The following is a 115,343-nucleotide window of genomic DNA, read 5'->3' as shown; positions in this document are numbered from 1 at the left end:
ACTCGCTGCCCAGCCGGGAACTGATCGCCGACGCGGTGGAGTACATGGTCAACGCGCACTGCGCCGACGCCCTGGTCTGCATCTCCAACTGCGACAAGATCACCCCTGGGATGCTGCTGGCCGCACTGCGGCTGAACATCCCGACCGTCTTCGTCTCCGGCGGTCCGATGGAGGCCGGGAAGACCGTCGCGATCGAGGGAGTCGTGCACTCCAAGATCGACCTGATCGACGCGATGATCGCCGCCTCCAACGAGGCGGTCACCGACGACCAACTCGACCAGATCGAACGCTCGGCCTGCCCCACCTGCGGCTCGTGCTCCGGCATGTTCACCGCCAACTCGATGAACTGCCTCACCGAGGCGATCGGCCTGGCCCTGCCCGGCAACGGGTCGACCCTGGCGACCCACGCCGCCCGCCGGTCGCTCTTCGTCGAGGCCGGCCGCACCGTCGTCGAGATCGCCAAACGCTGGTACGACGGGGACGACGCCACGGTGCTGCCCCGCGCGGTCGCCAGCCGCGCCGCCTTCGACAACGCGGTCGCCCTCGACGTCGCGATGGGTGGCTCGACGAACACCATCCTGCACCTACTCGCCGCCGCCCGCGAGGCCGAGCTGGACTTCGGGGTGATGGACATCGACGCCATCTCCCGGCGGGTGCCCTGCCTGGCCAAGGTCGCACCGAACTCCCCCAATTACCACATGGAGGACGTCCACCGGGCGGGCGGAATCCCGGCCATCCTCGGTGAGCTGGACCGGGCCGGCCTGCTCAACCGGGAGGTCCACGCGGTGCACTCCTCTTCGCTGGAGCGCTGGCTCGCCGACTGGGACATTCGCGGCGGCACCGCGACACCGAAGGCGATCGAGCTGTTCCACGCCGCACCCGGCGGGGTGCGCACCGTCGAGCCGTTCTCCACCACCAACCGCTGGTCCACGCTGGACACCGATGCGACCGGCGGCTGCGTCCGGGACCGGGCCCACGCGTACACCGCGGACGGGGGGCTGGCCATCCTGCACGGCAACCTGGCGCCGGAGGGCTGTGTGGTGAAGACCGCCGGGGTGCCCGAGGAGTGCCTGACCTTCCGCGGCCCGGCCAAGGTCTACGAGTCCCAGGACGACGCGGTCGCCGCCATCCTGGCCAAGGAGGTGGTCACGGGGGACGTGGTGGTGATCCGCTACGAGGGCCCCCGGGGCGGGCCGGGGATGCAGGAGATGCTCTACCCCACCTCGTTCCTCAAGGGCCGGGGGTTGGGGCGGGCCTGCGCGCTGCTCACCGACGGCCGGTTCTCCGGCGGGACCTCCGGGTTGTCGGTCGGGCACGTCTCCCCGGAGGCCGCCGCTGGCGGGCTGATCGCCCTGGTCGAATCGGGCGACGAGATCGTCATCGACATTCCGAACCGGGCCATCGAGTTGGCTATACCGGCCGAGGTGTTGGATGCTCGCCGGGTCGCGCAGGAGAAGCGAGACCGGCCGTACACGCCGGCGGAGCGGCAGCGCCCCGTCTCGGCGGCGCTGCGCGCGTACGCCGCCATGGCGACCTCCGCCAGCGACGGCGCCTACCGCCGCGTCCCCGAGTAGCCGGATTTCGGGGCGCGACCTCGGGGACCGCCGCCCCGAGAAGACCCGGGAACGCCAGCCGGCCCTCCGCCTACCGAGCGGACCGGGCCGGGCTGGTTGTCGGCACGGACACAACTCACATCGGACATGGACACGATTCGGCGAGCGAGATCCGCGATTCACCGGTGGCGGCGGGTTTCTTTTCTTGCTGCTCAGTCCCCGGATCGGTTGGATTCGTGAGCCCCGTCACGGCGATTACAACAACAGCGACCAGTCTCACGACCTTCTGAATCGTCACGTCGTCCTCCTCGTCTGCCGGTCGGCAATACCGCGGCGGAGAAACCGGAACCCACCTCCGCCGCACCGATGGTTGACTCTACCGACCAATCTCCGACATTCACATAGATCTAGCCATAGACCCGTCCCAGAAATACCTTAATAAGGCTTAAATTCCAGCACTTAGCAGTTACCCGAACACTTTATGTGATGCCGTTCGGTACCGCCTTTCTGGAATAGCTTCGCGCCGCACGCAGCCGCGAACCCAGCGTCACCCGCCGGCACCCCTGTTCGACGTCAACTCCCCTGAGCCCCCTCGCGGCCGACGCCGGGCGTGCGCCGCGTCGACCACCCCGGGACGAGCGAGCAGGATCAACCGGAGCGGGCGACCACAGCAGAGCTTTGTCTGTTTTGGGCAGGTTTTTCGGGTTCATGTTCATTTGATCTGTTTGTCGGTTTAGCGTCCGGGTTGGCCGCTACCGCCCGCTCGGTAGCCGAGGAACCCACCCGGTCAGGCACCACCGGGCGGACGGCTCCTCGTCGTTCACGGGGGAAGGACACCGACACCGCGATGAACCAGCAGGAACACATCCAGACACCCGAACCGGACCGCCCCGGCGGGCACCGGGCGAGGTCACGGCGGCGCTGGTGGGCCGCCGGGCTGGCCGGGGTGACCGGCCTGGCCCTCACCGCCGCCGGCATCACCGTCACCCCGATCGGGGATGCGGTCGGACGCGCCATCAGCAGTAGCGACGACCGGCCCGGGAAACACCGTGGCGCCCCCTCCGCCGGAGGCGACCACCACGACGAGCGAGCCAAGGGGGGCGGGAGCGCCCACGACGGCAGGGGTAAGGACACGAAGGGCATCCCGGTCCCCTGTGACGCGGACAAGCTGATCGCCGCGATCACCCTCGCCAACGCCCGCGGCGGCGCCACCCTCAACCTCGCCAGCAAGTGCACCTACCTGCTCACCGCCACCATCGACGACGCCGGCCTCCCCGACATCACCACCCCCATCACCCTCAACGGCGGCAAACACACCGTCATTGAACGCGCCGCCGCCGTCGAACAGTTCAGAATCCTCACCGTCGACACCGGTGGCGACCTCGCCCTCAACCACCTCACCGTCACCGGCGGACAAACCGACGGCGACGGCGGCGGCATCCTCGTCAACACCGGCGGCGCACTCACCACCAACCACAGCACCATCACCCGCAACATCGCCAACGGAAGCGGCGGGGGCATTTACAGCGCCGGCGTCACCACCGTGCGACACACCACCGTGAGTCGCAATACCGCCGTCGCCACCGGCGGCGGTATCACCAACTCCGGGGGACGGTTGACTCTGGAGAAAGCAGTGGTCAAGGCGAACACCGCAGGCGCCGTGGGCGGTGTGGTCAGCATCGGCTCCTCCGCCGTCGTGACGATCCGGCACAGCCTGATCGCCGACAACAACTCCGGGGGAGCCGGCGGCCTACTGATCCTCAACGACGGTATCGGCACCGTCGTCGACAGCACGATCACCGGCAACCGCTCGAGTAATTTCGCTGGGATCCAGGTCGACGGACAGCTCACCCTGAAGCGGGTGAAGATCACCAACAACACCGCCTCCGTCGGGTTTGCCGGCGGCCTGTTCGTCGGAACCGACTCCACCGCTGTGGTCGAGGATGGCCTCATCCAGGGCAACACCTCCCTCTCGAGCCTCGGCGGCGGCGTGTACAACTTCAGCGTGCTGGTGATGCGCAACACGAAGGTCATCGGCAACCAGGCCGAGGAGGGCGGCGGCATCTACAACTCCGGGGGCACGGTGACGCTGTTCAACACGCAGGTGGTGAAGAACATCGCCACGGTCGACGGCGGCGGCATCGTCAACAACGGTGGGACGGTTGACCTGAACACCGCCACCGGCACCATCGTTATCAAGAACCGGCCCAACAACTGCGTCGGCGACGTTCCCGACTGCCCAGCCTGAACCGGCACCCACGCGGGGCTCCGACCCGCCGCAGAGGCGGCGGGTCGGAGCGCCGCACTCCTGGCGATGATCGACTGTGCCGCCACCCGCGGCGCAGGGGACCGCCCCGTCCCGACACCGCTGGGGACAGGTGGGATCATCACAGGGTGAGCAGCTCCGACACCCTCCGATTCCGGCACAACCAGGCCCTGCTGGTAGCCGCGGTGGTCGCCTTCTTCGGCGCCCTGCCCCTGGCCGCCGCCCGGTGGTACCTGTTGCCGGTGCTCCTCGTACCGCTCCTCCTCGTCGGGTGGGCCTGGCGGGCCGGCACCGACGTCACCGCACAGGGGCTGTGCCTGCGGGCTCTCGCCGGCCAGCGCCGAGTCGGCTGGGAGCAGATCGTCGAGTTGGGCGCGGATCCAGCTGGCCGGGCGGTCGCTCGGCTCACCGACGGTCAGACGGTCACGCTGCCCGCCGTCCGCCGGGACGACCTGCCCCGGCTCGTCGCGGTCACCGAGCGGCCCGCACCCGGCCCGGCCGACCAGTCGATTCAGTAGCCCGCCACCACCACGTTGGTCGGCTGCTCGCCCGCGGCGCAGCGGCGAATCTGATCGCCCACCAGCTGGTACGCCCTCGGGAGCAGGCCCTGTACCGAGCCCGCGACATGCGGGGTGAGTAGCACGTTCGGCATCTCCCACAACGGGTTGTCGGCGGGCAGCGGCTCGGGGTCGGTGACATCCAGTACGGCCGAGATCCGGCCGGTGCCCAGCTCGGCGACGAGCGCCTCGGTCCGCGCCACCGGCCCCCGCGCCGCATTGACCAGCAGGGCGCCATCGCGCATCGCCGCGAGGAAGGCCTCGTCAACCAGCCCGCGGGTCTGCTCGGTCAACGGCACCAGCAGCACCACCACATCCGCCTCCGGCAACAGCCGGGGCAGTTCCGCGACGGCGTGGACGCCGGGCCGCGCCGTCCGGGCCACCCGGGTGAGGCGCACCTCGAACGGGGCGAGGCGTGCCCCGAGCGCCGTGCCGATCGAGCCGGCGCCGACGATCAACACCCGCTTGCCGGCCAGTTCGCCGGTGGGCGCCACCTCGCGGTATGCCCACTCCCGACGGTCCTGTGCCCGGACCAGCGTGGGAATGGAGCGGAGGTGCGCCAGGATCGCGGCGACGACCCACTCCGAGGTGGCCTGGTCGTGCACTCCCCGGGCATCACAGAGCGTCACACCCGCCGGCATCCGGCCGACCCACGCGTCCGCACCGGCGGTCAACAGCTGCACCACTTCCAGATCCGGCAGCTCCCGCAACAGGTCGGTGGTCTCCGCCTCGGCCAGGAACGGCGGGACCCAGAACCGGACGTCGGTCACCGGGGACGGGAGCCGGTCCGGCTCCGCCACCTCCACCGTGACACCCGCCGGCAGGTCGCCGAGGAGGGACATGCCGTGCTCATGGGGGATCCACACCTTCACACCCGCCGACGATAGAGCCTCGAACCGGCCCGCCCTTTTCCGGGGCCCACACCGGCCCACCGGCCGCTACCCTGGTCCCGGTGAACGCCCGTCCCGCGCACCTGCGCATCCACCGCTTTCGGGCTACCCTCGCGGCGTCGTGCGCGACGCTGCTGATCGTCGCCGGTTGCAGCTTCGGCGAGCCCGGGCCCGACCCGGCCGGCGAACCCCCCACCTTTCCCACCCCGACCACCTCCGACCCGGGCAGCACTGGGCCGGAGGTGGTGGCCACCGTGCTGGCGAAGGGCCTACGGGTCCCGTGGGGCATCGCGTTCCTCCCGGACGGGGGCGCGCTGGTGACCGAGCGGGACTCCGGCCGGATTCTCCAGGTCGGGCCGGAGTCCGACCCCGACGGGCTGCGGGTGACCGTGGTCCAGACCCTCACCGAGGTGACCGCGGGTGGCGAGGGCGGGCTGATGGGGATCGCCGTCTCCCCGGACTATCAGCGGGACCAGACGGTCTTCGTGTACTACACCGCCGAACGGGACAACCGCGTCGCCCGGCTCACCCTCGGCGAGCCGCCGCGCCCGATCCTGACCGGTATCCCGAAGGCGCGCACCCACAACGGCGGTGGCCTCGCCTTCGGCCCGGACGGGCAGCTCTACGTCAGCACCGGCGACGCCGGCGATCGGGAACAGGCGCAGGACGGCGACCGGCTCGGAGGAAAGATCTTGCGAATCACCACCGCCGGCGATCCGGCGCCGGACAACCCCTTCCCCGACTCGCCCGTCTGGTCCCTGGGGCACCGGAACGTGCAGGGCTTCACCTGGGCCGCCGACAGTCGGATGTACGCCGTCGAGTTCGGCCAGAACACCTGGGACGAGATCAACGAGATCGAGCGGGGCGGCAACTACGGGTGGCCGGAGGTCGAGGGCCGCGCCGACGACAGCCGATACGTGAACCCGATCGTCTGGTGGCCGCCGGCGGAGGCCTCCTGTTCCGGACTGGCCCGGACCGAGCGTCTCCTCGCCACGGCCTGCCTGCGCGGGCAGCGGCTCTGGCTGGTCGAGTTGACCGACACCGGCACGCTCGGCCAACCGCGCGACCTGCTCACCGACCAGTACGGCCGGCTGCGGGCAGTCGCCGCGGCACCGGATGGCTCGCTCTGGGTGAGCACCTCGAACCACGACGGACGCGGAGCTCCGGCGGCGGAGGACGACCGTCTCCTGCGCCTGGTGTTCGCTGATGGCGAAGCCGGACGAAGCTGACCGCGAGAACCGGAAAGAGCTGACCACGAAGCCGGTTTGGTCAACCATAAATACGGACAAAGCCGACAGCTGGGTCAGATAAAGCCGACAGCTGGCAACACCCGGCCCAGATTTTCCCGAGCCTATCGACCGGGCGAGTCAGAATTTCAGCATGGACGGTCAGGAGAACGAGCAGCAGGACAGCCGAGGCGGCCAGCCGCCGGAGACGGGCTGGAGTCGGTGGTTCCGGCTGCGGCACCGGCCAGCCGACGGCCGTTCGACGCGGCGGACGCTGCGAGCCGTCGGAATGACCCTGGCCGTACTCGCCGTAACCCTGGCCGGGGTGTTGATCGGCACGCTGGCCGGCGGCCGGGTCAGCACCGAGGTCGGGCCGTTTCAGGCGGATCTGACGGTGACCCCGACCCTGCACGGCGGCACCACCTTCGACATACCGCCGCTCGGCGCGCTGCTGCTCGACAGTCACGACGGCCCGACCCAGCTGACCGTGCGGTTCGGCGCCCTCGACCAGGACCGCACCGAGGCGCTGCTGCACGACCCGGAGAGCCTCAACCGGGCGAGCCAGACCGCCGTGGACGACGTCCGCGAGGGCATCCTGCGCCTCGCTGTCCGTACCGTCGCCGCGACGGTGCTGGTCACCCTGCTGCTGGCCCTGCTGGTGTTCCGCGACACCCGCCGTACGGCCTGGGCGGGGGCGCTCGCGCTCGTGATCGCCACCGGCAGCCTGGGCACCGCGGCGGCCACCCTGCGACCACAGGCGATCGAAGAGCCCCGCTACGAAGGGCTCCTGGTCAACGCGCCGGCGCTCGTCGGCGACGTCCAGCGGATCGCCAACGACTACACCCGCTACGCCGAGCAGCTCCAACGCCTGGTCGGCAACGTCAGCCAGCTCTACTCCACCGTCTCGGAGCTGCCGGTCTTCGAGCCGCAGCCCGGCACCACCCGGGTGCTGCACATCTCCGACCTGCACCTGAACCCCGCTGCCTGGCAGGTCATCCGGACCGTGGTCGAACAGTTCGGAATCGACGTCGTGGTCGACACCGGTGACATCACCGACTGGGGCAGCGAACCGGAGGCGAACTACGTCGCCTCAATCGGGCTCCTCCGCAAGCCCTACGTCTACATCCGCGGCAACCACGACTCGGGGGGCACGACCGCAGCGGTGGCCCAGCAGCGCAACGCCATCGTGTTGGACAACACGACCACCGTCGTCGCCGGGCTGACCATCGCCGGCATCGGAGACCCGCGCTTCACGCCGGACAAGAGCACCTCACCGGCGGGCAGCGGCCTGACCGGGGAGACCGCCGACCAGCTCATCGACGCCGGCGACCAGTTGGCAGCCACCGCCCGCAGCGCGCCCCGGCCGGTGGACCTGGCGCTGGTCCACGATCCCGCGTCGGCGGGGCCACTCTCCGGTGCCACCCCGCTGGTACTCGCCGGACACACCCACAACCGCGAGGTGTACCGGCTGCCCCAGCAGCCGGACCAAACCCCCACCCTGCTGATGGTGCAGGGTTCGACCGGTGGCGCCGGCCTGCGCGGGTTGGAGGGCGAAGAGCCCACCCCGCTGTCGATGACCGTCCTCTACTTCGACGAGGAGAAGCTGCTCCAGGCGTATGACGACATCACTGTCGGCGGCACCGGCCAGGCCCAGGTGAACCTCGAACGACACCTCGTGGAGGACCCGAAGGCCGGAGCACCGGCCCCGGTCACCCCCACCCCGACCCGCTGACCGCCGGACGAGCCGGCGATCAGCGATCGGGCCAGGTGTCCTGGCGGCCCGCTCCCCGTTGTCAGCGCAGGGAGAGCGCGGCGAGGGCGGCGTTGACGATGCTGCCCGGCAACAGGTCGTGTAGCTCGTACAGCTCGGCGACGCTGCCGGACTGACCGAACTCGTCCACGCCGAGAGGCACGGCCGGGGCGCCGACCGCCGAGCCGAGCCACGCCATCGCGTGCGACGCGGCGTCGTGCACAGTGACCACCGGCACCCGGTCGACGAAGGCCGACCGCAGCGCACCCGGAACGCTCGGCACGGTGGCGGTGCGGACCCCCTGGCGCAGGGTGCGCTGCCAGGCCCGGTAGAGGCGGTCCAGGCTGGTGACGTCCACGACGTGCGCGGCGATCCCCTCCTCGGCCAACTCGGCCGCGGCGGCGAGCACCTCGGGCAGGACCGCGCCGGAGGCGGCGAGTTGCACGACCGGGGCGTCGGCGAGCTGCGGGTACGCCTGGTGGGCGTCGACCAGCCGATAGGCGCCGGCGAGCACCTGCCGACGCAGCACCGCGTCGCCGAGCCGACTCCGGGCGGCCGCGAACGGAGCCTGGTCAACCGGGCGGGTGCTGAGCCGGAAGTAGTATCCGCCGTCCTCTCCGGGCGTGGCGGTCACGGCCGGCGCCGCTCCCCCGGCGATCTGCCCCAACGCGTCACAGAGCAGCCAGTCCAGGGTGGTGGCGTAGGCCGGCTCGACGAAGGTGACCCCGGGCAGTTCCAGGCCGACGCTGGCGGTGAGCGTCGACTGGTGCGCGCCCCCCTCGGGCGCGAGGGTGACTCCCGAGGGAGTGCCCGCGACCACGAACCGGGCGCCGGAGTAGGTGCCGTGGAGGAAGGCGTCCAGGCCCCGCAGCACGAACGGGTCGTACACGGTGCCCACCGGCAGCAGCGGCTGCCCGGAGTGATCCCAGGCCAGGCCGAGCTGCCCGAGCAGCAGGAACAGGTTCATCTCCGAGATGCCCAGCTCGATGTGCTGGCCGGCCGGGCTCTCCGTCCACCGCAGCATCCGGTCCTCGGACCACGCCCGCTGCGAGGTGGGCGCGAACACGCCGGACCGGTTGATGAACCCGGCCAGATTGGTCGAGGTGGCCACATCCGGTGCGGTGGTGACGAGGTAGCGCCCGACCTGCGGGTCACGGGCCAGGTCGACCAGGACCCGGCCGAAGATCTCCTGGGTGGAGACCGGCTTGTTCGCGCGTACCCGGGTCGTCTCCGGAACGCTGACGCCCAGCGCCCGCGTGCGTGGTGCCCGGGACAGCGCCTCCCGGCGCTCCCCGGCCCGGACACCGGCCGCCGACGCCGGGTCGAGCCGGTCCCACTCGGTCTCCCCGGTAAGGCCGTGCGCGGCCCGCAACGCGTCCACCTGCGCGGTGGTGAGCAGCGCCGAGTGGTTCCGCGGGTTGCCGGCCATCGGCAGCCCCCAGCCCTTCACCGTGTACGCGAAGACCACGCTGGGCCGGTCGATGACCGCGTCGCACTGGGCGTAGGCATCCAGCATCGCCGCCAGGTCGTGCCCGCCGAGGTCGGTGACGAGCGGCCCCAGTTCGTCGTCGGGGATGTCAGCGATGAACTCCGCGATCCCCGCCGGCGCGCCGTCGAGGAACTGCTTACGCAGCAGCGGCCCGGCGAGGCCGAAGAGCGACTGGTACTGCTCGTTCGGCATGGCGTCGATCCAGTCCCGCAACGCCGCCCCGCCCGGACGGGTGTACGCGGCAGCGAGCCGGCGACCGTACTTGACCTCCACGACGTGCCAGCCCGCGGCCTCGAACTGGCCCCGCCACTGGTTGATCCGGATGCCCGGAACCACCCGGTCCAGCGACTGGCGGTTGAAGTCGACCAGCCACATCACGTTGCCCAGCCCGGTGGTGGCGGGGTCGGCGACCGCCTCCCAGATGTTGCCCTCGTCCAGTTCGGCGTCGCCGAGGAGGGCGACGAACCGGGACCGGGGACGGGCACCGAAGTGCGCGTCCACGTAGCGGCGGGTAACCGCCGCGAAGAGCGGCGCCGCCGCGCCCAGGCCCACCGAGCCGGTGGAGAAGTCGACCTCGTCCGGGTCCTTCGTCCGGGACGGGTACGACTGGAGGCCACCCCGGGCGCGCAGCCGGGTCAGGTACGACCGGTCCAGGTTGCCGAGCAGGTACTGGATGGCGTGGAACACCGGGGAGGCGTGCGGCTTCACCGCGACCCGGTCCTCGGCGCCGAGGTGCGCGAACCACAGCGCCGTCATCGCGGTGACCAGCGAGGCGCTCGACGCCTGATGCCCGCCGACCTTCACCCCGTCGCCGGTGTCCCGGTCGTGGTTGGCCGCGTCCACGATACGGGTGGCGAGCCACAGCACCCGGCGTTGGATCTCGTCGAGGACATCGAGGTCGTGCTGGTTCACGGGGGACTCCATCCGGGCGCCGCCGTTGGCGCCCTCCGAGGGGGTGGGCACGGGGTCAGGCCCTCCGCCGTACCAGCCGGAGGGCCTGCCCTCGCACGTCAGCCCTGGACGCCGAGGCGCTCCAGGATCAGCTCACGCACGGTCTTTGCGTCAGCCTGGCCACGGGTGGTCTTCATAACCGCGCCGACCAAGGCACCGGCCGCGGCCACCTTGCCGCCGCGGACCTTGTCGGCGATGGCGGGGTTGGCGGCGATCGCCTCGTCCACCGCCGCGGTCAGCGCGCCGGTGTCGGAGACCACCTCCAGATTGCGGTCAGCCATGATCTTGGCCGGCGAGCCCTCTCCCGCGACCACGTGCTCCAGCACCGTACGGGCCAGCTTGTCGGTGAGCTTGCCGGCGTCAACCAGGCCCTGCAACTCGGCGACCTGCTCCGGGGTGGCGCCGATGTCGGCCAGCTCCGCCCCGGTCTCGTTGGCCCGGCGGGACAGCTCGCCCAGCCACCACTTGCGGGCGGCGGTCGGGGTGGTGCCCGCCGCGATGGTCGCCTCGATCAGCTCGACCGCGCCCGCGTTCAGGATCGACTGCATGTCCAGGTCGGACAGGCCCCACTCCTGCTGAAGCCGACGCCGGTGCAGCCGCGGCAGCTCCGGCAGCGCGGCCTTCAACTCGGCCACCCAGGTCGGGTCCGGCGCGATCGGCACCAGGTCCGGCTCCGGGAAGTACCGGTAGTCGGTCGCGGTCTCCTTGGACCGGCCGGAGGTGGTGTCCCCGGTGTCCTCGTGGAAGTGCCGGGTCTCCTGGGTGATCCGGCCACCGGCCGCGAGCACCGACGCCTGCCGGATCATCTCCGAGCGCACCGCGCGCTCCACCGATCGCAGCGAGTTGACGTTCTTCGTCTCGGTACGGGTGCCCCACTGCTCACCGGGGAGGTTGAGGGAGGTGTTGACGTCGCAGCGCAGCGACCCCTCCTCCATCCGTACGTCGGAGACGCCGAGCGAGCGGAGCACATCGCGCAGCTCGGTGACGTACGCCCGGGCCACCTCCGGCGCCATCGCACCGGCGCCGGGGATCGGCTTGGTGACGATCTCGACCAGCGGGATACCGGCCCGGTTGTAGTCGACCAGCGACTCGGTCGCGCCGTGGATGCGGCCGGTGGCCCCGCCCACGTGCAGGGTCTTGCCGGTGTCCTCCTCCATGTGTACCCGTTCGATGCTGATCCGCACCGGTTCGCCGTTCACCTCGACATCCAGGTAACCGTCCACGCAGAGCGGCTCGTCGTACTGGCTGATCTGGTAGTTCTTCGGCATGTCCGGGTAGTAGTAGTTCTTCCGGGCAAACCGGCACCACTGGGCGATCGAGCAGTTCAGCGCGAGCCCGATCCGGATGGTCGCCTCCACGGCCGCCCGGTTGGCCACCGGGAGCGAGCCGGGCAGCCCCAGGCAGACCGGACAGACCCGGGTGTTCGGCGCCCCACCGAAGTCGGTCGGGCAGCCACAGAACATCTTGGTGTTCGTGCCCAACTCGACGTGGGTCTCCAGGCCGATCACCGGCTCGTAGCGCGCGACGACCTCGTCGTACGCGGGCAGTGTCGTCGTCATCGGTGCTCCTGCCTCACAGTGCCGGTGGGGTGAACGGGCCGACGGCGCTCTCCAGCGCGGCCGCGACCCGGTACATCCGGTCGTCGGCCATCGTCGGTGCCATGACCTGCAGGCCGACCGGGAGCCCGTCGGCGAGGCCGCAGGGCACCGAGATGCCCGGCCCGCCGTACAGGTTGCTCGGAATGGTGAACAGGTCGGCCAGGTACATCTGGTACGGGTCGGCGGTGCGCGCCCCGACCGGGAACGCGACGAACGGCGTCGTCGGCGAGATCAGGGCGTCGACCTGGTCGAAGGCGGTGGTGAAGTCCCGGCTGATCAGGGTGCGAACCTTCTGCGCCTGACCGTAGTACGCGTCGTAGTAGCCCGACGAGAGGGCGTACGTGCCGAGCATGACCCGGCGCTTGACCTCCGGGCCGAAACCGGCCTCCCGGGTCGCCGACATGACCTCCTCCAGCGACCGGGTGCCGTCGTCACCGACCCGCAGGCCGAACCGGACCCCGTCGAAGCGAGCCAGGTTCGACGAGCACTCGCTCGGGGCGATCAGGTAGTAGGCCGGCAGCGCGTACTGGAAGTGCGGGCAGGAGACCTCGACGACCTCGGCGCCCAGCTTGGTGAGCGTCTCCACCGCCGCCCGGAAGGCCGCCAGCACGCCCGGCTCGGCGCCCTCCCCGGCGAACTCCCGGACCACGCCCAGCCGGACCCCGGTCAGGTCGCCGCTGGCACCGAGCCGGGCGGCAGCCACCACGTCCGGCACCGGCGCGGGGATCGAGGTCGAGTCGAGCGGGTCGTGGCCACCGATCGCCTCGTGCAGCAGCGCGGCGTCGAGCACCGTACGGGCGCAGGGGCCGGGCGTGTCCAGCGAGGACGAGAAGGCAATCAGGCCGTACCGGGAAGTCCCCCCGTAGGTGGGCTTGACGCCGACGGTGCCGGTGACCGCCCCGGGCTGGCGAATCGAGCCGCCGGTGTCCGAACCGATGGACAGCGGCGTCTCGTACGCGGCCAGGGCGGCCGAGCTGCCGCCGCCGGAGCCGCCCGGGATCCGGCTCAGGTCCCACGGATTGTGGGTCGGACCGAAGGCCGAGTATTCGGTGGACGAGCCCATCGCGAACTCGTCCATGTTGGTCTTGCCCAACATCACCGTGCCGGCCGCCCGCAGCCGTCGCACGATCGTGGAGTCGTAGGGCGGGCGCCAGTCGGCCAGGATCTTCGACCCGGCCGTGGTCGGTATGCCCTTCGTGGTGAGCACGTCCTTGACCGCCACCGGTACACCGGCCAGCGGGCCGAGCGGCTCGCCGGCGGCGCGGCGGGAATCCACCTCGCGGGCGGCGTCGAGGGCGCCCTCCGTGTCAACGTGCAGGAAGGCGTGCACCCGGTCGTCAACGGCCGAGATCCGGTCCAGGTGCGCCTGGGTGACCTCGACCGCCGAGGACTCGCCGCGCGCCACCAGGCCGGCGAGTTCAGCGGCGGAGAAGCTGGTCAGGTCGGTCATGAAGCCACATCCTCGTCCAGAATCCGCGGTACGCGGAACCGCTGCTCGGCGGCGTCGGGCGCGCCCGACAGCGCCTCCTCGGGCGTCAGGCACGACGCCACCACGTCGTCGCGCAGCACGTTGGTCAACGGCACGGAGTGCGACGTCGGTGGGATGTCCGCTGCGGTGACCTCGCCGACCTGGGCAACTGCCTGGAGGATCACGTCGAGTTGGCCGGCGAGAGTTGCCAGCTCCTCCTCGGTCACGGCGAGCCGCGACAGTCGCGCCAGGTGCGCGACCTCCTCGCGGGAGATGGCGGCCATCGGTGCCCCCTTCGTGGCTGGTCCTGCTGATCTGTCCGCGCCGACCGCGGGCGGTGCTGCGCTACCCGCGGTGACCGCAGCGAGTCTATTGCTCCCTCCCGGCGCCGCTGCCTCGACTCCCCCCTCGGCGGCGAGGCCGGCAGGTGGTTGCCGGTCAACGGGCCGGGTGCTGCCGGACGGCGGCCTCCGGGCCCGCGCTCAGGCGGACCGGTCGATGCCGGGCCAGCCAGCCGACGAGTTCCTCGGCCGGCATCGGGCGGGCATAGAACCAGCCCTGCGCCGCGTCGCAGCCGATCGCGTGCAGCATCCGCCAGGTCCGCTCGTCCTCCACCCCCTCGGCCACCGCCCGTAGCCCGAGCGCCCGGGCCAACTCGACCACCGAGGTAACGATCGCCGCGTCGTCGGCGTCCTCGGTCATCCCGAGCACGAAGGAACGGTCCACCTTCACCTCGGACAGTGGTAGCCGCCGCAGGTGTTGCAGGGAGGAGAAGCCAGTGCCGAAGTCGTCCAGGGCGATCCCCACGCCGAGCCGGTGCAGCCGGGTGATGGTGGCGAGCACCCGCCGCGGGTCGGCCATCAACGCCCCCTCGGTGATCTCCAACTGGAGGCGCTGCGGCGGTACGCCGTGCCGGGCGAGCCGCTCCGCGATCCGGTCGGCGATCTCCCCGGTGTGCAGGTCCCGGACGCTGACGTTCACGGCGGCCCGGAGGAGCACACCCGCCGCCTGCCACTGCGCCAGCTGCGTCACCACGTCGTCGATGACCCGGAAGGTGAGCAGACGCATCACCGCGCTCTGCTCGGCCACCCGGATCAGCTCCTCCGGGTCGACCATCCCGCGCCGGGGGTGACGCCAGCGCAGCAGCGCCTCGACCCCGACCACCTCCCCGGTCGCGATGGCGACCTGCGGCTGGTAGTACATGGTGATCTCACCCGCACCGGCCGGGTCAGCCAACCCGCCGGCACGCCCCACCGCCGCCCTGGGCTCCGGCCCCCCGGCTCCGTCGGTGGAGGCGGCGAGCGGATCAACGGTCCCGCCGGGGGCCGGCGGACCGGCCGGGCCGACGATGGTGCGGCGGCGAGTCGGGTCGGCCGCGGTGACGATCCGCTGGATCAGCTCGTCGGAGTGGACCAGGTGGACGCGCTGCCGTCGGCCCCACAGCGACCACCGGCCCGGGTTCGGCCCGCCCGTGCGGGGCAGCACCGCGCCGTCACCGCCGATCACCGGGAGTGGCGAACCGGTACGCCCCGAGTCCACCCCGCCGCCGTCCGCCTCCGGGCGCAGACCGGAGGCGAGGACCCGACGCAGGTCGGCGAGGAGACCCAGCCGCTCGGCGGAGTTGTGGTCGGACTCGGCCACGTAGACGGCGACCGTGTCGTTGCGCTGCTTCGCGTCGTACATCGCCACGTCGGCGTGGCGCATCAGGGTGGTGAAGTCCTCGCCGTGGTCGGGGAAGAGCGCGACCCCGATTGACCCGCCGACATCCAGCGGCAGCCCGTCCAGCGTGACCGGCTCGGCCAACGCGGCCACCACCCGGTCGGCCCGGTCGCGTGCCTCGGTGACATCGGTCAGCCCGGTCAGCACAATGGCGAACTCGTCCCCGCCGAGCCGGGCCACCAGGTCCCCATAGGCGACCTCGGTCAGCCGGGCACTCACCTCGACCAGCAGGCGATCGCCGACGGCGTGCCCGAGCGCGTCGTTGACGTGCTTGAACCGGTCCAGATCGAGCAGCAGCAGCGCCATTCGGGCCGGCGTCGAACCAGCTGACGCCCGCTCCGCGTGCCGGTGGAGCTGCTCGCCGACCTCGGCGACCAGTGCCTTCCGGTTGGCCAGGCCGGTGAGCGGGTCGAGGGCGGCGAGTTGCTGCTGCTCGCCGCTGAGCCGGGCCATCTGGTGGACCGCGAACAGCGGCACCAGCACCAGCGGGACCAGCGCCGCACTCGCCTGGGCCGCGGTGACCAGCACCGGCGCAAGCAGCAACAGCGAACCGGTGGCGAGCAGCTCGAAGCCCATCCCCTGCCGCCAACGCGCCCCGAAACGCAGCCATACCGCCGAGTTGACCAGCCCGTGGTTGACCACGAACCAGGCGAGCATCGCGCCGCTGACCGCGGCCACGTCGGTCCAGCTCAGTTGCCCGCCACCGAAGAGGTCGCCCGGGCCGAGGCCGATGAGAACGTGGGCGGCGGCGAGGGCGCAGGCGTACTGGCCGGCGTTGAAGGCGATTCGCCAGCTGGCGTGCCCCGTTCGGACCCCGGACACCACGACCGCCACCGCCTGCACCACGACCGCCGGACCCAGCCCCCAGCCGAGCAGGATGGCGAAGGTGAAGCAGGTGGACGGAAACACCATCGACGACTGCCGCCGCCCCGGCGGGACGAACGGCCGGGCGTCCCCGGCGACCGCCAGCACCGCCATGGTCCAGAACGCGGCGGGCAGCTGGAACACCTGGTCGGGAAGGGCCAGCAACGGACCCGCCGAGGTCAGCGCGGCCAAGGCGAGGACCACCGCCACGAAGACGAAGAACGGCGCGCTCCGTCCTGGTGGGACGAAGTTGCGCGGGTCGGCCGTCGCCATCACACCTCCCGCGGGTCAGGTCGGCGCACCCATGCGTACGCCGTGTCCCCCATGTAACGCCCCAGGAGCCAGAATTCCCCGTACGACAGTCACGAATCGGTCGTAGTCGTAATTAAGTTGGTATACGCGCCCACGTCCGCCGGTCAGCCCTCGACCCGGGCCACCGCGCGGGCGGCCTCGGGGCCGGCGTCGAGCAGCACCTGGAAACCCTCCTCGTCCAGCACCGGCACCTTCAGACTCGCCGCCCTCTCCGCCTTCGTCCCAGGGTTGTCACCGACCACCACAAAGGCAGTCTTCTTCGAGACCGAGCCCGTGACCTTGCCACCGCGCGACTTGATCGCCTCGGCCGCCTGGTCCCGGGAAAAGCCGGCGAGTGTCCCGGTCACCACCACGGTCACCCCCTCCAGCGGGCGCGGCCCCTGCTCGACGGCCTCCTCCGCCATCCGCACCCCGGCCTCGGCCCACTTGCGCACCACCTCACGGTGCCAGCCCACGGCGAACCACTCCCGAACGCTGGCCGCGATCGTCGGCCCGACTCCGTCAACAGCCGACAGCTCCTCCTCCCCGGCCTGGTCAATCGCCTCGACCGACCGGAAGTGCCGGGCCAGGGCCTGTGCCGCGGTGGGGCCGACGTGCCGGATGGAGAGCGCCACCAGCACCCGCCAGAGCTCACGCTCCTTGGCCACGGCCAGGTTCTCCAGCAGCTTGGCCGCATTGCTGCCGAGGCTGCCGTCCTTGTTGACGAAGAACGAGGACCGCGCCAGCTGCGCGGTGTCGAGGGTGAACAGATCGCCCTCGTCGGTGATGATCTGGGCGTCGAGCAACGCGGCGGCCCCCTTGTAGCCCAGGACCTCGATGTCGAAGGCCCCCCGCCCAGCGAGGTGGAAGACCCGCTCCCGGAGCTGGGCCGGGCAGCTGCGCGTGTTGGGGCAACGGATGTCGATGTCGCCCTCCTTCGCCGGAGCCAGCGGGGTGTCGCAGCACGGACACCTGCTCGGCATCACGAACGGCCGAGCCTGGGGTGGGCGCAGCTCGACCACCGGGCCGAGCACCTCGGGGATCACGTCACCGGCCTTACGGATCACCACCGTGTCACCGATCAGCACCCCCTTGCGCTCCACCTCGCGGGCGTTGTGCAGGGTGGCCAGCGCCACCGTCGACCCGGCCACCCGGACCGGCTCCAGGACCGCGAAGGGAGTGACCCGGCCGGTACGCCCGACGTTCACATCGATGTCGAGCAGCCGGGTGTTGACCTCCTCCGGCGGGTACTTGAACGCGATCGCCCAACGCGGTGCCCGGCTCGTCGAACCCAACCGGCCCTGAATCGCCACCGGGTCAACCTTCACCACCACGCCATCAATCTCGTGCTCGACGTCGTGCCGGTGCGCGGCGTAGTGCGCGGTGTACTCCGCGACACCGGACAGGCCCGGCACCACCCGCCACCGATCGCTGGTCGGCAGGCCCCAGGCCCGCAACGCCGCGTAGGACTCGGACTGGGTGCTCGGCGCCCAGCCCCGGCGGGCCCCGAAGCCATGCACAACCAGCCGCAGCGGCCGGGACGCGGTCACCCGTGGATCCTTCTGCCGCAGGCTGCCGGCGGCCGCGTTACGCGGGTTGGCGAAGGGCGCCCTCCCCTGCTCGACCAGCCCGGCGTTCAGATCCGCGAAGCCGGCGACCGGAAAGTAGATCTCACCGCGGACCTCGAGGAAGCCGGGGATCTCCGGAAACTCGGCCGACGGCGTCAGCTCCCCCGGCACGTCCCGAATGCTGCGGACATTCGCCGTCACGTCCTCACCGGTGCGGCCGTCCCCGCGGGTGGCCGCCCGGACCAGGTGCCCCTGCTCGTAGGTCAGGTTGATCGCGAGGCCATCCACCTTCAGCTCGCAGAGGTAGGGAACCGGGCCACCGGCATCCCGCTCGACCCGCTCGGCCCAGGCCGCCAACTCCTCGTCGGAGAAGGCGTTGTCGAGCGACATCATCCGCTCGGCGTGCGCCACCGGGGTGAAGTCGGTGGAGAAGGCGCCCCCCACCCGCTGCGTCGGCGAGTCCGGCGTGCGCAGGGCCGGGAACTCCGCCTCCAGCGCCGCCAGCTCCCGCAGCTGCTCATCGAAGGCCGCGTCGGAGATGGTCGGCGCGTCGAGCACGTAGTAGCGGTATTGGTGCTCGGTCAGCTCCCGGCTGAGCGTCGCATGCCGCTCGCGCGCCGCCGGGGTCGGCTCCGCGCCGGCCGCCGCCTCCTGCGCCGCAGGAACCTGCTGGCCGATGGCATCCTCGGACATCGCCCTGACCTCCCATTCTCCCCACTACCCGGGAACCGTATCGGGGCGGTGAGACATTGCGCCGGCCACCCGGCCGCGCCAGCAACGGCGAGGCCGCGCTGGCCGCCAGCCCCGGCCACGACGGCCGCCAGCCCCGGCCGCGCTGGCCGCCAGCCCCGGCCGCGCTGGCCGCCGGGCTACCGGCTGGCGACGGTTGCCCGAGTCGGCCAGCACCCGCAGACGGCGTCGTTCACCCCTGCTCGCTCAACCGCCGTCCCGCGTCCCGGCAGGCGGTGAGGACCGCTCGAGTGTGCCCACCGGTGGCGTTCGCCAGCCCGCAGGTCGGTGTGATGACAACCTGCTCGGCGAGCCGCTGACGGGGGAATCCGAGTCGGTCCCAGAGCCGGCGGACCCGCTCGGCGACCTGCGCCGACGTCGGTGGGTTGCCGGCCGCCGCCGGTTGCGTGGGCGCGGCACCGGCCAGGAGGCCCAGCCCGGCGTCGATCGCCTCACCCAGCGGATCCAGGTCGGTGACCAGGTCGAGATCGAGGGCCACCCCGACCGCGCCGACCTCCCGGATCAGCTCCAGCGGCACGTCCGGGGCGCAGCAGTGCACCACGACCGGCACGTCGGCGGCGGCGGCGACCTCGCGCAGCAGGCTGCGGGCCCGGCCCGACTCCACCGGCTGATATGTCCCGAACCCGCTCTCGGTCGGCACCCGCCCGGCGAGTACCGCCGGCAACGACGGCTCGTCCAGCTGCAGCAGCACCGAGGCCCGCGGCAGCCGGCGCGCGACGGCAGCGACGTGCTCCCGCACCCCCTCGGCCAGGGAGCCGGCCAGGTCCCGTACCGCACCGGGATCGCGTACCAACCGGCCGCCCACCGGCAGCTCCACCGCCGCGGCGAGGGTCAGCGGCCCGGCGACCTGGACCTTGACCAGCCCGGTGTACGCCTCGGCCTGCGCGGCGAGTTGGTCTAGATCCCGCTCCATCAGATCCCGGGCCCGGCGCCGGTCCCGACCGGGGCGGGGAGCGACCCGCCACCGGGCGGCGTAGAGCTCGACCGGTAGCTCCACCAGCAACCCGGCCGTCCGGCCGATCAGCTCCGCGCCCGGGCCACGGGCGGGCAACTCGGGCAGGTGGGGGAGGAGGGGCAGCTCACCGAGGGCGATCCGCTGGGCCTCCGCGATGTCGGTGCCGGGGAGCGACCCGACACCGGTCGCCGCACCCGCGGGCCACGGCCACGGCTGATCACTCACGGTCGAAGACTATCCGATTCGCGGCCAACCGCCGCCGCCCCACCCGGGTGGGTCAGGCCGCGATGGTGGCGGAGCCGAGCACGATGTCACCCGCCGGGTCCGGGCGGTAGGCCACGATCGCCTGCCCGGCCGCCACCCCGCGCACCGGCTGGTGCAGCTCGGCCCGGAGCCCGTCACCGGTCACCGCCACGGTCGCCGGCACCACGTCACCGTGCGCGCGCAGCTGCACCTCGCACTCGACCGGAGCCGCCGGCCGGGGCCCACCGATCCACACCGGACGTCGCGCCTGCACCTGGGACACCGCCAACGCCTCGGCCGGGCCCACCGTCACCGTGTTGGTCTTCGGGGTGATCGACAGGACGTAGCGGGGGCGACCGTCCGGGGCCGGGCGGTCCAGGTGCAGCCCGCGCCGTTGCCCGACGGTGTAGGCGTACGCCCCGGTGTGCCGGCCCACCACCTCGCCGGTGGCGGCGTCAACAACATCACCGGGCGTCGCACCGAGCCGCTGGGCGAGGAAACCCCGGGTGTCCCCGTCGGCGACGAAGCAGATGTCGTGCGAGTCCGGCTTGTCGGCCACCGCCAGGCCGCGCCGGGTTGCCTCCGCTCGGACCTGCGTCTTCGTCGAGTCCCCCAGCGGGAACATCGACCGGCTCAGCTGCTCGCGGGTGAGCACGCCGAGCACGTAGGACTGGTCCTTGGCGAGATCGACGCTACGACGCAGCAAACCGTCGGCGCCGAGCCGCGCGTGGTGGCCGGTGACCACGGCGTCGAAGCCCAGGGCCACGGCGCGGTCCAGCACCGCGGCAAACTTGATCTTTTCGTTGCAGCGAAGGCAGGGATTCGGCGTACGGCCGGCCGCGTACTCGGCGACGAAGTCGTCCACCACGTCGGCCTGGAACCGCTCGGCCATGTCCCAGACGTAGAACGGGAGGCCGAGCACATCGGCGGCCCGTCGGGCGTCCCGGGAGTCCTCCAACGTGCAGCAGCCCCGGGCGCCGGTGCGATAGGTCTGCGGATTGCGGGCCAACGCCAGGTGCACCCCGGTCACGTCATGCCCCGCCTCGGCGGCCCGCGCCGCCGCGACCGCGGAGTCCACGCCGCCCGACATCGCCGCCAGCACCCGCACCCCGACCACCTTCCCCACACCGTCGGGCACCGCGGTGGTGCCCGGACGAGCGTAACCACCCCGGCCGCCGCCCCCAAACCCAGCGCGCCCGCCCTGCCGGCGGTGTCCACGGAGCCAACCGCCGCCGTCGTGCGGCGACGGGATCAGCGCGAGGTGCGGAGGCTACCGGCCCGCCGGGCCCGGTCGACCGCCTCCGGCAGAGCCGCGATCAGCGCGCCGACCTCCTCCGGTGTGCTGGTGTGGCCGAGCGTGAAGCGCAGCGAGGAGCGGGCGCGGGCGCTGTCGGCGCCCATCGCGAGCAGCACGTGGCTCGGCTGGGCGACCCCCGCCGAGCACGCCGAGCCGGTGGAGCAGGCGATGCCCTGCGCGTCGAGCAGGAGCAACAGCGCATCCCCCTCACAGCCCGGGAAGGAGAAGTGGGCATTGCCGGGCAGGCGATCATTCGGGTCACCGTTGAGCACCGCGTCGGGAACCGCCTGCCGTACCCGCGTCACGAGGTCGTCTCGGAGGGCGGCGACCCGGGCCGCGTACTCCTGTTGGTGCCGGACCGCCGTCTCCAGGGCGACCGCGAAAGCAACGATTCCGGCCGTGTCCAAGGTCCCCGAGCGGACGTCCCGCTCCTGGCCACCACCGTGCAGCAGCGGGGTCACGGCGACGTCCCGGGCGAGCACCAGGGCGCCCACTCCGGCCGGCCCGCCGAGCTTGTGCCCAGTCACGGTGAGCGCCGAGACGCCGCTGGCGGCGAAGTCCACCGCCACCTGACCGACCGCCTGGATCGCGTCGGTGTGCAGCGGCACCCCGTACTCGGCGGCCACCGCGGCCAACTCGGCGACCGGCTGAACCGTACCCACCTCGTTGCTGGCCCACATCGTCGTGATCACCGCCACCTGGTCGGCGGCGGCCAGTTCGGCGCGAAGCCGCTGCGGGGTGACCCGGCCGAGGGCATCGACCGGAAGCCAGCTCACCTCGGCGCCCTCCTGCGCGGCCAGCCAGTCGACGGCGTCGAGCACCGCGTGGTGCTCCACCGCACTGGACACCACCCGGGTCCGCCGCCGGTCGGCCGACCGGCGGGCCCAGAAGATGCCCTTGACCGCGAGATTGTCGCTCTCGGTGCCGCCCCCCGTGAAGATCACCTCGGCGGGACGGGCGCCCAGCGCGGCGGCCACCCGCTCGCGCGACTCCTCCACTCGACGGCGGGCCTGCCGGCCCGCCCCGTGCAGGGCGGAGGCGTTGCCGACCTCGCGGGCGGTGGCGACGTACGCCTCCAATGCCACGTCGAGCATCGGAGTGGTCGCCGCATGATCCAGATAAGCCATCAGGCTCAGCCTAACGACCGGATCGGCGTCAGCCGGAAACCGGCGGGCCCCGGGAAGGACGCGCCGCACCGCGCGGGCGAGCCGGCGCTGCTCAACCGAGCCGGCGGCCGAACCAGCCGAACCGCTTGTCGAGTGCCACGACGGCACCGGCCACAAGGGCGACACCCAGGATCCGCAGCCACGTACCGAGGCCGATGGGCGCCGTCCGGAACAAGGTGTTCAGCACCGGCAGGTAGGTGAGCGCCACCTGGCCGAGGGCCTGAAGCAGCACCCCACCGATCAGCCAGCGATTGGTGAACAGCCCCAGCCGCCACGCCGAGTGGCGCAACGAGCGACAGCTGAACAGATAGAAGACCTGCACGGCGACGACGAGGTTCACCGCCGCCGTACGGGCCTGCGCCAGTTCCGCGCCACCGCTGCGCTCCCACTCGAACACCCACCAGGCGCCGGCCACGACCAGTGCGGACACGAGCAGAATCCGCATCACCAATGCGCTGGTCAGCAGCGGCTGGGCCGGATCTCGGGGCGGCCGGGACATGATCCCGTCCTCCTTCGGCTCGAACGCGAGCGTCAGGCCAAGCAGCACCGCCGAGGTCATGTTGATCCAAAGGATCTGGCTGGGCAGGATGGGCAGCGCGGTGCCGAGCACAATGGCGACGAGGACCAGCATTCCCTCCGCCGCGTTGGTGGGCAACGTCCAGGTAATGAACTTGGTGAGGTTGGCGAAAACCCCCCGCCCCTCCTCGACGGCCGCCTCGATCGTGGTGAAGTCGTCGTCGGTGAGGATGATGTCCGACGCCTCCTTGGCCACCTCGGTGCCGCTGCGTCCCATCGCCACCCCGATATCGGCCTGCCGCAGGGCCGGCGCGTCGTTGACCCCGTCCCCGGTCATGGCGACCACCTGCCCGTCAGACTGCAACGCCTCCACCAGCCGCAGCTTCTGCTCCGGCGACACCCGGGCGAAGACCGCCGCCTTGTCCACCGCCGCCGGGCTGGCGGCGGGCGAGAGCCGCGCGAGGTCGGAGCCGGAGAGCACCGCGCCGGGCCCCGGCTCCGCGTCCAGGAGTCCGAGACGACCGGCGATGGCGCACGCGGTGCTCTGATGGTCACCGGTGATCATCTTCACCGAGATACCGGCTCGCTGGCTGGCGGCGACCGCCGCAGCAACCGCGGCCCGGGGCGGATCAAGCATGGCGTGCAGGCCGGTGAAGACCAGGCTGCCGGGCAACTCCTGCTCCGCCAGCTCGGCATCACCGTCCATCCGCACCTGCGCCGTGGCCAGCACCCGTAGCCCCTCGCCGGCGAGTGCTCCGGCGGCGGCCAGCACCTCGTCCCGGTCCAGTGGCACCGGTTGCCCCTGCTCGTCCAGGGCCGCGACGCTCCACTCCACCAGCCGCTCGACCGCACCCTTGACCAGCACCACCCGTCCGCCGTCCCGGGTGTCGTGCAGGGTCGCCATGAACTGCCGCTCCGAGGTGAACGGGATCGACGCGACCCGGGGCAGCTCGTCGGCCACAGCCGCACCCCACAGGCCACCCTTGGCCGCCACCACCAGCATCGCGCCCTCGGTCGGGTCGCCGAGCACCACGTACTCCTCGTCCCGCTCGGCCAACCGGGCGTCATTGCAGGCCACCCCGGTGAGCAGCGACCAGCGCAGCGCCCCGGCACCGGAGATCCGAGCGGCCGCGCCATCGGGACCCCGGATCTCACCGGCTGGCTGGTATCCGCTGCCCGTTACCTCATGCCGGCCGGCGATCGTCCAGAGCGTCCGCACCGTCATCTGGTTCTCGGTCAGGGTGCCGGTCTTGTCCGTGCAGATCACCGTCGTGCTGCCCAGCGTCTCCACCGCCGGCAGCCGCCGGACCACCGCCTGCCGGCGGGCCATCCGCCCCACCCCGATCGCCAGCGTGATCGTCACCGCCGCCGGCAGCCCCTCCGGGATGGCCCCGACCGCCAACGCCACGGCGGCGGTGAACATTTCGCTGCCGCTCTCCCCCCGGAGGAGGCCGACGCCGAAGGCCACCCCGGCGAGCACCAGGATCACGACGGTGAGCAGCCGGCTGAATCGGGCCAGCTTGGTCGTCAGCGGGGTGTCCAGCACCTGGGCGCTGCCGACCAGGCGATGGATGCGACCCAGCTCCGTCTCGGCCCCGGTGGCCATGACCAGACCGGCCGCCGAGCCGCCGGTGAGGAGCGTGCCGGAGTAGAGGACGTTCCGGCGATCGGCCACCGGCGTCTCGTCCGCCACGACGACCTCGTCCTTGTGGACGGGCTGCGACTCACCAGTCAGGGTCGACTCGTCGACCCGTACCTCGTCGGCGCGGGCCAGGCGCAGATCGGCGGGGACCTTCTCCCCCGCCTCGACCAGCACCAGGTCTCCGGGGACGACCTCCGCCGACGGCACCCGCCGCGGTCGGCCATCCCGGACCACCCGGGTCTCGGTCCGCACCATCGACCGCAACGCGTCCAGCGCGGCCTCGGCCTTGGACTCCTGCAGGAACCCGACCAGGGCGTTGACCAGGACCACACCAAAGATCACGACCGAGTCGACGTACTCGGCGAGCAGCAGGGTGACGAGGCCGGCGCCCACCAACACGTACACGAGGGGGTTCTGGAACTGGCGGAGCAGCCGGCGGAGCAGGCCACCACGGGTGGCGGCCGGCAGGACGTTGGCCCCGAAGCGCTCCCGGCGGTCGGCCGCCGCCGCGTCACTCAGGCCACGCTCGGTGTCGGTCTCGAGCAGCAGCACGACTTCGTGCAGGGCCAACGCGTGGTGGCCCCGGTCGGGCGTCCTCGACATCCGCGCTCCTCGTTCCCTGCCTCGGCGGGGGTGCGTGCGGGGCACGCAGGCCATCCTCGCAGGTTGACGCGGCGACCGTAGGGTTGTGGGCGGACGTGGACCCGACCAGCGCCGGGAACCCGACGGGTTCCCGGCGCTGGTCGGGTCTGGCGAGTCAGCTCACCGGCGCTTGCGAATCTCCTCGGCGGTCTGCGGTACGACCTTGAACAGATCGCCCACCACGCCGAAGTCGGCGAGCTCAAAGATCGGCGCCTCACCGTCCTTGTTGACTGCGACGATCGTCTTTGAGGTCTGCATGCCGGCCCGGTGCTGGATCGCGCCGGAGATACCGAGCGCGATGTAGAGCTGCGGGGAGACCGTCTTGCCGGTCTGACCCACCTGGAACTGGTGCGGGTAGTAGCCCGAGTCGACGGCGGCGCGGGATGCGCCGACAGCGCCACCGAGCAGGTCCGCCAGCTCCTCGACGAGCTTGAAGTTGTCGGCGGTGCCGACCCCACGGCCGCCGGAGACGACGACCGAGGCCTCGGTCAGCTCCGGCCGGCTGCCCTTCTGCTCGGCGACCCGGTTGACGACCCGGGCCAGCTTGTCGGCGGCCGGGACCGAGACGGTGAGCTGTTCGACGGCCGGGGTGGCCGCGGCCGGTTCCGGAGTGATCGAGTTCGGCCGAACGGTAACCAGCGGCAGGCCACGGGTGACCTTGGACTTCACGATGGTGGAACCGGCGAAGACGACCTGCGTCGCGGTGCCGTCGGCGTCCAGCCCGACCACGTCGGTCAGGATGCCGTTGTCGAGCTTCACCGCGAGCCGAGCGGCGATCTCCTTGCCCTCCTGGGCGGAGGCGAGCAGCACGGCGGCGGGCTGCACCCGCGCAACCAACTCGGCCAGGACGGTGGCCTTGGGCGCGACCAGGTAGCCGTCGATCTCCGCACTCTCGGCGGCGTAGATCTTCGCTGCCCCGTACTCACCCAGCTTCGCGCTCAGCGCCTCGGCGGCGCCGGGGCCACCGAGCACGACCGCGCTCGGCGTGCCCAGGCTGCGGGCGAGGGTGAGCATCTCCAGGGTGACCTTCTTGACGCCGAACTCCCGGGTGGCTTCGACGACGACGAGAACCTCAGACATGTCCAGACCTGCTCTCACACGAACTTCTCGGTGGCGAGGAACTCGACCAGCTGCGTGCCGCCGGCGCCCTCGTCGGTGACCTTCGTGCCGCTGGAGCGCGGCGGGCGCTTGCTGTGCTCCAACACGGCGCTGGTCGCGCCGGCGCGGCCCACCTCGGCCGGGGCCACACCGAGGTCGCCCAGGGCCAGGGTCTGCACCGGCTTCTTCTTGGCGGCCATGATGCCCTTGAAGGAGGGGTAGCGCGGCTCGTTGATGGTGTCCCAGACGGAGACCACGGCGGGGGTCTCGGCGGTGACCACCTCGTAGCCCTCCTCGGTCTGCCGCTCGATGGTGAGCGTGCCGCCGTCAACGGTGAGCTTACGAGCGCCGGTCAGCGCGGCGACGCCGAGCCGCTCGGCGATCATGTGCGGCAGGACCTGGACCCGGCCGTCGGTGGACTCGGCACCGCAGAGCACCAGATCGGCGTTCAGCTGCCCGAGCGCGGCGCCGAGCACCTTGGCGGTGGTCACCGAGCAGGAGCCGGCCAGGGCGTCGTCCAGGACGTGTACGGCCTTGTCCGGGCCCATGGAGAGCGCCTTGCGGATCGACTCGGTCGCCTGGCCGGGCCCCATGGTCAGGATGGTGACCTCGCCGCCGTGCGCCTCCTTGATCTTCAACGCCTCCTCGATGGCGTACTCGTCCATCTCGTTGATGACGTTGTTCGCCGAACCGCGGTCGACGGTGTTGTCGTCAGTGCGCAGGTTGCGGTCCGCGCCCGAATCGGGCACCTGCTTGACGAGTACGACGATATTCATCGCGCTTCGACGACCCTCCTGTGTTTGGTGCGATTCGCTCGCCCGGTCTGGGGCGCAGCCTCCCGCGTAACTCAACGCGCGGTCAACCGCGGACGCTGTGCGGTTGCCCACGACGCCATGTTACCCACAAGTAGCTTCCAGCTCCGGAGACCGTATGGTGACACAGCTCACCGACGCGGCTCAGGCCGGCTCCGCCAGCGCGTCCCGGATGCGCTCGATCATCGCCGCCTCCGGCGGGGTGACCCCCCGGTGCGCCCCGGCCGCCTGGTCGGCAGCGGCCAACACCACCTCCCGGTAGGTCCGCACGTCCTGCGGAGATTTCTCGCGCAGGATCGCCACCGCCCGGGTCAACGCCGGAAGCACCACGGATTCGATCTCAAGCTCCGACTCGCGCGGCAGCCGAGGCAAGGAACCGCTGGTCAGCGCCGCCTTGACCACCCCGCTGGAATCCGCCAACGGGGCGGAGGCCGCGAAGCTCTCCCGGACCAGCGCCAGCACACCGGGCTCCACATTTGACACGAGGACGACCGCGCCGAAGGCGCCCGTACGGAGGGTCAACCGCTCCTCGTCCGTCAACCGCTGCTCCATGATCACGGAGTGTAGATGTCGCACCCGCCGTGGGGTGTGGCAACAACCACGGGTACGTCATGATGGTGTCATGGCTCGGCTGTACGTTCTCCTCTTCCTCGCGCAGGTCGTCCTCGCCGTCGTCGCGTTGATCAGCTGCCTCTCGGCCGAGGAGGGCGACATCCGCGCCCTGCCCCGGATCGCCTGGGTGCTGGTCATCCTCTTCTTCCCGCTGGTCGGCTCGATCGCCTGGTTCGTCGCCGGCCGCGAGTCCAGAGTCGGTCAACCCGGAGCCGGACGGCCGGTCGGCAACGGTCTCACCGGGCGCCGGCGCCGCCCGATCGCCCCGGACGACGACCCCGAGTTTCTCCGTTCGGTCGAGGAACGCACCCAGAACCGGGCCGACCAGGAGCTCTTCCGCCGCTGGGAGGAGGACCTGCGCCGCCGCGAGGACGATCTTCGCCGCCGGGATGATGAGCAGAAGCGGCCCGAGGCCTGACCCGCCTCAGGCGAGATTCGACGACCGGGGGTACGCGTCAGCCGGGTCAGTCACCACGTTGACCAGATACGGCACCCCGGCCTCGAAGGCCCGCCGCAGCGCCGCCCCCAGGTCGGCTGCCTTCGTCACGGTCTCGCCCGCGCCGCCCAACGCCTGGACCACCTGGTCGTAACGCAGCTCCGGCTGAAGGTCGGCGGCCACGTCGTAGCCGTAGAGTGCCCGCATCGGATGCTTTTCCAGCCCCCAGATGCCGTTGTTGCCCACGACGATCACCACCGGCAACCGCTGCCGGACCAACGACTCCACGTCCAGCAGGGAGAAGCCGGCCGCACCGTCCCCCATCAGGACGCAGATCTGCCGGTCGGGGTGGGTCACCCGAGCACCCATGGCGTAGCCCATCCCGGTGCCGAGGCAGCCATACGGACCGGGATCGAGCCAGGTGCCGGGCTGGGCGGGCTCCAGGTACCGGCCCGCGTACGAGACAAAGTCGCCACCGTCGCCAATGGTGATCGCGTCCCGGGCCAGTACCCGGCGCAGCTCGCCGTAGACCCGGGCGGGCCGGATCGGGTCGGTCTCCGCGGCCATCTCCACGGCGTCACGGGTGCGGGCGGCGTCCTCGGCGGCCCGCAACTCGGCGACCCACTCTGTGTGGTCGGCGCGGGTGCCGGGGTGGTCGGCGAAGGCGGACAGGATCAGTCGGAGGTCGCCAGCGGGCGCGGCGGCCAGCTGGCGGTGCTCGGCACGCTGACTCGGCGCGTCCACAACGTGCACCACCGCCGCGGCGCCGAATTCGCCGAAGTTGAGCCGGAAGTCCAGCGGTGTGCCGACGACCACCACCACGTCGGCCTTCCGCAACGCCGTCCGGCGGGACTTGACGAACGCGAGCGGGTGCTCCGGCGGCAGCACGCCCCGGCCCATGCCATTGGTGAAGACCGGCACCGCGAGGGCCTCGGCCACCGCGCGCAGGGCGGCAACGGCATCGCCGGCGTAGACGTCGGAGCCGGCGATGAGCACCGGGCGCTGCCCCTGGGCGATCAGGTCGGCGGCCTTCGCCACCTCCGCCGGGTCCGCCTCGATCGGGGCGATCGGGGCGACGGCGGGCAGGTCGGCGTCGGCCACCGAGAAGGCCACCTCCAGGGGGAGGTCCACAAAAACCGGGCCACGATGCGGGGTGAGCGCCGTGGTCAACGCGGCACCCACCGCCCGGGGGATGTCCTCGGGGCGCAACACCGTCTCGGCGTGCTTGGTCACCGGGGTGACCAACGGCAGGTGATCCAGCTCCTGGAGACTGCCCGCCCCCCACCGAAACTGTGGTGCTCGTCCACCGAGCACCAGGATTGGTGACCCGTTGAAGAAGGAACTGGTCAGGCCGGAAATGCCGTTGGTGACGCCCGGTCCGGCGGTCAGCACGGCGAGGCCGGGGCGGCGCTGCAGCTTCGCGACCGCCTCGGCCGCGAAGACCGCCGACTGCTCGTGCCGGACATCATAGATCGGAAACCCGAGCTGGTGCGCGGCGGCGTAGAGCGGGAAGACATGCCCACCGGAGAGGGTGAACATCTCCCGGACCCCGTGTGCCCGCAGCGCCGCCAGCGCGAGCGCCCCGCCGTGCCCCTCGATCCGCTCCGACATGACCAGCTCCCCTGCCCGCGGAAGATCTGGGCATACGCTACCCAGGGGTAGCCGGAATGGGAACGCCTCGGATCAACGTCCGGTGAAGTCCGGCTTGCGCTTCTCCACGAAGGCCGCCATGCCCTCCCGCCGGTCGTCGGTGGCGAACAGCGCCGCGAAGAGCTGGCTCTCCCAGGCCAGGCCGGAGGTCAGATCCATCTCCAGGCCACCGTCGACCGCCAGCTTCGCCGCGCGCAGGGCCTGCACCGGCCCGGTCAGGTACGGCTGCACCAGGGCCACCGCAGCGGGGTAGACCTCGGCGGCGGGAACCACCCGGTCGGCCAACCCGATCCGGAGCGCCTCCGGGGCATCCACCATCCGACCCGACATGATCAGATCCTTGGCGCGGGCCGGGCCGACCAGGCGGGCCAGCCGCTGGGTGCCACCGGCGCCGGGAATGACCCCGAGCTTGATCTCCGGCTGACCGAGCTTGGCGTCCTCGGCGACCACCCGCCAGTCGCAGGCGAGGGCCAGCTCGCAGCCGCCGCCGAGGGCGTACCCGGTGATCGCGGCGACCACCGGCTTGGGGATCCGGGCGATCGCCCCCAGCGCGCTGGAGAGCGCGACGGCCCGCTCCGACATGTCCACGTAGGACATGTCCGCCATCTCCTTGATGTCCGCCCCAGCGGCGAAGACCCGGTCCCCGCCGTACACGATGACCGCGCGGACGGCCGGGTCACCCTCCGCCTCGCTCGCCGCGGCGCGCAGTTCCTCCTGCACCTGGGTGTTCAGCGCATTCATCGGCGGCCGCTCCAACCGGATGGTGCCGATCCCGTCCTTGATCTCCAGCCGCACGAACTCGCCCACGCTGTCCCTCACTTCCTCGTCGAAGTCGCGTGCCAACCTTACGGCCCGGCCACTGGGGCCGTAGTCTGGCGCCAGCCCCGGCACCGGGAGTTCCGAGATGGTCACGTATTACCACGATAAATCGATTCAGGTCACCTCCACAGCTGTCCAGGTGGTGGACCAGACCTTCCCGCTGGCCGAAATCAGCGCCCTGTGGCACCACCGCGGCAGCCGCTCCTGGCGAGTGCTGGCAGGCCGCGGCGCGATCGGCGCGGCCCTGGCCGGCCCGCTGGTCGCCGCTGCGGCGGGCATCGCGCTCGCGCTCTGGCTCGGCCGCTCCCCCACCATCACCCTCGCCATCATCGGCGCCTCGGTGCTGGTCGGGCTCGCGGTCGGGCCGGTCGCCGACTTCCTCTTCGAACACCTGGTCCGCTCGTACGCCCGGGGCAGCCGCCGGCTGGAGATCTGGCTCCGCTGGCAGGGCCGGCCAATGCTGCTGCTGGCGACCGCGGACGCGGTGCGGTTCGGACAGATCTACCGAGCCCTGCAGCGCGCCATCGAAGCCAGTCAGCCGGCTCCCCAACCACCGCACCCGGCGGCGAGATCGGACCGCTCCCGCGCCACCAGCCCGTAGCGGCCCGGCACCAAAGTAGGGGTCGGCACCCGACCCGATCGGGCCGACCCGCACCGACCGACCCCGGTTAAAGTTAATGATGACCCTCTATTACCGGGACGACGCGGTGCAGGTGACCTCCGAGGCGATCCGGTCGGGCGGGCTCCGGGTGCCGGTCGCCGAGATCAGGTACGTCTGGCACACGAAGGGGCGCACCACCCTCGCCGTCCGCGGGCGGTTGCTCAGCCGCACTGGCCTGGTACTGCTGTTGTCACTGCCGCCCCTGGCGGCAGTGGTCTGCGCGCTCTCGCTGGTCTGGTCAGCACCGGAGCGAGGTTGGCTGCCGGTGCTGCTCACCCTCGCCGGGTGTCTGCTACTCGCGCTGGCCGTGGTGCCCTTCCTGGAGATCCCGCTCGGCTGGCTGGACCGCTCCTACGAGCGGGGAAACCGCGTACACGAGCTGTGGGTGCAGGCGCAGGGCCGCGAGCTGCTGCTCCTGCGCACGCCGGACGCGCTCCGGTTCGGCCAGATCTACCGCGCCGTGCAGCGCGCCGTCGAACAGCAGACCTACGACCGGTGACCGGGCGGCCAGGACATCCCGCCCGGGCCGCCACGGCCACCCCCGCCGTGGCGCGCGGTGCTGAAGAGTCAGCCCGGCCGGTACAACTCGTCGATCTCGTCCCGGCGGGGCAACGCCACCGATGCGCCGAGCCGCCGGACACACGCCGCGCCGGCACCCGTCGCCCACCGCGCCGCGTCCACCAGGTCGCGCCCCTCCCCCCAGCCGACCGCGAGCGCGGCCGAGAACGCGTCCCCGGCCGCGGTCGAGTCAACCGTCTCGACCGGCACCGCCGGGACGCGCACGCAGCCGCCGTCCCGGTCGCTATACCAGGCGCCGGCGACGCCGAGGGTGAGCACCGCCCGGGGGGTCAGCTCCAACAGCGCCGCTGGCTTGTCCCGACCGTGGCCGGTGAGGGTCTGTGCCTCGCTCTCGTTGACCACCAGCACGTCGGTGGCGGCGAAGAGCTCCGGCGGCACGGTCCGGGCCGGCGCAGCGTTGAGCACCACGCGGGTGCCGGCGGCACGCGCCGCCACCGCCGCCTCGGTAACGGTCTCTACCGGGATCTCCAACTGGGCGACCAGCACATCCGCTTCACGGATGGCGGTCAGCTCCGACTCGGTCAGCTCGGTCATCGTGGCGTTTGCGCCGGGGCTGACCACGATGGCGTTCTCCCCCTCGGCGTTGACCATCACCAGGGCGACCCCGGAGGCGCCGTACGCGACCCGCAGCTGGCTGGTGTCCACTCCGGCCGCGGTGACGCGGGCGCGCAGGGTGACGCCGAAGGCGTCGGAGCCGATGGCGCCGAGGAACGTGCAGGCCGCGCCGGCTCGCGCTGCCGCGATGGCCTGGTTGGCACCCTTGCCCCCCGGCACCATGACGAAGTCCGCGCCGAGCAGCGTCTCCCCCGGTCGCGGCAGCGCCGCGGCGGTCGCCACAAGGTCCATGTTGGCGCTACCCAGGACGACCACCCGGGTCCGTGACATTGAGCACCTCCGGTTGTGCGGGTTGGGGGCTGCGGAATCCCTACCCGGTCACGGCCAGACACGGGCCACGCCGTGCCTCAACCGGCGCGGGCGGTGTAGCGGTCGCCGTGCCGCTCGACCACCAGGGACAGCCCGAACGCTTTGCTGAGATTGTCCCCGGTGACGACATCGGTCAGCAGGCCCTGCGCCACCACGTCCCCGTCGCGCAGCAGCAACGCGTGGGTGAAGCCGGGCGGGATCTCCTCCACGTGGTGGGTGACCAACACCAGGGCCGGGGCATCCGGGTCCGAAGCCAGCTCCGCGAGCCGGGCCACCAGCTCTTCGCGGCCCCCCAGGTCAAGCCCCGCGGCGGGCTCGTCGAGCAGCAACAGCTCCGGGTCGGTCATCAACGCTCGGGCGATCTGTACTCGCTTACGCTCGCCCTCGGAGAGGGTGCCGTACCGGCGGTCGGCGAGGTCTCCGACGCCGAGCTGGCCGAGCAGGGCTCGGGCTCGGGTCTCGTCGCCGCTGTCGTACTTCTCCCGAAAGCGGCCCACCACGGACCAGGACGCGGTCACCACCACGTCCACGACCCGCTCCTCGGTGGGGATCCGCTCGGCGAGGGCTGCGGTCGAGAGCCCGATCCGCGTCCGCAACTCGGTCAGGTCGGTACGACCGAGCTGCTCGCCCAAGACGTGGGCGAGCCCGGCGGTCGGGTGCAGTCGACCACCGGCCAGGTTGAGCAGCGTGGTCTTACCGGCACCGTTGGGGCCCAGCACAACCCAGCGCTCGTCCAGCTCGACCTGCCAGTCAACGTCGTGCAGCAGGGCCGCACCAGCGCGGCGCACGGTCACGCCGTCGAGGCTGACCACCAGATCCGCGTCCACGGAGGCGGGGGCGGGGGCGGCACCGGAGGGGCCGGAGATCAGGGCACCAGTCACAACTCCATCCAACCACGCACCGGTGAGCTACACCCGGGCCCCCGAAGGAGCTACCGAAGCGAAGCGCTGTCCGACCGGTGGAGCGTCGGCCAGCCGCACCACCACACCGTCCCCGCCGGTCAGCTCGTCGTGGAGCCGAACACCTCGTCCCGGACCGCCTCCAGGGCGGTGTGCAGCGCGCCGCGCAGTATCGGCTCCTCGGTCAGCCCGGTCGGCACCACCCGCGGCCGAACCAGAGCGATCGCCGCCACCTCTCGCTGCACTCTTTCGGCCAACGCCGCCCCGCCGGCCCGGCCGACCGCACCGGCCAGGACCACCAGCGGTGGATCCAACACCACACAGGTACTCGTCACGCCGAGCGCGAGCCGACGGGCCAGCTCGTCCAGCATCGGGGCACCCGCCGCGCCGTCGGCCACCGCCGCGGCGACCCCACCGGCCGCCGTGTCGGCGGGATACCCATGCTCCTGGGCGAGCCCGCGAACCGCTTCCCCGCCGACGAGCTGCTGGAACGCGGGCTTCGTACGAAGGGCAGCGGCATGCGGGATCGGCACCCCGGGCACCGGCAGCCAGCCGATCTCTCCGGCGGCGCCGGTGCTGCCGTGGTGCAGCCGCCCGCCGATCACGATGGCCAGCCCGATCCCGGCGTCCACCCAGGCCAGGACGAAGTCAGCTACGCCCTGCGCCGCTCCCGACCGCGCCTCGGCCATCGCCACCAGGTTGACGTCGTTCTCGAAGACCACGGGGGTGCGCAGGTCGTCCCGAAGCGCGCCGAGCAGGCCAGCGTGCCACCGCGGCAGGTTGAACGCGAAGGTGATGTCGCCACTGGTCGGGTCGACGAGACCGGGGGCGCCCAGGACGACCCGGCGTACGGTTGACAGCGGTGCCTCGGCGCTGCTCGCGGCCGTAACGACGGCGTTGTGCACCACGTCGACCGGGTCGTCGGTATCGCCGGTTGGCTGCTCGGAGCGGCCGACCACCGCCCCGGTGATGTCCGCGCAGGCCGCGACCACCCGTTCGGCCCCGAAATCCACCCCCACCACGTGGGCGCTGCCCGGCCGGACCGCGTACAGCTGGGCGTTCGGGCCCCGGCCACCCGCCTGCTCACCGACCCGGGTGACCAGGCCCCGCTCCTCGAGCCGCTCGACCAGCTGGGACGCGGTCACCTTGGACAGACCGGTCAGCTCGCCCAGCCGCGCTCGGGTCAGCGGGCCCTGCTCCAGCAGCAGCTCCAGCGCCGCGCGGTCATTGAGTGCCCGCAACAGGCGGGGGGTGCCGGGGAGCCGGGTCATAGTCATGCCAGTCCTCGAGATTTCATAAAACCAGCCACACGCAACGACGAAAGAGGTAACCGTAGCGTAACGGTCACCGACGGAGCGGGTAATCGACCGTATCGACAGGAGACAGGGGAACACATGGGGCCGGACCCAGGGATTCGCCGCCTCGCGTTGGGCACCCTGCTCGCCGCCTACCCGGGCCCGGTCCCACCACAGTGGGCGGTCGACCTGGTTGGTGCGGGCCTCGCCGGACACACGCTCTTCGGCACCAACGTGCACAGCCCCGAACAGGTGGCGGCGAGCACCGCCACCCTCCGTGCCGCCCGGTCCGACGTACTGATTGCGATCGACGAGGAGGGCGGAGACATCACCCGCCTCGCGCACGCGACCGGAAGCCCGTACCCCGGCAACGCCGCACTCGGCGCGATCGGCGACGTGGCGCTGACCCGACGTGTCCACGAGGCCATCGGAGCGGAGTTGGCCGCCCTCGGCATCACCGTCAACCTGGCCCCGGCCGTTGACGTCAACAGCACCGACGAGAACCCGGTGATCGGCACCCGCTCCTTCGGTCGCGACCCGGACCGGGTGGCCGCACATGCTGCCGCCGCGGTGGCCGGCCTGCAGCACGGCGGGGTGGCCGCCTGCGCCAAGCACTTCCCCGGCCACGGTGCCACGCTCGCCGACTCGCACCACGAACTACCCACGATCAATGCCCCCCTGACGCTCCTCCGCCAGCGGGACCTACCGCCGTTCGCGGCGGTGGTCGCCGCCGACACCCGGGCGGTGATGACGGCGCACATTCGGATCCCGACGCTGACCGGGGAGGGACCGGCCACCTTCAGCCGGGCAGCCCTGGTTGAACTGCTGCGCCACGAGTACGGCTTCACCGGGGCCGTCGTCACCGACGCCCTCGAGATGAAGGGCGCGGCGTCGGCCGCGGGCGGGGTGGGCCCGGCCGCCGTCGCGGCGCTTGCCGCCGGGGCGGACCTGCTCTGCATCGGCGCGCGGGTCGATGCTGGCCTGGTCGAGCAGGTCGCCAACGAGATCGGGGCAGCGCTCGCCGACGGCCGGCTGGAGCGGGCACGGGTCGAGGAGGCAGCCGGCCGTACCGCCGAACTCGCCGCCTGGCCCCGGAGCACGGGCGCCACCGACGCCCTGCCCACCCAGCTCGGGTACGCCGCCGCCCGCCGGGCGGTCCGGGTGGAGGGCACGCTGACCGGGCTCGGCCGCCCCCTGGTGGTGCAGCTGCACGCCACCTCGACAGTCGCCGAGGCACGGGTGCCGTGGGGACTCGGCCCGCACCTCACCGACGCCGAGCAGCTACGGGTCGTCGCCACCGACACGGACCCGGTGACCTTGCGGCGGATCGCCGGCGAGCGGACGATCGTCCTGGTCGGCCGGCGGCTACACCTGCTGCCCGGCGCCACCGGCCTGGTCACGGCGCTCGCCGCACAGCACCCGGTGGTGGTGGTCGAGATGGGCTGGCCCGGGTCGTGGCGGCCGCCGGGAGTGCGCGCCTTCGTCACCACGTACGGCGCCAGCCACGCCAATGGCCGAGCAGCCGCCGAAGTCCTCGGGCTGACCACCGGACACGCCTAGCACGCTCCGTCACTGGCCACTCCAGCCGGCTGTGCAGCTTCTACCGCAGGTCAGAGTCCAGTTTTCGACACACCAACACCTCTGATCACCCCTTGCCTACCCGCCGCTAAATACGTAGCGTCACAACTGCATCCGGCGATCCGCCCCCGGGCGGCCAGCGGGGCCTGGGGGAAGGACGCGGACCGGGGTTCCGGCCCGGGAACTCCGGTCCGCGCCCTACCCACTCCCGACGGCGCGAGCCGGCCGACTCAGCCCGGGTAGACCCCGAACGACCGCCAGCCCCGGTCGGGGAACCCGGCCGCCTCGGCCACCCGGGCCGAGGCCACGTTCCGTCGACTGTGCAGGTACGTCGGTACCGCTCCCTCGGCGAGGACTCGGCGCGCCGCCTGGGCGACCAGCCGACGGGCCAGCCCCCGCCCCCGGGCTGCCGGTACGGTGCCCACCGCCAGTTCCCCGCCGTACGCGTCGTGCCACTTGACGCCGACCCCGGCCCGGTACCGGCCACGGTCGTCGCGCACCACCAGCACCGGCCGGTCGAACAGTCGGAGCCAGGGCGGCAGGCCGGGCGACGTCGGTGGGATCCACTCACCGACCTCCGGCAGTGGTGCGGGATCCTCGGTCCACCGAAACACGTCGTCGTGCACCACCCAGTCGGGGTGACCGACAGCCGCCGGCAGGCCGGCAAGGAGCCGCCGGGACGAGCCCCGGGCCAGTTCCCGGATGACGGCGACCCGTTCCGGCGCTACGGAGAGCACCTGGTGCTCCCCGGCGGAGACGGCGATCGCCGGTCGGAGCCGACCGTCCCAGGCGGGCTGGGCCCGACGTCGAGCGGCGACCACGTGCAGACCCGGGCCAGCGGGCCACTGCCCCAGCCAGGTGGCCAGGTGCAGGTAGAGCCGCCGACTGCCCATCGCCCTCCTTCGAGGTCCGCTCGTCGCGCACCGCCCGCCGCGTCCGGAGTGCCCCACGGTTCGCGGACCACCGCCGGTGGCGACGGCCGTAACCGCCTCGCAAGATCTTAAGCTGATTGTCGCGGCTACGCTGGGCAACGACGAGGGAGGCCCGGTGACGCAACGGGTACTGGTCGTTGACGACGACCGAACAGTCAGTGACGTGGTCTGTCGCTACCTGGCACACGCCGGCTACCAGGTGCGGCACGTCGGCGACGGCGACTCGGCGCTTGCCGCGGTCGCCGCCGAACCGCCCGACCTGGTCGTGCTGGATCTGATGCTGCCCGGGCTCGACGGTCTGGAAGTGTGCCGGCGGCTACGGGCGAAGCCGGGTGGGGTGCCCATCATCATGCTCACCGCCCGCGGGGACGAGGCTGACCGCGTCCTCGGCCTGCAGCTCGGTGCGGACGACTACCTCGGCAAGCCGTTCTCGCCCCGGGAGTTGGTGTTGCGGGTCGGGTCGGTGCTGCGGCGCAGCGGTGAGCCCCGGACGGCACCGGCCACCGTGCTCCGTGACGACGCGCTCGTGGTCGAGACCGGCCCCCGGGTGGCCCGGCTGCACGGCCACGAGCTGACCCTCACCGTGCGCGAGTTCGACCTACTGGCGTACCTGATGCGACACCCCGCCCGGGCGCTGGGCCGGGCCGAGTTGCTGGAGCGGGTGTGGGGCTGGAACTTCGGTGACCAGTCAACGGTGACCGTCCATGTTCGACGGCTACGGGAGAAGGTGGAGGCCGATCCCGCCAACCCGCGCCGGATCGTGACGGTCTGGGGCATTGGCTACCGATACGAGCCGATCGATGGGTGAACTGGCGCTAATCTTCGCACTCGCGCTCGGCGCGGCGCTCTGCGTCGGCGCGGCCGGTGCGCTCACCCTACGCCTACTGCGCGGATGCTCGGTGACGGTACACATCGTCACCCTGCTGATCATCACGGTGACCGCAATGGTGGCCGCGGTGACCATGGTCGCCTACGAGATGTTCCTCTCCCCGCATGACCGGAACGTGGTGCTGATCGCGGTGGCGGCGGCGGCCCTGGTGAGCCTCACGGTCGGCTGGCTCTTCGGACGCCGCCTGGCCGCCGCCGCGGTCTGGGCAGACCAGGCCCGGCAGCGGGAACGCCAGATCGAACAGGGTCGGCGGGACCTCGTCGCCTGGGTTTCGCACGACCTGCGAACCCCACTGGCCGGGCTGCGGGCGATGGCTGAGGCGCTGGAGGACCGGGTGGTCGACGACCCCACGACGGTGAGCGAGTACCACCGCCGGATCCGGGCGGAGACCAATCGGATGACCCGACTGGTGGACGACCTCTTCGAGCTCTCCCGAATCAACGCCGGCGCCTTGCGCCTGACCCTGGCGGCGGTACCGCTGGGCGATGTCGTGTCGGACGCCGTCGCCAGCGCCGCACCGCTGGCGGCCGCCTGCCGAGTCCGCCTGCTGGCACCCGACTCGGGCTGGCCGACCGTACTGGCCAGTGAGCCCGAGCTGGCCCGGGTGGTAGGGAATCTCCTGCTCAATGCCGTCCGCTACACACCGTCGGAGGGGACCGTCCGGGTCGAGGCCGGGGCGGACACCGACTGGGCGTGGCTGGCCGTGGCGGACACCTGCGGCGGCATCCCCGAGGCGGACCTACCCCGCGTCTTCGAGGTCGCCTTCCGCGGCGAGCGCGCCCGCACCCCCCGCCCCAGCACCGGTGAGACGGCCAGCTCCGGGGGACTGGGACTGGCGATCGTCCGAGGGTTGGTCGAGGCGCACGGCGGCCGGGTGCAGGTCCGCAACACCACCGGTGGGTGTCGGTTCGAGGTCCGGCTGCCCCTCCCGGGAGCCGCCTAATCCCATCGACTGTTACCACTGAATTCAATAGATGTACACCATTCTCTGGCATGGTGGGATCCATGCCGAACCAGCCACCGAACCGCCGCCGCCACGGCTCCAGGGCACTCTGGCCAACCGCCTGGATTGCCGAGGAGTCCTTTCCGGCCCAGCCACCACACCGCGGCACCCGCGCCTCGCCGCTGCTCACCTGGGTTGAGCTGAACCGCCGACCCACCGGCGATCCCGACGCCCACTGACCAACCGTCGGGCCCGCCCGGGGCGGCACCGGGGATCACCACCGCCCCGCACCGACCGGCGAGCCGACGCCGGCATTCGCACACCTGTCGGGTAACGTCTGCTGGTCCTCCAGACCGGCCTACGACAGGAGAAGTTCCGCGCATGGGCAAGAAGACGATCCGCGTCTCCGACTTCAGCGGCCGGGTGCTCCAGCCCGACGACGAGGCCACCCGGGTGGTCGTCCTGGAGCACCCGGACCTGGTGGCCGGGCCCGTACAGTTGGACGCCACCCCGGCCGAGGTGGAGAACATCGACGACGCGGCCCTGGATATCGCGATCGTGGAGATCCACGACAGCCACGGTGGGGGCGAGCCACGCCGGGTCGTACTGACCGCCAGCGAGTTCGACGCGATGGCCACCGACACACCGATGGCGCAGCTGCTGCGGACCGCCGAGCGGGTTCGCCCGCCGAAGACCCGCCGCGCCGCAGAGAAGGTCGACTACGGCACCATCGAGCACGCGGGCCGGCCGCACCGGGGTCGGGTCACCGAGGAGGAGGCCCGGCTGGTGCGGGAGCAGCTGGACGAGGTCAACAAGCGCCTCGCCGACGCCGGCGTACGCCAGATCGACCCGGCCGATCCGGAGCACGCCGCCCGGTACAGCTTCCCCACCTCGGACTGACCAGCTCACTTCCGGCGGGTGGGGTCGTGGCGACGCTCGTCGCCGCGACCCCACCGCCACGCCCCGCCCCCCGACCCGACCGCTCCGCTTGGCGCGGCGGCCGGCGCTGGTACGCCGGCCTCGTGGGCCAGCGGGGCCGAGGCCAGCTGTCGGCGTTTCGGCGAAGGGATACCGCGTGCGGCTCCAGGTGGGATGCGCGATGTGGACGCACCGGGCGTGGCAGGGGCGCCTGGTGGCCCACCCCCTGCCAGCACCCGAGCGCCTACGGCACTACGCCGGGTGGTGCACGGCGGTGGAGGGGAACACCACCTTCTACGCGACCCCCTCCCGGGAGGCGGTCTCCTCCTGGGCGCAGCAGACCGACCCGAACTTCGGATTCGTGCTCAAGCTGCCTCGCGTTGTCACGCACGAGCGCCGCCTCGGCGAGGTGAACGAACCGCTGCGTGCCTTTCTCGACGCGATCGAACCCCTGGGTCCCCGGGCGCAGGCTCTCTGGATCCAGCTGCCGGGTTCCTTCGCTCCGGGCGACGTGGCCACCCTCGCCCGCTTCCTGCGGCGCCTTCCCCCGACCCACCGGTACGCGGTCGAGGTGCGCCATCCCGCGTTTTTCGTCGACTCCGACGCGGCCCGGCTGTTGGTCCGGACGCTGGCCGCCACCGACACCGAGTGGATCCCCTTCGACACCACCACGTTCTTCGCCCGTCCCCCGACCAGCGACGCGGAGCGGGATGCCTGGACGAAGAAGCCACGGATGCCGCTCCGCGCGGCGGCGCTGACCGACCGGCCGATCGTCCGTTACCTCGGCCGGGATGATCCCGACCAGACCAGTGCGGGCTGGCAGCGCTGGGTCGACACCATCGCCGACTGGCTCCACGAGGGCCGCTCGCCCACCTTCTTCGTCCACACTCCAGACAACGCCGACGCCCCGGTGCTCGCCCGCCGCTTCCACGACGAGGTCCGCGCCTGCGTCCCCGCGGTCGAGCCGCTGCCCCGACCGGCCCCGGTGCAGCCGCTGACGCTCTTCTAAGCACCGCCGCCTGAGCGCCCCCCTCCTGAGCGCCGCCGCTTCCGGCCACCGCCACCGGCGCCAACCCACGTCGCGGAAGCCGAGTCAATCGTCCTTTTGCCCAGACCAACACCCTTAACGCCCGGTACGCGTTGATCCTGACGGTAGAGACATTTCTACCCGCACAGGGGGATAGGTGGCTAAAGATGGCTGCTGCCCTATCAGCGGTCATTTGTCGGCTCGGAGGTATGCACGATGCAAGGAATCGGTCAACGGCTCGGCCGAGGCGTTGGAGGGCACCAGACGGGACGCACCGCCGCCGGCTGGCTCTCCCTCGCGCTGGCCGTGACGGTCACGCAGGCGGTCGTCGTGTCGCCCGGGTTCGCGCAGAACAAGCCACCGACGGCCGCAGCCGTGACGGACACCGCCCTGGCCTGGGGAGACAACAAGGCCGGGCAGGTGGGCGACGGGACCAACGACGAAAGGGACATGCCCGTCGAGGTCAGCCTGCCCACGGGAACCCTGGTCACCGACATCGCCGGCGGTGGCGCCCACAGCCTGGCGTTGACCAATACCGGCAGCCTGCTCGCCTGGGGCGACAACTCCTCCGGTCAACTCGGCGACGGAACCCTAACCAGCAGCAGCAACACCCCCGTCGCGGTTGACCTGCCCACGGGAGTCGAGGTCACCGCCATCGCCGCCGGCGGCAGCCACAGCCTGGCGTTGGCCTCCAATGGCACCGTCTATGCCTGGGGTGCCAACACCGAGGGGCAGCTCGGTAACGGGACCTTCGACAACACCAACACCCCCGTCGTCGTTGACCTGCCCACGAGCACCACGGCCACCGCCATCGCCGCCGGCGCCGCCCACAGCCTGTCGCTGACCTCCGACAACACCGCACTCGCCTGGGGCAGCAACAGCAAGGGGCAGCTCGGTGACGAGACCACCGACAACACCAACAAGCCGACCACCGTCGCCCTGCCATCGGGAACCACGCTCACCGCGATCGCCGGCGGTGGCGCCCACAGCCTGGGGATAACCACCGACAACGCCGCCCTCGCCTGGGGAGACAACGACGAGGGGCAGCTCGGGGACGGAACCAACGTCGCCGCCCTCGCACCGGTCAACGTCGCCCTGGCACCGGGCACCACGGTTACCGCCGTCGCCGCCGGCCTTATCCACAGTGTGGCGTTGCTGGGCAACGGCACCGCCGCCAGCTGGGGTAACAACTCCTCGGGCCAGCTGGGCAACGGGAACAACATCACCAGCAATACCCCGGTCGAGGTCGTCCTGCCCACCGACACCACGCTGACCGCCATCGCCGCCAACAGCAGCGACCACACCGTGGCGATAACCAACACCGAAACCGCCCTCTCCTGGGGCGACAACACCTTCGGTCAACTCGGTGCCGATCTCACCACCACCAGCGGCGGGGTCGGCATCGCCAGCAGCAGCAACACCCCCGTTGCGGTCAGCCTGCCCACCGGCACCACCGTGACCACCACCGCCGTCGGCAGCAACCACAGCCTGGCCCTGCCCACGCTCCAGGCGACATCCACCACGGACCTGCAGGTGTCGCCGCAGGACCCGACCGCGGATCAGGACGTCACCCTCACCGCCACCGTCACCTGCAACCCCGGACCCGCGACCGGCGACATCACCTTCCGCAACAACAACACCGACCTCGCCACCGTGCCCCTGGACAGCACCAGCACCGCCACCTACACCACCCGGCTCCCGGTCGGCGCCAACACCATCACCGCCCACTACACCAGCAGCACCACTCTCTGCCCCAACAGTGACTCCGAGGCCGTCACCATCACCGTCACCGAGCCGACCGACCCCACTGACCCGACCGACCCGACCGATCCCACCGACCCGACCGACCCCACCGACCCAGACCTACCCATCACCGGCGCCAGCCTGCCCAGCCTGCTCGGCACCGCCACCCTGCTCATCCTCGTCGGTGTCAGCTTCATGTTCCTCACCCGCCGACACCGGTCCAGCCACCACCAGAATTAGCTGGTAGTAGGCACAAAGCCCGGCCGGGGTTGCTCGTCGCGATGACGACGAGCAACCCCGGCCGGAGCGTCAGTGCCGGAGGTACCGGAGCGTCAGTGCCGGTGGTAGTTGTCGGGCTGGTTCGGGTCGCCCGGGTGCTCCAGCCCCGGCACCAGCTGCAGCCGGTGCGCGCGAGCGTGGTCAAGCCACCGGACAAAGGTGACCCGACGCGCGGAGTCGTTGATCCGATCAGTCGGATCAAGAGCCGGATCGACCAACTCCCGGCGCCCCCGAAGCACCACCGTCCACGAGTCGACGGTGACCGTCTCCCCCGGCGTGGCCGAGCGCAATGCCTCCGCCAACGCCGCCGGCAACGAGTCCGGGGTCGCTTCGAAGTCGCCGTCCGCGGAGGACAGCTGCCACACGACGCCAGCCGAGGACGCAGCGGTCGCCGCACGATAGGCAGCGACCTGCTCCGCTGGCGCGGTGACCTCCGCGGTCAGCTCCGCGTACAGGGCTCGGACCGCGGCGCAGCCCTCGAACGCCGCCGCGGTGATGGATCCGAACTCGACGGCGGCCAGCTGATCCAACCGAACCAGTGGCGCATCCGTCACGTCGAGACCACGGGCCTCGGCCTCCGCGATGCAGAGCTGTTCGGTCAGGATCACCTGCGCCACCCAGCGGGTCAGCTGCCGGTCCTCCGCACTCCCGGGCACCGGCAGTGCGGAGGACCGCAGCCCGCCGCGCAGGGCGGCAAGCCGGCGGTCAAGTTCCGTACGGTCCAGTGGCCGTCCGTCGAGCCAGCCCAGCACCGACTCGTCGAGCTGCGCGGTGGTCATGGCTCCAGCACCAGTTCAACCGTCGGGGCGTACTGGCAACGGCCGAACCACATCACCTTCACCAGCGCCCAGAAGCGGCCCGGATCGGCGTCCCGCGGGGGAACGACGTCGAACGTGATCGTGTCGGACTCGCCCGCGGCCAACGCGACGCCGCGGATCGGCTCGGCGATGGCGTCCCAGGTGCCCCAGGGCGAGACGAGCTGGAGCTCAGCCCGGATCTCTCCCCGAGTGCGGTTGTGCAGAGCCACGCCGACAGTCGCCCGCCCACCGGGGGCAACGGTGACCGAGGTGGTGGTGACGTCCACCGTGAGCCCGGTGTCGCGTCCCGTCTCGGCCTTCGTGCCCTGCGCCGCGTCCCAGTCCTCCGGAATGTCCCCGGGCACCGGCAGCAACGCGGGAAGCTCGCCGACCGCGACCGTGGTGACATCCTCGATGGTCTGCCCAAGGTGCTCGGTCCGCGCCGTGATGAAGTACAGCCCGGACTCCACCCCCTCCGGCGGCGTCACGGTGACGTCGAAGCGAAGCTGACCGTCGGGGTCAAGCCGGTACGGGCGGCTGCCCAACGAGGCCGTCCACCCCTGCGGGGCGAGGATACTGACGGTCCCCTCGACGGCCGCGTCCCGCAGGTGCGAGGCGAGCACCACGGAGACCTCGACCGGCTCGCCGACGGTCCGCAGCAGCCCCGGGGAGACACCCACGGAAACCGGCAGGTAGCCCATCGGCGCCGGGCCCCGGTTGTGCAGCCAGTACCGGGAGTGCACCGGCTGGGCGATCTCGACCTCGGGCCCGAGCGGTTCCTCGCTGCGCGGGGCCGCTGCCGGTACGCCGACGACGGTGGTGACCTGCGAACCCGCCAACTCGATCAAGTCGGCGAGCGCCGCACCACGACGCTCCAGCAGGTCGGCCTGGTGCTTGTCGGACAGGGCCAGCGCACCGGTCAGGGTCGCGGAGCGGCCGAGCCCGGTGGACTCGAGCAGCCGCAGACTGACCGCGTCCGCCGGGTCCGAGGACGCGGCGGCGCCGTGCGCGATCGGGTTACCGGTCGGCTTGAGCGTCCCGATCAGCACCTCCCGGGCGGGCTCGACCCCCAGGTACGAGTGCGTCGCCGGCTTCGTCCCCGAGTGGTTCTCGGCGACTCGGCCGTACAGCGGGTGGTTGTACTCCTGGCCCTGCGCGGGCAGCGTGAGCGCCCGCCAGTCACCGTCACCACTGGTCAACGCGTAGTTGAACTCGTGGGTCCAGTGCTGCAGCTGGAACGACGCACCGTCGGGCAGGGTCCGCTTCGGCGGGTCGATCCACACCCCGGACGGCCAGCCGGTGCACGAGCGCATCAGCGACAGGTGCAGCGCGCCGGTCGGGTCGATGGCGAAACCGGGCAGCCCGTAGGTGAGCATCGCGACGGTGTGGTCAACCAGCAGCTCCGAGGCCGGCACCGAGCCCGGGCAGCACGCCTGGATCTGGGCGTCGGCGACATCCTCGGTGAGCGCGGCGACGTCGGTGACCACGAGCGCCGGCAGCGCCCGCAGGTCCCGTAGGTCGGCGTTGGGCTGCCACACCTCGTGCAGCGGCTTCTCCGCGGGAATCCAGACCCGGCCGTGCTGCTCCAGCGCCTCGACATACTCCGGGCCCGCCCGCTCCAACAGCTCCCGGGCGGCGTCGTTGGTCTGCGACCCCCCGATGACGATGCGGAAGTCGGGCAGGTTCGAGTCGACATCGAGCCAGCCGTACCGCGCCCAGTCGGCGCTGGCGGTGGTCACGGTGACACCGACCGCAGCCAGTGCGACGACCAGGTCGCGGGCGTCGGCCGCCTCGTCGAGCGTGGGCGTGACCACCTCGGCGACACCGAGGGCCCGGTCACCCAGCGGGGAACCGGCGGCGTCGGAGAGCGAGACCCGCGCCGTGGAGCCGAGCCCGAACCAGGTGTTGGCCGGGTTGTCCAGCGTCCAGGGTGCCTCCGCGGCATCCACGTCCGGCAGCGCGAACCCACGGCCGACCACGGCGGCGGCGACCTCGGAGACCGGCAGGGCGCCGGGCAGGTCGACCGGGAACCGCACCCGGACCAGCCGGTCAGCGCCGGCGAAGTCGACGATGCGGGTACGGCAGTCCACGCGGCGCACACCGTGCCACAGCGTGATCGTCTGCTCGTAGCCGATCTCGTCCACGACGCCGGAGACCACCAGGCGGGAACCGATCGGGCTGGTCTCGACGCGGACCGTCGCCCCCGCCGCCGCGCTCCCCACGACCGGGCCCTTCGGGATCAGGTGCCACGGGCCCTCGCCGAAGTCGGGGTGGGCCGGGTACTCCTCGTAGATCCGCAGCTCGTTACCGAGGTGGTCGGCGCGGATCAGCTCCCGCTTCGAGATCTTGTCGTAGACGCTGTCAAGTCCACCACCGCGCTCGGCGTCGGCGGTGACCCGGTAGTAGGCGTTCTCGATCGCGGCACCGTCGGCGGGCGTCCAGGCCGGCTCGGCGCTGGAGACGCCCGGCAGCAGCCGCCAGGTCCGCCACCCCAGGGCGGGGACGTCGGCGGCGTGGAACCGCAGCGTTCCGCGGTCGACGACGGCCGGCACCTCGGCACCGGTGTCGTCGATCACCCGGCCACCGTCGTGGCCCTCGGGAAGCCGTACCGACACCAGGTCGGAGCGGACGAAGGAGAGCGTGTTCGCGACGACGATCGGGGTCCCGTCACCGGTGGTGTCGACCGTCCCGACGAGCACGTCCAACGACCGGTCCCGGACGGCGGCCGCCAGGTCGTACGCCTCCCGCCAGCCGGAGAGCAGGTCGATGTAGACCTGGTCGGACTCCGATCCGGTGATGGCGTCGTGGTGGGCGCCGTAGGCGAGCTGCCGCCAGACCTTGTCGAGCGCGGCGTCGGGGTAGCGGCCGAGCCCTTCCAGCGCGGCCAGCGTCGCCAGCTTCTCCGCGTCCACGGCGGCGACCTCGCCGGCCCGCTGCGCCTGCTTGGTGTCGATATAGGAGACGTCCTTGCCCGTGTAGATCGGGTTCATGTCCCGCGTCTGTGGGCTGGGGCGGCGTCCGGTCGCGGCCAGCTCGGCGCGGACGGCGGCGAGGAAGTCCCGCGGGTTACCGCAGACGAAGCGGGGCCAGACGTACTTCTCGGCCCACGAACGGTGGATCTCGGTGACCCACTTGTTCGGCGGGGTGTAGTCGGTGCCCACCGGCAGCAGCAGGTTCTTCGTCGCACCGACCGGCTTGAGGCGCTGGTACAGCTCGTAGACGGCCTTCTCGGCGCTGGCCAGATCCGGCGAGGAGTCCATCCACCAGCCGGCCGAATAGTGGTGCGGCATGAAGTGGGTGAGGACACCGAGCCCCGACGGTGAGATCCACTCGAACTCGCTCGGGAACTGCATCACCGTCGCGTCGTTCTTGGCCTCGCGGAAGTTCTTCTGGATCGGCCCCCACTGGTGGAACGGGCCGCGGGCCCAGGCGGAACCGGTCAGGCCGGCGTCGGCGAGGTAGCCCGGGAACTGCGGGTCGTGCCCGAACACATCCAGCTGCCAGGCCGTCTGCGGGTCACCACCGAGGATGTCCCGCTGGTAGCCGACGCCGTAAATGATGTTACGGATGGTGGTCTCGGCGCCGGTGAGGTTGGTGTTGGGCTCGTTGTAGGTGCCACCGATCAGCTCGACCTGACCGCGCTCGATCAGCAGACGCAGGTCTGCCCGACGCTCGGGATGCAGATCGAAGTACGGCTTCAGGTAGTCGATCTCGGCGAGGACGAAGGTGTACACCGGGTCGCGCAGGGCGAGGTCCATGTGCGCGTCCACCAGCGCGAAGCCGTTGCGCTCCCAGAGCGGACGGGTGGTGGCGTCGCCGGAGAGCAGCTCCCACGGCGAGGTGTACGCGGCCTGGGTGTTCCACCACACCGGGTCGTAGTGGAAGTGTGAGACGAGGAACATCGTCCAGCCCGGCTCGGCGACCACGACCGTTGCTTCCGCGGTCGCGTCGCCGGCCGTGACGGTTACCGGCAGCTTCGTGCCGGGGGTTCGGTCGTCGATGTCCAGGGGGACCTCGACGACGCCCGTGCCGGTCGCGTTACCGGAGACACCGGGCCCGGTGACGGTGACCGGGCCGGAGGGTCCGTCAAGTGTCACACGGAGCACCTGACGCGGATTGTCTTCGGTACCGACGAACAGGTCGGTGGACTCGACGGCGGTAATCATGACCGACACGGGGTCATCCTTTCTCTTGGTACGCCCACCAGCGCAAACATGTCGCGCCGGTGGCAGTTGGGGAGGCTATTCGCCGCTGGCCACAGACTCGTGGGCGCAGGCGACGAGGTCGTCGTTCTGGGTCAGGGGGGTGACAACCAGCCGCACGTACCGGGTGTTGACGCTCACTGGATGTGTCGTCATCTCGGCGCGGTGCCGGACCAGGTGACGGTGGTGGTCGCCGCAGTGGAGCGGCCGTACTCGGTCGAGACCGCCTCGACCTCGATGGTCACGCTGGTCTCGGCGCCGACCCGGTCGAGCTGCGGCACGAAGTACGCGTCATTCGGCGTGGCACCCAGGAGGGTGCGGCTGCCATCCGGGTTGCGACGGTACACCTCGTAGTGGTGCACCGTCCCCTCGGCCGAGGGGGTCCAGGCCAGCCGCAGCGTCTGCTGGCTCGCCGAGACGTCGGTGCTGCCCAGGACGGTCAGATCGGTCGGCGGGGCGACCGGGTCCACCTTGCCGTCGTAGACGGCGAGCTGGCCGACCTTGATGTCGTAGGACGGGACCGCCTCGGCGGCCGACGCCTGCAAACCGATCTGGGCGATCGTCTTGCCGGCGTACTCGGAGAGGTCCAGGACACGACGCTCCCAGCCGATGCCGGAGGTTGAGCCCAGGTCGAGGGGGATGAAGGTGTCCGGGGCGTCGGTGAACGCCACCGCCGCGCTCAGGTGGGTCGCACCGGCCTGCGGGGTCTTGACGACCGCCGACAGCTTGGTGTCCGTGCCGACCTTCAGCTGGGTCTGGTAGAGGCGCACGGTGTTCGTGGCGTCCAGCGTGCCGTTGAGGCGCAGCGTCGAGCCGCCCTCGTAGGCGTCGGTGAAGTCCAGCGACGGCGTCAGCTTCGTGCCAGTCGAGGAGACGACCCACTGGTACGTCGGCGGCACGTCCTGCAGCGACAGGTTGTTCCAGCCACCGGTGTGCACCCGCTCACCCAGGGCGTGGTAAGCATCACCGTTTCCGGTGTTGAAGCTGGTCACGAAGGGCTTCTGGGTCACCGGAGTGGACTCGGCGACGTAGTTGGCGAGCCCCTTCCAGGGCGAGGAGGTCGCGGTGTTCGAGGGGTCGCCGTTCGCACCGACCCAGTAGCGAGAATCACGCTCCCGGAAGTCAGCGGGCCCACTCGACGACTTCCAGGTCCACTCCGGGCGGTAGATACCCAGGGAGGTGACGTGCGACTCGTCGGCCGGGAACAGGGCGTCCCAGTCGACGTTGGTGTCGTAGCCGTTGGCCTCGGTGTCGATCCCGGCGTGCAGGTCGTACTCGCTGCGCCGCAGCGACTGCGCATGGTCCCGCGACTCCGCGAGCAGCTCGCTGTTAGACCACCAGAAGTTGAGGAACATCGAGTCGGCGACCGGCTTCCGGCCACTACCCAGGAACGCGTCGTTGGCGTCGGTGAGCGCGTTCTGCCAGGAGATGGGGCCGGATTCGGTCATCGCGTCGTACCACATGAACTCCAGGCCCTGCTTACGGCCGTAGGTCATGGCGTTGCGCATCTCGGTGGCGAGGGCGGCGTCGCCACCCGTCGTCTCCTGGTTGATGAACCAGCCCTCGAAGCCGTAGTAATCGGCCACCTCGGCGAGCTTGTCCACGACCGGATAGGTCGAGCCCGACTTGGCGACGAAGTCATGCACCCAGTCGATCTTCCCGCCGTAGGCGACCGGCGGGAAGAAGACGGTGCCGTACACCTTGACGCCGTTGCGGTGCGCGGCGTCGATCACCGTGGGGTTCGGCGCGAGGATCAGGCCCTCGACGGACGATCCGCCCCAGAAGACCAGGGTGTCGATGTACTGCCAGTGACCGAACGCGTAGTAGTCCTCGTCGAGCGAGCCCTGGGACGGGTTGTCCGACGTCGGGGCGAACGACACCAGCGACGCCACCTCGCCCTCGCCGGCCCGCGCGTTCGGGTTGGCCTTCAGCGCGGGGTCGGAGACCCGCTTCTGGAGCGGAACAGTCGCTCGGTTGAAGCGGGCGTCGGGGTCGGTCGCCGGGTCCCAGTCGAGGATCTCGTTCGGGAACCAGTACGAGGCGTACGGCTGACTGCCGTCCTGCTCGTTGGTGTTGGCTGCCGCGGTGGGGGCCGCGTTGAGGGTGCTGCCAGCCACGACTGTGGCACCAACCAGCAGGGACAGAAGCAGGCGTCGCATCCAGGATCACCTCCAGTGGGGGTAGGGGGTGGGGGGGTGGTGGGGCGAGGGGGGATTACCCCTTGATCGCCCCCTCCTCGACGCCGCGGAAGAAGAACCGTTGCAGCGTCGCGAAGACAATGACGATCGGAATAAACGCGATCATCGTGCCGGCCGCGATAACCCGCGGGTTCGCGGTGAAGGCACCGCTGAGGTACTGCAGGCCGACGGTGAGGGTGTAGTTCTGCGGGTCGGTCAACACGATCAGTGGCCACAGGAAGTCATCCCAGGCGCCGATGAACGCGAAGATCGTGATGACACTGAGCATGCCCCGAACGTTGGGGAGTCCGACGTGGATCAGCCGTTGCCAGGCTGACGCACCGTCGATCACCGCCGCCTCGTCCATCTCGTCGGGGATCGCCATGAACGCCGCGCGCATCAACAACACGTTCAGCATGGCGACGGTGGTGGGCAGCGCCACACCGATCAATGTGTCGGCCAGACCGAGGCTGCGAACCGTCACGTACTGCGAGATGATCGTCACCTCGCCGGGCAGTACCAGGGTGCCGAGCACCAGCGCGAGGAACAGCGTCCGACCCCGGAAGTGCAGCTTGGCGAGGGCGAACCCGGCCAGGGTGGCGCCCACGGCGTTACCGATGACCGTCATCGCCGCCACGATCAGCGAGTTCTTGGCGTACGACAGGACGGGGATCGTCTCGGCCACCCGCAGGTAGTTGTCGAACGTCGGATCGGAGGGAATGAACTGCGGCGTCGAGGTGTAGATGTTCTCGCCGGCGCCCTTCAGGGAGGTGGACAGCTGCCACACGAACGGCCCGACGGTCACCACCAGCGCCAGCAGCAGCAACGCGTACCGGAGCAGCTTCTCGCGCCGCCGCATCGTGCCGAAGCCCGAGCCCCGACGCCGTCGCTTCGGCGCGGGGGCCGGCGTCTTCGCCGGAGCGCCGGCGGGAGGGGTGGTGAGCTGCGTCATGGCTAGGCCGCCTTCCGGTTCAGGCGCAGGAGGAGAAGCATGGGGCCGACAGTGATCACGAACAACAACAGGCTGAGCGCCGAGGCGTAGCCGAGGTGTCCGGTGAAGCCCCGGCTGTACATCTGGATGAGCATGACCAGGGACATGGTCCGGCCGCCGGGCCCGCCGGTGCCGTTGGTGAGGACGAACAACTCGGTGAAGACCCGCAGCGCGGAGACGGTGACCAGGACGCTGACCAGCAACATCGTGGTGCGCACCCCGGGCACGGTGACCGACCAGAACCGACGGATCGGACCGGCGCCGTCAACCGCAGCCGCCTCGTGCAGCTGACGCGAGACGTTCCCCAAGGCCGACAGGTAGATGATCATGTAGTAACCCAGCCCCTTCCACACGGTGAGGCTGATCGCGCTGAACAGCAGCAGCCAGCGCCCGCTGAGGAAGGGCAGCGGTTCGGTGAGGAAGCCGAGCTGTTGGGCCAGCCCGTTGACCAGGCCGCGGTCCTCCAGCAACCAGGTCCAGATCAGCGCCACGACCACCGCGGAGGCGATCACCGGGGTGTAGAAGGCCGTGCGAAAGAACGTGATGCCCGGCAGCTTCTTCTCCAACAGCACCGCGAGCAGCAGCGGCAGGAAGAGCAACAGGGGTAAACAGACCAACATATAGACGATGCTGTTCACCAGCGCGTAGACGAGTTGCTCGTCGTTGAGCATGCGCTCGAAGTTGGCCACTCCAGTGAAGCTTCCACCGCCGAGTGGCTTGGCGTTGGTGAACGCGAGGACCACGGTGTTGATCGCTGGCCAGAGGTTGAACACCAGCAGCCAGACGAGGGCAGGCCCGAGCAACAGCCAGGGGGTGAACCAACGCTGAGTTTTCATTACGTCCCGCTTTGCTTTTCCGGTGGGTGGCGTGGCGATGCGGTAAGTCGCGCAACGACAGGTGACGGCGGGGGCGGCGCCGTGGCAGGGGGCGGCGCCGGTGCTCGGCCGGCCGGGTTCCGGTCCGGCCGAGCACCGCTGGTCAACGTCTGACCGGCCCGGCCGGACCGATCAGTTGTTGAGCAGTTCGTTGCACTTCTCGACTGCCTTGTCCAGCGCCTGCTGCGAGGTGATCTCCCCGCTGATCGCGAGGGAGAACTGCTGATTGATGAAGTCGGTCATCGCCTGGTCGACGATGACCGGCTTCAACAGCTCCGCCTCAGCCAGCGAGGTGAAGGCGATCTTCTTCGCGTCCCCGGCGTTGGTGCCGTCGCTCTCGCTGAACTGCGGATCCTCAGCGGAGGCAACTGTACTCGGGAAGATGCCGGGCACGACCTCAGCGAAGGCCGCCTGGTTCTCCGCGTTGGTCACCCAACGGGCGAGGGCGATGGCCGCGGGCAGGTTGTCGCTGCCCTTGGCCACCGACAGCCCCTGGGTGTACAGCGGCGGGGTGCCGATCGCCGGTGACGCGATGATCTTCTCGGCCAGCGACGGGTTGTCGACCCTGATGGTGTTGATCGAGTTACCGCCACCGGTGGTCCAGGCGACCTGCTGCTTCTTGAACAGCTCCATGTTGCCGAGGTAGGCGTCGGTCAGCACGTTACGGGGCAGGAGCCCTTCGGCGAACGCGTCCCGGTAGGTGTCGAGGACCGCCGCGGCCTCGGGGGTGTTGAAGACGAACTCCTTGCCGTCCGGGGAGAGGATGTCGACTCCGGCCTGGGTCAGGTCCTCGACGCTGGGCATCCGGCTCAGCAGGTGGACCTTGCCGTCGGACTCCTCCTTGACGATCCGGGCCTGGGCGACCAGCTCCTCAGTCGTGGTCGGGAGCTTGGTTTCGTCCAACCCGTACTGGAACAGCAGCTCCGTGTTCCAGAAGTTCACGTCGGTGTTGAGGTACCACGGGTAGCCGTAGACCCCGGTCTGACCGGCGTACTCGTAGGAGGCGACGGCGCCCGCGACGTACTCCGCACGGAGTTTGTCGTCGGCCTGGTCGACGTCGAGCAGCAACCCCTGCTCGGCGAGCGGCAGGGCGAAGTCTGGTGGGAGGTTCGTCACGTCCGGCAGCTCATTGCTGGCCGCCTGGCTGAGCACCTTCTCCGAGTAACCGTCACCGGGCTGGTCCAGCCACTTAACGGTCGTTCCCGGGTACTTCTCCTCAAAGCCGTCGATAACACCCTGCATGTAGTCGGTGAACTTGGGCTTCAGGGCCCACGTCTGCAGGGTGACAGTGCCTTTGACCTCGCCGGTGATGTCGACCTGGTCGTCACTGGAGTCCGTGCCGGACAGCCCGCATCCTGCCAGCGCCGTCAACACGGCCGACGACAGGGCAAGCCCGGCCAAGCGTGTTCGCATCTCTCTCTCCGCCCCTAACTTTTAGTCAGCCGGCTACCCCCGTCGGATCGGGCGTGTCCGGTGCTCACAGGCGATCCGCCGGCAATGATAAACCGGTCTAGTGAACGGACTATCCCCCCGGTTAGAATCACGTGTCAAGAGCGGCCTACCGACCGTCGCTTCTCGGTAGCCGCGTGGAGGGAGAGCGTCGCCAGATGCAGCGACCGACAATCGCCGACATCGCCCGGCGGGCCGGGGTCTCCAAGGGCGCCGTCTCGTTCGCGCTCAACGGCCGGCCCGGCGTCAGCGCGGCCACCCGGGCGCGCATCCTCCGCGTGGCCGAGGAGATCAACTGGCGCCCGCACAGTGCGGCGCGGGCCCTCGGCGGAGCCCGAGCCGACGCCGTTGGGCTGGTGATCGCGCGCCCCGCGCGCACCCTCGGGGTGGAGCCTTTCTTTGCGCGCCTCCTCTCCGGCCTACAGGCGGAGTTCTCCAGTCAGTCGATCGCGCTGCACCTGATGATCGTCGAGGACACCCAAGCGGAGATCGAAATCTACCGCAGCTGGGTCTCCGAGCGCCGGGTGGACGGCCTGGTGTTGATCGACCTGAAGGTTCGTGACCCACGCATCGCCGTGGTGGAGCAGCTCAAGATCCCGGCCGTCGTGGTTGGCGGGCCGGGCCGGCACGGACGCGTCTCCTCGGTCTGGGCCGACGACCGGGCGGCGATGCTCTCGGCGGTGGAGTACCTCGCTGTACTCGGCCACACCCGGATCGCCCACGTGTCGGGGCTACCCGAGTTTCAGCACACCCAGCGCCGCTCCCGAGCACTGCGGGACGCCGCCGCCCGGCTGACGCTCCCCCGCGCCCGGTCACTGCACACCGATTTTAGCGACGCCCAGGGCGCGGCAGCCACTCGCAAGCTACTCGCCGGGGCCGGCCGCCCAACGGCGATCATCTACGACAGTGACCTGATGGCCGTCGCCGGGCTGGGCGTCGCGCTGGAGATGGGAGTCACCGTCCCACACGAGTTATCGATCATCTCCTTCGACGACTCGGTGTTGGCCCAGCTCACCCACCCCTCCCTCACCGCGCTGTCCCGCGACACCTACCGCTTCGGCGTGCAGGCGGCCCAGGCCATGATGGCGGTCCTGGCCGACCCCACCAAGACCAAGAACCACAAGACCGAGACGCCACGGCTGATCGCGCGGGAGAGCACCTCACCGACCCGCAACTAGTACTCGGGTGTCGATACTCGCGTGTCGAGCGATACTCAGGGTGTCGAATAAATCGGTTTAGCATCCCATCTGTGCCTGGCTATCCACATGGAGGACCCTTTGATCACTAATGCCCCTACTCAGCCCAACCGAAGGCTCCGCCTCGGCGCCAACTACGTACCGTCCGACGGCTGGTTCTACAGCTGGCTCGACTTCTCGGCTGACGCGGCCCGCCGCGATTTCGAGGACCTGGCGAGCATCGGCCTGGACCACGTACGCGTCTTCCCGATCTGGCCATGGATCCAACCCAACCGCGCACTCCTGCGCCAACAACCGATCGACGACCTGCTCTCGTTGATCGACGTAGCGGCGGAGTTCGACCTCGGGGTCTCGGTCGACCTGCTCCAGGGGCATCTGTCCAGCTTCGACTTCATGCCCTCCTGGGTGCTCACCTGGCACCAGAGCAGCATCTTCACCGACCGGACGGTACGCGACGGCATCAACGAGTACGTCCGACGGCTCAGCACCGAGGTCGCGACGCGCCCCAACGTCTTCGCCATCACCCTCGGCAACGAGGTCAACAATCTCTGGCCCGCCAACCCCACCACCCCCGACGCCTCCCACCAGTGGGCGGCGGAGCTACTCGACGTGGTCCGTGCCGCAGCGCCCGACGCGCTCCGCCTGCACTCCGTCTTCGACGACGCGTGGTACGCCCCCGATCACCCCTTCCACCCCGCCGAGGCGGTCGAGCTGGGCGACCTGACCACGGTGCACTCCTGGGTGTTCAACGGCACCTCGCGCATTGATGGACCGCTCGGGCCGGCCACCACCTCACACGCCGACTACCTGCTGGAGCTCGCCGCCTCGAGCGCCCCGGACCCGACCCGCCCGGTGTGGCTGCAGGAGGTCGGGGTACCCCGGCCGGACGTACCGGCGGAGCAGGCCGGCGAATTCGTCGCGCGCACCTTGTCGACCGTCGCCAGCAACCCAGCGCTGTGGGGCGTCACCTGGTGGTCCTCACACGACATCGATCGTCGCCTCGCCGACTTCCCGGACCGGGAATACGATCTGGGCCTGTTCACCGTTGACCACCGACCGAAGCCGGCCGCGCTCGCCCTGGCCGAATTCGCCCGCGACACCGCGGCCCACGCGGCAGCCCTGGCTCGACCAGCGCTGGTGGCCCCGATCAACCCGCTCCAGGAGCCCGCACGGCGGGCGGAGGTCGCGCCGGGGAGCGCGTTCCACCGGGAGTGGGTGAAGGCCCGGCAGACCGAACCCACCGCGATCGTCGCCCCGGACCGGGCGACCGACGAGGGCTACCTCGCCGCCCGCGGCCTCGGCCCGGTCCGCTGACCCGGTACCCGACCGGCCCGGGTCGGGTCAGCGCCACCGGCGGCTGCGGCCGTCGGCGCTGACCCGGCCGGCCGCTCAGGTACGACGCCAGGCGAGCAGGCCGAAGAGCAACCCCGCCGCCCCCGCCACCGACACCATCCGGTGCCGGGACAGCCACGCCTGCGGGCTGTGCCGCAGCGATCGATCGGTGAACGCGCCGTGCGCACCGAAGTCATGGCCATCGGGTCCATCGGCCGGCTGCCACAGGTTCACCGGCTGGTCCGGGCCGACGGGCTGGTCGGTCTGCTGTGAGTCGTACCCCGTCCGGCCCAGGTAGCGATCCAGCAGCCCCGGCACCAGCCGGTTACCCAGGATGGTCAGGACGGTGGGCGTACCCACCCAGTACGCTCGTCGCTCCGGCCGGGCGGCAGCGGCGACGATGGAGCGGGCAGCGACCTCCGGCTCGTAGATGGGCGGCACCGGCTGGGCGTGCCGCGGCAGCCGGGACAGCAGCCACGAGAACTGTGGGGTGTTCATCGCCGGTAGGTGCACCATGGTGACCTTGACGTTGCTCTTGTCGTGCAGCAACTCACAACGGAGCGACTCGGTGAACCCGACGATGGCGTGCTTGGCCCCACAGTAGGCGGCCTGCAGGGGAATCCCCCGGTACGCCAGCGCCGATCCGACCTGCACGATGGCGCCCCGGTCCCGCGGGACCATGTGATCCAGGGCCACCCGCGTGCCGTAGACGTAGCCGAGGTAGGCGACCTCGGTGGTCCGGCGGAACTCCTCGGGCCGAATCTGCTGGAAGGGCGCGAAGACCGAGCTGAACGCCACATTGATCCACACGTCGATCGGCCCCAGTTCGTCCTCGACCCGCTGGCCGGCGGCGGCGACCTGGTGATAGTCGGCCATGTCGACCTCAATCGGCACGGCGTGGCCGCCAGCGGCGCGGACATCTTCGGCCGCGGCGTCGAGACCGGCACGGCCGCGGGCCAACAGGGCGATCGTGACCCCCGGCCGCGCCAGCTGCCGTACGGTGGCCCGCCCGACCCCGCCGCTGGCACCCGTGACCACCGCCACCTGAATCTCCCGTAGCCCGTGCCCCATCCGCGCCACCTCCCGTAACGGGTTGACCTGCTCTGGTCCTACTCGGGTCGGCCCGCTGTCTACCCGGCCCGGGTCGAGATAGTCGGCGGGCGGGTGGGCGGCCGCGGGTGTGCGGCGACGCCGATCGGGTACGGGGCACGGGGAGGTGCTGCCGTGGCCCGCAACGAACGGACAAGTCGACCCGAGGCGCCGCACCAGCATTCCCCGACCGTGCTCCGGGAGTACTCCCTACTCGCCGACGGCCAGCGCGCGGCGCTGGTCGGCCCGGACGGCAACATCGTCTGGCTCTGCGCGCCCGGATGGGCCGACCCGCCGCTGTTCAGCAGCCTGCTCGGCGGCCGGGGCAGCTACCTGGTGACCCCGACGAACCCGCGCTTCGTCTGGGGTGGCCAGTACGAGCCCGAATCGTTGATCTGGATCAACAGGTGGGTGACCACCGACGGAATCATCGTCACCCGGGAGGCCCTGGCGTTCCCCGGCGACCACCGACGGGTGGTCCTGCTCCGCCAGGTCCACGCCCTGGACCAGGACGCGGCGGTCCGGGTACGGCTCGACCCTCGGGCGGACTTCGGGCGAGAGCGGATCCGCCAGGTGCGGCAGGACGGGGGGCTTTGGCACGCCCGCACCGGCGACCTGTACCTGCGACACCGCTGCGACCAACCCCTCGAATCCGACGCCGAGGGGACGCTCGGCGGCGAACTGCGGGTGCCCGCCGGCGGGCGGATTGATCTGGTGCTGGAGATCTCCACCCAGCCACTCGAGGAGGCGCCGCCCGACCCCTCCGAGCTGTGGCGGATCACGGAGAAGTCCTGGCGGAGCGTACTGCAACCACTGACCCACGGCACCGCGGGACGAGACGCGGTCTTCGCCTACACCGTGCTCCGCGGGCTGACCCGGCCCGGCGGTGGGATGGTCGCCGCGGTGACCACGGGGCTGCCGGAGCGAGCACTCGCCGGCCGCAACTACGACTACCGGTACGCCTGGATCCGCGACCAGTCCTTCGCCGGGCAGGCCGCCGCCCTGATCGGCCGGCACGACCTCCTCGACGACGCGGTGCGGTTCCTCACCGACCGGGTCCTCGCCGAGGGCGATCGACTCGCGCCCGCCTACACCGTCGACGGCAACCCCGTACCGCCGGAAGAGGAGCTGACGTTTCTGCCCGGCTATCCGGGGGCCAGGGCCCGGACCGGTAACTGGGTTCGGGGGCAGTTCCAGCTGGACGCCTACGGCGACGTGCTGATGGTCCTGGCGACCGCCGCCGAACGGGGCCGGTTGGAGGCCACCTCCTGGCAGGCGCTGACCGTCGCCGCCGAGGCCATCGAGAAGTGCTGGCGGTCACCCGACTCGGGTATCTGGGAACTTCCGGCCCGGCAGTGGACCCACTCGAAGCTGACCTGTGTGGCCGGGTTGCGCGCGGCGGCCCGGGTCGCGCCGGGCGGACTGGCCGGCCGTTGGGCCTCCCTCGCCGACACGATTCTCGCCGACACCACCGCGCACGGCCTGCACCCTTCCGGGCGCTGGCAGCGCGCCTACGACGATCCCCGGGTTGACTCGGCGTTGCTGCTGCCGGGAATCCGCGGCGCTCTGCCCGAGGGGGATCCCCGGACCGAGGCGACCCGTCGGGCCGTCCTGACCGAGCTCCAGCAGGACGGCTACCTGTACCGGTTTCGACCCGACCGTCGTCCGCTGGGCGACGCCGAGGGGGCCTTCCTGCTCTGCGGTTTCGCCGCGGCGCTCGCCGAGTGGCAGGCCGGCGACGCCGTCGCCGCGAACCGGTGGTTCGAACGCAACCGGGCGGGGTGTGGCCCACCGGGGCTCTTCACCGAGGAGTTCGACGTGGCACAACGGCAGCTGCGGGGCAACCTACCGCAGGCCTTCGTGCACGCGCTGATGCTCGAAACCGCCGTACGCCTCGGCCACGCCGCTCCCTGCGCCGACTGATGCCGTGACCACCAACGTTCGCGGCGCTGGCTGACCCGCCAGGCGCGCCGGTCTGGCACCCAGCACCCCGCAGGCGGCCAACCATAGAGCCCGCAAGTGGACCGTGCCGTCCGCCAGTACGACAGCCAGCGACTGCTTCACCGGCGGCTACGGGCACCCGCCCGACTCGCGGCGATACCGTCGTGGACGGTCCAGCCGATGGCGATGGCGGCATCGGTCACCGCGACGCGACGCCGTCGCCGGTCAGCGGTGAGCGCCACCGCGGTCAACGCGTGCACCCCGTCGGCGACCGCGCCGAGCCGGAACGCCTCCGGCGTCGGCCAGCGGAGCAGTACCGCCGCCTGCACCAGATGCCGGACTCCAAGCACCCGCAGGATCACCAACGGGGTCGAGCTCGGGTGGCCGCCCATCGCCCGCAGCACCCGGCCGGGCGCGGCCAGAAGCAGCCCGCCCCAGACCAACCGCGTCAGCTCCCCCACCGCCGCCATCGGGGTCAGCTCCCCCACGCTCACGGTCGGGTTCAACTTCCCCATGGCCATAGTCGAGGTCAGCCTCCCCATGCCCACGGTCGGAATCGATGCCCGTTTCGCTGCCATCGCCTCGCCCCTCAGTTTGGTGCCGGACCCGCCCTCACCACCACCGCCGCCGCGGCCCTGGCCTCCCCCACCACCGCGCCTTCGCCCCGACCAGGGCGGCCACCGGGGCGAGCACGGCCAGGCCGGCCAACCCGACCGCGGCCAGCCGGGCCCGGCGGGAGGACGGCTGCGGCCGGCGCCCCCACCGCTGTTCCGGCCGAGACACCACCGACTCGCCGCGCAACCCGGCGCGCAGCAGCTCGGCCAGATGAATCGCCGAGCGACCACCGGCCGCGCTCTGTTCGACCTGGGTCCGGCAACTGAACCCGTCAGCGAGCAGCACATCGGTGTCGGCAGCGTCCCGAACAGCCGGCAGGAGCACCCGTTCGGCGCACGCCGTGGAGACCTCGTAGTGCCCCTGCTCGAAGCCGAAGTTGCCGGCCAGACCACAGCAGCCCGAATCGAGAAAGTCGGCTCGCACCCCGGCACTGGTGAGCACTGCCTGGTCAGCGGCGGTACCCAGGATGGCGTGCTGGTGGCAGTGGGTCTGGATCAGCGCGTGTGCCGGCAGCCGCGGCGGCTGCCAGCCGGGGCTGTGATCATGAAGTAGCTCGGCCAGGGTGACCGTCTGCTGGCGGAGGCGAGTGATGTCCTCGTCGTCTGGGAAGAGTTCGTGGGCGTCGCTGCGGAACATGGCCGTACAGCTCGGCTCCAGACCAACCACCCGGGTGCCCGCCCGCAGGTGCGGCCGCAGGACCGCAACAGTACGCCGCAACATCCGCTTGGCGACACCGAGCTGACCGGTGGAAACCCAGGTCAGCCCACAGCAGACCGGCTCCTCCGGCACGCGGACCCGCCAGCCGGCGGACTCCAGCACCTCGACGGCGGCCTGGGCCACCCCGGGATGAAACCGGTTGGTGAAGGTGTCCGGCCAGAGCAGAACCTCGCCACGGTGGCCGTCCCCGGCCGGGGACCGGTTGGCGAACCACCGCTGGAAGCTCTGGGCGGCGAAGGTCGGCACGTCCCGCCGCTGGTCGATGCCGCCCACCACCTTGGCGAGCCGGCCCAGACCGGGTGCCTGGGTGAGGGCGTTCACCACCCCGGGTGCGACTCCGGCCACCGCCGCCAGCATCGGCAGCCACCCCATCGAGTAGTGCGCGCGAGGACGGGGCCGGCCGGCATAGTGGTGGGACAGGAACTCCGCCTTGTAGGTCGCCATGTCCACGTTCACTGGACAGTCGGCCTTGCAGCCCTTGCAGGCCAGGCAGAGGTCGAGGGCGTCCCGGACGGCGGTGGAGCGCCATCCGTCGTCGATGCTGCCGCCCCGGGCGCCGCCGTCGAGCATCTCGAAGAGCAGCCGGGAGCGCCCCCGCGTGGAGTGCTCCTCCTCTCTGGTGACCATGTAGGAAGGACACATCACTTCACCGTCGTGCCGGCGGCACTTGCCCACTCCGACACAGCGAAGCACGGCGTTGGCGAAGCTACCCTGGTCATCGGGGTAGGCGAAGGTGGTCCGCACCGGGCCGTGGTCATAGTCGACGCCCAGCCGCAGGTGGCTGTCGAGCGGATAGGGCGCGACCGTCTTGCCCGGATTCATCCGGTCGTCCGGATCAAAGATCGCCTTGAGCTGGCCGAACGCACGCATGAGCCGGCCACCGTACATCCTCGGCAGCAGCTCGCCCCGGGCCTGGCCGTCTCCGTGCTCACCGGAGAGGGAGCCGCCGTAGGAGAGCACCAGGTCAGCCACCCGCTCCAGAAAGGAACGGAACCGGCGTACGCCGTCGGCGGTGTTCAGCTCGAACGGAATGCGGGTGTGCACACACCCCTGCCCGAAGTGGCCGTACAGCGAGGCCTGGCCAAGGCCGTACTCGTCGAGGAGCCGGCGCAGGTCCCGCAGGTAGTCGCCGAGCTTCTCCGGAGCGACCGCCGAATCCTCCCAGCCCGGCCAGGTGCGCTCGGCACCGCGTACCTGTGCCGTCGCCCCCAGGGATGACTCCCGGACCTGCCACATCTGCTGTTCGTGGGTCGGGTCGGTGAACTCGTGCACGGTCCCCGCGCCACCGTCGCGGACGGCGGCGATCAACCGGCTGGCGGCGGCACGCGCCTGGTCTGGCGTCTCCCCGCCCATCTGGATCATCAACCAGGCGCCGCCCTCGGGGATCTCCCGGAGCCCCGCGGACTGCTGGCGTTTGCGCCGCTCGTCGGCGACCAGCCGGTGGTCGATGCCCTCCAGCGTGACCGGTCGGTGCGCCAGCACCCGCATGACATCGTCGCCCGCCGCAGCGATGTCCGGATAGTTGACAAAGACCAGGGCGGACGCCTTGACCACGGGCACCAGCCGCAACCGCGCCCGGAGAATGGTGACCAGCGTGCCCTCGGAGCCGACCAGCGCCTGCGCGAGGTGGAAGCCCTTCTCCGGCAGGAGGCTGTCGAGGTTGTACCCGGAGACCCGGCGCGGAATATGCGGGTAGCGGGTACGGATGTCGGCCAGGTACTCCTCGCGCAGCGCCCGCAGCTGCCGGTAGATCTCGGCCGGCCGACCGCCGCGGAGCTGGATCTCGGCGTACTGCTCGTCGGTGGTCTCGCCGACCCAGATCCGGGTGCCGTCGTAGAGCAGGACCTCCAGCTCGACGATGTTGTCGACCACCTTGCCGGTCCGCTGGGCGGTGGCTCCGCAGGAGTTGTTGCCGAGCATCCCGCCGAGGGTGCAGCGGCTGTGGGTAGCCGGGCGGGGGCCGTACTCCAACCCGGTCGACGCGAGCTGGGCGTTGAGTGAGTCCAGGACGATGCCGGGCTCCACCAGGCAGGTCCGCGCCTGTGGATCTACCTCCAACAGGAGGTGGCAGTACTTCGACCAGTCCAGCACGACAGCGGTGTTGGTGCACTGCCCGGCCAGGCTGGTGCCACCACCCCGGGAGACCAGCGGCGCCTGATGCCGACGACACACCGCGACCGCCGCCGCCCCTGCCTCGAGCGTCCGGGGCAGCACCACCCCGAGCGGCACCTGCCGGTAGTTGGAGGAGTCAGTGGAGTAGGCGGCCCGGGAACCGACATCGAACCGGATCTCCCCGTCCACCTCGGCCCGAAGGTCGGCGACGAGTGCCGCCAGGTCGACCTCCGGCGCCGGCCCGGGAGCGCGTACGACGGGGTGGGGCAGCAGAACCTCACTCACGGCCGCCGCTCCCGCCGCCGTGGGGCCCGCCTTCCCTACTCCCCCCACCACGCTCACCGCCCGATTCTTGCCAACTTGACACAATTCTCGGGCCCGAGGTACCCGGGCGAGGCCACCGGTAAACCCACCTCCCCGCCGTTGTCCGCGCCACCGGGGGCAACCAATAAGCTCAGGTCGTCCGGGAGCTGGTGCGCTGTCCCGACCGCCCCTGTGGCCCCGCCACACCGGAGGGGGCCGGCCCATCAGTACGGGTGACGTGGCCGGCGCTGACGGGTGAGGTGGAGGAGGGCGGTCCCGCTGAGGATGAACAGGGCTGCCGCCCCGAGCAGGGTGGGCAGGTTGGGTCCGGTGGTGGGCAGATCGGGAGGTCCGGCGATAGTGATCGTGGTCGCTTCGGACCGACTGTTGGGGCAGACGCTGGTGGTGCTGGTGTAGTCGGCGGTGAGGGTGTTGCCGCCGACCGGGAGCCGGGTGGTGTGGGTGGCGGTGTTGGTGCTGTCCAGCGGCACGGTAGCGAGGTCGGTGTCGTTGCTGCGGAAAGTGACGCTGCCGGTCGGGTCACCGGCGTTACAGGTGACGGTGGCGGTGAGCGTGACGTCCTGATCCGCGGTCGGGTCCGGCGGCGAGACCTGCAAGACCGTGGCCGAGGCCGCCTGGAGCGTGGGCAGGGCCAGATTGTGGTCGTTGCCGACGGCGATCGTGTCCAGGGTGGTGCCGGTGGGCAGGCTGACCGCCACCGGGGTGGCGCTGTCGGAGGTGGTCCCGTCCCCCAGGTGACCCTGCGAGTTGACACCCCAGGCCAGAGCGGTGCCGTCGCTGGCTATCACCACGTTGTGGTCACTGTCGCCACTGGCGATGGCGGTGAGCTGGGTGCCGACCGGAAGAGTGACCGAGACCGGTTCGCTGCTGTCGAAGGTGGAGCCGTTGCCCAACTGCCCCAGCTTGTTGCCGCCCCAGGCGAGGGCGGTTCCGTCGGAGGCCAGCACCGCGCTGTGCGTACGGCCGGCGGCGACCGCGGTGGCCTCGGTGCCGACGGGCAGGGCGGCGGTGACGGGTACGAGGCTGTCCGTGGTGGTGCCGTCGCCAAGTTGGCCGCGAGAATTGCTGCCCCAGGCCAGGGCCGCGCCGTCGGCGGTCAACGCCAGGCTGTGGTCGCCTCCGCCAGTGACGGCGGTGACGATGGGCCCGGGTGGCAGCGCAACGGCGACCGGGGTGCTGCGGCCGAAGCGGGTTCCGTCACCCAGTTGGCCTTCGCTGTTCGCCCCCCAGGCGAGCAGGGCCGCCGGCCCGGTCGAGGTCAGGACCAGGTTGTGGTCGCGGCCCGCGGCGATAGCGGCGACCACGGTCCCCGCTGGCAGGCGTACCGCGATGGGCGTACTGCTGCTGGTGACCGTGCCGTTGCCGAGCTGGCCGGAGTTGTTGGCGCCCCAGGCGAGCAGCGAGCCGGTGGAGGTCAACGCCACACTGTGATTGGCGCCGACGGCTACGGCAACGACCCGGACACCCGCGGGCAGGCGCACCGGGACGGGCTCGCCACTGCTGACGATGGTCCCGTTACCGAGTTGACCCTCGTAATTGCTGCCCCAGGCGAGGAGGGCGCCAGCGGAGGTCAACGCCAGACTGTGGCGTTCACCGGCAGCGACGGCGGCGACCGTGGTATCGGCGGGCAGGCGCACCGCGAGCGGCTCACTGCTGTTGTCCGTGGTCCCGTCGCCCAGCTGGCCCCCGGCGTTCCCACCCCAGGCGAAGATCGCGTCGGAGATGGCGGAGGTCGATGCCGGTTGGTGTTGCGCCGATCCGGGTTGGTGGTGCGCCGACGCGGACGATCCGCCGATCACCGGCGAGAGCGCCACCGCCAGCGCGAGGGAGAACCAACCGGCGACCGCACGTCGCACGGGCTGCACTCCGCCACCCCGGCCACGCCGCTGGCAGAATCCCTGCATCGCACCCACCTCCGAGCGGATAGCCCTCCGCTAATAGGACAGAAGCCATTATTAGCGACCTATTGCCGAATCGACGCGCAGAAACGCCCACCCCCATGGCCCTGGTCAATCCGCCGATCGAATACCAGACCAACGGCGTTCCGCCGGCCGAAACCAGCTCGCCCGCCCCGGAGCATCAGTTCACGCGCCACCGAACAAAGGTGAAAGCATGTGCCGCCGGCTGTTGTTCGCCGCCACCGTTAGCCAGCGGCAGGAGCCAGGAACGTACGGGCACCGCGGAGCTGCGTGTTCAGTTTCGACTGGGTCTCGGTGCAGTCGAGACGGACCCGGATCGGACCAGGAACGGTGGTGTCGGCCCGCCGGCCGGCGGGCAGGACCGTGTCGTCGAGACCGTCGCGGCGGGCGATGAGCCGGCCGAGTTCGTAGCGGCTGACCGCATCGGCGCCAGCGACGTGGTGAATTCCGGCGGACCCGGAGTCGGCCAGCTCCAGCAGCGCCGCGGCCAGGTCCGTGACGTGGATCGGGCAGCGCAGGTCGTCGGTGAAGAGGACACCACGGGTGGGATCGGCGGCGAGGGCGTGCACCAACCGCTCCGAGGAAGAGCTACCACCAGCTCCAATGATCAACGAGGTACGAGCGATGACCGCACTCGGATCCAGGCCCCGGGTCGCCGTCTCGACCGCGGCCTTGGCCGCACCGTACGGGCTGATCGGGTCAGGGCTGGCCGTCTCGTCGTAGCGCTCCGCCGCGCCGGAGAAGACCGCATCACTGGAGACCTGCACCAGGCGGGCCCCGTTGGCGGCCGCGGCGGCAGCCACGTGCATGCCGCCGTCGGCGGTGATGACCCAGTCATCCTGTTGGTAGGCCACATTGATGATCGCAGCGGGTCGAAGCTGGTGCACCAGGGCGGCAACCTCGCTGCGGCGTCGGATGTCGAGCCTTCGCCAGTCCACCCCCGCTACCGCCGCCACCCGATGGTGGAAGGTCGCCGCCACCTGACGGTTGGCTCGCCGCGCCTGGCGGACGAGCTCTCGGCCCAGCAGTCCACTACCGCCCACCACGAGAAGGTCCATGGGACGCAATATTGCCCGATGCCGCTGGCCACCTCAGTGGTGGGTCGACCGGTGTCGGCGGGTGAGGTAGATGAAGCCGGCACCGACAAGGATGAGCAGGGCGGCGGCTCCGAGTAGGCTGGGCAGGCTGGCCCCGGTCATGGGCAGATCAGGGTCAGTCGGATCGGTGGGATCACTCGGATCCGAGTTGCCCGGCGCTGTTGTCTCCCCCGGCGAAGACGGTGCCGGCCGAGGTCAGCGCGGCACTGTGGATGCGGCTGGCCACCATAGCGGCAACGTCGGCACCGAGGGGCAGAGCGACGCTGACCGGCGCGAGCCGGTTGGTATTGGTCCCGTCCCCGAGTTGACCGGAGTTGTTGTACCCCCAGGCGAGGGCGGTGCCGGTGGAGGTGACCGCCAGGCTGGCCGGGTCTGGTACCCGGACCTGGTCGAGCAGCGGGATCAGTTGCTGGGTGTCGGCTGCCTGACCTGGAGTGATGCGGGTAGCCAGAGAGCGGCCACGTCCGTCGGCCAGGGTGTGGATCTTCGTGGTCAGTCCGCCGCGGGACCGGCCGATGGCTTGCGCTGCCCGCGCATCGGTACTGCTCAACCCCCTTTTCGGGCACCTGCCGCGTGCTGATGGGTACGCACGATGGTGCCGTCGGCCGCCCAGCGGCGAAACCGTTGATACGCGGTCTTCCATGGCCCATACCGTTCGGGCAGGTCACGCCATGGCGAACCGGTCCGCTTGACCCAGCAGATCGCGTTGATGACCTGCCGATGATCACGCCACTGGTTACCTCGCAGGGGCTGCGTCGGCAGCAGCGGCGCCAGCACAGCCCACTCGTGGTTCGTCAGATCTCCTCGTGCCACAAAGGTCTAACGAGCGAAACTCATGATCCGCGAGACAGAACCTGGTCGGATCGGGCTGGCCATCTCGTCATAGCGCTCCGCCGTACCAGAAAATGGCATCATTAACCATCTATCCCCGCTAGCGTGAGTGAAAGTACCTATATCAGGAGTTCAGCTCGAGCGAGGCACCGTTGAGGCACATGCCTCAGCCTTGGTTCGATGGGATGTGCGTGCTGGAATCTACTCAGTTCGGAGCGGAACCGACAATGCTCGGTTCCCGAGTGGGATATCGCCACAACGGCGGGAGTCCCGTGACCGTGGTGCGGCTGCAGCGGTCGACACCCTCCGGGCACTGTCCGCGCCGCGTCCCTCGGAGTGCGGCTCCGGGACCAGGAAAGTGGAGACCACAAACATGATGATCGCCAACTATGCACGGGAGGATTTCCTCGCTGACGGCCTTCCTGGCGGGGACGCCCTGCCGCCTGCGCCCGCACCGACTCCGGGTCGCCACCGGGTCCCCGTACGCCGCAGGGTCGAGCACACGGGAAGACCAGGACGGGTGCGCCGATGAGCGATGACTACGACGCCATCGTCATCGGTGCGGGCAACGCCGGGCTCAGCAGCGCGGCCACGCTCCAACGCGGTGGCAGGCGTACGCTCCTGCTGGAACGCCATAACATTCCCGGTGGTGCGGCGACCTCGTTCGTGCGGGGGCGGTTCGAGTTCGAGGTGTCGCTGCACCAGTTGGGCGGCATGGGGAACGGCCCACTCCGGCAGGTTCTCGACCAGCTGGACGTCACCCGCAGGTTGAAGTTCGTGGAGGAGCGTGACCTCTACCGCACCGTGGTCCCCGGGGTCCTCGACATCACCCTGCCCGCCGAGTGGCAGGGTGTCGCCGACGCGATCGAGGACAGCTTCCCGGGCAACCGCGCCCGAGTCGAGTCCTTCCTCGAGTTGTGCCATGAGGTCGGAAACTGGCAGCTGGCAGTTCGGGCGAGCCTGCATCAGCCCCAGGAACAGGCCGCGTGGCTGCGCGGGCTGCCCCGGGTGCGCCGCAACGGCCTGCGCCCGGCGAAAGAGGTGCTCGACGAGTACTTCGACGACGACCGGATCAAGCATGTTCTGGCGTCCTACTGGAGCTACAACGGACAGCCGCCCTCCACCCTGCCGTTCATGGACCTGGCGAGAATTCTGACGCTCTACCTCGAATACAAGCCCTACCACCTGCACGGCGGCAGCCAGGCCATGTCCTCGGCGATGCTGGACTCCTTCCTGGAAGCGGGCGGCGATGTCCGCTTCAACTCGAACGTCGCGGAAATCCGCACCCGCCAGGGCACCGTGGTCGGGGTCCGCCTGGACAACGGCGACGAATACGACGCTCGGATGGTGGTATCGAACGCCTCCGCCGTCACCACCTACACCCGGATGCTCGACCCCACCGTCGTCCCCGATTCCGTCCTGCGCGATCTCCGCAGCAGAAGGCTGGGAATCTCCGGCACGATCACCTACCTCGGCCTGGACGCCACGGCACGCGAGCTGGGCTTCACCGCGGGAACCAACATGATCACCAGCGAACTCGCGGAGAACACCGTCCGGGACAGCATGTTCTCCCTGGGTCCGACGCCTTACGTGGTCGCGAGCTGTTACGACGTCAACCCGATCGGGTTCGCGCCGCCCCGGGCATCCCACGTGGCGATCTTCTCCGTCCAGTACGGCCGGGTGTGGGACACGCTCGCACCGGAGGACTACGCCCGAGCCAAGTACGCGTACGCCCAATCCCAGCTCGACTTGGTCGAGGTGATAAGCCCTGGGCTGCGGGACGTCATCGAGGAGGCCGAGGTGGCCACCCCGCACACCCTCCGGCGCTACCTCGGCCACCCGGGCGGCGCCATCTACGGCTTCGACCAGGACATCACCGACAGCTGGCTCTTCCGCGACGCGGATCTCAAGCCCAATGTGCCCGGCCTGTTCCTCCTCAGCGCGTGGACCACCGCGGGCGGGTACAACCCAACGATCGTGACCGCGGCACGCTTCTCCCAGCGGCTTTTGCAGCTCTAGACCTCCCTTCGACAGACCGGGGAAATCTGATGCCCGCCCATCCCCTCGCCCGCTTCTTCGATCATGTCGACGATGTCACCGCCGAGATCGCCCGCCGAGAGGCCGGGGGTGTGGCGCACCCCGCCGCTGTGGACGACGAAATCGCGGTGTGTCACCCGAAGCAGCTCGATCTCGTCGTGGACGAGGTCATCACCGAGACCGCGACGACGAAGACCTTCCGGCTACGCCGGGCCACCGGTGAGCTACTTCCACCGTTCCAGGCAGGTCAGTACATCAGCCTGCGGCTTCAGATCGACGGTGTCCGTACCAGCAGGGCATTCTCGGTGTCCTCCAGCCCCACCGAACGCCGCCACTACGACCTGACGGTCCGGCGGGTTCCCGGCGGCTGCGTCAGCAACCACCTGCTCGACACCATCACTCCCGGCGATCGGCTGGTCAGCAGCGGCCCCATCGGTACGTTCCACCACAACCCGCTCTTCCACGGCGAAGACCTGGTCTTCCTGGCCGGTGGTTCGGGTGTCGCCCCCGCCATGAGCATGATCCGCGAGGTCGTCAACCGCGGCCTGCCGCGCACACTCCACCTCGTCTACGGATCGCGCCGCGCCGACGACATCATTTTCCGGGCTGAGCTCGACCAGATCGCCCGCGGCAATCCGGAGATCATAGTGGACCACGTGATCTCCGAGCCGGACGCAGACTGGTCGGGACCTACGGGGTTCTTGTCGGCGGCAGTCGTCGAGCGACTCGCGGGTCCGCTTCGTGGCCGGATGACCTACGTCTGCGGCCCGCCCGCCATGTATGCCTACCAACTCCGGCAGCTCGACCGGATGGGCCACCCGCGCCGCAGGGTGCGGCTGGAGGCCAACGGGATCGCCCTGCCCGCTGGCGAGGACCGCGACTGGCCCGCCGAGGTGGACCCGACCGCGGAGGTGACCGTCGCGGTGCGGGGGCGTGGAGCCTTCCGCACCCCGCGCAACCGCCCACTGCTTGACGCGTTGGAGGACAACGGCTTCCAGCCGGAGGCGCCGTGCAGGTCGGGAGAGTGCAGTATGTGCCGGGTCCGGGTGGTACGTGGTTCTGTCTTCACTGCGGCCGAGGCCCGCCTCCGGATGTCGGATCGTGACTTCGGGTTCACCCACTCCTGTGCCGCATATCCGGTCACCGACGTGGAAGTGGACTTCTGAATGCCGGGCGTACCTCGCAGCTCATGACCCGGATCCCTCCCTGTCACGCTGATGGGAGACAGCCACGTGGGCATCATGCTGATCGACCGGTCATGTGGTGAACGTGGGAACCGTCCCTGGTCGCCCCCGGGTCCGGGCATCCAGGCCGGGGGGGTAGGTCTGTCGCCGACCGGTGGCCGTGGGGCGGGGCGGAGGCCCCGTAGCAGTCCGAGGCAGGGAAAGCTCGACAGGCTCCGGACCGGGCCGTACCGGTGTCAGTCGGACGCCGACAGCAGCGCCTTCACCTCTGGCAGGTGCTGGTAGTCGCGCAGAGCGAGTCGCACGTGTTTGGAGACCGCCACCCGAACACCGCCGAGTAGCGTGGTGGCCCGGGCCACTGACTCCACGCTCCCGGCCGTGTCCCCGACCGCCGCCTGGGCCTCCGCGGCGCGCAGCAGGTACAGCGAGCGCAACGACGGCGGCAGGTTCAGCTCCGACACGTGTTCGGAGAACAGCGGCTCGAAGGCTTTGACCGCCTGATCCGGCCGGCCCAGTTCCAGTAGAGACACGCCGTCCATCATCTGCAACCAGCAGTTGCTGCGGGCCGGCAGGATCGCCATGGGATCCCCGTACGGCACGCTCTCCAACGCGTTGCGCCCCGCCGAGAGTGACTGGCGCCGGCCAAGGTCGTCACCGAGCTGGGCGTGCACCCGGGCGATCTGCGCGTGCATCAGCGTGGGCAGCGCCGGATCCCGCACCGGTATTCGGGATCGGCGCAGGAACGTCCGCGCGGACGTGAGGAGCTCGGTGGCCTCCTTGTGTAGCCCGAGGTCCAGGTACTGGGCAGCGTGGATCGTCATGATCGCTGCAGCGATCTCCGCCGCGCCGGCGGCCGTGGCACAGCGCAGACCCGCCACGTAGTACCGCTGGGCGCTGACGTGTTCCCCCTCGAGTCGGGCGATGAAGCCGCACAGGGACAGTCCTTCTGCGGCGAGCGTCAGCAACCCACGGCCCTTTTCCGCGATCACATCTGTCGTGGTGGCGAAGTGGTTGGCCACATGCCGCAGTTCCTGCTCGCTGGCCGGCACCAGCCATCCGGCGGTGAACCAGCCCGCGAACGTGAGCAGCGCTTGCAGTCGGGTGCACGCCTGGAATACCGATCCCAGCTCGGCATCCGTTCCGAGTTGCCCCATGAGAGGCGCCCGGGCGGGTTGCGGCAGGTGCTGTGGCACCTTCGTCAGGGCCTCGGTCATGGCGTCCTGCCAGTTCTCCGCGAGCGACTTGGCTGCCGGTCCGGTTGCCAGCAGGTACCCCTGTTGCGCCTGTTGTCGCTCCGCCACGGCGTCGAGGATGGCCTCTGGGGCAGCCGCGGGTGTCCAGGGGAGCTCCAGCTGACGTGCGTCGCCGTATGCCAGGTGGAGCCATTCGGGCCAGGCCCGATTGTCGACATACTCCTGGGCGACGCCATGGATATGGGCGATGGCGAGCTGTGCGGTCCGTTCCGGGACGGCTCGGCCGGCCTCCCAACGGGAGACCTTTTCTCGACGTGCCGCCATGTGGCCGAACCCCAGCGTGGCGTGCGTCTCGGCGATCAGGCGGGCGTACTCGCCATGGGTATGGCCGGCCTTGGCGCGTAGCACAGCGAGGGGGTGGCGCCGTGGTGCCGTAACTACGGTGCCTCGAACGCTCTCGCGCATTGACATCCTGCACTCCTCGATGACTCGCTCACTTGAGGCGGTTGTGGCCGTCAAGCCGATACCAGCGTCAGCTACCCAGAAGACAGCGCGGCGGAATCAATGGTTACGGCACCAATACACCATTTCCCGGACCCAAGAAAACAAATTGGTTCGACATTTTCCAAACACTCAGGATCGGCAAATTCATATATCAGAACTCACTATAAATGGCCAAACAAACCGATAGATACGCCATATCGGCTAATGAGTACGACCACATCTCTGCGCTTACGACGAGACGAAGACGTGATGACACGGTGGCGACGCTTCGGGGATCTTGTTTCGATGAACACTACCATCCACGCCGCTCATTATGTCAACACCGTTGCACTATACTGCAAACCAATCAAACCAGCCAAAATAGGACACTTTGATTTTGTTGATCTTCGGTGCAAGTCCGGGATAGCGGCCCGGCCGGCCGGCTTTGACAACCAGCGATTTTCCACTATGGATAATCCCAGTATGTCTACAGCAGCTACCAGCGGCGGATGAGGGCAGACATCCCATCGACCCTCCGCCGCCCCGACACAACGAGGCAATACCATGCAAACCTCGAGGCGTCCACCCCGCAGGCGTGCGTCGTGATGCGGCGACAGCTACCACCCCGCGATCAGGGTTACCAACCTTTATGCGTGACGGAGACCAGGTCACCGGTAACAAAAGAGTACCTCCGAAGCGGTAAACAAGACCCCGCCACCACGTGAACGTGCCTTCGATGTGCCCTGCATCGAGACACGTCCGAGACACCCGATCTCCCATGGTTATTCACCCAGCCTGAGGCCAAACTTGCGATGTCGGCACGGCGAGGAACCGCGGCCGCTCTTGGCACTCGGATACCGCCTGCACAACATCCCACCAATCCGGCAGGAGTTTTGCCCATGAGTCGGTCTGTCTTGGTAACCGGCGGGAGTCGTGGAATCGGCCTTGCCGTGGCTCGACGACTCAGCGCCGACGGTAACCGGGTCGCGGTGACCTACCGATCGGGCGAACCCCCGGACGGACTGCTGGCCGTGCCGTGTGACGTCCTCGACACGGCTGCCGTGGACGAGGCATTCACCAAGGTCGAGGCGGAGCTGGGGCCGGTGGAGGTGCTGGTGGCAAACGCCGGCATCACCAAGGACACGTTGCTGATCCGGATGTCGGAAGGCGACTTCACCTCGGTGATCGACACGAACCTCACCGGCACGTACCGGGTGGTCAAACGCGCAGCGAGGAACCTGGTGCGGGCACGATCCGGGCGGGTGGTGATCATTTCCTCGACGGCCGCGCTGAGCGGCGTCGTGGGCCAAGTGAACTACGGCTCCTCGAAGGCGGGCCTGATCGGCATGGCCCGATCGCTGGCCCGTGAGTTCGCGCCGCGCGGGGTGCTGGTGAACGTGGTGGCGCCCGGACTCACCGACACCGCCATGAGCACAGCCCTCTCCGACACGACCCGCGACTCTATCGTCGGCCGGATTCCGTTGGGCCGGATGGCGACCCCGGAGGAGGTGGCCGCCACGGTTCACTTCCTCGCTTCCGAGGACGCCTCCTACATCACCGGGGCCGTCATCCCCGTCGACGGTGGCATGGGAATGGGGCACTGAGATGTCGAGGAGGCTACCGGTGCACAGTAGCGATCGGGCGGGCCGGACCAGCAGGACGGTCACCGTCACGGGAGCGGCGGTGACCACCGGCTACGGGCACGGCGTTGACGCGCTACGGGCGGGAATCTGGTCCGGTGAGCCGGCATTCGTCCCGGTGACCCGCTTCGACACCAGCAGGTACGCGGTCGGCGTGGCCGCCCAGGCCGCAGACGCGTTCGACCTCGACTCGGAACTGATCACACTGACCGAAGAAGCACTCAAGCAGGCCGGTCTCTCCGCGGACGAACGCTCCGACGCCCCACTGGTGATGGCCCGACACCCGGACCCCGCGGTGTCCCGGCTGCCGCGCGAGGAGCAGGAGTCACGGCCCATCAGTGAAACCGCCCGCTGGCTCTCCCGCAAGTTGGGCCTGGGCCCAGCCGGACGCACACATATCAATGCCTGCGTTGCCGCCAGCACCGCCATCGCGGAGGCCGCGGCCCTCATCTCCGCCGGCCGTCACGATCGAGTTGTGGTCGCCGCCGGGCACCTCGTTGACGCGGAGTCCTTCACCACCTTCAATGCGGGCAAGGCCCTCGCGAAAGACGGACGGCTGAGGCCCTTCAGCTCCGGGCGCAAGGGACTGTTACTGGGCGACGGGGCCGGCGCGGTGGTGCTGGAGGCAGCCGACAGCCGTACGGGCATGCGTCCGCTGGCCCGGCTGACGGGTTGGGGCATGGCCGGTGACGCCCACCATGTCTGCCAGCCCCACCCACAGGGCCTGGGAATGGCCCGCGCGATCACCCGTGCCCTCGACCGAGCCGGCCTGGGACCGGTCGACCTCGACTACGTCAACGCCCACGGCACCGGTACGCCGTACAACGACGCCGCGGAGACCGCCGCCCTGCACCGAGCCTTCGGGGAACACGCCGAACGGGTTCCCGTCAGCTCCACCAAGTCGATGCACGGACACGCCCTGCAGGCAGCGGGCCTCGTCGAGTTCGTCATCTGCCTGCTCGCGCTGGAGTTGGGGAGCCTGCCCATAAACTCCGGCTACCTCGGGCCGGACCCGGACTGCCGACTCGATCTCGTGCTCGATGCCGCCCGGCCGGTCCAGGCACGCCATCTGCTCAGCCTCAACGCCGCGTTCGGCGGAGCCAACACCGCTCTGGTGGTGAGTGCCGCATGACGATCACCACGACCACGCCGGGCTCCCGGCCACTGACCGTGCTCGCGCGGGCGTCCTGGTTCGCGGCGACCGACCAACAACCCCCGGACCTGCCCGGTTTCACAGCCTCCCCGTTCGCCCCGATCATCGCCCATGTCGCGGACCTGTGCCTGACAGCTCGATACCAGGGGTCGCCGGTACCGCCGGACCGCGCCGAGTCGACCGCGATGGTCATGGTCTCCCAACTCGGTGACATGGCCACCGAGGCCGCGGTTGTCGGCTCGGTCGACCAGGGCACCAAGGCGTCCCCGCTGTTGTTCTTCCAGTCGGTGCCCAGCGCGGTACTCGGGGTGGTGTCGGCCCGTTGGAACCTCGGCGGTGCGGTCATCGCCATCAGCCCGGCCGGTGACCCACTGGCCGAGGGCATGGACCTGGCGCAGCTACTGATCGAGGACGGTAGCGCCAGGGATGTCCTGCTGGTGCTGGTCGAACTCGCCGTACCGGAGGACCTGTCGGATCACGCCGAGGCGCTCCTGGTGTCCGCCGAGGAGTCGCCATGACCGACACCGCGCCAGACCTACCGCTGGCGAAGGAGGTCGACCTGGTGCGCCAGGGCTGGTGGCTGCACGACGCCCGCTGGTACCAGGCGGTGAAGAACCGCTTCGGGCAGGAGGCCGCGAACGAGCTCAACGCCGAGGTCATGCAGTTCGTGGCCCGACGAGTCGCGACCGTCTACACCCGGCAGCGCCCCGTCGCCGACAACGCGACGTCCACCGAGGTGGCCGCGGCGCTGGAGAGCCTGGCCCGGTTGATGTTCTCCCGCGCGATGGTACGGCTGGACACCGCCGACGTCGATGGCGAGAACACCTGGGAGACCATCGTCAGCGAACACTTTGCGCTACGGATGCTCAGGGCCAGCCGCTCTCTGGCGGGATACCAGTGCCCCTGCATGCAGCTGCGTGCCGGCTGGTTCGAAGGCATCGGGGTGCAGGTCTCCGACGAGACCGTCGAATGCATGCGCGAAGGCGCCGCGGTCTGCCGCTTCCGTGCCTGTCTGAAGTCCTGAGGTGAAGGGGATCCGATGCGACTGGCCGTGACCACCGTGTTCGTGCCGCCGTGCGGCGTCAGAACGAGGACCGGCGACACCGCAGGGCTGATCGCGAGAGCCGCGAACGGCCGGAAGGGCTGGTACGCATGAGCCACTTCACCGATCTCCGTGGCTACCTCGACGCACTCGACGCACTCGGTGACCTGAGAACCATCGAGCGGTCCGTGAGTGCCGACCTGGAAGCAGCGGCGATTACCCGGCGCTCATACGAGATTCGCGCCGCCGCACCGCTGTTCACCAACATCGCCGAGGACCGGACTGGCATGCGGATGTTCGGGGCTCCCGCCGGTGTCAGCTCCCGAGCCGACATGCCACTTGCCCGGCTCGCACTCTCCGTCGGCCTGCCACCGGAGACCAGTGCGGCGGCACTCGTGGACCACCTGGTCCGCGTCCGCGACGCGGAGCCCGTACCGCCACGGGCGGTGCCGCGCGAGAACGCGCCATGCAAGCAGAACGTGCTGCTCGGCAGTGCGGCGACCCTGGACCGTTTCGCGGTCCCACGTCTGCACGAGTCCGACGGCGGCCGCTACCTCAACACCTGGGGTGTGATCGTTGTCAGGACACCCGACGGTGCGTGGGTCAACTGGTCGATCTCGCGGATCATGATGCTCGACGGCAGGCGGATGACAGGCCTGGTGGTGCCACCACAGCACCTTGGTCTGGTCTGGCAGGCGTGGGCCGAGCGCGGTGAACCGATGCCCTACGCGCTGGTGCAGGGCGGGGCGCCGGCGATTCCCTTCGTGGGCGGTATCCCGCTGCCGCGCGGGGTGGACGAGGCCGGGTACATCGGCGCGCTGCATGGGGAGCCGGTCGAGGTGGTGCGCTGCGAAACCTCTGACCTGGAGGTACCCGCGCACGCCGAGGTGGTCATCGAGGGACACATGTCGGTGGGCCGGGACAGCCGTGAAGGGCCGTTCGGCGAGTACGCCGGCTACGCCTCCACCCAGTCCTCCACCCAGCCGGTGTACTCGGTGGAGGCCATCACCTACCGCGACGACCCGATCTGGCCGATCGTCCCGGAGGGCCGGCCGCCCGACGAGTACCACACCGTGACCGGCACCGGTCGGGCCGCGAACGTCCTGCACGCGCTGCGACGCACGGGGCTGCCGGTGACCACGGTGTGGATGCCGTTCCCGGCAGCGATGCACTGGACCGTGGTGACCGTCCCGGACGACTGGCGGTCGCACCTACCCGGGGTGGACTCCGGAGAGTTCGTACGACGGGTCGGCGAGGTCATCCACAACAGCGGTGGACCCAGCGCGATGATGCCGGTCACCTTCGTTCTGGATGATGACATCGACCCTTCCAACGAGGCCGACCTGCTGTGGGCGCTGTCCACCCGGTTGCATCCGAAGGACCGACGCCTCGCCTGGGACGGTGTGGTCCTACCGTTCATGGCCTGCTACACCGAGGACGAGCGCAAGGCGATGCGTGGTCCGAGTGTCGTCCATGACGGGCTGCTGCCTGCCTGGGGCGAGGGCCGGCTGCACCACAGTTCCTTCGCCCAGGCCTACCCCGCCGACATCCGCCGCAGGGTGCTCGAGCACGAAGCCAGTTGAGCTGCCGTGGCTTTCCGCGCACCCCACCAACCGTTGCCTTCTCGACCGCGATCTGATGGAGCGACAGCGACATGGCGTTGAACCCGAGCTGCGTGGGTAAGTCGTACCCGCTCTCGCGGCCCTACCCGGTCGAACCGGAGACGATCCGACGCTTCGCCGAGGCGGTGGGCGACCCCGCCGCCGTCTACACGGACCAGCAGGCGGCCCAGGCCCTGGGCCATCCGTCGGTGCCCGCGCCGCCGACCTTCCCGTTCGTGGTGGTCGCGCGGGCGTTGGACGAGGTGTTCAGCTACGACGAGATCGGCTTCGACCCGACCTATCTCGTGCACGGTGACCAGTGCTTCGAGTACGCCCGGTCGGTCCGGGTCGGCGATCGGCTGGTCACCGCGGTGTCGATTACCGGGGCGAAGAACCTGCGCGGCAAGGACGTGCTGACCCTACGCGCCGACGTCGCCGACACCAGTGGTGAACACGTCGTCACCCTACGCCTGACCTTCGTCTCCCTGACCGCGGTGAAAGGTGGTGTGGGTGATGCCGCTTCGCGCTGAGAACGTCGAGGTCGGAGACGAACTCCCGGCCAGGACCGTGACGGTCACCCGGCAGGGCCTCGTGCGGTACGCGGGGGCCTCCGAGGACTTCAACCCGGTCCACTGGAACCCACGGGTGGCGCGGGAGGCGGGCCTGCCCGACGTGATCGCCCACGGAATGCTCACCATGGCGATCGCCGCCCGCACGGTCACCGACTGGGCCGGCGACCCGGCGGCGGTCGTCGAGTACCGGACCCGGTTCAGTCGACCGGTCGTTGTCCCCGACGATCCCGCCGGGGCTTCGGTCGAGGTAGGGGGCCGGGTGGTCGCCCGCCTCGACGACGGCCTGGTTCGCCTCGACCTCGTCGTGACCAGCGGCGGAACCAAGGTGTTGAGCGACGCCCGGGTGACCGTACGCCTCGCCAGCTAGCCCACGCCGAACCCAAGACCCTTCCCGCCCGGTGATCCCAACCTGGCAGTTCGAGCAGACGGAGGTGATGGACGGATGGACACCTCACCGGTGCTCCTCAGCGCGCCCCGCTATGTCCTGGGTGAGATCGAGGAACCGTACACCGCGGTCCAGGACCTGGCGGCCCGAGTGGCGCAGTTCGCCATCCCGATGGCTCCCGAGAGTTGGGGCTGGGGCAGCTTCTTCCGCACCGAGGGCACGTTGGTGGAACTGGCGGTCGCTAGTGGGAACGCCACGCTCGACGCCTCCAGGGCAGCGCGCGACACGGTGGACGGGCTGATCATCTGTACCAGTTCGTTCCCGCGGTCGGTGGACGACCATGCGGGTTTCCTCGCCTCGGTGCTGGACGGACTGGGGTTGACGAAGGTGGCGTTCGCCGCTGGGATGACCCTCAACCGGTGCAACAACCTACTCGCGGCCCTGCATCTGGCGCGCTGCCTGGTCAGCTCCGGTAGTCACCGGCTGATCCTCGTGGTGGCCGCGGACCGGGTCGTCGACGAGGCGGCACGGCTGGAGAAGTTCGCGCTGTTCAGCGATGGCGCGGCGAGTTGCCTGGTGGGTGCCGAGGAACAAGGGCCGGACTCCTTCGAGGTCCTCGCCTCCGCCTCGGCGCAGGACCCGACGGTGCTCGGGGTGCGCGACGAGATCGACTCCCGGCTAGCCATCACGGTCAACGATGAGCTGGAGCGCACCACCGGTGTCTCTCCGGAGAAGGTCACCGCGCTCCTTCCGGCCAACCTGGTCCGACCGCTGACGACGCTGAAGGAGCGTCAGGCGGGCTTCACCCCCGCGCAACTGCGCCTGGGCAATGTCGAGCGGATCGGCCACTGCTTCGCCAACGACCCGATGATCAACCTCGCCGATCTCGTGGCCTCGGGAGAGGGAGAGATCGATGGGCACTACCTGCTGGCCTCCAGCGTGCCCGGTGCCCGCCACGGCGTACTGCTCCGGAAGGTCTCGTGACACCGCTGATGAATCCACTCGTGAGGTCGAGGCCGAAGGGGAGACACCCGATGACCGCCCACGCCACAGCCGCGAAGGCGTCCCGATGACCGCCCCCGCGCCCATCCCGTACCTCGAACTCAGCGGCGACAGCCACGAGTTGGGACGCCGGCATGGTGCCGCACGGGCCGCGCAGCTGCGCGCGTTCCTGGATGACGGCACCGCCCGGCTGAACCACCTGCTGGACGTCCCGGTGTCACCGGAGTCCCTGCAGCCGGTGCTCGACGCGTTCCGGTCGGAGGTCGAGTCCTGCGTCCCCGATCTGGCCGAGGAGATCCGCGGACTCGCCGACGGGGCGAATCTCACCCCGAACGAGGCCCTGCTGCTCCAGGTACGACGCGAGATCCTCGGCTACCGCAGCACCCGCCGCCCCGGCGGTGACTGCACCACGTACGCGCGGGTCGCCACCGGCCGGTGCGCCACCCTCGCCCAGACGGTCGACCTCAACGGCAATCTTGACGATCAGGTCGGGGTCCTGTCGATCCGGAGGTCCGGATCCCCGCGCCAGGTGCTGGTCCTGAGCTTCGGCGGGCTGCTCGGCTACCTCGGCCTGAACAGTGATGGCCTGGCCATCGGCATCAACCTGGTGCTGGGCGGGCCATGGCGGCCGGGGGTACCGCCATATCTCGCGGTACGCCACCTCCTGGACAACGCCGGGTCGGTGGACGAGGCGCTGCACCTACTCGGCGAACTACGGCTGGCCAGTTCTCGGTCGCTGATGCTGTGCGACAAACGCGGCGCCGCATGGACGGAGTTGATGGACGGCCGGATGTGCGTGGTCACCGGCGCGACGCTGGTGCACACGAACCACTTTCTGCACCCAGAGTTCGTCCCCTTCGACGAGTTGAACGTGTTTGCCAGGAACGGTTCACTACGCCGGCTGGACGCCTGCGCCCAACGGCTGCGGGCGCTGCCGCAGGACGCCCCGCTGGTCGACCACCTCGCGCTGCTGTCGACGCCTCCGATCTTCGTGCCGGACAACGGGGATATCCGCCGCGAGCGCACCGTCGCCACCGTGGCGATGCGACCGAAACTCGGCGAGATACGCCTGGTGGGCCCCCAGCCGTCCGCGCAACCACAGATATTCACCGCCGGTGCGACCCGGACGGCGGCGGACAGATGAGGGCCGAGGCAACGGGCTGGCTGATCGCCCTGCACGACACCACGCGCTCCACCTGGGACGACGCGTGCTGCCGGGCAGACCTCTCCCCGGAGGAGGAACGGCGAGCCGAGCGGTTCGTGCGTGCCGCGGCGGCCGTCACCTACGTCCGGGGCCGCTCCGCGGTCCGCAGGGTGCTCAGTCACGTGCTGGACGAGCCGCCTTCGCAGGTGCGGATCGCCGCCGCACCGCACGGCGGGCCGATCCTTCCGGATCACCCGGACCGAGGGGTCAGCTGGTCAACGACGGCGGGTGTGCTGCTGGTCGCGGTGAGCCGGAACGCCCGGATCGGCGTCGACGTCGAGGTGCTCCGCCCCGTCGGGTCGCCCGCCGAGGTGCTACGGACCTTCTACCCGGACGTGGACATGCTGGGCGCGTTCCGTGAGTCGGAGACGTTCTTCTCTGCCTGGACGCTGCTCGAGGCGGCGGTCAAGGCGACCGGGCGCGGCCTGGCGCGGGGCGCACGCCAGGTCCGACTGCACCGGCCCCCCGGCACCAACCGGTGTGCCCTCGCCGAGATCCGCGACGCCGACGAGATGGCGTGGTCCGGTCGTACCGACCGCTTCCCGGTGCCCGGATCGTCCGCCGAGGTGATGACGGCCTTCGTGACCAGCGGCACCCGCGTCCCGTTGTGGCTACACACCTGGCGGATGCCGACCGTCGCGGGCTCCCCGGCCGGCGACATCGCGCAGCCCGGACCCGGAGTCGTCTCGTGAGCGCCCGGACTGCCCCGCCTGCCACCGGTGACCCAACGGCCACCTGTATGAGAGGAGCCAAGTTGTCCGCAACGGAGAACACCCGGCCGGCCGGCACCGACTCGGGGTTGCTGTCCCCGGTCTGGGCCGGCACCCCGGTCGAAGCTGTCACCTCGGACGAGGCGTGGCTGGCGGCGATGGTCGAGTTCGAGGCCGCGCTGGCCACCGCCCAGGCACGTCTCGGCGCGGTCCCGGACGGTACGGCCGCCGCGATCCGCAGGGCCGGCGAGGGTGGCCAGCTGGACCTGGTGGAGTTGGCCCGCCTCGGCCGGGAGGCCGCCAACCCGGTCGTCGGCTTCGTCAAGCACCTCACTGGGCTGGTCGCCAGCACCGCCCCGGAAGCGGCCGGGCACGTGCACGCCGGAAGCACCAGTCAGGACGTCCTGGACTCTGCGGCCATGCTGGTCGCCACCCGCGCGCTGTGCCTCGTCCGAGACGACCTGGTGCGCATCCGAACCGCTCTCGCGGAACTCGCCCGGGACCACCGCGGCACCGCAGCCGTCGCCCGCACCCTGACCCAGCACGCGGTCCCCACCACGTTCGGAACCAAGGCGGCGACCTGGCTCACCCTGATCTGCGACGCTCACGAACGGGTGGACGCCCTGCTGCGTCAGGGACTGCCGGTGTCGATGGGTGGGGCGGCCGGCACGCTCGCGGCATACCACGACCACCTGACCGCCGCCGGCGTGGCCGACGATCATCCCGAGCTTCGACTGGCCACACTGGTCGCGGACGAGTTGGGCCTCGCCCAGCCGACGCTGCCCTGGCATGCCGTCCGCACTCCGATCGCCGATCTGGCCGCCGTGCTGAACTTTGTGGGCGGCGCGCTCGGCAAGTTCGCCGCGGACGTGCTCATCCTGTCCCGCACCGAGATCGCCGAGGTGGCCGAGCCCGCGGCGGTGGGTCGCGGGCAGTCCTCGGCAATGCCGCAGAAGCGCAACCCGGTGCTGAGCGTCCTGGTCGCGACGGCCGCCAGGCAGATCCCGGTGTACGCGCTGGTGCTGGGTCAGTCGATGGTGGCCGAGGACGAGCGGTCCTCGGGAGCCTGGCACGCGGAGTGGCAGCCGCTTCGGGAGTGCCTGCGGCTGGCTGCCGGCGCGAGCCACACCGCAGCCGAACTGGCGCAGGGTTTGGTCGTGGCGACCGAACGAATCCGCGCGAACCTGTCCCTGACCGGGAGCAGTCTGGTGGCCGAGCGGTTGTCCGTGGCGCTCGGTCAGGAGTTGGGCCGCCAGCGGGCCAAGGAGGCGGTGACCCGCGCGGTTCGGGACACCGAGATGGGAATGCCCGCGGCCGACGCCCTGCGACATGCGCTCAACGAGGCCGGACTTGTCAACGGACGGTCCGCGTGCCTCGACTCGCTCGATGAACTTCTCGATCCGGAGGGCTACCTCGGGGCCGCCGCGCCCCTGGTCGATCGTGCCGTGCACCGCGCCCACACGGCAGCCACCCCTCTCACCCCGTCACAGGAACCGGAGGCGAAACAATGATGATCAACGAGCAACTCCGCCGGACGATTCTCGACGACCGGGCTCTCGGTGCGGGCAACGTGCTGCACCGGCTCACTCGCTACGGTCGGTCCCTGGAGGGGCAGGTGCTGTGGCTCGACGGCACGTGGCGCGATCCCGCCGGCAACCACCCCGAGGTACTCACCCTCGGCGAACTGCACGAGGTCGTGGCGACCTACGCCGGGTTCTACCGGCGCAACGGCGTACGGGCCAAGGACGCGGTCGCCATCGTGACGACGTCGATCACCGACTTCGCGCTGAACCTGATGGCGCTCACCAGCATCGGTGCGATCGCGTCCCTGGTGAACGCCAACATGCCGCTGGAGACCCGGCGCGAGTACATCCGTCGACAGCGGGTCGTGGGCATCATGACACGCGAGCCCTGGCACAAGGAGCTACAGGACCACCTGCGGGACGACGTTCCGCCGTTGTTCGTGGCGCTGCAGGCCGAGATCACCCCCGAGGACCGGGCGCACCGTCCCGAGAACTACCCGTTCCGACACGCCCCGAACGACCCCATTCTCATCTCCCACTCCTCCGGCACCACGGGTATCCCGAAGTCGGCGTTCCACACCCACACGACGCTGTTCCACGGGGCCCTGAGCCGGTTGTCGGATGGCTTGGACTGCAGCACCCGCTCGCGGCTGCTGGCACTGCCGGGACACCACGTATCGGCGATGTCGAACACTTTGTTGGGCCTGTTGCTGGGGGCACCGGTGATCCACTTCACCGATCCGAGCGGTAAGGGCGTGCTGGACGGGATCGAGAGGTTCCGCCCGACCATCGTGTTCGGGTTCACGCACACGTTCATGGAAATGGCCGGCGAGGACCTGACGGACCGCGATCTGTCCTGCGTCGAGGGGTACTACGCCTCCGGAGACGCCGCCCACGTGGTGCACATCAGACGGCTCCTGGAAAAGGGCCAACATCCGGTAACCGGCCGTGACCTGAAGCCAAAGCTGGCTCCGGGTGCGATCTTCCTCGACATCTTCGGCTCGACCGAGATGGGCTACGTCCTGTTCGACTATGTCCACCGCCCGGGCGCCCCGAGCATGGGTCGCTGTATCGGTCGTCCGATGCGCTTTGCCGAGGCCGCAGCACTCTCCGAGGACGGTGAGGTCCTGCCACCCGGCGCGGTGGGCCGACTCGGTGTGCGATCCCAGTCACTGACGCCGGGCTTCTGGAACGACAACGTGCGCTGGCACCAGCAGTGGCTCGGGGGCTACTTCCTCACCGGTGACCTGGTGTACCGGGACGCCGGCAACAACTTCTACCACCTTGATCGCACCAGTGACGCCATCCGTACCTCCGAAGGGTTCGTCTACAGCGCGTACACCGAGGAGCTGCTGCTCAGCGAGTACGAGGAGATCCGTGACTGCACCATTGTCGGCCTGGCCGACGAGGACGTTCGGTTCGGCTGGGAGGACGAGGGCGTCGCAGAGACGTACGTCCTGCTGGAACTCGCCGATGGGGTGACGGCGCCGGAGGATCCGACGGCCTGGGTGAACGCGGCGCTGACCAGGCACGGCCTACCCACGGTAGCGGGCGCCGTGCTCGTCCCGGAGGACACGATTCCCGTGGGCATCACCGGCAAGGTCCTCAAGCGGATCCTGCGCGAACAGGCCAGGACGCTGGTCGCTGGTCGCTGACCAGGTTCACTACCCGCCCGGTTGGGCGGCACGGGGCGCCGACCCGGTCCGGGAAAGGAGATTCCAACATGAGTACCAACTACGACGTGATCGTCATCGGTAGCGGGCTCGGCGGCCTCGCCGCAGCCACCACCCTGCAGCGTGGGGGCAGGCGAACGCTGCTGTTGGAACGGCACAGCGTTCCCGGCGGCGCGGCCACCTCCTTCGTACGGGGCCGCTTCGAATTCGAGGTATCGCTGCACCAGCTGGGCGGCATGGGCGGGCACGGTCCCCTGAAGGCGGTGCTGGACGAGCTGGACGTGACGCGCCGATTGGAATGGCTGGAAGATCGTGATCTGTGCCGGACGGTCGTGCCGGGGGAGGTCGATGTCCGGCTGCCCCACGACTGGTCGGGTCTGGCGGACGTGCTGGACGGCCTCAGCCCCGGCAACCGGCCACAGATCGTGCGGTTCCTGGAGATCGTCCGGGAGACCGGGCTGTGGCAGCTGACCGCGCGGGTCAACCTGCACCGGATTCCGGAACAGCTGGAGTGGCTGAAGACCCTTCCCGACGTACGCCGTTACGCACTGCGGACCTTCCGTGAGGTACTGGACGAGTTCTTCACCGACGAACGGCTGAAGCTCGTGTTGTCCTCGTACTGGAGCTACAACGGACAGCTTCCGCACCGAATCGCCTTCATGGACATGGCCCGACTCCTGACGCTGTATGTGGAGACCAGGCCGTACCAGGTCGTCGGCGGCGGTCAGGCGCTCTCCTCCGCGCTCGTGGAGTCTTTCGAGGAGGCCGGAGGCGAGCTGCGACTGAACACCGAGGTCGTACAGATTCTGACCCACGGGGGGTCCGCGGTGGGAGTGCGGTTGGAAAACGGTGACACGGTTGGCGCCAAGCTGGTGGTCTCCAACGCACCGTCGACGACGACGTACACCCGGCTGCTGGACGACCCGGGGGTGGTACCCGCCAATGTTCTGCAGGGTCTGCGTGCCCGGCGGCCCGGGGCATCGGCGACGTGTCTGTTCCTCGGAGTGGACGCGTCGCCGAAGGAGTTGGGCTTCACCGCGGCGACGACGTTTCTCTCCGCCAGTCTGGACGAGCAGTCGGTGCTGCGTGGGGCCTACTCCCTCACCGAGCCCTGCCCATTCCTGATCGTGACCTGTTACGACGTGCAGCCGACCGGCTTCGCCCCCAAGGGCTGCACCCAGGTTGTGCTCTCCGCGATCCAGTACGCCGAGCCGTGGGAATCGCTGGCGCCGGAGGACTACGCCGCGGCGAAGGCCTCCTACGCGGAGTCCCAACTGGACCTGGCGGAGACTCTCGTACCCGGCCTCCGGGACGCGATCGAGGAGGCCGAGCTGGCCACACCGCTGACTTTCAAGCGCTACACCAACCAGCCCGGCGGTGCCATCTACGGCTTCGACCAGGACATCACCGACAGCTGGCTGTTCCACGACGAGGACCTCAGGCAGAACGTGCCGGGCCTGCTGCTGACCAGTAACTGGACGACGGCCGGCGGCTACAACTCCAACCTCGTGACAGCTTCCCGGCGCTGCCAGGGGCTGCTCGCCATGGGCCAGTGACTTCGAGAGAGCGGAGTGGGACATGACAAACCCGCCATATACCCCCTCGGTCAATCCATTGGCCCGTCTGCTCGAAGGAGCGGACGGCGTCGTCGAACGGCTCAAGGCGCACGCGGCGAACCAGGCGGCGCACCGGGCCGACGCGCGGGTCGAGGTCGAGCCCTACCACCCGCGGAAGCTCGAGCTGACGGTGACGGAGCTGATCGATGAGACATCGACAACGAAGACCCTGCGGCTGCGACGCGCCGCCGGGGGGAGCCTTCCGCCGTTCCGCGCCGGGCAGTACCTCAGCCTGGACGTTCAGGTCGGCGACATCCACACCAACCGGGCCTTCTCCATTTCGTCCAGCCCGACCCGACGGGACCACTACGACTTGACCGTACGCCGACTACCCGGCGGTCTCGTCAGCAACTATCTGCTGGACGAGGTATCCATCGGTGACCGCTTCACCAGCGGCGGGCCGATGGGCACGTTCACCCACGATCCGCTGTTCCACGGGGACGACCTGCTGTTCCTCGCCGGTGGTTCCGGGGTGGCGCCAGCGATGAGCATGATCCGGGAGATCGTCGAGTTGGGCCTGCCACGCCGAATGACACTGCTCTACGGCTCCCGGCGCTCGGACGACATCATCTTCCAGGACGAACTCGAGGCAATCGAGCGGCAGTACCCGAACATCGTGGTCCACCACATTCTGGCCCAGGCCGACCCCGGCTGGACCGGCGCGGTGAAACCACTCAACGCCCCGCTCATCGTCAAGCTTGCCGGACCGTTGACCGGACGCATGACGTACGTATGCGGGCCCGCGTACAAGTACCCGTATCTCGTCGGGGAACTGGAGTCGCTCGGGCTGCCCGGTCGACGCATCCGAATGGAGGCCAACTACGTCGCCAAGTCGCCGCCGGACGCCCCCGACTGGCCGAGTGGCGTCGATCCCACAGGTGCGGTCACGGTCAGCGTGCGGGGAGGTAAGAGTTTCCAGATGCCCCGCGGCCGGGAGCTGATCTACGCACTGGAGGAGAACGGGATGCCACCGGCGGCGTCCTGCCGCTCCGGCGAATGCGGGGACTGCCGGGTCAAGGTCTGCTCCGGCGAGGTCGTCCACGCCGAGGAAGCCCGGCTACGCACGAGCGACCGGAGGTTCGGCTACGCGCACTCCTGTGTCGCCTATCCCCTGACCGACATCGAAGTCGACTTCCAGCCCGGTAACTACTTCTAGGAGCGAACCCGGAACAAAGGAAACCGCCGGCAAACCAACCCACTACCACCCTTCCCACTTTCGCACCTGTCCTCACCCATTCCCGGGGCGCTCCCACGCACCCAAAAACCCCTGATCAGGGAGGTACAACCATGTCCACTGACCTGCGAGAGTTCATCTTTTCCGCGCTCCGTGACATGAAGTTCGATGTGGAGTCGGCGACCGACGAAACCCCGCTGGGCGACGGCGGACTCGAATTGGAGTCACTCTCTTTGGCCGAACTCGTCATGCAGCTCGACAAATTCGGCGTCGAATTCTCGGACGAGGAGATGGAGAAGCTGACCGACCTGGACCTCGGTGAGTTCACGAAAGAGGTAAATCGTCGCGCCGAAGCGAAATAGCCGTCGCCATGACCGCTTCCTGGCACTCGGTGCGTTCGCGCACGCCGGACAAAGGAGATGTGACCTTGCCGCAGCCGATCCGTGCGATGTGCGTCGTGGGAGCCGGACCACGCGGACTCGCTGTCCTCGAACGGTTGAGTGCCAATCACCCCGGCGGGCACCGGCTGCTGGTCCACGTCGTGGACCCCTACCCACCGGGGCCCGGCCGAACCTGGCGCACCACCCAGTCCTCCCACCTGCTCATGAACACGGTGACCTCCCAGGTCAGCCAGTTCACCGACGACAGTGTCCACTGCTACGGCCCAATCCGGCCGGGTCCGAGCCTGCACGAGTGGCTACACCGTTCCCCGATGCACGCGGGCCGGGCCTGGCCCGGCCCGGAACAGCTCGGCCCCGATGACTACCCGTCCCGCGTCCAGTACGGCCACTACCTGTCGTGGGTGTTCGAGGACCTGGTCGCGAACGCCCCCGAGGGCCTGCGCTTCGTCGTCCACCGGGCGACGGCGGTGGCACTGGACGACGAGGCGGACGGCCAGTGCGTCACGCTGGACGAGGACACCCGGATCACCGGCCTGGACGCCGTGGTGCTGGCGCTCGGGCACGGAGCCAACGAGCCGACCGAGGAGGAGCGGCGGTTCACCACGTACGCGCGCCGCAACAGGTTGCGCTACCTACCGCCGGGCAATCCCGCCGACGCCGACTTCGACGGCATCGGCCCCGGGGAGACCGTCGCCGTCCGGGGGCTCGGGCTGGCCTTCTTCGACGTGCTGTCCTTGCTCACCGAGGGCCGGGGAGGCAAGTTCGTCAACTCGCCCGAGGGCCTGCAGTACCTCCCCTCCGGGCAGGAGCCGGTCCTGTACGCCGGATCCCGACGCGGAGTGCCGCACCACGCCCGCGGGGAGAACCAGAAAGGACCGGCGGGCCGGCACGAACCGCTGTTCCTGACCCTGGAGGCGGTTCAGCGCATCCGGAACACCCCCGGCGCGACATTCAAGCGGGACGTGTGGCCACTGCTGGACGCGGAGGTACGCGCGGTCCACCACCACGCCCTGGTGGCCCAGCGCACGGGACGGGCGGCGGCCGATCGTTACCTCACCGACCTGCTGGCGGCCCCCGCGGACGGTCGGGCGGACGTCCTGCGCGAATACGGTCTCACCGAGCGGGACGACTGGGACTGGCGAAGGATCGAATGCCCGTGGGGCGAGCAGGCGTTCACCGACCGCGCGGACTTCAACCGGTGGCTGCTGGGCCACCTACGCGACGACGTGCGGCAGGCCAGGAACGGCAATGTCGACGACCCGTTGAAGGCCGCCCTGGACGTCCTGCGCGATCTACGCAACGAGGTACGACTTGCGATCGACCACTCGGGGATCACCGGCAGGTCGTACCGCGACGAGGTAGTGGGCTGGTTCAACCCACTGAACGCCTACCTGTCCATCGGCCCGCCCCGGTCGCGGATCGAGGAGATGATCGCCCTGATCGAGGCTGGCGTGCTCCAGGTCGTCGGACCGCGTACCCAGGTCCGTGCGGCCCCCAGTGGTGAGGGCTTTCTGATCGGCTCCACTCAGCTGGGGGGACCGGAGGTGCTGGCGACAACGCTGATCGAGGCACGCATCGCCGAGCCGGACCTACGCCGCAGCACGAATCCGCTGCTACGGCATCTGCTCGCGACCGGGCAGTGCCGGCCCTACCGGATCGCTGACGGGGACGACGACTACGAGAGCGGCGGCCTGGAGGTCACCGCCCGGCCCTACCGCGTGATGGACGCGTCGGGCGTTCCCCACCCGAGGCGGTTCGCCTACGGGGTGCCGACCGAGTACGTGCACTGGGCCACCGCAGCGGGCATCCGCCCCAGCGTCGGCTCGGTGATCCTCGAGGACGCGGACGCCATCGCCCGCGCGACATCACCCTCATGACGACCCGTCACGAGGTCCCCGCCCCCGACGAACGTGACCCACCTGGAGTCACCACTGTGGACGAACCGACCATTTTCGACCCCGATATCCTTCACCTCCCCTTCTACGACGACGAACACCGCCGGTTCGCCCACCAGTTCGCCACCTGGTGTGAAGGCCAGGTCGACCGGTGGGAGACCATCCGCGGCGCGCACCCGGACGACTCCGGGCGCAGGCTGGTCGAGCTGCTCGGCGCGGACGGCTGGCTCGCCGGGCTCGACCCGGAGGCGGGAACCCACCAGTACCCCGCCGACCTGCGGAGCGTGTGCCTGGCCCGGGAGGCGCTCGCCTACACCGAGGACCTGGCGGACTTCGCATACTCCATCCAGTCGTTGTCGGCGACACCCATCATCCGGTTCGGCGACGAGGAGCAGCGGCGCCGCTACCTGCCGGCGATGGCCAAGGGGCTGCGGGTCGGCGCGTTCGCCGTCTCCGAGAAGGAGGCGGGTTCAGAGGTCGTCGCGGTCGGGCTGAGCGCCCGGAGGAAAGGGGCCGACTATGTGCTCGACGGAACCAAGGCATGGATCGCGCACGCCACGATCGCCGACTTGTTCGTGGTCGTCGCGCGGACCGGCGAGGGGCCGGGCCCACTCGGGCTGACGGCGTTCGTGGTGCCCGCCGACAATCCTGGTGTAAGGGTGGAGCCACTCGACGCGATCGCCCCACGCTCGTTCGGCCATCTCGTGTTCGAACACTGCCGGGTGCCTACCGAGGCCGTCCTCGGCCGGCCCGGCAAGGGCTTCATCATCGCCATGGACCTGCTCGAAAGGTTCCGGATGACAGTCGCCGCCGCCGCGATCGGCTTCGCCCGCCGCGCCGCCGACGCCGCACTGGCCCATACCCGCAGTCGCCGGGCCTTCGGCAGCACCCTGTTCGACCTTCAGCTGGTGAAGGCATCGCTGGCGGACATGGAGGTTCGACTCAACGCCGCGACGCTGCTGACGGCACGGGCCGCCTGGGAGTGCGACCGGGGTAGCCGACGCTTCGCCCGGTACTCCAACATCGCCAAGGTGTACGCCACGGAGGCGGCCCAGGAGACCGTCGACGCCGCCGTCCAGCTGTTCGGGGCGGCGGGAGTGATCCGGGACGGTGTTCCTGAGCGCCTCTACCGGCAGATCCGCTCCCTGCGCATCTACGAAGGCAGCACCGATGTGCTGCGACTCGCCGTCGCCGACGCACTGGACGTCCGACGGGCCGGCCACACCATGAAAGCCACGGCGAAGGAGGAGCGCTGATGCAGCGTCCACCCCATCTGTGGGTGCGGCACGAGACCCGCACCACCGAACGCCGGGCACCACTGGTGCCCGAGGACGCGGCACGACTCGTGCGCCAGGGTGTGTCGATCACCGTGGAGGAGTCCCCCCAGCGAGCCTTCCCGATCGACCAGTACCTCCGCGCGGGCTGCGCCCGGGCGCCGTCAGGCAGCTGGGTCGAGGCGCCCGAGAGCGCCTACGTCCTGGGGCTCAAGGAGCTACCCGCACAGCCGCGTACGCTGCGCCACCGGCACATCTTCTTCGGTCATGCCTACAAGGGCCAGACAGGCTCCGGCGACCTGCTCGCCCGGTTCACCAACGGCGGCGGGGTGCTACTGGACCTTGAGTATCTGACCGACGACAGCGGCCGGCGCCTGGCCGCGTTCGGCTACTGGGCGGGCTACCTGGGTGCGGTCCTCGCCATGCTGCACCGCCGCGAAGTCCTGGACCTGCCGCTGCGGCCTCGGGGCCGGTCGCAGTGGGACGCGCGGCTGCGGGCGAGTGCACGCCGCACCATGGACAGGGCCGTGGTGATCGGGGCGCTCGGCCGCAGCGGACGCGGAGCGTGTGACGCCCTGGTGGCCGGCGGAATCGACCCGGTCCGTTGGGACGTCGAGGAAACCCGCGTGCTGGACCGACCGGCCCTGCTGGGTTCCGACATCCTCGTCAACACCGTCCTCGTCACCCAGCCCATCCCGCCATTCCTGACCCCGGCGGACCTGGACGCGCCGGAGCGCCACCTGTCCGTGATCGCGGACGTCACGTGCGATGTCGACTCGGCGTGCAACGTGCTGCCCGTCTACGACACAGTCACCGACTGGGACCAGCCGGTTCGACCGCTGAGAGCGGGCGACCGGGGGGTGGACATCATCGCCGTCGACAACCTCCCCTCCCTGCTGCCAGTCGAGGCCAGCGTGGCGTTCTCCGCCGAGTTGTGGCCGCAGCTACTGCGGCTGGGTACCGGGGATGGTGCCTGGGTCCGCTGTCTGCGGGCCTTCGTCCGAGCGATCGGCACAAGCGCTGTGGCAGAGACTGCGAAGGAGAACGCCCATGTTCGCTGAACCACCGACAGCGAGCGGTACCGTCCACTGGATCGGCACCGGCCGGTCCACCGGCCGCACCGGACTCGGCCTGCTCTGCGACCAGGCCAAACGGGTCATTGTGTGGGATCGCACCCGCGAGCGCGCCCGAAGCCGGCTCAGCTCTCTCGGGCTGGCGGAACGGGCGGAGCAACGGTCGCTGAGCCGCGACTCCCTGGAAGCCGAGGTACGCCCCGGTGACGTGATCGTTTCCATGCTGCCCGCGACCGAGCACCCAGCCCTGCTTCGGCTGGCGCTCTCCCGCCGGGCCCACTTCGCCTGTACCAGCTACACCTCGGCGGAGTTGGCGGCGGTAGCGAACGCGGCGAGCACCGCCGGGCTCGTCGTGCTCACCGAGGCCGGTCTCGATCCGGGCATCGATCATCTGATGGCCCACCAGCTCATCGAGCGAGCCCGGCGCGATGTCGGCGACACGGCGACAACCGTCGACTTCACCTCCTACTGCGGAGGTGTCCCCGCGCAGCCGAACGACTTCCGCTACCGCTTCAGCTGGTCACCCTACGGGGTGCTGACCGCCCTCGGCTCGTCCGCGCGCTATGTCGAGAACGGGGAACAGCGCACGGCCGAACGCCCCTGGGAGGCCACCCGCCCGCTGGTGCTCGGCGAAGAGGCGTTCGAGGTCTACCCAAACCGGGACAGCCTGCCGTTCGTGACACAGTACGGCGTCCCATCCGGCTGGCGGCTGGCGACGTTCATCCGGGGCACGCTCCGCAACGAGGGCTGGTACACGGCCTGGACCGACGTCTTCGACACGGTACGGGCCGGTGACGAGGTCCGGATCCGGGCGCTGGCGGCGGAGTTAGCCAACCGGTACCCGACCACGGACGCCGACCGCGATCGCGTCGTGCTCACCGTCGAGCTGACCGTCCGTGACTCCGATGGTGCCACCTGCTGGCGTGGAACCCAGCTGTTGGATGTCAGTGGCGACGCCGCCGAGAGCGCGATGGCCCGCTGCGTCTCGCTGCCCCTCGTCGGCGGGGTGATTCGTATTCTCGACGGCGCGCTGCCCGTGGGAGTCAACCGCGCGGCCGAGACCGCCGACGAAGCCGATCGCTGGATGGACTTCTTGAAAGAGCACGGCCTCCCCGTCACCTCACACTGCCCACCGACCAATTCGGACGACCCGCTCAACGAGCGCGGCGAGCGGTCGAAAGGAGAAGCCCGTCATGGTGCCTGAGCCAACACGCTCCGGCGCGGAGCACTACCGCTGCCTGGGAGTCGGCGTAGGGCCGGCCAATCTGAGCCTGGCGTCGCTGCTGTACAACCGGCCGGACGTGACCAGTATCTTCCTCGACCGAAAGGCATCCTTCAGCTGGCACGACGGCCAGCAACTGCCCGGGAACACCCTCCAGGTCTCGCTGTTCAAGGACCTGGTCACGCTGGCCGACCCGAGGAACCCGTTCTCGTTCCTGTCGTACCTACACGACGAGGGCAGGCTCTACCACTTCCTGAACGCCCAGTTCGACGCCGTGCCCCGGGTGGAGTTCCGTAACTATCTGGCGTGGGCAGCCCAGCGTAACGAGAACTGCGTCTTCGGTGAGACGGTGCGGGAGGTGTCCTTCCGCGACGTCTTCACGGTCCACACGGACCTACGCACCCTGACCGCGGACAACGTGGTCGTCGGCGTCGGCAGCCGGCCCTGGGTGCCATCGTACGTTCGCGACCGGTTGGGGCCGACACAGTTCCACGTCAGCGACTACCGGCACACGGCCGCGGACCTTCGGCACAAACGGGTGGTGGTGATCGGCGGCGGGCAGTCCGGAGCCGAGGTCTTCCTCGAACTGATCTCGCAACGGCCCGACAGGTTGCCGCGCCGCATATCGTGGCTGTCCCGGAGGGGAAACTACTTTCCGATCGACGACTCACCGTTCACCAACGACTACTACATGCCGTCGTATGCGGACTACTTCTACACCCTCACCCGCGAGGCACGGCACTCCTTCAACCGGCAGAACCTACTCACCAGCGACGGCATCTCGCAGACGACACTGCAGGAAATCTACCAGCGAATCTATATACACAGATTCTTGGACCACAACGTCGACCTGGTGAGCCTCTACCCCAACCGCGAGGTCACCGACGTCGGCAACGGGCTCTACGGAAGCTGGCAGGTGACCTCCCGGCACAACGACCACCCCGAATCCACCGAGGTCTTCGAAGCCGACATCGTGATCTGGGCGACGGGCTTCCGGCCGACCCGCAAGGACTTCCTCGCCCCGATCGCCGACCGCCTGGAACAGGATGGCGACGAACTACGCATCGACGAGGACTACGCCGTGTACTGGGACGGACCAGAGGACCGACGGGTGTTCGTCCAGAACGCCGCCCGCGGCCAGCGTGGCCTGGCCGACCCGAACCTGAGCCTGAACGCCTGGCGCAGCCAACGCATCGCCGACCGGCTCAGCATGGTGTCGAGCAACGAACAGCTTCCCTCGTTCATCGAGTGGTCGAGCAAGCCACCCACCGGGAAGGCACCCTGATGGCCCGCCGTCCGGGCACCGTCGTGGTCGGTGCCGGCATTCTCGGCTGCCTTGTCGCGCGGGAGATCCTGGCCACCGACTCCCGAGCCTCGGTGACGGTCATCGACCGCGACCTGATCGGCAGCGGCGCGAGCCGTCGATCGGCGGGCCTGCACTTCCCTCGCGGTGCGAACCCCGCGGTACGAGCCCTCACCACCGAGAGCCAGCGGTACTACGCCGACCTCGCCGCGCGTCGACCCGATCTGCCGATCCACCCGATCGGCATGACCGTCGTCGCGCGGGAGAGCACCGAGGCGAAGGTGCGCAGCACGTACCTGCCCGAGGCGAACCTGCGACGCGTCACCAGGGTCCCGGACGGCGTCGCCCTACCCAAGGGCACCGTCGCCTGGGCCGGGGACGGCTGCCAGTACGCCGACGTTCCCACTCTCACCCAGGCCCTCGCCGCCGAACTACGCCCAACAGTCGAATTCCTGGAAGGCGTGACGGTGACCGATGTGAGCTCGAGTGTGGATGGCGTCCGACTGTCGCTGAGCACCGGGCCGCCACTCATCGCCGAGCGGGTGGTGCTCGCGCCGGGCCCCTGGCTCGCCGCCAGGGCATGGCGAGACCTGGTGGCGCCCCTCGGGGCACGCGTGAAGAAGGTCGTGGCCCTGCACATCGAGCAGGCGCCGACGAAGCAGGACGGCGCGATCGTCTTCCAGGAGGAGGACGCCTTTCTGCTGCCGTACCGACGTCGCGGTCACTGGCTCTTCAGCTACACCTGCAGCGAATGGGACGTGGATCCGGACACCGTCGAGCCTGGCTTGAACCCGGCGCATCTGGCGGAGGCCCGCGAACTGCTACGCCGATACGCGCCGCGGCTGGCCGACCGCTGCGTCTCGGGTCGGGTCTTCTGCGACGCGTACGCCCCGGACGCGGTCCCGCTGGTGCGTGCGCTCACCGACGATGGCCGACTGGTCTTCGCGGGCGCCGCGAATGGCTCCGGGTATCGGCTGGCTCCAGCGGTCGCCGCCGAGACCATCCGTCTGTTGTCCACGCAGGCCCCGACTCCCACCAGCCGGAAGGACACGAGATGATCTTCAGCAAGTACGATCCGGAGCTCCTGGAACCGGCTTTCGGCATCGGCATGAGCGACGTCGAGGGGCTCGGGACAGGCGCCGGTTGGGGGCGGGTCGCGCCGGGCGGGGCGTCCACCAGCCACCAGCACGACGAAACCGAGTTCTTCGTCGTCGTCGCCGGTGAGGGAGAGTTCGTCGTGGATGGTCGCCGCCACCCGGCCCGGCCCGGCACGCTGGCCCTCTTCGAACCGTTCGAGTCGCACGTGCTGGAGAACACCGGCGATGACGACCTGGTCTTCCTCACCCAGTACTGGCGCGACACCGAACGTGCCCTGAACTCGGCCGGGAACAACGAGCGGCTCGCGTTCGGTGAACGCCCGGTGTTCGTCTTCTCCACCCCGCCGACGCCCAATGGTGACCTCCACCTCGGGCACCTTTCCGGCCCCTACCTGGGCGCGGACGCGTTCGTCCGGTTCCAGCGGATGAACGGCACTGAGGCATGGCACCTGACGGGAAGCGACGACTACCAGAGCTACGTGGTGAACACCGCACGGCGTGAGGGCCGCGCGCCCGCGGAGACCGCCGCACGCTACAGCGCCGAAATCGCGCGCACGCTGGCCATGATGGACATCAACCCTGACCACTACATGGTCACCGACGCCGAGCCCGGCTACCGGCAGGGCCTGCGGAACTTCTTCTCCCGGGTGGTCGCCTCCGGGCGAGCCACCGTCACCGAGCGGGACGCCCTCTTCGACGGCGAGAGCGGCCGTTACCTGTACGAGGCGGATGTCCGAGGTGGCTGCCCCGGCTGCGGCGAGAGCACGAGCGGAAACATCTGCGAGGAGTGCGGCGAGCCCAACACCGTGGTGGACCTCAGGCAGCCGAGGTCGAACGAGTCCGACGCCGAGCCGCGGCGGGCCCCACTGGCCCGCTGGTCGCTGCCGCTGCACCAGTTCCGGGACGAAATCTCCACCCACCACAGCCTCGGCCGCGTGCCTGCCCGGCTGCGGGAACTCGGCGACCGCCTCTTCGCCCGCCCCGTCCTGGACATCCCGCTGTCGCACCCCGCCGACTGGGGCGTCCCCCCGGCGGAGAAGGACGTCGACGACCAGGTCATCTGGGTCTGGCCCGAGATGTCGTACGGATTTCTGCACGGCATCGAGGCGCTGGGCGCCCGACTGGGCCGCGGTTGGCAGGCCGCCGCACCCGAGCAGGACTGGAAGATCGTCCACTTCTTCGGCTACGACAACAGCTTCTACCACTCGGTGCTCTACCCGGTGCTGTACCGGCTGGCCCATCCCGGATGGCAGCCGGACATCGACTACCACGTCAACGAGTTCTATCTACTGGAGGGCGAAAAATTCTCGACCAGCCGGCGGCATGCCATCTGGGGCAAGGAGATCCTCGACGAGGACACCGTCGACGCGGTCCGCTACTTCCTCAGTCGCACCCGGCCCGAGGCCGAGCGCACCAACTTCCGGCGCGCCGACTTCCGTTCAGTGCTGAACGACACGCTGATCGGAACCTGGCAGCGCTGGCTAAACGACCTCGGCGCCCGGATCACCAGGCACTACGACAGCAAAGCCCCCGACGCGGGTGTCTGGACGCCGGAGCACTCGGCGTTCCTGGCCCGGCTCGGCGGCCGGCTCGACGCGGTCACCGGCTGCCTCCGCGCCGACGGCTTCAGCCTCAACCAGGCCGCCGCGGAACTCGACGCGTTGGTCGCGGAGACCCTGCGCTTCGTCGGCCGGGAGGCCCGTACCGCGCGGAGCGCCGGGTGGCAGGACGAAGCCCGAACCGCCATCGCCCTGGAACTGGCCGCAGCCCGCCTCCTCGCCTCGGTCGCAACGCCACTGATGCCCCGCTTCGCGGGTCACCTGGCCACCGCTCTCGGCCTGCCGAAGCCCACCAAATGGCCACAAGCGGTGGAACTCGTTCCACCAGGGAGCGGTGTCTGCCTCGCCACCACCGTGTTCTTCCAGCCCACCACCGAGCCGGCCGAGAACAAGGACCGGGGGTCGGACCGATGACGCGGGAAACCTTCGGCCGGCTGGTCACCACCGAGCCGGCCACCGGGCGCATCACCTTCACCGAGCTGTGGGGCGCCCGTACGCTCGACCTCGCCGACCTGTACCGGCGTTCCGCCCGAGTGGCTCGCTGGCTGCTCGGGCACGGGATCCGACCCGGCGACCGCATCGGCATCCACGCGGCGAACGGGCTGGAATGGGTGCTGCTCGACCTGGCGGCACTGCGGCTGAAGGTGGAGACGGCCGGGCTCGAGCCGGGCAAGTTCACACCCGACAGCGACCTGCTGACCCGCTACGACCTGACGCTCCTGTGCACCGATCGGCACACCGAAGGGCCCGGCATCGTACCCATCAGTGAGGTGACGGAGGCCGCCGGACGCCGCGACCTGGACGAACCCGCGCTGCCGCCGGTGACGTGGCAACCCGAGGACGTCACCACGATCAAGTTCACCTCGGGCAGTACCGGCGAGTCCAAGGGCCTAGGTGCCACCGCGGGCAGCATCGACAGCTCGCTGCGGGCCGTCCAGGAAATCTTCGAACACGGGCCGGGTGACGACCTGTTCGTCTTCCTGCCGCTCTCCCTGCTCCAGCAGCGCTACTGGATCTACTCGGCATTGCTGCACGGCCACGACGTCACGGTCAGCACCTACGAGGCGGCCTTCGCGGCGCTGCGCCAGGTCCGACCCACCGTGGTGATGGGGGTGCCCGCCTTCTACGAGACCGCAAAACGCCAGATCGAGGCAAGGCAGCGTCGCGGTTCGTCAGTGACGGAGGCCGCACAGGCGGTGTTCGGCGACCGCATCCGATATCTGTGGACCGGTTCCGCGCCCGCGGCCCCGAGCACCCTGCGCTTCTTCGTCGACGCCGGTCTTCCCATCTACGAGGGGTACGGGCTCAACGAAACCTGCATCGTCACCAAGAACCACCCGAAGGCCCATCGCGAGGGCAGTGTGGGCCAGGTGCTGCGGGGCAAGGAGGTCCTGATCGACGCGGACGGTGTCGTCCACGTCCGCAGTGACCACCCCGTCAACACCCGCTACCTCTATGCCGAACCCGGCAGCTCTGAGCAGATCTTCGCACCCGACGGCACCGTGCGAACCGGTGACCTCGGGCACCTCGACGAGGACGGTTTCCTCTTCATCCGGGGGCGGGCCGACGACGTGATCGTCCTGGACAACGGGAAGAAAGTCATCGTTCGGCCGATCGAAGAACAGTTGAAGGCAGACCCGGCGATCGCCGAGTGCGTCTTGTTCTGTCCTGGTCAGACCGAGTTGGTCGCCGTGGTCTCGCCGGCCCACGTACCCGCCGACCGGACGGCGATCACCGCCCAGCTCGCTTCGACCAACGCCGCGCTCACCAGTGACGAACGGATCAGCCGGATGATCCTCGCCGACGAGCCGTTCAGCATCGACAACGGCCTGCTCACCTCGCAGTACAAGCCCAGGAGGCGGCAGATCCTCGCCGCCCACCACGCCGCAGTGCACGACCCCAAGGAGGGAATCCATGCTCCCTGAGCTGGAAGTGACCGCCCGCGAACAGTTCGCCGCCGTGCTGACCCACGACGTCGCCCCGGCCGCCCTCGACCTCGACGCGGACATGGTCGGTCACTACGCCCTCACCTCCCTCAACAAGGTGCTGTTTCTGACCGAGCTGTGCGAAACCACCAAAGTCGACCTCGCCAACTTCACCGAGGACGACCTCGCCGGAATGCGCACGCTGCGCGACGTCACCGACGCCATTGCCCGGCATGTGGGCCCGGTGGGAAGCTGAATCATGACCTGGGCTGAGAAGGCGGCACACGTTCTTGAGAACCAGCACGTCCGGCTGCATCCCGTCACGGAGTCCGACCGAGAGGGGATCCGGGCGGTCGCCATGGACCCGCACATCTGGCGATACTTCGTGACGGCCGTGGAGAACGAGGCAGACTTCACGACATTCTTCGACACCTGCCTCGCCGACCAGGCCGCTGGCCGGCGGGTGGTATTCGTCGTCACCGACCTGACCACCGGCCGCACCGCCGGCAGCATGAGCTACGGCAACCTCGCCGAGGCCGACGCCCGACTGGAGATCGGCTGGTCCTGGCTGGGCCGCGACTTCCGCGGTAAGGGTGTCAACCGCTGGGCCAAATACCTTCTCCTGGAGCACGCCTTCGACCGACTCGGCGCCGAACGGGTCGAGTTCAAAACCGATGTGCGCAACGAACAGGCACGCAAGGGCCTGCGCAACATCGGCGCGGTGGAGGAAGGCACGCTACGCAGCTTCAACTACATGCCGGGGGGCCGGCGCCGCGACGCGATCTTCTACAGCGTGCTACGGGCCGAGTGGCCCGGGGTGAAACAACACCTGATCGCTGGTCGGACGTAGGGGTGTGGGGGTGGGCGGCGTCCCGGGCTCAGCGCCAGTTGCGTGGACGCGAAGGCCCGGGCACGTAAGGGTTCACGTGCCCGGGCCTTCCAGCCAACCACCGGAGGCAAGCTACTTATACAGCTCAGTTACCTCGTCGGCGAAGTCCGCCATGATGACACTGCGACGCAACTTCAGCGACGGCGTCAGGTGGCCCGATTCCACAGTGAACTCCTTGGGAAGAACACGGAACCGACGTACCGCCTCGGCCGTCGACACCGCCGCGTTGCCCTCGTCCACGGCGCGCTGCAGCTCGTGCAGAAGGTCGGGATCGTCGATGAGGTCGGAGACCGCGGCGTCGGCGGGTTTGCCCGCGCCGGCCTTCCAGTGCTCCAGGTACTCCGAGTCGACGGTGATGAGTGCGGCGATGTACTTCTGCCCGTCACCCACCACGAGTGCCTGGGCGACCAGCGGAGCGGCGGCGATGCGGTCCTCGATCACGGCGGGCGACACGTTCTTACCGCCGCTGGTCACCAAGATCTCCTTCTTGCGGCCGGTGATCCGCAGGTGCCCGTACTCGTCGAACTCCCCGATGTCACCGGTCCGGAACCAGCCGTCCTCGGTGAACGACTCGGCATTGGCCTCATCGTTGTTCCAGTAGCCCGCGAACACCGGGCCACCGGTGCACTGCACCTCGCCGTCGTCGTCGATCCTCATCTGCACGCTCGGCAGGACCCTGCCCACGGTCCCTGGCCGGAAGGATTCCAGCGAGTTGACCGTGACCGCTGCACTGGTTTCGGTTAGTCCGTAACCCTCGAATACGGTGATGCCGCAGCCGCGGTAGAAGTGCGTGAGGCGCTCGCCTAGGGCCGCGCCTCCGGAGATCACGAAACGCAGGTTCCCACCGAAGGCGGCCCGGAACCTGCGGTACACGAGTCGCTCGAACAGGGCGTGTCGCATGCGTAGGCCCAGTCCGGGCCGCTGCGCCTCCGAGTAGGCGGTCGCCGTCGCCGCCGCGGTGTCGAACACTTTGCCCTTGCCAGCTTCATAAGCCTTGCGCCGGGCGGTATTGTACGCCTTTTCCAGCACGTAGGGCACCGAGAGCAAGAATGTCGGCTTGTAGCTGACCAGTTCCGCGGGCACCTGCTTGACGTCGGAGCAGTGCGCAATGGGCGTCCGCGCCACCATGGCACCGACCTCCACCATCCTGCCGAAAACGTGGGCAAGGGGCAGGAACAGCAGGGTCGATGCCGGGATGTCACCGAGCGGACCGAACATGGCGCGCAGCAGAGCTACGGCGTTACCCGCCTCGGCGAACAGGTTGGCATGGCTGAGAACGCAACCCTTGGGCATCCCGGTGGTTCCGGAGGTGTAGATGATCGTGGCCGTGTCCCCCGGGAGTACGGCCGTCCGACGCTCCTCGACGGCGGCGGGGTCAACGTCGGCACCCGCGGCTCGCAGTTCCTCCACCACGCCACCGTCGATCTGCCAGACATGTCGCAAGGCGGGTAATTTGCCCCGCATTTCCTGGATCAAATTCTCGTGCGCCTCGGTCTCCATCACAACCGCTACCGCACCAGAGTCGCCGAGAATCCACTCGATCTGCTCGGGTGAGGAGGTCAGGTAGATCGGCACCGGCGCCGCGCCGATCACCCAGAGGGCGAAGTCCACGAGCGACCACTCGTACCGGTTGCCGGAGAGAAGACCCACGCGGTCCCCACGCTCGACACCCTTGGCGATCAACCCTCGGGCGAGGTCGGTGACCTCAGTGTAGAACTCCGCGGCACTGACCGGCTCCCACCGGCCGTCGACTTTACGGTGGAATGCCGGCGCATCCGGCTCCTCCACGGCGTTACTCGCGATGAGGTCAGCGAGCCCGCCCTTCTCCGGCACCACGTATAGCGATGGCGATGTCGATTCCCGCACCCGTTCCCCTCCAATATTCAGTGGCGGTGGTCGCCGCTGCTGACATCAGGGGAACCGGCCGCCCAGCCTGTTAAGAGATTTCAGAGCTCCGACAGTGGTGCGTCGCCGGACTCAACGCAGACAGCCCGGCATTACTGGGAAGACCACAAACAAGCCGGCGGGAACGATCTGCTGCGCCCCACCAACCGCGCATTCACGTTAACCGAATTCTTGGCTAACGGGAAGGTCCGTTCGGCGCCACTCTCCGCCCACCAGGTCGACCCACACACCCTGAGGTCAACTCGGGCGGTCCGGCTACTGCGAGCACCCACTCCCACCCCGGAACCCGCCGGGGCAGACCACCCACACCCAGGGACAGCTCCTCGAACGCGACGCGCTGAGCCGACCCAACCCATCGGCGATGCCGGATCGACAAGGCGGTGGGGAAAAGAGTCCTTTGATGACCTTCCGCAGGTATGGCAATCAGATCAACGCCACCCCGTCACAGCGCCACCGAGCCTTCCACCGATTAGCGCTTGGGCAGCCTGGCCGTACGAGTCGGCGTCGAGGTGGGGGTCCCAGGAGCGCTGCAGGATGAAGCCTTGAATGATTGAGATCAGGACCTGCGCCGCCGCGTCCGCGTCGATGCGGACGCCACTGTCGGCGCAGTTGACCTCGATGCTCTCCCGCAGCGCGGCGCGGGCCCGCCGCAGCCCTTCCTGCATCCGCTCGGCGAGGGCTGGGTCGCGCAGCGCCTCCCCCCACGCCTGCACTGCCAGCCGCATCCGCTCGTCGATCTGCTCGAGGGCGAGCAGCGCGCGTGGCAGCGTAGCTACCAGGTCGGCGACGGGACGACCGGCCTGGACACCGTCCCGGACCACCGTCTCGACCACGCTGATCGCCTCCAGGGAGATCGCCATGACGATGTCGTTCTTGGTGCGGAAGTAGCGGTAGACGGCACCGAACGACAGGCCGGACTCGTCCACCACGTCCTGCATGGAGGTGCGGTGGAAGCCGTCGCGGGCGAAGCGGGTGGCGGCGGCCGACAGGATCTGCCGGCGGCGGGCAGCACGGTGATCTTCGGAGACTCTCGGCATCCGCTCATCGTAAAGCGAGCACTCCCTCTTGACGGCACCCAACGGACGGGCGCACGCTGAAAGAGAGCGAGCGCTCGCTTTTATTGGTCGTCCGCAGAGCAGAGGTGCACGACATGCCACACCCGCAGGTGCTGATCGTCGGGGCCGGCCCCACCGGCCTGGTTCTCGCCGCCCAACTGACCCGACTCGGCGTCGACGTCCGAGTCATCGACAAGCACGCCTCCCCGCTGGAGCTGACCAAATCCGCCGCACTGCACGCCCGTACGCTGGAACATCTCCGTGACCTCGGGGTGGCCGACCGGATCCTCGCCGAAGGGGAGCGGGTCGACGTACTCACCCTGCGAACGAGTCACCGCGACCGACTCAGCGTCGACTTCCGCGTGCTCGACGACACGGCGTACCCACACCTGGTCGACATTCCGCAGTACCGCACCGAGCAGATTCTCATCGATCACCTGACCCGGCACGGTGTTGCGCTACACCGCAACACCACCCTGGTCGGCCTCACCTCGACCGACAGTGGAGTCACCGCCACCCTCACCACGCCGGACGGCGGCACCGAAACCGTGACCGCACAATGGGTCGTCGGCTGCGACGGCGCGCACAGCACGGTTCGGGACCTGCTCGGGATCGACTTCGACGGCACCACGTACAGCGATCCGTGGGTGCTCTGCGACGCGGTGGTCGACTGGCCGTTGCCGCGCAACGAGATGACCTTCTCCAGTGACGGCAACGGAATCTACGGCGTCTTCCCCCTACCCGGGCGACGGCGGTTCCGGCTGGCATACACCCAGACCATCGACGCCACCGGCCGGCCGGTACCACCTACCCGCGACGACGCGCAGGCGGCCCTGTCCCGGACCGGCATCCCCGCCACCATCGAATCCACCGACCAGTTCTGGACCTTCAACCTGGCCCGCAAGCAGGCGAACAGCTACCGCGACGGTCGAGTCTTCCTGGCCGGCGACGCAGCGCACGTCCACACCCCGTTCGGCGGCCAAGGCCTCAACCTCGGCGTAGCCGATGCGATCAACCTGGGCTGGAAACTCGCCGCGGTGCTCGCCGGTTGGGCCCCGACCGCACTACTCGACAGCTACCAGGCCGAACGGCACCGGATCGGACGACAGGTCGTCCGCTTCACCCACCTCGGCGCGGAGGCGATGCTGTTGCGGGGCGACCCGCGCCGGCACCTGCGTGACATCGTGCTGGCCGGGCTGCAGGCCAGCACACCGGCCCGCCGACTGCTCGCCCACCGACTGTCCCAACTCGCCCACAGCTACCGCGGCACCGCCGGGGTGACCGGCCGCAGGGGCGGACTACACGGTGGCGACCGCCTACCCGACCCGACGCTGTTCGACGGGATCACCCACCAGCCACAGCGCCTGCACGACCACCTCGCCACCGACCGCCACACCCTCCTGCTGACCACGCCGAAGCCCGACCCGGCCCTGCCGACACAGCTCAACAGGCTCGCCGACACGCTGGCCCGCCGCCGGCCCGGTGCGGTGGAACTGCGGCTACTGACCCCCGTCTGGCAGGTGGCCCAGGCCGTACTCGCCCAGGTTCCGGTCCTCCTCGACCGGGGCCGCAACGCCCAGAAGCTGTACGACGCCGGTGCCGCGGCCTTCGTGATCCGGCCGGACCGGCACATCGGCTACGCCGGCCCACCGGAGCCGACCCGAATCGAGCGGTACCTGTCTGGCGGGTAGGCAGGGCGGAGCCGGTCGAGCCCTGCCTGGGTGTGGGACAAGAGCCTCGCGCAACTGCTGTTTCGTCGAACCCGCTCCACGGGCGGGCGCCCGGCGTGATCCAGCCGGGTTCGCCTCTGCGCTACGGCAACGTCGTGAGTAGGCGTTGCAGAGCGTTCGTGGCCCAGTCCCGCCATCGCGTGTGCGCCCAGCCCTGGTGGTGCACGAGCAGGTGGTATGTCTCGGGGCTGAGGATGGCCAGGGCGGTGTCGGCGGCCGCGTCGACGGCCATGTTGGCGGCCAGCGGCGTCTTGCGGGCCAACGCTTCGGCGAAGATGCGTTGCACGGTGAGCCGCTGCTGAAGGTTGGTCGCCCATACCTCGGCTAGTTCGGCGTCGATGGTGGCAGCGCTGCGCACGACGTCCAACAGTGGCGCGGCGCGCCGATAGACGTCTGCGGCGCCGGCGACCTGCCGGCGGATCTGCCCCTGTGGGTCCGGATCGGCGAGTGCGTCCCGCACCCAGGGCCGCTCAAGTGTGGGAACAGGTTCGTCGTCACCGGCGATGGCCAGGTCGAGGGCCGCGGTGAGGATGGCCCGCTTGGTGCCGAAGCTGTAGTAGACGCTCTGCTCGCTCACGCCGGCCCTGGCGGCGATGGCCGCGATGCTGGTGCCGCTGTAGCCGGCGGTGATGAACAGCTCGGTGGCCGCCGTGGTGATGCGCGTCCGGGTGGACCGGGATCGCGCGGTCCTGCCGTCCTCGGGTGGCTTCTTCACGGTTGGTTGCTGACGGTTGCGGTGTGGTGTTTCGCTCACACCATTGACTATAGCTCCACTACAAAAACATTCTTATAGCGTGACTACTAAAACTTGGGGGCGAGGTGGGCTCGCCGCACTGCTGCTGCTCACCTCCGTAGAACTCGTGGTGTTTCTTGAGGTGTCGATCGTCAACGTCGCACTGCCGGCGATGGGTGCAGCGCTGGCGTTGACCGAGTCCGGGCTGACCTGGGTGGTCAACGCCTACCAACTCACCTTCGGCGGCCTGCAGCTGGTCGCCGGTAGGGCCGCGGACGTGTTCGGCCGGCGTCGCATGTTCCAGGCCGGAATCGCGCTGTTCACCGGTGCGTCGCTACTGGCGGGCCTCGCACCCGACGCGGGCACACTGCTGCTGGGTCGAGCGATACAGGGCGTTGGTGCGGCGATCGTGGTCCCCGCCGAGCTCGCGTTGATCGCCGCGATCTTCACGGAGCCCGCTGCCTACCGTCGGGCGTTCGCGGTATGGAGCGCCATGGCCGCCGCCGGTGCGGGCTCGGGCGTGGCATTGGGCGGCGTCCTGACCCAGACACTTGGATGGCCCTGGATCTTTCTGATCAACGTCCCGATCGGTGTGGTCGCCCTTGTCCTGAGCCCGCGCCTGCTCCCCGCCGACCCGCCGTGGGCTGGGCGCGCCAGCGGCGCTCGGACGCGGCTGGACCTAATAGGTGGACTCACCGTCACCGGATCCCTGCTCGCCATGGTCCTGCTCGCCACCGAGTTGCCCACCGCCGGGTGGACGCCGCTCACCTACACGGCAGCCGTCGCCACCCTCGGGCTCGGTACGGTGTTCACGGTCAACCAGCGGCGCCATCCGGCCCCGATCCTGCCGCCGCAACTGCTGCGGATACGCCAGGTACGGGCCGGCGTCGCGGCCAACGCCCTCGTGGGCGCCTCGCACGTGCCAGCGTTCGTACTGCTGTCGCTCATGCTCCAGCAGGCCATGGGATACTCCGCCCTCGCCGCCGGATTCGCCGTACTGCCCATCGCCGCGGTCAACATGGTCACCGCGCGTACCGCGCTGCCCTGGGCGATCGGCCGCTTCGGGTCACGCGTGGTTCTCGCGGCCGGGATGTTCCTGGTCGCGCTCGGCCTGGCCGGATACGCGATCCTGCTGCACCCCGGCGCCAGCTACCTGACCGCCGTGTTGCCGGCCAGCCTGATCTTCGCAGCCGGCCTGCCTGCTGTGTTCGTCGGTTCCACCGCCCCCGCCGTACGCAGCGCACCTGAAAATCAGCAAGGAGCCGCCTCTGGCCTGGTCAACACCGCCCAACGCCTCGGCGCCGCCCTGGGCCTCACCGCCTTGCTGATGGCCTCGGCGGCATGGACCGACAGCCGCGGCAGCGGCGACGGGGCCACCGCGCTCGCCGATGGTCTGCGCCTGGGGTTTGCGGGCGCGGCCGCCATCGCCGTCCTGGGAATCCTCTGCGCGCTGGCCATGGGCACCCGAGAACCGAAGAAGCCGACGAGCGGCGATACACCACCACAGGAGGCGGTCGCCCGATGAACCGGATCCTCGTCCTCGGCGGATACGGCGCCGTTGGCATACACGCCGTGACCGCACTGGTCAGTCACCTACGCACAACAGAGGTGGTGGTGGCCGGCCGTAATCCACACCGCGCGCCGCACGTGCCGGGGTCCACCGTGGTTCGCTTGGACGCCGCCGATCCCGGCGACCTGGCCACCGCGCTCAGCGGCGTCGACGCCGTGCTCATGTGCGCCGAACTCGACAACGCGCGGATCGCCCGCGCCTGCCTGGAGCGGGGTATCCACTACGTGGACATCTCGGCTTCCCACCAGCTGCACGTCGAGATCGAACAACTGGACAAGCTCGCCTCCCAGCGACAGGCCACAGCGGCCCTCAGTGTTGGACTGGTCCCCGGGGTCAGCAACCTGCTTGCCCGACACTGCGTCGAACAGGCAACAACACGGCAGGTGCACATCGGCGTGCTGCTCGGTTCCGGGGAACGGCACGGGCCAGCGGCGCTCGCCTGGACTCTCAATGGGCTGGGCCGTCTACACGGCTCGTGGGCAATGCGATTTCCGGCTCCGCACGGCGAGCGAACCGTGTATCGGTTCCCGTTCTCAGACCAGTACACGCTGCCCAGCACGCTGGGTGTCGCCGCGAGTACCGGCCTATGCCTGGACTCCCGGCTGACCACCACGCTGCTGGCAGCCGCCGGGCGACCCGGCATCGCCCGCCTGCTACATCGCCCCTGGATCCGCCGCACCATGCTGAACGCGCTGGCCAAGATCAAGCTCGGCGGTGACGAATTTGCCGTCACCGTCGACTCCGGCGCCAGTCAGGCAAGCTTCAGCGGTCGCCAGCAAAGTCGCGCCACCGGTCTCGCTGCGGCGCTACTCATCCGAGACCTGCCCGCTATGCCCTCGGGAGTACGGCACATCGAGCACCTCGTGGAGCCGAGAGCCTTTCTCACCGAACTCGCCGCCAGCGGGTTCACCCTCAACCTGTGAAGCTGACACGCCGATTTCTACCGAGCGATCCCCCCGCTGGCCGATTCGCCCAGCCGGACGATGTCGCCGGCGCGGTCACCTGACTGGCTGGCGACACCGCCAGTTATGTATCCGGAGCGATCATTCCGGTCGACGGCGGCCTCAGCATGGGACATCAGGGGCTGACGCCTTCCAACGTCCGATCGGCCGTTTGACGTGACGACCACGGGGTAGCCGCGCTCGGCGACGCCCGCGTCCGCGCGCCGGACCAACCCGATGGTGAGGGGGAAGACATCCGATGGCCGCCCAGACCAAAGTCACGGTGATCTACTACAGCGCGACCGGCATCACGTACCAGTTGGCCAAGGCCGTGTGTGAGGCGGCCGGCGACACCGGCGCTGAGGTGCGGCTCCGCAAGGTACGAGAGCTCGCTCCGGACGAGGCAATCCGGGCGAACGCGGGCTGGCAAGCCCACCGGCTGCAGACCCAGGACGTGCCAGAGGCCGAGCCCGACGACCTGACCTGGGCAGACGTGGTGATCCTCGGATCACCCACCCGCTACGGTTTGGTCGCCGCGCAACTTAAGCAGTTCATCGACACCACCGGGCCACTCTGGATGCGTGGCGCGTTGGCCGACAAGGTGTACTCCGCCTTCACCTCCACCGCCACCCTGCACGGCGGCCAGGAAACGACACTGACCTCCCTTTTCTCCGTCTTCTACCACTGGGGCGGGATCGTGGTGACCCCTGGTTACACCGACCCGAGCCAGTTCGTCGCCGGCAACCCGTACGGCGCTTCGCACACCAGCGACAACGCGGAGGTCGCCCCGGACAGCACCGCGCTCGGCGCGGCGGCGCTTACCGCCCGACGGGCGGTGCGGATCGGTGCCGCGCTGAAACAGGGACTTGCCGGCTGACGTCGGCGGAATTCGCCGCGTCAAACAGGTCGGCGAGGACATCCTCCGGGCTGAGCACCGACTCGGGGTGGAGCTGAACCCCGGCACGTTGGTGACCGCATCGGCGAAGTCCGGGCGGTCCGGTGGGAAGACGCCGACCGGGACTGAGCCGACGTGGCCTCACCGGTCCACCCCTTGAGCAGATGCTCAAATCAGCCTACCCTCTGTTTGAGCGGTCGCTCAAACATGGGAGGAAACATGACCAGTGAGCCGGAGCCGGAGCCGAGACGCACCTGGGCCAACTGGACGCTCGCCGGCCTCATCGCGACCTTCGGGATCGTCGTCTACGCCGTCACCGTGGCCCAGGGGCGCGCCGACAGCGCCCTGCTCTTCGTCGGACTGCCGGTGCTGCTGGCCGCCGCCCTCGCCCTGACCCCGGGCCGCACCACCCACGGCCGGGTCTTCGCCGCCACCACGATCGCGCTGCTGCTGGCCTCGGTGGCGCTGCACGAAGGCGCCATCTGCGTCATCCTGTCCGCGCCGCTGGTATACGCGATGGCCCACGGCACCACCGCCCTGATCAGGCTGGCCCGCCGCAACACCACCCGGGCGTACTCGCTGGTCGCCGTGCCCCTGCTGCTCGTACCCGGGCTCGAGGGCACCGGGCTCGCCCCACGGATTGCCCCGGAGCAGTCGGTCGAGGTGGTCCGGGTGGTTACCCTCCCGGCCCACGCGGTCGGCGAGCGGCTGGCGACCGGCCCTCGCCCGGTGCCGGTCCGGTCGGTGCCGCTGCGCCTGCTCGGCGTACCCGTGCCGACCCGGGTCACCGGCGACGGCCTCGCCACCGGGGACCGTTGGATGTTCGCCTACCCCGACAGCTCGCACGGGCCAGGCGGGCATCTACTCACCGAGGTCACCGGCACGGAGCCGGGCCGGGTCGGCTTCCGGTTCGTCGAGCACACCGCCATCACCGGTCGGTGGGTCACCTTCCGGCGCGCGGAGGTGACCTGGCAGGCGGTGGACCGGGAACGTACCGAGGTGCGCGTCCGGGTGGCGTACGAGCGCGGTCTCGATCCCTCCTGGTACTTCGGGCCGCTCTAGGACGGCCTGCTCCACGAGGGCGCGGGGCACCTGCTCGACATGCTCGTCCTGCCATGACCGCCGCCCGTTGGCTCGCCCTGGGGGTGCCCCTGCTGGCGGTGCTGGCCGCGGCCCGACTGGAGCGCGACCGGCGGGCGCGGGCCGCCGCCCTGCTCGCCGCCGTGGCCGCCGCCCTGGGCGTCGCCGCGCTGAACGAGTCGGCCCGCCGGACGGGCTGGTACGCGTTCGCGCCGGTGCACGGGGCCTACCGGGGGATACCGGTCGACCTGTGGCTGGGTTGGGCGGCGCTCTGGGGCGCGCTGCCGGTGCTGCTACGTCGGTTCCTGCCCCTGCCCCTCGCGCTGGGCCTGCTGCTCTGGCTCGACGTGGTGGCGATGCCGGCGCTACACCCGCTTGTCCTGCTCGGGCCGCACTGGCTGGTGGGCGAGGTGGTGGGGCTGCTCGCCGTGGCCCTCCCCGCGCAGCTGCTCGGCCGGTGGAGCGCCGACGGCCGGCACCTGCGGGCCCGGGTGCTGCTCCAGGTCGTCGTCTTCGCCACGCTGCTGCTGTGGTTCGTGCCCAGTGTCGCCTTCGAGCTGGGTGGCGGCTCGTGGTCCCCGCTCACCGGGCTGCCCCGGGCCGCCCTCCTGGTCCTGGCCCAGGTCGCGCTGCTGGTGGCCACCCCGGCGCTCATCGCGGTACGCGAGTTCGCCGGACGGGGCGGCGGCACCCCGTACCCGTGGGATCCGCCGACCCGGCTCGTCAGCACCGGGCCCTACGCGTACCTGGCGAACCCGATGCAGGTCGGCGCGGCTGCCCTGCTCCTGCTGACCGCTGCGGTCACCCGCAGCTTGGCGCTGCTGGCCGCAACCGCCCTCGCCGTGGCCTCCAGCACGGCCGTGGCCCGGCCGCACGAGGAGCACGACCTGGCCCGCCGGTACGGGGACGCCTGGCGGGACTGGCGACGGTCGGTACACGACTGGTGTCCGCGCTGGCGGCCGTACGCCTCGGGCGCGCCCGCGGTGTTGCGGCTCGACGCCGGGTGCGGGCCATGCGTGGCGGTCTGGCGGTTCCTGGCGCGGCGAAACCCGGTGAACCTGACGATCGCCCCAGCCAAGGAGGGGCAGCTACGGGCCGGGTACACGGGCGGCGACGGCCACGCGGAACGGGGGGTGGCCGCCGTCGCCCGTGCTCTCGAGCACCTCAACCTCGGCTGGGCCTGGGTGGGCTGGACCCTGCGGCTGCCCGGCATGACCTGGCTGGCCCAACTGATGACGGATGCGATGATCGCACCGCCACACCCGGCGGGAGGAGAGCGATGTCCGACACCAAGCGACGCCTGCTCCACGGCACCCTCGCCGCGATCCGCCAGCACGGCATCGCCGGCGTCTCGGCCCGCACCATCGCCACCGCCGCCGGAGTGAACCAGGCGCTGGTCTTCTACCACTTCGGAACGCTCGACGAGCTGCTGGCAGCCGCGTGCCGGACCGGCACAGCCGAGCGGGTCGCCCACTGGTCCGCCCGGCTGCGCCAGGTCGGGTCGCTGCGCGAACTGCTCGACGTCGGGCGCGCCCTGCACGAGGAGGAACGCGAGCTGGGCAACGTGTCCGTGCTGGCCCAGATGCTCGCCGGCGCACAGGCCGACGAGCGCCTCGCCGCCCCCACCGCCGAGTCTCTGCAGCTGTGGGTGGACGAGATCGAGCTGGTCCTGCGCCGGCTGCTGGCCGGGTCACCGTCCGCCGAAATCGCCGACGTTCCCGGGCTCGCCCGCGCGGTGTCGGCCGCCTTCATCGGCCTGGAGCTGTACGACGGCGTCGACCGGCCCTCAGCCGAGCGCGCCATCGAGGCGCTGGACCAACTCGCCGTGCTCATCGAGATCGTTGACGACCTCGGCCCGATCGCCCGGCGCGCCCTCCACAACAAGATCAGCAAAGCGACCCGACGCTAGGCCCGTCACTCGCTGACGGGCCACGCCAACCGCGTCCATTTTCACTCATGCATCCCGGTGAGCATATCGACGAAAGAATCGCCCACGTTCCCGTCCTGGGTTCGTCGATCCGGAGGTGATCGATCCCACGGTCGAGAACCTGTCCAGCGCGCCGCTGAACACCGTCGGCCTGGCCTTCACGAGCTCGTCGTCCAAGGTCGAAGGCGAGAAGGATCTCCTCGCCCGGCTCGCCAAAGTGAGTCACGAGATCCCATTGGTGACCATGGGCACGGCGACCGTGACCGCGATCCGGGCACTCCAGCTCGACCGGATCGCGGTGATGGCCGCGTCCTGGTTCGACGAGGACCTGTGCGGCGTGGGTGAGGCGTACTTCGCCGAGCATGGCGTGGACGTGATCTCGGTGGTCCCCAACGGCCCGCCTGGCGGACCGTTGGCGATCACGCCGGCGACGATGGCGAGACCATAAGAAACTGGCGCTGCGGACGCAGGCGAGAGCGGTTTTCGTGGCAGGAAAGGGTCAACGGGCTATCGGGGCCATCACCAGGTGGAAGATAATTTGGGCATTTCGGTGCTGACAGCCAATCAGGTCCTCGTCTGGGCGCGCCTGGAAGGCAGTGAGATCCGCGAGCAAATAACGGAGTACGGAAAGCTGTTCGCCGCCGCCAGATCCGTCGCCGCAATTCGATGAGCGACCAACACCGGGATGAACTAACACAATTATTTCGGTGGTAGAGTCGTCTCTATGTACATGGAACGTCCAAGCGATGGAGAGCTGGTCACCGGGGACCCCAGCGCATCCTGGTCACAGATTGCCCTCTTCGCCTCGGCGGTCGAGGCCAGGCTCGGCAAGTGGCTCGCCGACAACCATAACTTGGGTCTGACCGAGTACCGCGCGCTCGTGTTGCTCAGTCGGGCGCCAGACAGGGAATTGCGAGTCAACGACCTTGCTCAGCAAGTCGGACTGAACCAGAGCTCGGTGACACGGCTGCTGGGTCGACTTGAGGCCAAGTCGCTGACCTACCGCGACGTCTGTCCAGAGGATGGCCGTGGCGTGTATGCGGTCCTCGCCGATCCGGGCAGGGCCGCCCTGCGGGAGTCCCGCGCGGGTTACGAGGCGAAGGTTGCCGAGGTACTGGTGGAGGTCGCTGACCTGGGTGCAGGGATCAACCGCCGCCAAGTGAGCGATGCCCTCGCAGTGATTGGCGGCCTTCTGGCCACCTAGACGAGTAGTTCCGATGTCAGGGGTCGATGTCTGGGCATGAAGAGGGCATCCGTGATCGTGTTGTGACGCAGGACCTGGATACCCTCTTGACCACACTGTACGTCAAGATCGACGACAGCATCCGCACGCCCCGGTGGCGGGGCCGGCCGCCGCTGTTGACCGACTCCGAACTGGTCTGCCTGGCCGTGGCGCAGGTCCTGCTCGGCGCCCGCTCAGAAGCGCACTGGATCCGCTACGCCCGCATCCACCTGGCCGGCATGTTCCCGTACCTGCCACAGCGACCCGGCCACAACAAGCGGCTACGCGCCGCGCTGCCGTTGATCAAGAAGACCATCCGGGACGTGGCCCGGGACAGTGACTTCTGGTTCGACAACCACTGGATCATCGACTCCACCCCCATCCCGTACGGCATGTCCCACCCCACCGTGCAACGCTCAGACCTGGCCGGCTGGGCCGGATACGGCTACTGCGCCTCCCACTCCCGGTTCTTTCTGGGGACTACGGCTGTACCTGGTGTGCACCCCGACCGGCATGCCGATCCTGTGGGCCCTTGCCAACCCGAAGATCGGCGAACGGGAAGTCCTCACCTCGATGCTGCAGGTCGAGGCCGGTGTGGTCGCCGAACATGACGGGATCCTGCTGATCTCGGACAAGGGCTTCGCCTCAAGCCATTCGAGCGGCAGTTAGCCGAACAGGGCATCGAGCTGCTGCGCCCGTCACGCAAACGGGAGAAGGCCCGCCACGGCGAGGCGATACTCACGAAGGTCCGCCAGCTCATCGAGTCGGTCAACGACACCCTCAAGGGCCAGCTTGACCTCGAGCAACACGGCGGACGGACCTTCGCCGGCGTGGCCGTCCGAGTCGCCCAACGCCTCCTCGCGATGGCCGCCGCGATCTGGCACAACAACACAACCGGCGCACCCGCCACCCGGTCACCGACCGCCTACGACCACTGAAGGACTTCGGAACAACTCGTCTAGCTAGTTCCGCCATGCCGGCAGCAGCGACGTGTAGGATGAAACATGCATGTACATGCAATGGCTTATGGAGAGGTTGAGGTCAGGTGACAACTCGAATCGACGTGTTCATCGACTACGTATGCCCGTACTGCCTCCTTGCGGAGGGGGCGATCGAGGCGCTGAGGCGCGAACGTGACGTTCAGGTGAAGCTGCAGCCCTTCGAGCTGCGCCCGGACCCGGTCCCGACGCTGCGGCCAGAAGAGAACTACCTGCCGAGCGTGTGGCGGAGCTCGGTCTATCCGATGGCGCGCCGGCTGGGTGTCCCGATCTCTCTGCCCACCATCTCGCCGCAGCCGCGCACCGAGAAGGCGTTCCTAGTGCTGCAGCTGGCGGAGGAACGAGGACAGGCCGCGCCTTACTCGCACGCGATGTTCGCCGCGTTCTTCCAACAGAACCGGGACATCGGCCGAGACGAGGTGATCATCGATATGGCAACGTCGGTGGGCCTGGACCGGTCCGAGGTCGAAGCGGCCCTGACGAGTCCAGAGCGGCGCGTACGCCACGCCGAGGAGCTGCGGTACGCGGCCGAGACGGTCGGTGTGACAGGTGTGCCCAGCTTTCTGATCAACGGTCGGCTCGTCTCCGGGGTCGCCGACCTCGCGCGGCTGACGGCTGCTGTCGACCGGTTCGCAGCGGCAGAGGTCCTCCGATGAGCTGGTCCACCGAACGGCTGACACGTCTCATGCGCGGCGCGGTCGAGTTCAGCGTCACGCATGTGGAGTCCGGTGGGCTGCCTTTCGTCGGGGTGGTGACCGATGAGATCGAGTACGTCTCGGAGTACGGCGTCAACGAGGTACGCGAGACCGGTGACCTGACCGCGCACGCCGAGATCGTCGCCATGCGTGGGACGATGCGGCAGCGCGGACTTACGAACCTGGACGGTGCGTCCTTGCTGGCGACCGGCGAGCCCTGCGGGCTGTGCTACCGCTTCGCTATCAGGCACGGCATCGGGCGGGTCTACCCGGGACATTCACCAGGTGGTGATCTTGTAACGGTTTCGTGAGGTCCGGAAAGGCGAAAGTGCCTGCCAGGCAAGGGAAAATGGTGATTGCGACATCTACCAGGATCTCTTGCGAGGAGGCACTTCCGACGTGCGTGAGCTTACCGGATGGTCGAAGGGCCTGCGCGTCACGGCTGACGGTGACGGGGTGGTGGCGATGGTGGGGGTGGCGGGCCTGCGGATGCTCGCCGACCGTACCGGCCTGACCGCGGGCATATCGAGGGTACTGGCCAAACCCGGGTTCCAGCCGGTCCACGACCGGGGCCGGGTCCTGACCGACATCGCGTGTTCGATC

93 protein-coding genes and 6 pseudogenes (1 of these 99 running past the window's edge) are annotated in these 115,343 nt (G+C 69.9%); 60 read left to right on the top strand and 39 right to left on the bottom strand.

Annotated features, from left to right (window positions below):
* Positions 1-1,574, top strand: partial view of a dihydroxy-acid dehydratase gene (ilvD, locus tag K228_RS0105815; protein ID WP_025617567.1) — the 3' portion only. 274 nt of this gene lie to the left of the window's left edge; 1,574 of the gene's 1,848 nt are visible here — the last part of the coding sequence; its start codon lies off the left edge, out of view; its stop codon occupies positions 1,572-1,574.
* 115 nt (positions 1,575-1,689) lie between these two features.
* Here ilvD and K228_RS28195 read toward each other — a convergent pair whose 3' ends face one another.
* Entirely contained in the window at positions 1,690-1,851 is a 162-nt protein-coding gene (locus tag K228_RS28195) for a hypothetical protein (RefSeq protein ID WP_155246492.1), read from the bottom strand.
* A gap of 549 nt (positions 1,852-2,400) precedes the next feature.
* Between K228_RS28195 and K228_RS0105810 the strand changes: the two genes are divergently transcribed.
* Positions 2,401-3,801 carry a right-handed parallel beta-helix repeat-containing protein gene (locus K228_RS0105810; RefSeq protein ID WP_025617566.1) on the top strand — a complete coding sequence of 467 codons (1,401 nt, stop codon included), beginning with the start codon at positions 2,401-2,403 and terminating at the stop codon, positions 3,799-3,801.
* A 146-nt stretch (positions 3,802-3,947) separates the two neighbouring features.
* Positions 3,948-4,337 (top strand): PH domain-containing protein, encoded by a 390-nt coding sequence (locus K228_RS0105805; RefSeq protein WP_025617564.1) that lies wholly within the window; start codon positions 3,948-3,950, stop codon positions 4,335-4,337.
* On the opposite strand, the gene K228_RS0105800 is transcribed toward K228_RS0105805, so the two are convergent.
* Positions 4,331-5,248, bottom strand: coding sequence for a 2-hydroxyacid dehydrogenase (locus K228_RS0105800; protein ID WP_025617563.1), 918 nt, complete (start codon positions 5,246-5,248; stop codon positions 4,331-4,333). The genes K228_RS0105805 and K228_RS0105800 overlap by 7 nt on opposite strands.
* Positions 5,249-5,328: 80 nt before the next feature.
* Here K228_RS0105800 and K228_RS0105795 point away from each other — a divergent pair, with 80 nt between their 5' ends.
* Positions 5,329-6,495, top strand: coding sequence for a PQQ-dependent sugar dehydrogenase (locus K228_RS0105795; RefSeq protein ID WP_025617562.1), 1,167 nt, complete (start codon positions 5,329-5,331; stop codon positions 6,493-6,495).
* 151 nt (positions 6,496-6,646) lie between these two features.
* Positions 6,647-8,224: a metallophosphoesterase gene (locus K228_RS0105790; RefSeq protein ID WP_025617561.1), complete on the top strand. Its 1,578-nt coding sequence runs from the start codon at positions 6,647-6,649 to the stop codon at positions 8,222-8,224.
* 61 nt (positions 8,225-8,285) lie between these two features.
* Here the strand turns inward: K228_RS0105790 and K228_RS0105785 are convergent, their stop codons facing one another.
* From K228_RS0105785 to K228_RS0105725, 13 genes are all read right to left on the bottom strand, one after another.
* A complete protein-coding gene (locus K228_RS0105785; RefSeq protein ID WP_025617560.1) occupies positions 8,286-10,643 on the bottom strand; it encodes a transketolase-like TK C-terminal-containing protein in 2,358 nt (785 codons plus the stop codon).
* Between the two features lie 98 nt (positions 10,644-10,741).
* Positions 10,742-12,241 (bottom strand): Asp-tRNA(Asn)/Glu-tRNA(Gln) amidotransferase subunit GatB, encoded by a 1,500-nt coding sequence (gene gatB / locus K228_RS0105780; RefSeq protein WP_025617559.1) that lies wholly within the window; start codon positions 12,239-12,241, stop codon positions 10,742-10,744.
* A gap of 13 nt (positions 12,242-12,254) precedes the next feature.
* Positions 12,255-13,730, bottom strand: coding sequence for an Asp-tRNA(Asn)/Glu-tRNA(Gln) amidotransferase subunit GatA (gene gatA / locus K228_RS0105775; RefSeq protein ID WP_025617558.1), 1,476 nt, complete (start codon positions 13,728-13,730; stop codon positions 12,255-12,257).
* Entirely contained in the window at positions 13,727-14,032 is a 306-nt protein-coding gene (gatC, locus tag K228_RS0105770; protein WP_018218866.1) for an Asp-tRNA(Asn)/Glu-tRNA(Gln) amidotransferase subunit GatC, read from the bottom strand. The genes gatA and gatC overlap by 4 nt, the downstream gene beginning before the upstream one ends.
* Positions 14,033-14,186: 154 nt before the next feature.
* Positions 14,187-16,604, bottom strand: coding sequence for a putative bifunctional diguanylate cyclase/phosphodiesterase (locus K228_RS0105765; RefSeq protein ID WP_025617557.1), 2,418 nt, complete (start codon positions 16,602-16,604; stop codon positions 14,187-14,189).
* A gap of 143 nt (positions 16,605-16,747) precedes the next feature.
* Positions 16,748-18,883, bottom strand: coding sequence for an NAD-dependent DNA ligase LigA (ligA, locus tag K228_RS0105760; protein ID WP_025617556.1), 2,136 nt, complete (start codon positions 18,881-18,883; stop codon positions 16,748-16,750).
* 229 nt (positions 18,884-19,112) lie between these two features.
* A complete protein-coding gene (locus K228_RS0105755; protein ID WP_025617555.1) occupies positions 19,113-20,120 on the bottom strand; it encodes a uroporphyrinogen decarboxylase/cobalamine-independent methonine synthase family protein in 1,008 nt (335 codons plus the stop codon).
* 52 nt (positions 20,121-20,172) lie between these two features.
* The gene (gene mnmA, locus K228_RS0105750) at positions 20,173-21,246 is read right to left on the bottom strand and encodes a tRNA 2-thiouridine(34) synthase MnmA (protein WP_188116172.1); all 1,074 of its coding nucleotides are present in this window, start codon (positions 21,244-21,246) and stop codon (positions 20,173-20,175) included.
* Between the two features lie 143 nt (positions 21,247-21,389).
* Complete coding sequence (locus tag K228_RS0105745) at positions 21,390-22,562, bottom strand: cysteine desulfurase family protein (RefSeq protein WP_025617553.1); 1,173 nt, start codon at positions 22,560-22,562, stop codon at positions 21,390-21,392.
* Between the two features lie 91 nt (positions 22,563-22,653).
* Entirely contained in the window at positions 22,654-25,362 is a 2,709-nt protein-coding gene (locus K228_RS0105740) for an HAD-IC family P-type ATPase (RefSeq protein WP_025617552.1), read from the bottom strand.
* A 159-nt stretch (positions 25,363-25,521) separates the two neighbouring features.
* Positions 25,522-26,481, bottom strand: a complete 960-nt coding sequence (locus K228_RS0105735) for an electron transfer flavoprotein subunit alpha/FixB family protein (protein ID WP_025617551.1) — start codon at positions 26,479-26,481, stop codon at positions 25,522-25,524.
* Between the two features lie 14 nt (positions 26,482-26,495).
* Positions 26,496-27,275 carry an electron transfer flavoprotein subunit beta/FixA family protein gene (locus K228_RS0105730; protein ID WP_025617550.1) on the bottom strand — a complete coding sequence of 260 codons (780 nt, stop codon included), beginning with the start codon at positions 27,273-27,275 and terminating at the stop codon, positions 26,496-26,498.
* Between the two features lie 180 nt (positions 27,276-27,455).
* Positions 27,456-27,869 carry a hypothetical protein gene (locus K228_RS0105725; RefSeq protein WP_025617549.1) on the bottom strand — a complete coding sequence of 138 codons (414 nt, stop codon included), beginning with the start codon at positions 27,867-27,869 and terminating at the stop codon, positions 27,456-27,458.
* A 64-nt stretch (positions 27,870-27,933) separates the two neighbouring features.
* Here K228_RS0105725 and K228_RS0105720 point away from each other — a divergent pair, with 64 nt between their 5' ends.
* Positions 27,934-28,341, top strand: a complete 408-nt coding sequence (locus K228_RS0105720; RefSeq protein ID WP_025617548.1) for a PLD nuclease N-terminal domain-containing protein — start codon at positions 27,934-27,936, stop codon at positions 28,339-28,341.
* Positions 28,342-28,347: 6 nt separating this feature from the next.
* Here K228_RS0105720 and K228_RS0105715 read toward each other — a convergent pair whose 3' ends face one another.
* Both K228_RS0105715 and K228_RS0105710 read right to left on the bottom strand, forming a co-directional pair.
* Complete coding sequence (locus K228_RS0105715; RefSeq protein ID WP_025617547.1) at positions 28,348-29,970, bottom strand: acetolactate synthase; 1,623 nt, start codon at positions 29,968-29,970, stop codon at positions 28,348-28,350.
* 72 nt (positions 29,971-30,042) lie between these two features.
* The gene (locus K228_RS0105710) at positions 30,043-30,816 is read right to left on the bottom strand and encodes an enoyl-CoA hydratase/isomerase family protein (RefSeq protein WP_025617546.1); all 774 of its coding nucleotides are present in this window, start codon (positions 30,814-30,816) and stop codon (positions 30,043-30,045) included.
* 97 nt (positions 30,817-30,913) lie between these two features.
* Between K228_RS0105710 and K228_RS0105705 the strand changes: the two genes are divergently transcribed.
* Together K228_RS0105705 and K228_RS0105700 are read left to right on the top strand one after the other, a co-directional pair.
* Positions 30,914-31,429, top strand: coding sequence for a DUF6232 family protein (locus tag K228_RS0105705; protein ID WP_025617545.1), 516 nt, complete (start codon positions 30,914-30,916; stop codon positions 31,427-31,429).
* Between the two features lie 79 nt (positions 31,430-31,508).
* Positions 31,509-31,988 carry a DUF6232 family protein gene (locus K228_RS0105700; RefSeq protein WP_025617544.1) on the top strand — a complete coding sequence of 160 codons (480 nt, stop codon included), beginning with the start codon at positions 31,509-31,511 and terminating at the stop codon, positions 31,986-31,988.
* Positions 31,989-32,056: 68 nt separating this feature from the next.
* On the opposite strand, the gene K228_RS0105695 is transcribed toward K228_RS0105700, so the two are convergent.
* The 3 genes from K228_RS0105695 to K228_RS0105685 form a co-directional block, all read right to left on the bottom strand.
* Entirely contained in the window at positions 32,057-32,953 is an 897-nt protein-coding gene (locus tag K228_RS0105695) for a ribokinase (RefSeq protein ID WP_025617543.1), read from the bottom strand.
* A 77-nt stretch (positions 32,954-33,030) separates the two neighbouring features.
* Positions 33,031-33,873, bottom strand: a complete 843-nt coding sequence (locus tag K228_RS0105690) for an ABC transporter ATP-binding protein (protein ID WP_025617542.1) — start codon at positions 33,871-33,873, stop codon at positions 33,031-33,033.
* A gap of 119 nt (positions 33,874-33,992) precedes the next feature.
* On the bottom strand, positions 33,993-35,168 hold the full coding sequence (locus tag K228_RS0105685) for an ROK family transcriptional regulator (RefSeq protein ID WP_025617541.1): 1,176 nt from the start codon (positions 35,166-35,168) through the stop codon (positions 33,993-33,995).
* 117 nt (positions 35,169-35,285) lie between these two features.
* On the opposite strand from K228_RS0105685, the gene K228_RS0105680 reads away from it, so the two are divergent.
* Positions 35,286-36,746, top strand: coding sequence for a glycoside hydrolase family 3 N-terminal domain-containing protein (locus K228_RS0105680; RefSeq protein ID WP_025617540.1), 1,461 nt, complete (start codon positions 35,286-35,288; stop codon positions 36,744-36,746).
* Positions 36,747-36,994: 248 nt separating this feature from the next.
* Here the strand turns inward: K228_RS0105680 and K228_RS0105675 are convergent, their stop codons facing one another.
* Positions 36,995-37,657, bottom strand: a complete 663-nt coding sequence (locus K228_RS0105675; protein ID WP_025617539.1) for a GNAT family N-acetyltransferase — start codon at positions 37,655-37,657, stop codon at positions 36,995-36,997.
* A 154-nt stretch (positions 37,658-37,811) separates the two neighbouring features.
* On the opposite strand from K228_RS0105675, the gene K228_RS0105670 reads away from it, so the two are divergent.
* The 6 genes from K228_RS0105670 (at position 37,812) to K228_RS0105645 (ending at position 43,456) form a co-directional block, all read left to right on the top strand.
* On the top strand, positions 37,812-38,504 hold the full coding sequence (locus K228_RS0105670) for a response regulator transcription factor (RefSeq protein ID WP_025617538.1): 693 nt from the start codon (positions 37,812-37,814) through the stop codon (positions 38,502-38,504).
* A complete protein-coding gene (locus tag K228_RS0105665) occupies positions 38,497-39,528 on the top strand; it encodes a sensor histidine kinase (RefSeq protein ID WP_025617537.1) in 1,032 nt (343 codons plus the stop codon). The genes K228_RS0105670 and K228_RS0105665 overlap by 8 nt, the downstream gene beginning before the upstream one ends.
* A gap of 62 nt (positions 39,529-39,590) precedes the next feature.
* A complete protein-coding gene (locus K228_RS28745) occupies positions 39,591-39,767 on the top strand; it encodes a hypothetical protein (protein ID WP_188116171.1) in 177 nt (58 codons plus the stop codon).
* Between the two features lie 142 nt (positions 39,768-39,909).
* Entirely contained in the window at positions 39,910-40,428 is a 519-nt protein-coding gene (locus tag K228_RS0105655; RefSeq protein ID WP_025617536.1) for a hypothetical protein, read from the top strand.
* Positions 40,429-40,627: 199 nt separating this feature from the next.
* A complete protein-coding gene (locus K228_RS0105650) occupies positions 40,628-41,455 on the top strand; it encodes a DUF72 domain-containing protein (protein ID WP_025617535.1) in 828 nt (275 codons plus the stop codon).
* 234 nt (positions 41,456-41,689) lie between these two features.
* A complete protein-coding gene (locus K228_RS0105645; RefSeq protein ID WP_025617534.1) occupies positions 41,690-43,456 on the top strand; it encodes an RCC1 domain-containing protein in 1,767 nt (588 codons plus the stop codon).
* 92 nt (positions 43,457-43,548) lie between these two features.
* On the opposite strand, the gene K228_RS0105640 is transcribed toward K228_RS0105645, so the two are convergent.
* The 6 genes from K228_RS0105640 to K228_RS0105610 all read right to left on the bottom strand — a co-directional run bounded on the left by K228_RS0105640 (position 43,549) and on the right by K228_RS0105610 (position 53,950).
* Positions 43,549-44,274: a DUF7158 domain-containing protein gene (locus tag K228_RS0105640; protein ID WP_025617533.1), complete on the bottom strand. Its 726-nt coding sequence runs from the start codon at positions 44,272-44,274 to the stop codon at positions 43,549-43,551.
* Positions 44,271-48,467 carry a glycoside hydrolase family 38 N-terminal domain-containing protein gene (locus K228_RS0105635; protein ID WP_025617532.1) on the bottom strand — a complete coding sequence of 1,399 codons (4,197 nt, stop codon included), beginning with the start codon at positions 48,465-48,467 and terminating at the stop codon, positions 44,271-44,273. Before K228_RS0105635 ends, K228_RS0105640 begins: the two co-directional genes overlap by 4 nt.
* Before the next feature lie 179 nt (positions 48,468-48,646).
* Positions 48,647-50,653 carry an endo-beta-N-acetylglucosaminidase gene (locus K228_RS0105625; protein ID WP_050580947.1) on the bottom strand — a complete coding sequence of 669 codons (2,007 nt, stop codon included), beginning with the start codon at positions 50,651-50,653 and terminating at the stop codon, positions 48,647-48,649.
* A gap of 55 nt (positions 50,654-50,708) precedes the next feature.
* Positions 50,709-51,623 (bottom strand): carbohydrate ABC transporter permease, encoded by a 915-nt coding sequence (locus tag K228_RS0105620; protein WP_025617531.1) that lies wholly within the window; start codon positions 51,621-51,623, stop codon positions 50,709-50,711.
* Between the two features lie 2 nt (positions 51,624-51,625).
* A complete protein-coding gene (locus K228_RS0105615; RefSeq protein ID WP_018253807.1) occupies positions 51,626-52,498 on the bottom strand; it encodes a carbohydrate ABC transporter permease in 873 nt (290 codons plus the stop codon).
* Between the two features lie 171 nt (positions 52,499-52,669).
* Positions 52,670-53,950 carry an ABC transporter substrate-binding protein gene (locus tag K228_RS0105610; protein ID WP_025617530.1) on the bottom strand — a complete coding sequence of 427 codons (1,281 nt, stop codon included), beginning with the start codon at positions 53,948-53,950 and terminating at the stop codon, positions 52,670-52,672.
* A 194-nt stretch (positions 53,951-54,144) separates the two neighbouring features.
* On the opposite strand from K228_RS0105610, the gene K228_RS0105605 reads away from it, so the two are divergent.
* Together K228_RS0105605 and K228_RS0105600 are read left to right on the top strand one after the other, a co-directional pair.
* A complete protein-coding gene (locus K228_RS0105605) occupies positions 54,145-55,164 on the top strand; it encodes a LacI family DNA-binding transcriptional regulator (RefSeq protein ID WP_025617529.1) in 1,020 nt (339 codons plus the stop codon).
* A gap of 87 nt (positions 55,165-55,251) precedes the next feature.
* Positions 55,252-56,496, top strand: a complete 1,245-nt coding sequence (locus K228_RS0105600; protein WP_155251558.1) for a glycoside hydrolase 5 family protein — start codon at positions 55,252-55,254, stop codon at positions 56,494-56,496.
* A 75-nt stretch (positions 56,497-56,571) separates the two neighbouring features.
* Here K228_RS0105600 and K228_RS0105595 read toward each other — a convergent pair whose 3' ends face one another.
* The gene (locus tag K228_RS0105595) at positions 56,572-57,585 is read right to left on the bottom strand and encodes an SDR family oxidoreductase (protein WP_025617527.1); all 1,014 of its coding nucleotides are present in this window, start codon (positions 57,583-57,585) and stop codon (positions 56,572-56,574) included.
* A gap of 153 nt (positions 57,586-57,738) precedes the next feature.
* Between K228_RS0105595 and K228_RS0105590 the strand changes: the two genes are divergently transcribed.
* A complete protein-coding gene (locus K228_RS0105590) occupies positions 57,739-59,526 on the top strand; it encodes a glycoside hydrolase family 15 protein (protein WP_025617526.1) in 1,788 nt (595 codons plus the stop codon).
* A 137-nt stretch (positions 59,527-59,663) separates the two neighbouring features.
* Here the strand turns inward: K228_RS0105590 and K228_RS0105585 are convergent, their stop codons facing one another.
* The 7 genes and pseudogenes from K228_RS0105585 to K228_RS29380 form a co-directional block, all read right to left on the bottom strand.
* Positions 59,664-60,065, bottom strand: a complete 402-nt coding sequence (locus K228_RS0105585) for a hypothetical protein (protein WP_029723375.1) — start codon at positions 60,063-60,065, stop codon at positions 59,664-59,666.
* A gap of 91 nt (positions 60,066-60,156) precedes the next feature.
* Complete coding sequence (locus K228_RS0105580; protein ID WP_025617524.1) at positions 60,157-63,273, bottom strand: FAD-binding and (Fe-S)-binding domain-containing protein; 3,117 nt, start codon at positions 63,271-63,273, stop codon at positions 60,157-60,159.
* Between the two features lie 242 nt (positions 63,274-63,515).
* The gene (locus K228_RS0105575; protein WP_025617523.1) at positions 63,516-65,216 is read right to left on the bottom strand and encodes an RCC1 domain-containing protein; all 1,701 of its coding nucleotides are present in this window, start codon (positions 65,214-65,216) and stop codon (positions 63,516-63,518) included.
* A 239-nt stretch (positions 65,217-65,455) separates the two neighbouring features.
* Positions 65,456-66,289: an SDR family oxidoreductase gene (locus K228_RS0105570; protein WP_025617522.1), complete on the bottom strand. Its 834-nt coding sequence runs from the start codon at positions 66,287-66,289 to the stop codon at positions 65,456-65,458.
* A gap of 33 nt (positions 66,290-66,322) precedes the next feature.
* Positions 66,323-66,439: pseudogene (locus K228_RS30365) on the bottom strand (LPXTG cell wall anchor domain-containing protein); the annotation flags it as partial.
* Between the two features lie 28 nt (positions 66,440-66,467).
* Positions 66,468-66,692, bottom strand: a pseudogene (locus tag K228_RS30360) (cell wall anchor protein); the annotation flags it as partial.
* A 3-nt stretch (positions 66,693-66,695) separates the two neighbouring features.
* Positions 66,696-67,141 (bottom strand): annotated as a pseudogene (locus K228_RS29380) (transposase); the annotation flags it as partial.
* A gap of 546 nt (positions 67,142-67,687) precedes the next feature.
* Here K228_RS29380 and K228_RS0105550 point away from each other — a divergent pair.
* Complete coding sequence (locus tag K228_RS0105550) at positions 67,688-69,178, top strand: phytoene desaturase family protein (RefSeq protein WP_025617521.1); 1,491 nt, start codon at positions 67,688-67,690, stop codon at positions 69,176-69,178.
* 29 nt (positions 69,179-69,207) lie between these two features.
* Positions 69,208-70,362 (top strand): FAD-binding oxidoreductase, encoded by a 1,155-nt coding sequence (locus K228_RS0105545; protein ID WP_025617520.1) that lies wholly within the window; start codon positions 69,208-69,210, stop codon positions 70,360-70,362.
* A gap of 254 nt (positions 70,363-70,616) precedes the next feature.
* On the opposite strand, the gene K228_RS0105540 is transcribed toward K228_RS0105545, so the two are convergent.
* Positions 70,617-72,038 (bottom strand): NsdA family TPR-like regulatory protein, encoded by a 1,422-nt coding sequence (locus K228_RS0105540; RefSeq protein ID WP_025617519.1) that lies wholly within the window; start codon positions 72,036-72,038, stop codon positions 70,617-70,619.
* A gap of 917 nt (positions 72,039-72,955) precedes the next feature.
* On the opposite strand from K228_RS0105540, the gene fabG reads away from it, so the two are divergent.
* The 25 genes from fabG to K228_RS0105410 all read left to right on the top strand — a co-directional run bounded on the left by fabG (position 72,956) and on the right by K228_RS0105410 (position 99,950).
* On the top strand, positions 72,956-73,660 hold the full coding sequence (gene fabG / locus K228_RS0105535; protein ID WP_025617518.1) for a 3-oxoacyl-ACP reductase FabG: 705 nt from the start codon (positions 72,956-72,958) through the stop codon (positions 73,658-73,660).
* Between the two features lie 19 nt (positions 73,661-73,679).
* Entirely contained in the window at positions 73,680-74,828 is a 1,149-nt protein-coding gene (locus tag K228_RS0105530) for a beta-ketoacyl-[acyl-carrier-protein] synthase family protein (RefSeq protein ID WP_025617517.1), read from the top strand.
* Positions 74,825-75,367: a beta-ketoacyl synthase chain length factor gene (locus tag K228_RS0105525; RefSeq protein WP_025617516.1), complete on the top strand. Its 543-nt coding sequence runs from the start codon at positions 74,825-74,827 to the stop codon at positions 75,365-75,367. The genes K228_RS0105530 and K228_RS0105525 overlap by 4 nt, the downstream gene beginning before the upstream one ends.
* Entirely contained in the window at positions 75,364-75,873 is a 510-nt protein-coding gene (locus tag K228_RS0105520; protein WP_025617515.1) for a hypothetical protein, read from the top strand. Before K228_RS0105525 ends, K228_RS0105520 begins: the two co-directional genes overlap by 4 nt.
* 128 nt (positions 75,874-76,001) lie before the next feature.
* Positions 76,002-77,474 carry a UbiD family decarboxylase gene (locus K228_RS0105510; protein ID WP_025617514.1) on the top strand — a complete coding sequence of 491 codons (1,473 nt, stop codon included), beginning with the start codon at positions 76,002-76,004 and terminating at the stop codon, positions 77,472-77,474.
* 71 nt (positions 77,475-77,545) lie between these two features.
* A complete protein-coding gene (locus K228_RS0105505; protein ID WP_025617513.1) occupies positions 77,546-78,022 on the top strand; it encodes an FAS1-like dehydratase domain-containing protein in 477 nt (158 codons plus the stop codon).
* Positions 78,006-78,431, top strand: coding sequence for a MaoC family dehydratase (locus tag K228_RS0105500; RefSeq protein WP_025617512.1), 426 nt, complete (start codon positions 78,006-78,008; stop codon positions 78,429-78,431). The genes K228_RS0105505 and K228_RS0105500 overlap by 17 nt, the downstream gene beginning before the upstream one ends.
* A gap of 75 nt (positions 78,432-78,506) precedes the next feature.
* Positions 78,507-79,433, top strand: coding sequence for a beta-ketoacyl-[acyl-carrier-protein] synthase family protein (locus tag K228_RS0105495; protein ID WP_025617511.1), 927 nt, complete (start codon positions 78,507-78,509; stop codon positions 79,431-79,433).
* A gap of 85 nt (positions 79,434-79,518) precedes the next feature.
* Positions 79,519-80,595 (top strand): C45 family autoproteolytic acyltransferase/hydrolase, encoded by a 1,077-nt coding sequence (locus K228_RS0105490; protein ID WP_025617510.1) that lies wholly within the window; start codon positions 79,519-79,521, stop codon positions 80,593-80,595.
* Positions 80,592-81,347, top strand: a complete 756-nt coding sequence (locus tag K228_RS0105485) for a 4'-phosphopantetheinyl transferase family protein (RefSeq protein WP_025617509.1) — start codon at positions 80,592-80,594, stop codon at positions 81,345-81,347. The genes K228_RS0105490 and K228_RS0105485 overlap by 4 nt, the downstream gene beginning before the upstream one ends.
* Positions 81,348-81,409: 62 nt before the next feature.
* The gene (locus K228_RS0105480; RefSeq protein ID WP_025617508.1) at positions 81,410-82,876 is read left to right on the top strand and encodes a class-II fumarase/aspartase family protein; all 1,467 of its coding nucleotides are present in this window, start codon (positions 81,410-81,412) and stop codon (positions 82,874-82,876) included.
* On the top strand, positions 82,876-84,543 hold the full coding sequence (locus K228_RS0105475; protein ID WP_025617507.1) for a class I adenylate-forming enzyme family protein: 1,668 nt from the start codon (positions 82,876-82,878) through the stop codon (positions 84,541-84,543). Before K228_RS0105480 ends, K228_RS0105475 begins: the two co-directional genes overlap by 1 nt.
* Before the next feature lie 68 nt (positions 84,544-84,611).
* Complete coding sequence (locus tag K228_RS0105470) at positions 84,612-86,117, top strand: phytoene desaturase family protein (protein WP_025617506.1); 1,506 nt, start codon at positions 84,612-84,614, stop codon at positions 86,115-86,117.
* Positions 86,118-86,139: 22 nt separating this feature from the next.
* On the top strand, positions 86,140-87,333 hold the full coding sequence (locus tag K228_RS0105465; RefSeq protein WP_025617505.1) for an FAD-binding oxidoreductase: 1,194 nt from the start codon (positions 86,140-86,142) through the stop codon (positions 87,331-87,333).
* Between the two features lie 131 nt (positions 87,334-87,464).
* On the top strand, positions 87,465-87,713 hold the full coding sequence (locus tag K228_RS0105460; protein ID WP_025617504.1) for an acyl carrier protein: 249 nt from the start codon (positions 87,465-87,467) through the stop codon (positions 87,711-87,713).
* Positions 87,714-87,772: 59 nt separating this feature from the next.
* Complete coding sequence (locus tag K228_RS0105455) at positions 87,773-89,629, top strand: FAD/NAD(P)-binding protein (RefSeq protein ID WP_025617503.1); 1,857 nt, start codon at positions 87,773-87,775, stop codon at positions 89,627-89,629.
* Between the two features lie 56 nt (positions 89,630-89,685).
* Entirely contained in the window at positions 89,686-90,903 is a 1,218-nt protein-coding gene (locus tag K228_RS0105450; RefSeq protein ID WP_025617502.1) for an acyl-CoA dehydrogenase family protein, read from the top strand.
* Positions 90,903-91,982 carry a saccharopine dehydrogenase gene (locus K228_RS0105445; protein ID WP_025617501.1) on the top strand — a complete coding sequence of 360 codons (1,080 nt, stop codon included), beginning with the start codon at positions 90,903-90,905 and terminating at the stop codon, positions 91,980-91,982. The genes K228_RS0105450 and K228_RS0105445 overlap by 1 nt, the downstream gene beginning before the upstream one ends.
* Complete coding sequence (locus tag K228_RS0105440; protein ID WP_025617500.1) at positions 91,972-93,198, top strand: saccharopine dehydrogenase family protein; 1,227 nt, start codon at positions 91,972-91,974, stop codon at positions 93,196-93,198. Before K228_RS0105445 ends, K228_RS0105440 begins: the two co-directional genes overlap by 11 nt.
* Positions 93,188-94,501, top strand: coding sequence for a lysine N(6)-hydroxylase/L-ornithine N(5)-oxygenase family protein (locus K228_RS0105435; protein WP_025617499.1), 1,314 nt, complete (start codon positions 93,188-93,190; stop codon positions 94,499-94,501). The genes K228_RS0105440 and K228_RS0105435 overlap by 11 nt, the downstream gene beginning before the upstream one ends.
* The gene (locus K228_RS0105430) at positions 94,465-95,577 is read left to right on the top strand and encodes an NAD(P)/FAD-dependent oxidoreductase (protein WP_025617498.1); all 1,113 of its coding nucleotides are present in this window, start codon (positions 94,465-94,467) and stop codon (positions 95,575-95,577) included. Before K228_RS0105435 ends, K228_RS0105430 begins: the two co-directional genes overlap by 37 nt.
* Positions 95,574-97,589: a class I tRNA ligase family protein gene (locus K228_RS0105425; RefSeq protein ID WP_025617497.1), complete on the top strand. Its 2,016-nt coding sequence runs from the start codon at positions 95,574-95,576 to the stop codon at positions 97,587-97,589. The genes K228_RS0105430 and K228_RS0105425 overlap by 4 nt, the downstream gene beginning before the upstream one ends.
* The gene (locus K228_RS0105420) at positions 97,586-99,100 is read left to right on the top strand and encodes an AMP-binding protein (protein WP_025617496.1); all 1,515 of its coding nucleotides are present in this window, start codon (positions 97,586-97,588) and stop codon (positions 99,098-99,100) included. The genes K228_RS0105425 and K228_RS0105420 overlap by 4 nt, the downstream gene beginning before the upstream one ends.
* On the top strand, positions 99,090-99,356 hold the full coding sequence (locus K228_RS0105415; protein WP_025617495.1) for a hypothetical protein: 267 nt from the start codon (positions 99,090-99,092) through the stop codon (positions 99,354-99,356). The genes K228_RS0105420 and K228_RS0105415 overlap by 11 nt, the downstream gene beginning before the upstream one ends.
* A gap of 3 nt (positions 99,357-99,359) precedes the next feature.
* Positions 99,360-99,950, top strand: a complete 591-nt coding sequence (locus K228_RS0105410; protein ID WP_025617494.1) for a GNAT family N-acetyltransferase — start codon at positions 99,360-99,362, stop codon at positions 99,948-99,950.
* A 111-nt stretch (positions 99,951-100,061) separates the two neighbouring features.
* Here K228_RS0105410 and K228_RS0105405 read toward each other — a convergent pair whose 3' ends face one another.
* Both K228_RS0105405 and K228_RS0105400 read right to left on the bottom strand, forming a co-directional pair.
* A complete protein-coding gene (locus K228_RS0105405; RefSeq protein WP_025617493.1) occupies positions 100,062-101,855 on the bottom strand; it encodes an AMP-dependent synthetase/ligase in 1,794 nt (597 codons plus the stop codon).
* Between the two features lie 467 nt (positions 101,856-102,322).
* On the bottom strand, positions 102,323-102,931 hold the full coding sequence (locus tag K228_RS0105400; RefSeq protein WP_025617492.1) for a TetR/AcrR family transcriptional regulator: 609 nt from the start codon (positions 102,929-102,931) through the stop codon (positions 102,323-102,325).
* A gap of 113 nt (positions 102,932-103,044) precedes the next feature.
* Between K228_RS0105400 and K228_RS0105395 the strand changes: the two genes are divergently transcribed.
* Complete coding sequence (locus tag K228_RS0105395) at positions 103,045-104,640, top strand: FAD-dependent monooxygenase (RefSeq protein ID WP_025617491.1); 1,596 nt, start codon at positions 103,045-103,047, stop codon at positions 104,638-104,640.
* A 121-nt stretch (positions 104,641-104,761) separates the two neighbouring features.
* Here the strand turns inward: K228_RS0105395 and K228_RS0105390 are convergent, their stop codons facing one another.
* On the bottom strand, positions 104,762-105,433 hold the full coding sequence (locus tag K228_RS0105390; RefSeq protein ID WP_025617490.1) for a TetR/AcrR family transcriptional regulator: 672 nt from the start codon (positions 105,431-105,433) through the stop codon (positions 104,762-104,764).
* Between the two features lie 40 nt (positions 105,434-105,473).
* On the opposite strand from K228_RS0105390, the gene K228_RS0105385 reads away from it, so the two are divergent.
* From K228_RS0105385 to K228_RS0105325, 14 genes and pseudogenes are all read left to right on the top strand, one after another.
* Positions 105,474-106,937 carry an MFS transporter gene (locus K228_RS0105385; RefSeq protein WP_025617489.1) on the top strand — a complete coding sequence of 488 codons (1,464 nt, stop codon included), beginning with the start codon at positions 105,474-105,476 and terminating at the stop codon, positions 106,935-106,937.
* Positions 106,934-107,905, top strand: coding sequence for a saccharopine dehydrogenase family protein (locus K228_RS0105380; protein WP_025617488.1), 972 nt, complete (start codon positions 106,934-106,936; stop codon positions 107,903-107,905). Before K228_RS0105385 ends, K228_RS0105380 begins: the two co-directional genes overlap by 4 nt.
* A 32-nt stretch (positions 107,906-107,937) precedes the next feature.
* Positions 107,938-108,099, top strand: a pseudogene (locus K228_RS26820) (SDR family oxidoreductase); the annotation flags it as partial.
* 83 nt (positions 108,100-108,182) lie between these two features.
* Positions 108,183-108,800, top strand: coding sequence for an NAD(P)H:quinone oxidoreductase (wrbA, locus tag K228_RS0105375; protein WP_018253828.1), 618 nt, complete (start codon positions 108,183-108,185; stop codon positions 108,798-108,800).
* 237 nt (positions 108,801-109,037) lie between these two features.
* A complete protein-coding gene (locus K228_RS25360) occupies positions 109,038-109,880 on the top strand; it encodes a hypothetical protein (RefSeq protein ID WP_050580944.1) in 843 nt (280 codons plus the stop codon).
* Positions 109,881-109,933: 53 nt separating this feature from the next.
* Positions 109,934-111,283 carry a methyltransferase gene (locus tag K228_RS0105360; protein WP_025617486.1) on the top strand — a complete coding sequence of 450 codons (1,350 nt, stop codon included), beginning with the start codon at positions 109,934-109,936 and terminating at the stop codon, positions 111,281-111,283.
* Positions 111,178-111,807, top strand: coding sequence for a TetR/AcrR family transcriptional regulator (locus K228_RS0105355; RefSeq protein ID WP_025617485.1), 630 nt, complete (start codon positions 111,178-111,180; stop codon positions 111,805-111,807). The genes K228_RS0105360 and K228_RS0105355 overlap by 106 nt, the downstream gene beginning before the upstream one ends.
* A 115-nt stretch (positions 111,808-111,922) precedes the next feature.
* A complete protein-coding gene (locus tag K228_RS26385; RefSeq protein ID WP_050580943.1) occupies positions 111,923-112,273 on the top strand; it encodes a hypothetical protein in 351 nt (116 codons plus the stop codon).
* 78 nt (positions 112,274-112,351) lie between these two features.
* Positions 112,352-112,495 (top strand): hypothetical protein, encoded by a 144-nt coding sequence (locus K228_RS28185; protein ID WP_155251557.1) that lies wholly within the window; start codon positions 112,352-112,354, stop codon positions 112,493-112,495.
* Positions 112,496-112,549: 54 nt separating this feature from the next.
* Entirely contained in the window at positions 112,550-113,029 is a 480-nt protein-coding gene (locus K228_RS0105345) for a MarR family winged helix-turn-helix transcriptional regulator (protein WP_025617484.1), read from the top strand.
* A gap of 62 nt (positions 113,030-113,091) precedes the next feature.
* Positions 113,092-113,985, top strand: a pseudogene (locus K228_RS29375) (IS982 family transposase).
* Between the two features lie 107 nt (positions 113,986-114,092).
* Positions 114,093-114,701 carry a DsbA family oxidoreductase gene (locus K228_RS0105335; protein WP_245603422.1) on the top strand — a complete coding sequence of 203 codons (609 nt, stop codon included), beginning with the start codon at positions 114,093-114,095 and terminating at the stop codon, positions 114,699-114,701.
* Positions 114,698-115,051: a tRNA-specific adenosine deaminase gene (locus K228_RS0105330; RefSeq protein WP_025617482.1), complete on the top strand. Its 354-nt coding sequence runs from the start codon at positions 114,698-114,700 to the stop codon at positions 115,049-115,051. The genes K228_RS0105335 and K228_RS0105330 overlap by 4 nt, the downstream gene beginning before the upstream one ends.
* 88 nt (positions 115,052-115,139) lie before the next feature.
* Positions 115,140-115,343: pseudogene (locus tag K228_RS0105325) on the top strand (IS1380 family transposase); the annotation flags it as partial.

Origin of the sequence: Salinispora cortesiana (assembly GCF_000484695.1) — a bacterium.
Lineage (GTDB): Bacteria > Actinomycetota > Actinomycetes > Mycobacteriales > Micromonosporaceae > Micromonospora > Micromonospora cortesiana.
The sequence above is the reverse complement of the archived record's forward strand: the minus strand, read 5'-3'. Positions and strand labels throughout refer to the sequence as shown.

Bases quoted from the DNA above. Each gene is read 5' to 3' on its own strand.
- K228_RS0105550 (WP_025617521.1), top strand. From the start codon at position 67,688: ATGAGCGATGACTACGACGCCATCGTCATCGGTGCGGGCAACGCCGGG.
- K228_RS0105595 (WP_025617527.1), bottom strand. From the start codon at position 57,585: ATGGGGCACGGGCTACGGGAGATTCAGGTGGCGGTGGTCACGGGTGCC.
- K228_RS0105645 (WP_025617534.1), top strand. From the start codon at position 41,690: ATGCAAGGAATCGGTCAACGGCTCGGCCGAGGCGTTGGAGGGCACCAG.
- K228_RS0105425 (WP_025617497.1), top strand. From the start codon at position 95,574: ATGATCTTCAGCAAGTACGATCCGGAGCTCCTGGAACCGGCTTTCGGC.
- K228_RS0105545 (WP_025617520.1), top strand. From the start codon at position 69,208: ATGCCCGCCCATCCCCTCGCCCGCTTCTTCGATCATGTCGACGATGTC.
- K228_RS0105655 (WP_025617536.1), top strand. From the start codon at position 39,910: ATGGGCAAGAAGACGATCCGCGTCTCCGACTTCAGCGGCCGGGTGCTC.
- K228_RS0105490 (WP_025617510.1), top strand. From the start codon at position 79,519: ATGACCGCCCCCGCGCCCATCCCGTACCTCGAACTCAGCGGCGACAGC.
- K228_RS0105380 (WP_025617488.1), top strand. From the start codon at position 106,934: ATGAACCGGATCCTCGTCCTCGGCGGATACGGCGCCGTTGGCATACAC.
- K228_RS0105705 (WP_025617545.1), top strand. From the start codon at position 30,914: ATGGTCACGTATTACCACGATAAATCGATTCAGGTCACCTCCACAGCT.
- K228_RS0105680 (WP_025617540.1), top strand. From the start codon at position 35,286: ATGGGGCCGGACCCAGGGATTCGCCGCCTCGCGTTGGGCACCCTGCTC.
- K228_RS0105810 (WP_025617566.1), top strand. From the start codon at position 2,401: ATGAACCAGCAGGAACACATCCAGACACCCGAACCGGACCGCCCCGGC.
- K228_RS0105395 (WP_025617491.1), top strand. From the start codon at position 103,045: ATGCCACACCCGCAGGTGCTGATCGTCGGGGCCGGCCCCACCGGCCTG.
- gatA (WP_025617558.1), bottom strand. From the start codon at position 13,730: ATGACCGACCTGACCAGCTTCTCCGCCGCTGAACTCGCCGGCCTGGTG.
- wrbA (WP_018253828.1), top strand. From the start codon at position 108,183: ATGGCCGCCCAGACCAAAGTCACGGTGATCTACTACAGCGCGACCGGC.
- K228_RS0105500 (WP_025617512.1), top strand. From the start codon at position 78,006: ATGCCGCTTCGCGCTGAGAACGTCGAGGTCGGAGACGAACTCCCGGCC.
- K228_RS0105790 (WP_025617561.1), top strand. From the start codon at position 6,647: ATGGACGGTCAGGAGAACGAGCAGCAGGACAGCCGAGGCGGCCAGCCG.
- K228_RS0105475 (WP_025617507.1), top strand. From the start codon at position 82,876: ATGATCAACGAGCAACTCCGCCGGACGATTCTCGACGACCGGGCTCTC.
- K228_RS0105605 (WP_025617529.1), top strand. From the start codon at position 54,145: ATGCAGCGACCGACAATCGCCGACATCGCCCGGCGGGCCGGGGTCTCC.
- K228_RS0105435 (WP_025617499.1), top strand. From the start codon at position 93,188: ATGGTGCCTGAGCCAACACGCTCCGGCGCGGAGCACTACCGCTGCCTG.
- K228_RS0105345 (WP_025617484.1), top strand. From the start codon at position 112,550: ATGTACATGGAACGTCCAAGCGATGGAGAGCTGGTCACCGGGGACCCC.
- K228_RS0105695 (WP_025617543.1), bottom strand. From the start codon at position 32,953: ATGTCACGGACCCGGGTGGTCGTCCTGGGTAGCGCCAACATGGACCTT.
- gatB (WP_025617559.1), bottom strand. From the start codon at position 12,241: ATGACGACGACACTGCCCGCGTACGACGAGGTCGTCGCGCGCTACGAG.
- K228_RS0105540 (WP_025617519.1), bottom strand. From the start codon at position 72,038: ATGCGCGAGAGCGTTCGAGGCACCGTAGTTACGGCACCACGGCGCCAC.
- gatC (WP_018218866.1), bottom strand. From the start codon at position 14,032: ATGGCCGCCATCTCCCGCGAGGAGGTCGCGCACCTGGCGCGACTGTCG.
- K228_RS0105600 (WP_155251558.1), top strand. From the start codon at position 55,252: ATGGAGGACCCTTTGATCACTAATGCCCCTACTCAGCCCAACCGAAGG.
- K228_RS0105700 (WP_025617544.1), top strand. From the start codon at position 31,509: ATGACCCTCTATTACCGGGACGACGCGGTGCAGGTGACCTCCGAGGCG.
- K228_RS0105740 (WP_025617552.1), bottom strand. From the start codon at position 25,362: ATGTCGAGGACGCCCGACCGGGGCCACCACGCGTTGGCCCTGCACGAA.
- K228_RS0105615 (WP_018253807.1), bottom strand. From the start codon at position 52,498: ATGAAAACTCAGCGTTGGTTCACCCCCTGGCTGTTGCTCGGGCCTGCC.
- fabG (WP_025617518.1), top strand. From the start codon at position 72,956: ATGAGTCGGTCTGTCTTGGTAACCGGCGGGAGTCGTGGAATCGGCCTT.
- K228_RS0105650 (WP_025617535.1), top strand. From the start codon at position 40,628: ATGTGGACGCACCGGGCGTGGCAGGGGCGCCTGGTGGCCCACCCCCTG.
- K228_RS0105735 (WP_025617551.1), bottom strand. From the start codon at position 26,481: ATGTCTGAGGTTCTCGTCGTCGTCGAAGCCACCCGGGAGTTCGGCGTC.
- K228_RS0105585 (WP_029723375.1), bottom strand. From the start codon at position 60,065: ATGGCCATGGGGAAGTTGAACCCGACCGTGAGCGTGGGGGAGCTGACC.
- K228_RS0105410 (WP_025617494.1), top strand. From the start codon at position 99,360: ATGACCTGGGCTGAGAAGGCGGCACACGTTCTTGAGAACCAGCACGTC.
- K228_RS0105330 (WP_025617482.1), top strand. From the start codon at position 114,698: ATGAGCTGGTCCACCGAACGGCTGACACGTCTCATGCGCGGCGCGGTC.
- K228_RS0105420 (WP_025617496.1), top strand. From the start codon at position 97,586: ATGACGCGGGAAACCTTCGGCCGGCTGGTCACCACCGAGCCGGCCACC.
- K228_RS0105745 (WP_025617553.1), bottom strand. From the start codon at position 22,562: ATGGCTTATCTGGATCATGCGGCGACCACTCCGATGCTCGACGTGGCA.
- K228_RS0105570 (WP_025617522.1), bottom strand. From the start codon at position 66,289: ATGGACCTTCTCGTGGTGGGCGGTAGTGGACTGCTGGGCCGAGAGCTC.
- K228_RS0105640 (WP_025617533.1), bottom strand. From the start codon at position 44,274: ATGACCACCGCGCAGCTCGACGAGTCGGTGCTGGGCTGGCTCGACGGA.
- K228_RS0105510 (WP_025617514.1), top strand. From the start codon at position 76,002: ATGAGCCACTTCACCGATCTCCGTGGCTACCTCGACGCACTCGACGCA.
- K228_RS28745 (WP_188116171.1), top strand. From the start codon at position 39,591: ATGCCGAACCAGCCACCGAACCGCCGCCGCCACGGCTCCAGGGCACTC.
- K228_RS0105470 (WP_025617506.1), top strand. From the start codon at position 84,612: ATGAGTACCAACTACGACGTGATCGTCATCGGTAGCGGGCTCGGCGGC.
- K228_RS0105465 (WP_025617505.1), top strand. From the start codon at position 86,140: ATGACAAACCCGCCATATACCCCCTCGGTCAATCCATTGGCCCGTCTG.
- K228_RS0105720 (WP_025617548.1), top strand. From the start codon at position 27,934: ATGGCTCGGCTGTACGTTCTCCTCTTCCTCGCGCAGGTCGTCCTCGCC.
- K228_RS0105685 (WP_025617541.1), bottom strand. From the start codon at position 35,168: ATGACTATGACCCGGCTCCCCGGCACCCCCCGCCTGTTGCGGGCACTC.
- K228_RS0105440 (WP_025617500.1), top strand. From the start codon at position 91,972: ATGTTCGCTGAACCACCGACAGCGAGCGGTACCGTCCACTGGATCGGC.
- K228_RS0105485 (WP_025617509.1), top strand. From the start codon at position 80,592: ATGAGGGCCGAGGCAACGGGCTGGCTGATCGCCCTGCACGACACCACG.
- K228_RS0105715 (WP_025617547.1), bottom strand. From the start codon at position 29,970: ATGTCGGAGCGGATCGAGGGGCACGGCGGGGCGCTCGCGCTGGCGGCG.
- K228_RS0105445 (WP_025617501.1), top strand. From the start codon at position 90,903: ATGCAGCGTCCACCCCATCTGTGGGTGCGGCACGAGACCCGCACCACC.
- K228_RS0105675 (WP_025617539.1), bottom strand. From the start codon at position 37,657: ATGGGCAGTCGGCGGCTCTACCTGCACCTGGCCACCTGGCTGGGGCAG.
- K228_RS0105520 (WP_025617515.1), top strand. From the start codon at position 75,364: ATGACCGACACCGCGCCAGACCTACCGCTGGCGAAGGAGGTCGACCTG.
- K228_RS0105525 (WP_025617516.1), top strand. From the start codon at position 74,825: ATGACGATCACCACGACCACGCCGGGCTCCCGGCCACTGACCGTGCTC.
- K228_RS0105400 (WP_025617492.1), bottom strand. From the start codon at position 102,931: ATGCCGAGAGTCTCCGAAGATCACCGTGCTGCCCGCCGCCGGCAGATC.
- K228_RS0105765 (WP_025617557.1), bottom strand. From the start codon at position 16,604: ATGGCGACGGCCGACCCGCGCAACTTCGTCCCACCAGGACGGAGCGCG.
- K228_RS0105495 (WP_025617511.1), top strand. From the start codon at position 78,507: ATGGACACCTCACCGGTGCTCCTCAGCGCGCCCCGCTATGTCCTGGGT.
- K228_RS0105355 (WP_025617485.1), top strand. From the start codon at position 111,178: ATGTCCGACACCAAGCGACGCCTGCTCCACGGCACCCTCGCCGCGATC.
- K228_RS0105505 (WP_025617513.1), top strand. From the start codon at position 77,546: ATGGCGTTGAACCCGAGCTGCGTGGGTAAGTCGTACCCGCTCTCGCGG.
- ligA (WP_025617556.1), bottom strand. From the start codon at position 18,883: ATGTCCGAGGATGCCATCGGCCAGCAGGTTCCTGCGGCGCAGGAGGCG.
- K228_RS0105625 (WP_050580947.1), bottom strand. From the start codon at position 50,653: ATGCGACGCCTGCTTCTGTCCCTGCTGGTTGGTGCCACAGTCGTGGCT.
- K228_RS0105730 (WP_025617550.1), bottom strand. From the start codon at position 27,275: ATGAATATCGTCGTACTCGTCAAGCAGGTGCCCGATTCGGGCGCGGAC.
- K228_RS0105460 (WP_025617504.1), top strand. From the start codon at position 87,465: ATGTCCACTGACCTGCGAGAGTTCATCTTTTCCGCGCTCCGTGACATG.
- K228_RS0105575 (WP_025617523.1), bottom strand. From the start codon at position 65,216: ATGCAGGGATTCTGCCAGCGGCGTGGCCGGGGTGGCGGAGTGCAGCCC.
- K228_RS0105665 (WP_025617537.1), top strand. From the start codon at position 38,497: ATGGGTGAACTGGCGCTAATCTTCGCACTCGCGCTCGGCGCGGCGCTC.
- K228_RS0105415 (WP_025617495.1), top strand. From the start codon at position 99,090: ATGCTCCCTGAGCTGGAAGTGACCGCCCGCGAACAGTTCGCCGCCGTG.
- K228_RS25360 (WP_050580944.1), top strand. From the start codon at position 109,038: ATGACCAGTGAGCCGGAGCCGGAGCCGAGACGCACCTGGGCCAACTGG.
- K228_RS0105620 (WP_025617531.1), bottom strand. From the start codon at position 51,623: ATGACGCAGCTCACCACCCCTCCCGCCGGCGCTCCGGCGAAGACGCCG.
- K228_RS0105610 (WP_025617530.1), bottom strand. From the start codon at position 53,950: ATGCGAACACGCTTGGCCGGGCTTGCCCTGTCGTCGGCCGTGTTGACG.
- K228_RS0105360 (WP_025617486.1), top strand. From the start codon at position 109,934: ATGACCGCCGCCCGTTGGCTCGCCCTGGGGGTGCCCCTGCTGGCGGTG.